This is a genomic window from Paenibacillus sp. NPDC058898 (assembly GCF_049316025.1).
Lineage (GTDB): Bacteria > Bacillota > Bacilli > Paenibacillales > Paenibacillaceae > Paenibacillus_AQ.
Genome location: NZ_JBMOSM010000002.1, coordinates 749,728 through 865,070, shown reverse-complemented (window position 1 = coordinate 865,070; position 115,343 = coordinate 749,728). Strand labels below are relative to the sequence as shown.

The window sequence follows — 115,343 nt, the reverse complement described above, 5'->3', positions numbered from 1 at the left end:
CGGCGGCCCCCGCCTTGATTAAACCAGCGTCCGATAATGGTTTCAGTCAGCCCGGAGTTCTCGCCCCAGCCGTAGACATTTGCCGTATCGAAGAAGTTGACGCCGGCGTCAAGCGCTGCATCCATGATGCGGAAGGCTTCCTTTTCATCCGTGGCAGGACCGAAATTCATCGTCCCCAGACATAAACGACTTACTTTCATACCGGATTTACCTAGAGCAGTGTACTGCATAATCAATGATCACTCCTTGGTCGTTTAGGGTATAAGACAAATTCACCACTATTGTAGCGTATTGGCAGAAAAATGTAACTAATGACGTGGGGGAACTTAATTTTAAAGAAGCAAGAAGCAGAAACAAGCAGCAAATCAAGCAGCAGGAGCATGGAACAGGACCAAGTAGCGGGAGCAAGCCACAAGTAGCAGACAAGCAGAAAAAAGAAAGTCTAGGAGTAAAAGAGCTCCCAACAAGATGTTACCTTGAAGAGCCGCCCCATGCTTTATGCATAGGGCGGCTCTTCAAATTCCCACCACCCTTGTGGTCAGGGAGATGCGCTCTTCTCCGGAGGCACGCCAATCCATTAACTTCAAAGCAGCGGAGAGGACGAATCGATTCCGGAAAAGCGAAGCGGTCGCCTTTGGAGCCGAATTTCAACCCCTAAAATATAATCCAGAAATTCGGGGACAACAGCTGGAGGAACGATACGTACTCGGAGCCCCCCAGATTAAGTCTTCTAAGTCTCGCAAAAACCGCTCTCGCATAAAGCCCTAATGGCGTGGGGGAACGTGAATTTTAAAGAAGCAAGAAGCATGAGTAAAGGCAAGTGGTAGGAACAAGAAACACGCAGCAAAAGGAAAGCCTAGGAGTAACCAAGTCCCTCCAAGATGTTACGCCGCCCCATGCTTTATGGATAGGGCGGCTCTTACGACCTCCCACCACCCTTGTGGTCAGGGAGATGTGCTCATCTCCAGTGGCCTGCCAATCCATTAGCTTCGAAGCAGCGGAGAGGACGAATCGATTCCGGAAAAGCGAAGCGGTCGCCTTTGGAGCCGGATTTCAACCCCTAAAATACACTCCAGAAATTCGGCGACAACAGCGATTGGAGGAACGATACGTACTCGGAGCCCCCACACCAGGCCTGACCTCGAAGCAACGGCCATCAGAAACCTCTCCTCATGACTTTCGCTCACGACTTTCGCTCATGACCTTCTCTCATAGCCTTCTCTCAGGACTTCCCCCGAGGAACTCCCCGAAAGCAGCTCTAGCTCAAAAGCGCTCCACCACCAAAGCGCATCTCTCTGATCACATTCCCCCTACTTATAGGCAAAACGAATTAAGTTCATAGTTTCTATATCTTGGTCAATCGAGGGGGAAGTATGTTACAACAGTAACTAGATGATTAAATACGACCAGTGTATATATAAATAAGGAGTGACGAAGAATGGCAGAAACGAAAAAAATCGCGGTAATTGCCGGAGACGGCATCGGCCCTGAAGTAGTGGCGGAAGCGGAGAAGATCATTAAACGTACCGAAGAGGTGTTCGGATATTCATTTACGACGGAACACGCGCTGTTTGGCGGCATTGCCATTGATGAGAAAGGGACGCCGCTGCCAGAAGAAACGCTGAATGTATGTAAAAGTGCTGATGCTGTATTGCTGGGTGCGGTGGGCGGACCGAAATGGGACAACAATTCGAAGGAGCTTCGTCCGGAAACCGGATTGCTTGGCATCCGTAAAGAGCTTGGCTTGTTCTCCAACCTGCGTCCGGCTGTCATTTTCGACTGCTTGAAAGATGCGTCCACATTGAAGCCTGAAGTTCTCGAAGGTACCGACTTGATGGTCGTTCGTGAGCTGACAGGAGGCATATACTTCGGCGAGAAGTTCAGACGCGAAGGTGCTGGTGGGGAAGAAGCGGTAGATACCTGTGTATACAACACGGCGGAGGTAGAGCGCATCGTTCATCAAGCCTTCGAGATTGCACAGAAGCGCCGGAAGAAGCTGGCTTCTGTCGATAAAGCGAACGTGCTGGAAACGTCCCGCTTGTGGCGCGAAACCGTAAACCGCATCGCTCCTGAATATCCGGATGTGGAGCTGGAGCATGTGCTGGTAGACAATTGCGCGATGCAGCTGCTGCGTCGTCCGTCCAGCTTTGACGTGATCGTAACCGAGAACATGTTCGGCGATATTCTAAGCGATGAAGCAGCGATGCTGACAGGTTCCATCGGTATGCTGGCATCCGCATCCATGGGTGAAGGAGCTTTCGGTCTGTACGAGCCGGTACACGGTTCGGCACCGGACATTGCCGGTCAAGGCTTGGCAAACCCAATTGCAACGATTCTTTCCGTCGCGCTGATGTACCGCCTCACGTTCGGCTACGAGGATGCGGCAGACGCAATTGAACGTGCTGTTGCCGAGGTGCTTGATGCCGGACATCGGACAGCTGACATTGCCGTGGATAAGAGCAAGGCGCTCAGCACGACAGAAATGGGCGATTTGATCGCCGCGGCTATCCGTTAATAGAAGAAGCATTCGTTCAAAGAAACTCCTTATTTATAATAATTATAATAAAGTAACCTTTACAATCTTGACTTTGATTAGCCTCAATGATAACATTTCTATTAAATGTTCATAGGAACATAGCATGTAGAAAATACTCGTATTTTCTTACATATGTTAAGGAGGAATTCAATCATGGCAGAACGTTTGGTTGGTAAAGCGGCTCCTGATTTTACAATGGAAACTGTATCAGGAGACGGTAAAGATTTTGGTAAAGTAAGCCTGTCCGACTACCGCGGCAAATGGCTCGTATTCTTCTTCTATCCGCTTGATTTCACTTTTGTATGTCCAACTGAAATCACGGCTCTCAGCGATGCTTACGATCAATTCAAAGCATTGGATACTGAAATTCTGGGTGTAAGTGTTGACTCTATCCACAGCCACAAAGCTTGGATCAACACAGCTAAAGAAGCTAATGGTCTGGGAGCATTGAACTTCCCACTGGCTTCCGACATCACCAAAAATGTAGCAAGAGACTACGGTGTTCTGATCGAAGAAGAAGGCGTTGCTCTGCGCGGCTTGTACATCATCGATCCAGAAGGCGAATTGAAATATCAAGTTGTTAACCATAACGACGTAGGCCGCAGTGTAGAAGAAACGCTTCGCGTTCTTCAAGCACTTCAATCCGGCGGATTGTGCGCGATGAACTGGAAACCAGGCGACAGCAACCTGTAATTCCATTTCCTTAAAGTTAAGGCAACCCTCATTATCTGACATTATGTGCAGGTAATGGGGGTTTTTTCACCTCTGTTTTTATTGGATGAAATCGGGGAAGACTCTTGTTTAGAGAACCGCTCTTGCGTTGATATATAATAAATATATAGGCTTACAGACTTAAGCATAGGGAATCGTGCCTAAATTTTTAATCGAGGTTTTTTTCATGAAGGAATTAGCGGGAGTGAAAGCGAATACAATATTTTGAAACGGTTGAGAATCCACAAAAGGAGGGTGAACGATATGAGTTTTTGCTGTGGGGCTAGTATGATGGGTACAAAGGGTACACTGAAGCATTATCGCACTCAAGTACATAATGTTCCCCTGCTGTCTTGTCCGGTCTGCCATCGCGTCGAAGTACACCATCGGGTTGAGAATGAGTATGAAATATTAGCCGAATATGCCCATGGTGACGGAGCATCCCAGGTGGATTTTCAGGATTATGTGATGGAAGATGAGGACGCGATTTTTGAGAATGTTGTCAACCGGGAGTCGGAGGATCCGCTAACGGTGGTTCAGAGTCAGATTGATATGTCGTTAGATCTCCTGGTGGTTGCCAAATGGATGGAGGATGAGAAGTGGCAGGGCGAACTGAAAAGACGACTTGCCGTGATGAGTCAGCGCAGGCTCCGGCTCCAGAAGCAACCTTAACAGGAATTAATAAAGCCTCGTGAATTTTCGGGGCTTTTTTAATGTTTCAAATGGAATCAAAGGGGGTAATATTTATTTTAGTTGTTTGGGAATAGGGGTTAGATACAATACATAAACAGAAATACATAAGAACTAAGGATGGTATTTTTATGCAATTTCCCATTTTTCGACAGGATTTCTGATTGACGTTTCTTTGTCTCGATGACTATCATGGAAGGAAGCAGATTCGGGCTGCTTCTGATTCAAAGGCGGACAAGCTGATTATTGCAAGGTTTTTTGTCGGTTTGGTGAGTTCAACTTTTCAAGAAAAGGGGGAGCCATCTTGTTGAGTCAAATCCGTGAATCTGAGCTGCAGGCTATTCGTTCTTTTCATTCCAGCCAGCTTATTAGGAACAAGTATGAGAACATACTGGAGAATCTCGACAGCGGGATCATCCTCTTTGATAGTGACGGTGTGTTGGCATTTGTTAATGTACAGATGGCAAAATTATTAGGTGTATCCCGTAAATCGCTGACTGGCTGTACGCTGACCCAACTATTGCGTCATCCCCAGCTCTCCAGATTCAAGAAGAGAAAAATACTTCGCATTTTCCGGGAAACGGTATTCCATCGCAAGAGATTTCATGAACTGGTTGATGAATATGGCAGATCGTGGTTGATCACCATGACTTATGGGGACCAGATGGAAGGCGATTTTCTGATCAGCGTGAAGGATGTATCTGACTTCAAACGAATTGAGCAAACCGCTTATCAGAACGATAAGCTGGCCATGCTGGGAAAGATCTCGGCATCCATTGCCCATGAGATACGGAACCCGCTGACCTCCATCCGTGGCTTCATCCAACTGCTTCGTCCACATCTCGTAAGCTTAGGTAAGGACGAATATGCCAGAATTATCCTTACGGAGATCGATCGTGCGAATGATATTATATATGAGTTTCTAAATTCCTCCAAACCCTCTGCTCCAGAAACCAAGATTGTGTCCGTATCCTCTTTATTGAAGGAAGTCGTTCTACTAACTGAAAGTGAAGCCTTAATGAAGGGATGCCAGATTATTCTGCACACTGATAAGACCCCACCTGCGTTTATTTCCGTGGATGTGAAGCAGATCAAACAGGTGATTCTGAATATTATTAAAAATGCCCTGGATGCGATTAATGAGCATCATGATGAGAATATCACCGGAGTGATTGATATTTCCGCCCGCGATACGGGGAAACATATCAACATCTGCATTTCGGATAACGGTGGCGGCATGGATCAGAATACATTGAACCATCTGTTCAATCCATTTTTCACAACGAAAGAGAGCGGAACGGGGCTGGGATTATCCGTGAGTTACAGTATTATTAGAAATCATGGTGGCTCGATTGCCGTGGATAGTCAGGTTGGTAGCGGGACGGAGTTTGTGATTACATTTCCTAAATTGGACGTTTCGGAAGTATAAGAATGTACGATTCATGCCTGAAATAAATACGAGAGCAGCTGTTCCGATGGAATGGCTTTTTCTTTTTTTAGGAGGAGAAGATCGCATGAAGTGGACATTACAAGGCAGCTTATCATCCGGGCAGGTGCATACCGATGCTATCATCATTCCCGTAACGAAAAAACAAACGGCGGAAGGCGGTGTTTCCGAGGCCTGGGATCCACTGCTCAAACCGTTGGCCGAGAGTCGGTTATTTGACGGAACTCCCAATCGGTCATTCGTATGGCCGGAGAGCATCGATGGTGAATCACGCCTGTTAATATGGCTGGGCCGTCCCGAAGGAATCTTGACATCCGAGCAGCTGCGGCTGCTTGCAGCACAGGCGGGGAAAGCCGCCGTGAAATCAGGTGTACGCAGTGCTGCCATTCAAATTCCGAATACGATGGTCAACTTCACTGCCGAACAGACTCCCCAAGATGCTGCTCAGGCTTTAACTGAAGGTTTTATCCTCGGAAGCTATTGGAAACCTCATTATAAACGTGATGCTGCCGAACAAACGAATTTAGAAGAAATCCTCTATTATATAGAAGAAGTTATGGATGCGGAATTTGAAGCTGGGTGGACGAAGGGGATGTCATTAGGCGCAGCGATTGGAGAAGCGACCTGTCTGGCACGGGATTTAACGAACCTGCCCGGCAATATGCTGTTGCCGGAAGACTTGGCCCAGAAGGCACTTCAGGTTGCAAAACGGAACGGTTTTGAAGCACAGGTACTGGACGAGGAAGGACTTGTCGAGAAGGGCATGGGCGGCCTTCTGGCCGTAGGTAAAGGCAGCATACATCCACCGCGCATGATTGCGCTCCGTTATCAGGGACGGGAGACGTGGGAGGATGTGATCGGCCTTGTTGGTAAGGGGGTTACGTTTGATACTGGTGGTGTATCGCTGAAGAGGGCATCCGGGATGGAGGATATGATCAGCGACATGGGCGGGGCGGCTACCGTACTGGGCGTTATGGAAGCGCTCGGACGGATTCGTCCCAGGGTAAATGTAGTGATGGTGATTCCGTCAGCGGAAAATGTAATGAGCGGTAGTGCCTTTAAACCCGGCGATATTGTCACGACGCTGAGCGGTCGCACCATCGAAGTATTGAATACGGATGCTGAGGGACGTATTGTGCTTGCGGACGGAGTAACTTATGCCAAGCAGCTCGGGGCTTCGCGTTTGATTGATGTGGCCACATTGACAGGTGCTGTCGTTTCGGCTCTTGGGGATATAGCCACTGGGGCCGTAACTAATGATGAGACCTTTTTGCAAGAGCTTATTACCTCATCTCGGAGGGCCGGCGAAAAAATATGGCCGCTTCCATCCTATCCGGAGTTCTGGGATAAATTGAAGAGTGAGGTGGCGGATTTACGAAATCAGACGGGCCGAGAAGGCGGGACGATAACGGGTGGTCTTTTTGTGGGGACATTTGCTGATGGGCTGCCCTGGGTGCATTTTGACATAGCAGGTACGGCTTACTTATCCAAGGAGCGGGGCGTGGATCCCAAAGGGGCAACGGGTGTGCTCGTTCGCACCATCACCGACTGGATTCTTAAGCAGGTCCAGGTCGTCATGGATTGAATCGCTTGCTATGAAATGAAGATGTCAGTGGGAGTCCATATCCCTTAGAAAAACGTCCGTCTTTCGGACGTTTTTGCTTTACTTTTCAACCGGCATTCAAGTATGATGAAGAGAAAAATTGCCGAGAGGAGTTTAGCTTAGAATGATTAAGAGTAGTCAGACAAAGATTGTAGACTGTACCATTCGCGATGGCGGACTGGTCAATAATTGGGATTTTAGTGTGGAATTCGTACAAAATTTATATGCGGGCCTGAATGAGGCTGGCGTGGACTATATGGAAATCGGTTATAAAAATTCGCCTAAACTGCTGAAAGGCGCTGATCAGGCGGGCCCTTGGCGTTTTCTGGATGATGACTTCCTCAGAGAAGTGATTCCTCATAAAGGCAAGACCAAACTGTCCGCCCTTGTAGATATCGGCCGTGTGGATGAAGACGATATTTTACCACGCGAGGAAAGCTTGTTGGATCTCATCCGTGTCGCTTGTTACATCAAAGACGTGGATAAGGCGCTTGCGCTGGTTCAGACCTTCCACGATCGTGGTTACGAGACTACGCTGAACATTATGGCTCTCTCCAACGTGATGGAGAACGAGCTGCTGGAAGCTTTTGAGCTGATCAAGGAGAGCGTCGTGGATGTGGTCTACATCGTCGATTCTTACGGAAGCCTTGATCATAAAGATATGGAATACCTTGTAAATAAGTTCAAGACCCATCTGCCGAACAAACGTCTGGGCGTTCATACCCATAACAACATGCAGCTGGCGTTCTCCAACACGCTGGTTGCTGCAGATCTTGGCGTTGAGCTTCTGGATGCATCCGTGTACGGGATGGGACGTGCGGCTGGCAACTGCCCGACCGAGCTTCTGGTTACCCATCTGAAAGGCACGAAGTATGAGCTGCGTCCGGTACTGGATATTATCGAGCGCTACATGATCCCTCTTCGCGAAAAAGAAGAGTGGGGTTATATCATGCCTTACATGATTACAGGCACCTTGGACGAACATCCGCGCTCCGCCATGGCACTCCGTGCTTCGGAGGATAAAGACAAAATTGTGGATTTTTATGATAAATTAACGACACCAGAAGTGACCTTCGACAAAAAATAGGCAAGGTGCTTTCACAGCCCTCATATCAGGTCAAGGTAAAGCAGCATCCTTCCCTCCCGGGAAGGATGCTGTTTGCTTTAATATACGGGCGATCCATTTTCCATAAAATACATGTTGAAATTATATGTTCGACATGGTATATTTATTTTTGTCTTCAAAAGACGCCATCTTCATTATCGGGACGTAGCTCAGCTTGGTAGAGCACCTGGTTTGGGACCAGGGGGTCGCATGTTCAAATCGTGTCGTCCCGATTCGCTTATGAATTAGGGCCTCGCAAAAGTAATCAAAATATGCTCCGAAGCATAGCGTCACTTTTGTAGGTATATGTGCGGGTGTAGTTCAATGGTAGAACTCCAGCCTTCCAAGCTGGTAGCGTGGGTTCGATTCCCATCACCCGCTTATAGTTAGAACGAAAACCCTTGGTGACAAGGGTTTTTTGTTTGTTTTTTTTGCGAAATGCGAATGGGACCGGAATAAACATGGGGCAGCATAGGGGGCAATTTGTATATTAGATGTGTCAATCATAGGAATCCAAATATTCCTCTAATCCCCCCTTTTACAAGCGCAGAATATCTGTTATAATGACCATAATTTCATTCCAAGAATGCGAGGTAACCTAGTCCAATGAAGTAAGACACCCTTTTCTCTAAACAACTGCATGTGGTTTGCAGGCGTTTCTCTACGGCGGTAGAGGAGAGATTTGGTGTGTCTGAACAATGTGACTGGGGTGCCTCTTTTTGTTATGTTGAAATGGTACTCTAATGAAATACAATCACATCCATGGAACGGATTTGCAGCTTCCGCTAACGGCGAGGTTATTGAGCTTCATTTCAATAGCAGTCAAGGCTGGACTGGAATGAACAGCCGAAGTTAGTGTCGGTCATGCAAATTCGTCCCGTTCATTCAGACCAGACCCATATCTCTCTTTATAACATCCGCCGCAGGCCATCGCTTGCGGTTTTTTAGTTTTTTCAAAGAGAGAGGATGAGACGATATGACTATGATTCTAAAAGCGAAAGATATAAGTATGGAGCTCCAAGGAAGGCCGCTGTTTAAAGGCATTCAGCTGGAGGTGGCGGAAGGAGAACGGATTGCGCTGTACGGGCGCAACGGTACCGGTAAAACCACGCTTCTCTCGATTCTGGCCGGCGAGCTCGAATCGACCTCGGGCGTTGTGGAGACGATTCTCCCGCGAGAGCGCTGGGGCTGGCTCAGGCAGCAGGATGAGCCGGACGAAATCGATAGGAGTGCTATCGATACGGTGCGCAGCCGCAGTCATCCTTCATTATGGCAGCTGAAGCTTCAGCTTGCCGGCGTCGAGCAGCGGATGAATGGCGGCAGCCCTGCAGAAATGGAACCATTGCTTGAGCAATATGGCAATCTGCTGGAGCGTTATGAGTCCCAGAACGGTTTCCAGTGGGAGACCGAGGTGGAGAAAGCGATGACGATGCTGGGCATCGGGCCGGAGGTGTGGCCTGTATCCTACCGCGAGCTGAGCGGAGGCCAGAAGACGAAGGTGATGCTGTCGGCGCTCCTGGTGTCGGCCCCGAAATTTCTGCTGCTTGACGAGCCGACGAACCATCTGGACAGTGAAAGCCTGGTCTGGCTGGAGCAGTGGCTGGTGTCGACTTATAAAGGAACGGTGCTGTTTGTATCCCATGACAGGGAATTCATTGACCGGGTGGCGACCGCCGTCTGTGAGCTGACCTCGGAGGAACTCCGGCGTTACCGGGGAGGATACACGGATTACCGGCGCGAAAAAGAACGCGAGCTGCGCGAGCAGGAGACGCTTTATCGCAAGCAGGAGCTGGCCCGCAAAGCGCTGGAGGAATCGATCCGAAGATATGAGGAGTGGTTCCATAAAGCGCATAACGCGGCCGGGGACGTAAATGACGTCAAAATCACCGCCAGCTTTTACAAGGCCAAGGCCAAGAAGAACATCTCAAGATATCATGCCAAGGAAAAAGCGCTGGAACGGCTGGAAGCAGAGCGGGTGGATAAACCGCGAAGCGGTCCTAAGCTGAACATGGAGCTGGAAGGGGAAGCTTTCGGCGGCCGTACCCTTGTCCAAGTGAAGGACATCTGTTTTGGTTACGAAGATCAACCGCTTTTTAATAAGCTCACCTTCTATCTGAACCGCGGCGACAGGTTGGCCGTAAGAGGCCCTAACGGGAGCGGGAAAACGACACTGCTCAAGCTGCTGCTGGGCGAAATCGAACCGCAGGAGGGCCGAATTACCCGAAATCCTTCCGTTAAGATCGGTTATTTCTCACAGGAACTTGAGGGGCTGGAACCCGAAACCACGCTTCTGGACAGTCTGCTCGTCATTCCGGGAATGACGGAGAGCCGTGCGCGTACCTTGCTGGGCTCGTTCCTCTTCAGGCGGGACGATGTGTTTAAGAAGATGGGGCAGCTGAGCATGGGGGAGAAGTGCAGAACGGCTTTTCTCAAGCTGTATTTCAGCGGGGCGCATCTGCTCGTGTTGGATGAACCCTCGAATTACCTGGATGTGGATACCCGCGAGGTGATTGAACAAGTGCTTGTGAGCTTTCCGGGTGCGATTGCGCTCGTATCCCATGACCGGTATCTGGTGCGCAAAATCGCGAACCGGCTGCTCACGCTGAAGCCTGGGGGAGCTCCGGTTTGGTTTGAGGGAAGTGTGGATGAGGAGGAGGAACAGGCCTCGAGAACCGGTGTGATCAGGGGGAATACGGAGAAGGACAATCGGCGAATGGAGCTCGAATATCGGATTCAGGAATTACTGGGCTTATCAGCCGAAGATTTTGAAGCCGGGGACGAGGCGAGCTGGCTTGCCGAGATCAGGGAGCTCCGGGCAGAGCTCACCAGGCTTCAGTCGGAATAAGATCAGGGATCACGATTAAAATCAGTCAGATGGGGTTAAAATGGGGAAATGAAACTTGCCATATCCCGAAAGGTTGCATATAATAAACCCTATATATTTGCATATGTAATAAATGCGTGGATGGAGAAAAGTAGCTAGTGCCTCTTTACAGGGAAGGGATGCCGTGGATTGAGAGTGTCCCTATAGAAACAGGCTAGTGAAGTTCGCTCCGGAGCAGTTCCTTGAACACGGCATGGTGCCGGTCAGTAGGGGATAACGGGTCCGATTCGTTACGTCGGTCAAGTGAGCATGATGAGGCATACTCAGGCCTAAGGTTTTTACCGCCTTGGTTAGGGTATGATGCATGTTAACAAGGGTGGTACCACGGTCTCTTCGTCCCTTTTCGGGAGGAGAGGCCTTTTTTGTTTTCAGTCTTTTTTTTCAGAACAAAGATGGAGTTTACAAAGGGGTGTGCGAATAGCTATGAAGGAAAAATTAGAAGCATTAAAGCAGGAAGCATTGGCGCAATTGCAGGATGTTACCGATCCGCAGCAGCTGAATGATTTGCGGGTGAAATACCTTGGCAAAAAAGGTGCCTTGACGGAAATCCTGCGCGGAATGGGAGCGCTGAGTGCAGAAGAGCGTCCCGTTATCGGCCAGGTGGCCAATGACGTTCGGGGCGCGATCGAGGAAGTCATCTCCGGCAAGCAGGAAGCGTTCTTGCAGCAGGAAACCGAAGAGCGCCTGCGTGCAGAGAAGGTGGACGTAACTCTTCCGGGCCGCAAGCTCAGCCAAGGCGCGGTCCATCCTTTGAGCAAGGTGATCCAGGATATCGAGGATATTTTCATCGGGATGGGTTATCAGGTAGCGGAAGGCCCTGAGGTGGAAACGGACTACTTCAACTTTGAAGCGCTGAATCTGCCGAAGAATCACCCGGCACGCGACATGCAGGATTCCTTCTATTTGACGGAAGATCTGCTAATGCGTACTCAGACATCCCCGGTGCAAGCCCGGACGATGCTGTCGATGAATGGGAAAGCGCCTGTCAAAATCATCTGCCCGGGCCGTGTATTCCGCCGGGACGACGATGATGCGACGCATTCGTTCCAGTTCCATCAAATCGAGGGCTTGGTCATCGGCGAGAACATTCGCATGAGTGATCTGAAAGGGACGCTGCTGCAATTCGTGCAGGAGATGTTCGGCGATGACACGCAGATCCGTCTGCGTCCAAGTTTCTTCCCGTTCACGGAGCCGAGCGCGGAAGTGGACGTATCCTGTGTAAGATGCGGCGGCAGTGGCTGCCGCGTATGCAAGCAAACAGGCTGGCTTGAGATTTTAGGCTGCGGCATGGTTCATCCGAAGGTGCTTGAAATGGGCGGTTATGACCCTGAGAAGTACAGCGGTTTTGCTTTCGGTATGGGGGTTGAGCGGATTGCGATGCTGAAATACGGCGTGGATGACATCCGTCACTTCTTCAACAACGATACAGCATTCTTGAATCAATTCACGCGGATCTAATTTTAACGATAAAGGGAAGTGAATAGACAATGAGAGTTTCAACCGATTGGTTGTCCGATTATATTTCGCTCGAAGGCGTAACCTCAGAGGATTTGGCAAGCCGTATTACTTCGGCTGGTATTGAAATCGATGTGATCGAGAAACGGAATCAAGGCATTAACAAAGTGGTCGTAGGCTACGTCAAGAGTAAGGAGAAGCATCCTGACGCAGACAAGCTGAATGTATGTATCGTGGATGCGGGTCAGGAGGAAGATCTCCAGATCGTGTGTGGAGCCAAAAATGTGGATGCTGGCCAGAAGGTGCCGGTGGCGCTTGTTGGCGCGAAGCTGCCTGGCGGTATGGATATCAAGAAGGCCAAGCTGCGCGGCGTGCTCTCCCAAGGCATGATCTGCTCGGCGAAGGAACTTGGCATGAATGACAAACTGCTGCCTAAAGAGCTGCAGGAAGGGATTCTGGTACTTCCGGCTGAGACGGAGATCGGCAAACCAATTGAATATGTGCTGGGTCTGAACGATGAAATTTTGGAGCTGGATCTGACGCCGAACCGCTCTGACTGTCTCAGCATGCTGGGAGCAGCTTACGAAGTGAGCGCCATTCTGGGGCGCGAGCTGAGTCTTCCGAACCCGGAGAAGGAAATTCTGGAGGTTCAAGATGCAGCAGCCGATCATATCTCGGTTACGATCGGGGCTAACGAGCAGTGCAGCCATTACGCGGCACGTTATATTACCGGAGTTAAGATCGGTCCTTCTCCGCTGTGGATGCAGAACCGGTTGATGGCAGCGGGCGTGCGCCCGATCAGTAATATCGTGGATATTACGAACTATGTGATGCTGGAATATGGCCAGCCGCTGCATGCTTTTGATGCAGATCAGCTGAAGGATGGCGCGGTCCATGTGCGTATGGCTGAAGCTGGAGAAACGATGGTAACGCTGGACGGCGCGGAGCGTCGCCTGGAGCCGCATATGCTGGTGATTACAGCAGGGGGCAAGCCGGTAGCCTTAGCTGGCGTTATGGGCGGGCTGGACTCCGAAGTAACGGACAGCACGGTCAATATTTTCCTGGAGTCGGCTAAGTTCGATGGCGGTACCGTCCGCAAAACATCTCGTCAGCTCGGACTGCGTTCGGAGGCAAGCTCCCGCTTCGAGAAGGAAGTGGATCCTGCTGCAGTTATCCCTGCACTGAACCGTGCAGCGGCATTGATGGCGAAATATGCCGGAGGCGCTGTCCATCAGGGAATCGTCGATGCAGGCAGTGCGGACACCGAGCCTACCGTGATTACGTTGTCGCTGGAGAAGCTCAATCGTTATCTAGGAACGGAGCTGTCCCTGCTTGAGGTGAAAACGATCTTCGCCCGATTGCATTTCCCTTGCGGAGATTCGGGCCAAGGAATGGTGGATGTTCAAGTGCCTTCCCGACGCGGCGATATCGTGCTTGACGTAGACCTCATTGAAGAGGTGGCCCGTCTGTATGGATACGACAATATCCCGACAACGGCGATTGAAGGTCCGACGACACCGGGTTCATTGACCATCGCTCAGGCCATCCGCCGCTCGCTTCGCCGTTTGCTGACGCATAGCGGATTCCAGGAGGTTCTGGGTTATTCCTTCATCCATCCGCAGCAAGCGGAAATGTTCACCTCCCTGTCGTCAGATGGCACGGCGGTTAAGCTGGCCATGCCAATGAGCGAGGACCGCAGCGTCCTTCGCACCAGCCTGCTTCCGCAGCTGCTGGATATCGCGGTGTACAACCATAACCGCAAGCAGCCGGACTTGGCCCTGTTTGAAATAGGGAACCTGTTTCATACGCATGAGAAGACATTGACGAAGCAGCCGCTGGAGCGCCCGGTTCTCGGGTTGCTGCTGACGGGACGCAAAGGCAGCAAGCAATGGAATGTTCAGCCGGCCAAGGTCGATTTCTTCGATTTGAAGGGGGCGCTCGAAACGGTGCTCGACTACCTTGGAATTGGCTCAGAAGAGATCACTTACGAGGCCAACGGACCGGAGGGCTTCCACCCGGGACGTTCCGCTTCCGTATATGCGGGTCAAGGCGAGAACAAGCGGCTGTTAGGTGTACTGGGACAAATTCATCCGAAGACGCAGCAGGAGCTGGATTTGGAAGATACCTATGCCGCCGAGATTCTCCTTAAGCCGCTGTATGATCTGACTAACGCCCGCGTCGTTTACCGCGATTTGCCTAGATTCCCGGGTATGGAACGCGATCTTGCCATCGTGGTGAATGAGGAGGTTGAAGCCGGCTCCCTGATTCAAGTGATCAAGGAGAATGCTGGTGAGCTTCTGCAGCAGATTCAGGTATTTGACGTCTTCACAGGCAGCAAGCTTGGAGAGGGTAAGAAGAGTGTTGCCATCTCCATGACGTACCGTCATCAGGAACGGACGCTGACCGATGAGGAGGTTGCCGGCGTCACGGAAAAAGCGGTTGCTGCCCTTCAGCAAACTTTTGGCGCAGAATTAAGAAAATAGCAGGAATTGTGAACGCCTGCATCGAATCCATTACATCAAGGATTCGATGCGGGCTTTTTTGCTCTAAATTGAACTGGGATTTGCATCAGGACGCCCGTAGGGTACATAATTATAAGCACAAAACTGTGTTATCATATACCAAACTTCGGTCTGTTTTCTTGAGGTTCGTCTACAGATGTTATCTCATATATAATGAATGTAGAGAATAGACCATTTCAGACATCATAGAATCTACACATAATAGAAGGAGGGCACAATTTTGACTACATCGGACCGTAAAAGCGTTACCGTAGATATCTACGGAACTTCCTATAAACTCGTTGGCAGTAGCAGTGATTATACCAGACAGGTAGCGAATTATGTAGATGATCGCATGCGTACCATATCCAAGGCGCACTCTCGATTGGATACCCCGCGCATTGCCGTCCTAGCTGCAGTACATATGGCTGAAGAAGCTTTGCAGAAGCTGGAGTTTCAGAATGAGGCCAAGCAGATGACGGCCGAGCGAAATGAACTGCGTACGGAGCTTGCCAAGGTGCAGGGACTTCAAATCGAGCAGCAGGAGAGACATCGTCAGCAGCAGGAGCAGTTGGAGCACAAGCTGGCGGAGCAGACTACACTGGCTGAGGAATACAGGAAGTCCAAGGAGAATCTAACCGCGGAGTCAGAGCGTACGAAGGAATTGCTTCAGAAGGAATCGGACCGCGTGGCGGAACTGCTGAAGGAGAAGCAGCAACTTGAGGCCCGTCTTAAGGAGCAGCGCGAGAAGCTGGAGAGCGGCCATAAGCAGTCTATTGAAGATATGAAGCGCCGCTATGAAGGGCAGATTTCGCAGTTGACGCTCACTCATAAACAGGCCATCGAGAAGCTGGAACAGAGTCAACGGACCTCTGCGAAGCAGGCCGAGGAGAAGCTGGCTGAGCAATTGAAGAAACAGGAGAGCACCTATAAACAAGAGGCGCTCCTGAAGGAGCAGCAGCACTCGAAGATCGTGCACGATATGGAGCAGAAGTATACGAAGACGGTGCAGGATCTGGAACAGAAGAATACGAAGACGGTACAGGATATGGAGCAAAAGCATACAAGTACCGTCCAAGAGCTGGAGAAGCAGCTTGCCGAGCAGCGAACGCGGGGCGGGCAGCTCCAATCACGTTTGTCGTCTGCCGAGAAGGAACTGGGTGCTGTAAAAGCAGAATCGGACAAGCTGAAGGAAGCGCTCCAGTCGTCCAGACAGCAAGCCGAGGCCTCTTCGCAGGAACTGCGTTCCTTCCGAACGAAGGTCGAAGGGCTGACGAAGGAGCTCGAGGGCCTGAAGCAGGAATCCGCCAAGTCGGAGGAAGAGCGCCGTCGTCTGCAGAAACTTGTGGTGGATGCAAATCAGACCTCCCGCAAACAGCAAGAAGAGCTGCAGCGTCTAAGCAGCGAGCTTCAATCCTGGCGCACGCTGGCTGATCAGCGCAAAGAGGAAACCGCTGAGCTCGAGATGAGAATTGTCGAGCTTATGGAAGCGAACGAGAGCCTGGAAGAAGGAATGAAGGGACTTCAGGATGAGATCCAGGTCATGAAGGACGAAGCTGACCGGACTATGTCAGAGCGTAGAAGTGCCCAAGAGGAATTGAATGAACTGCAGCTTCGCCATGAAGAGCTGGAGAAACTCGCGAAGGAAGCGGGAGTCCGAGAGGAAGAGACCAGCAAACTGTACACTATGCTGGAGGAAGAATACGATACGGTGTCGAATCAGCTGGATGAGCTTCGCAAGAAGGCGGCTGCCAGTGAAGAGCGCGCACGTGAACTCGTCGAGCAGCTGAGAGATTCAAAGGAACGCGCCGTTCAGTGGCAGGAGCAATACCAGCAAGGGATGGCGGAACGGGAACAGCTTGCCGAGGACAGCGAGAAGCTGGCCGCAGAGCGCGATGAGTGGAAACGAACCAAGCTTGCTCTCGAAGAAGAGCTCCAGTCATGGCAGCAGGAAATTGCATCCGCACGCCAAGCCTATGAACGTCTGGAAGACGAGAAGAGTGAAGCGGCACAACAGTATTCCGATTTAGGTGAACAGTATGAGCTGGTCATGCACCAATATCGTCTGCTTCAGGCAGAACAGGAATTGAAGGCGGAGCAATCTGCGCAGCTTGAAGAAGAACACCGTAAGTTGAAGGAAGAGTATGCGAAGCTCCAAGTTGAATATAATGAGTGGATCGAGTTGATTGAGCAGGATCAGCGTTAGGCCATGGCGAAGATGTGAACCTGAAAAAACCTCCGGATTAGACAGAGGATACTCTGGCGATCCGGAGGTTTATTTTCGTGAGGAAGATCTACTATTCTTCGACGATAAGTTTGGACATCATTTTGCTGTGACCCGCTCCGCACATAATGGAACACGAAACTTCGAATTCTCCCGTCTCATCAGGCGTAACGACAGTTGAGTTGTTTTTACGGTCGAGCTGCAGTCCGAGCGCAGGAATCATAACGCCGTGGTTGCCGTCTTCATTCTCGTAAGTAATCTTGACAGGCACACCTTTCTTGAGACGATATTCCTCTTGGTCGAATTGGAAATTGGTGCCCTTAATCACGAGTTCAGCTTCCGGTGCTACACCAGTATCCGAGATCGCTGAATCTCCCTGGGACTCTTTCTGGTCTCCACCGCAGGCAGCTAATACAAATAGGAGCATACATGAAACAAGTAAAGCAATGCCTTTTTTCACTGAAATCTCTCCTGACTATGAAATAATTGTGAAATATAATTTCCAATCTTTATGATAGCGCAGAAAAAGAGTGGGTGCACATACGTGTTATGAAAAATTGGTGAACGTGAACGGTTTCAAACGATGATATAGATTTACTTTATAATATAGGGGAAGATGGAAAACCCCCTGTTTAGATTAACAGGGGGTTAGTGTGGGGATACTGCTGCCGTTCGGTTCGTTCAGAAAGAGGGCTTCAGAGGAATCCTCTAACAGAAGCGGGCGTTCTTCTATCTTATTCTTTGCGGGATTTGCCTGCTTCAAAAGGGGTGGAAACCGGAATGAACAGATCGATGATCCCGATGACCAGTGCAGCAAGCAAGGCGCCCAGTACGGAGACGCTAACGCCCCCAACGATGAATTGGGCAAGGTAAATCACGAGTGCGCTCACCAGGAAGCCCACGATGCCACGTCCAAACGGTGTGACTTTTTTGCCGAAGATGCCCTCGATAGCCCAACCAATCAGGGCGATAACGAGTGCAAGCAACAGGGCGCTTCCGAATCCGCCGACGGTGAATTGGGGGACAATCCATCCGACAACCATAAGAACGAGCGCGGCAACGATAAATCGAACAACATGCCCGAGAAATTGCATGGTACCTGCCTCCTTAGAATAAGACTGGAATGTTACGCAGAATTTATTTTGTTCAATAGGGCCGTCGGTTATGTGTGGAAGGTTTTTGGATTCCTTGGCGAATTCGTATTAGTTTCGATATAATATATGCATCGATTGAGAGGAGTTGTGAACTTCTTGAATGACAAGATTTTGCAAACTTTAGAATACCGAAAAATTTTAAATACATTAACACAATACACTCAAACTTCCATGGGAAGTGCGAGAGCTGAAACGTTAATGCCTGAAACCGACCTGGAGGCGGTAAAGGATTTGCTTGCGGCTACTGACCAGGCTTACACCGTAGACAGGCTCAAGGGCAATCCGTCTTTTCGCGGGATTACCGATATTAACGACGCATTGAAGCGAGCCAGAATTGGGGGGACGCTTAATCCCCATGAATTGCTGGCTGCGTCGAATACGATTCATGGATCACGCCGAATCAAGCGGTTTATTGCAGCGATCCACGAGGACGAGAAGATTGAGATCCTCTATAATTTGAGTGATCTTATTTCGGAGCAGAAGCCTCTGGAAGATGCCATTCGGCTCTGTATTGACGATGCTGCTGAGGTGCTGGATTCCGCAAGCGCGGAGCTTTCTCAGATCCGGCGGGAATTGCGAGGCGGAGAAGTTCGCATTCGCGAGAAACTGGAGTCCATGATTCGATCGCAATCCGTGGCGAAGATGCTGCAGGACCAGTTAATTACGATTCGCGGCGACCGTTTTGTCATTCCCGTAAAAGCGGAATATCGCTCGCATTTTGGCGGTATCGTGCACGATCAGTCCGGGTCAGGCGCGACGTTGTTTATTGAGCCGGAATCCATCGTAGCCATGAACAACAAGCTGCGCGAGACGCGAATGCGGGAAGAGCGGGAGATCGAAGTGATTCTGCAGAAGCTGACCGCCCAGGTCGGCGAACAGGCTGAGCTGCTATCCATTGACTTGGATCTGATCGGCCAGCTCGACTTTATTTTTGCCAAGGCTCGTTTAGCCCATGTAATGAAGGCTTCACTACCAAGAATGAATGACAGAGGTTATATTAAGCTGCGCAAAGGCCGACATCCACTGATTCCGGCGGATCAGGTTGTGCCGCTTGATGTGGAATTAGGCAATTCCTATACATCCATCATTGTCACAGGGCCGAATACCGGCGGTAAGACGGTTACGCTCAAAACGATCGGATTATTAAATCTGATGGCGATGTCCGGACTCTTTATTCCTGCCGAAGAAGGCAGCCAGATGTGCGTGTTTGATGCGATCTACGCGGATATTGGCGATGAGCAAAGCATTGAGCAGAGCCTCAGTACCTTCTCCAGCCATATGACGAACATCATCCGCATATTAAGCCAGATGACGCCGAAGAGCCTAGTGCTGCTTGATGAGGTGGGAGCAGGGACGGACCCTGCGGAGGGTTCCGCTCTGGCGATTTCCATCCTGGAGCATATCCACCGCATGGGCTGCCGCATGATCGCGACAACGCACTATTCTGAATTGAAGGCTTATGCATACGAACGCAAAGGTGTCATCAACGCCAGCATGGAGTTCGATATCAATACCCTAAGCCCGACCTATCGCCTGTTGGTAGGCGTGCCTGGGCGCAGTAATGCGTTTGCCATTGCAGAACGTCTGGGATTGCCGGGATCTATTCTGGAATTTGCCCGTGGCGAAGTGAAGGAAGAAGATCAACGAGTGGAGCATATGATTGCATCGCTCGAAGAGAACCGGCACACCGCGGAAGTAGAGCGTGAGAAAGCGGAGCAGGTTCGGAAGGAAATGGAGGAGCTGCGTCTTCGTCACCAGCACGAGCTTCAGAAGCTGGAAGAGCAGAAGGACAAGCTTGTTGATAAAGCTCGTACGGAAGCAAGGCAGATCGTGGACAAGGCCCGGAGTGAGGCGGAGGAAATCATCGCGGATCTACGCAAGATTGCCCAAGAGGAAGGGGCTTCCGTTAAGGAGCACAAACTGATTGCTGCCAGAAAGCGTCTGGATGACGCCGAACCGCAGCAGGGTAAGAAGACGGCTGGCCAACGTTCAGCGAAGCAGCAGCGCAGCATTGAGCCAGGAGATGAGGTTCGGGTATCCAGCCTGAATCAGAAAGGGCATGTTGTAGAAATGGCCGGGTCCAAGGAAGCTGTTGTTCAGCTTGGCATTATGAAGATGAAGGTGGCGCTGGATGATTTGGAGCTTTTGTCGAATCCGGCAGCAAGCGCCAAACAAGCGCCGAAACAGCATGCTACCGTCTTGAAGCGGACTCGCGATACCAACATCCGGAATGAGCTGGATTTAAGAGGAGCGAATCTGGAAGAAGCGCTGATCGAGGTGGATCGGTTCATTGATGAGGCTTTTCTGGGGAACCTGGGGCAGATCTACATCATACATGGTAAGGGAACCGGAATACTGCGAACCGGGATTCAGGATTATTTGCGCAAACATAAACATGTTAAGAGTCATCGTTTAGGCAATTACGGCGAAGGCGGCAATGGCGTTACGATTGCCGAGTTGAAATAAGAAAAGTAAGAAATCAGGAACCGTTTTCTCCTTCAATCGTATAACATATCATCATAAGGTTCAGAACGGCGGGATGCGAAAGGTGCCGCATCCCGTTTATATCAGGGAGGAAAAAAGGGAATGACGGAAGCGATTGATCATTTGCTGACCCATCCACTTGGGGTGCTCGTCGGCTATTTCTCGGTTGCGATACTTGCACTTATTGTTTACTTGTATTGCTTTGAATTGGTTACCAAGTACAACTGCTGGGATGAAATACGCAAAGGAAATGTTGCCGCAGCTATGGCGACCGGCGGCAAGGTTTTTGGCATCTGTAACGTGATGCGGTATAGCATAACAGCCAATACGTCCATTTATGGCATGATTAAATGGTCATTCTTCGGGTTTATACTGCTTTTATTGGCTTATTGGTTGCTCGAGTTCTTGACTCCCGTATTTTCGGTCGATGAAGAGATTGGCAAGGATAACCGCGCAGTTGGCTTGATCGTACTAATTATCACCGTATCTTTATCTTACATTATTGGAGCGAGCATCATTTAAGGGCTTCGGGAGGAAAAGGACGATGAAATATTTACCGCGGATATTGTTTGCGGCTGCCTTGATTTTTTTTGTGGCGGGTATTGTATACTTGATGTCTCAATAAAAATAAAGTTAATAGGGCCATTCATGGCCGTTTGAATAAAGAAAGGGATGAATGATCGATGGAACCGACGGTTTGCCCATGGTGCCAAAGTGAAATTGTATGGGATGAAGAGATAGGTCCCGAAGATACTTGTCCTCACTGTGCGAACGAGCTTAAAGGCTATCGCACATTGAATATCGCATTGGAAGACGAGGATGTACAGGACGATCCGGAGGAATATGAAGAGGCTTATGAGGCTTCCGATGAGGAAGCGGGTGATCTTCATCGTATATGGGGATCCGACCATGAAACACTGTCCTCGCTTCGAACCGTGGATAAGTATGGGGAGGATCATGACCTCTTTGCATTTGAGGAGACGGTAGAGGGGATTCTGGACCAGCAAGAGGAAGTTCCCGAGTGCTTGCATTGCAGAGAGTATATGCTTCATGCTGGAACGCAGCATGTGAGTGGGGAAGGCTTCCAGCCGGTTAACGCAGCCCTGATTCAAGGCCCTATCCTTCAGCCCCCTTATGATCTAAATGTATATGTGTGCCCTGGATGCTTCCATGTACAGCACAATCTGGCAGAGAATGACCGGCTTCGGATGATCAAAAGCTTTATCCATAAAAAGGAATAGAGTTTGCGGAAATGCGCTGTATGCCGATCCACGGCTAGTTTAAGGAAACTGCATGCGGCGGTTTCCTTTTTTTTGTTCATGAAGTGGGGATTAGAGGGGTAAAATACCTTGGACTTCAAGTGTGAAGGCAAGGGAGGAACTGTATATGAAGTTGACAAAGGACCCCCAGGCTATGCTTCTGTTATCCGTTCATGGGTTGTTTATACTATCGAGTGCATTGTCGGGTACATTCCTCAACGTATACTTATGGAAAAGCCGCCAGGACTATACGATGCTCGGTTGGTTCACGATTGCTCAGCAGGTTGCATTGGGTTTGACGTTCTGGGCCGCTGGCAAATGGGTGAAGGAGCATAACAAAATGAATGCGCTTCGCCTGGGTATTGCAGTGTCCGCCCTGTTTTATCTATGCGTTCTGTGGGCAGGGAGGGATGCCGTCCATTATATTTGGCCTCTCGGCTTGCTGTTCGGCGTCTCATTGGGATTATTCTGGTTAGCCTTTAATGTGGTTTACTTCGAGATTTCAAGTGCAGAGAATCGGGACTGGTTTAATGGCTGGATCGGACTCCTGGGCTCCATAACGGGGATTATCGGTCCGTGGATGGCGGGTTGGATCATCACGATGATGCATGGGGATCAGGGCTACCGGTTTATTTTTACCGTATCGATGGTCATCTTCGCGGCGACGGTGGTGCTCAGCTTTTTTCTGCGAAAACGACCGGTCCAGAGCGACTATCATTGGCTGGAGGGGGTTAGCCGACTCAAGGTGGGCGGAGTCTGGAAATACGCGGTATTCGGCTTGGCCGTTCAGGGAATCAGGGAAGGTGTGTTTTCCTTTCTTATTACACTCCTTGTTTTTGTGGCGACGGACCAGGAATCGAAGCTGGGGCAATTCGCATTGATTACTTCGGCGGTTTCGCTGGTCAGCTACTGGGCCTGCGGGAAGTGGTTCAAGCCCAAATTCCGTAAAACCGGCATGCTGGTAGGTTCGATATTGATGCTGCTCGTAATTATGCCGCTGCTATTTGCTGTCAACTATACTACGCTGTTGGTGCTGGGAATCGGGACGGCGCTGTTTATTCCGCTGTACATGATGCCGGCTATATCGGCCAGTTTTGATCTTATGGGAGTGAATCAGGAAAACGTGGAGAAGCGGGTGGAACTGGTCGTGCTGCGGGAACTCAGTCTAACCATAGGCCGAATTACGGGTCTCCTTGTGTTTATTCTTGTTCTGTCATTTAGACAGGACACGTTAACGGTAACCCTGCTGATGCTGTTTCTGGGGGCTTCCCCTATCGGATCGTGGATGTTTATACGAAAGCTGTTTCCTTCCAAAGGACAAGTTACCTGAACACCTGAAGCCTAATCGCATCCGCTCGCGTCAAAAGCGTTGTGCCAGTTAACGAACGGTGAGTTGATAAACAAGAGACAGCGTTACGGCGCAACCCTACAACTTAAGAAGGTATCTCCAAGGCCCCATGGGCAATAAGGAGATACCTTCAATTATTTTATGTGATTTTCAGGTCGATTGGCCGTATCAAGGAGAACCATTTCAGCTCTTCGGGTTCACGTCCTGCAATCGTCTCGGCCAGCAGATCCGCAGCGATCATGCTGTAAACGGTCCCGTTTCCGCCATACACCTCGATAAAGTAGCTGTGCGGATACTGCGGGTGTCTGCCGATCAACGGGATGCCGTCTTGGGTTGTGGCAAACACGCCGGCCCAACTGCAAGCGATTTTCAAATCCGTCATATGGGGAAACAGTTTCTGGATTTCATTTAGCAATCTCCGGCCTCTCGGTTCAGCGTATTCCTCTGGTTTGCCTGAAGGAGGAAGCGGTTCATCCAGCCCTCCGGCTATGATTCGCTGATCCGGCGTTGTCCGGAAATAGAGATAAGGGCGATTTGTTTCCCATATGAATGCTCGCTCGTACCATGAAGACAGATCGGATACAGGCTCCGTCAGGATGGCATAGGTGTTGAGCAGCTCCGCTTGATAATCAGGCTTCCATTCTTGGGTGCTATACCCGGTGGCCCAGATCACGTTCCTGGCGAGGACGCTTCCTTGATCGGTTAAGACGGTGACATCGCTGTCGCTATACCGAGTTTCCTTCACTTCGCTATTTTCGTAAATTCGCAGCCCATGCTCCCAGGCATCTTGAAGAAGATTAAGCCCAAAACGGTAGGGATCGACTTCGGCATCGCCGCGAGTGTAGATGGCAGCTTCTTTTGAGAACGGAAAGTTAGCCTTCACATGCTCGCGGCTCCAGTACTCCACATCGAAGCCCTTTCGTTTGAGCAGGTCATACTCATGGCGAAGCATGCCGACATCTTGGGGGTTACTGGCATAGTAGAGGCTGCTTCGCGGGGTCAAGCCGGAATCCCTGGACAGATGATTTGCAATTTCGGTGAGCCGACGTACGGCGTTTCTGCACATCATGTAGAAGGAGGAGCCCTGTTGTTCGTTAAATTGTTGGATCAGATCAGATAGGGGGCAGTCGTTGGAGAATTGCAACAGCCCCGAATTGGCGGATGTGCTGCCATCGCATACGCGTTTTTTCTCCAGCAGGACGGTGCCCACGCCTTGCTTGGTCAGCACATAGGCCATCAGCGCACCGCTAATACCGCCGCCGACAATTAGCACATCACAGCTGAGCTGTTCTGATAGACCAGGGTATCTTTTTACAGGTTCGGTGTTTAAAAATTTCCAGGGCGTTGTTCCGCCGGTCAGTAACATGGTCCCTCACCCCCTCATCGTCACATTGTTATTAGTTTGGACGTTCCTTTCGTATTTAATGACATCTCACGACATAGATTTTTATATAGGTGGCATACTAGCCCTGTGCAACCTAATTGGAAAGGGGAACAAACACAAAGATGATACCTAATCAGCAATTACAGCCTCTAACTTCAAAAGAACTGGACTATATTGCGGATTGCATTTCCAACGAGAGCATGCTGGCCAAGCATTGTGCCGCGACAGCCGCAGCCAGTCAAAATCCTGCAATCCAGCAGGCGCTGCTGGGATTCGTAGGACGCCATGAGCAGCATCTCGATACATTGGTTAACTCACTGCAGATCCACAGCAATATCGCGCCGACGCAGCCTCAATAAGAGGAGATATAGACCAGGATGCATAATTGTTAAGGAGGAACGACTTATGATAACGCCTAATGGATCTTCATACCTGCCCGAAGAGGATATGCTTAGCCCTATTCTGGGAGAACTGAAACGGGTCGTGCGAGAGTATACGACAGCTACAACGGAAGCTTCTTGTCCTGATGTCCGTCAAATGTTTACGGATCTGACTGCGGATACACTGAAGCTGCAAGGTGAATTTTTTAATATGATGAAGCAGCAGAACATGTATACCGCGCCTCGGCATGCATTGAAATACGATGTGGACAAGCAGTATAAGCAGGCGCAGCAGTCCCAGCAAAAAACACGGGAAACCATTAATCAAAAAACTTCCGGTATGGGCGCGTACGCGCATCATCCGAATGTAGCGCCACATACCACTAATGTAGCCCCTACATCTAATAATGTAACCCAATAATCCCATGGTTAACTCAAACAATAAGCCGATGACACCTGCAGCCCGTTGCTGCAGTGATGCATCGGTATTTTTTTTTGCACATCCCGTGTAAGTTATTGTAATATAAGTATTAATCTCTGTTCCGAAATATCATGCATGTAGAATGGTTATTCGGAATAAGTGCTGGAGGATACGTATATGGAAGAGCTTAGCGAATTGAAACTGAAGGTGCTTGACCTGCTGAAAGAAGACGCGAGAAGATCGCCGGCTCTACTCTCTACTCTACTCGGTGTAGATGAGGAAGAAATAAAGACCTCCATTGCGGAGCTTGAACGAGATCACGTTATTGTTAAGTATGCGACCGTTGTCAACTGGGGCAAGATGGAAGACGAGAAGGTTACGGCGCTGATCGAGGTTCAAATTACACCTGAGCGCGGAAGAGGCTTTGAAGGAATTGCCGAGCGGATTTATTTATTCCCGCAGGTGAAGTCGGTCTATCTTATGTCTGGCGCCTACGACTTGCTGGTTGAAGTGGAAGGCAGAAACTTGCGTGAGGTGGCCAACTTTGTTTCGGAGAAACTGTCACCTATCGATTCTGTATTATCGACCAAAACCAATTTTATTTTAAAAAAATATAAACAAGACGGGATTATTTTTGAAGAACGTCAAGAAGACAATCGTCTCCTGATCTCGCCGTAAAGGAAGCGTGTGCTATGATTGTGAACGAACAGCAGCTTGCAGAAAATAACAGGAAATCGATGAGCTCCTATTTGGCGCCTAGGGTCAGGGACATTCAACCCTCCGGAATCCGGAAATTTTTTGATCTCGTCAGTGGAAATAAGGATATTATCACACTTGGTGTCGGTGAGCCTGATTTCGTAACGCCGTGGCATGTACGAGAAGCCTGCGTGTATTCATTGGAGCGCGGGTTTACAGGATATACGTCCAATGCCGGTATGCCGGAACTGCGGGAGGCGATCGCGGAATATTTGAACGACAGTTTCCACGTGACCTATAATCCTGCCAATGAAATGATTGTAACCGTAGGCGGCAGTGAAGCGATTGATCTGGCGCTGCGTGCCTTGATTGTACCCGGTGATGAAATTCTGATTCCCGAGCCGTGTTACATTTCTTACTCGCCGATTGCTTCAATCGGTGGCGGGGTACCCGTTGGTATTGAAACGACGGCAGAGCATCATTTCAAACTGACAGCCGAGGCGCTTGAAGCGCAAATCACGCCCAAATCGAAGATTCTAATCCTGTGCTACCCAAGCAATCCGACGGGAGCCATCATGACTTATGAGGATTGGCTGCCCATTGCAGAAGTGGTGGAAAAACACGATTTGATTGTGATCTCCGATGAAATCTATGCGGAGCTCACATATGAAGGCAAACATGTCAGCTTCGCCTCGATGCCAGGCATGATGGACCGCACCATACTGGTGAGCGGCTTCTCAAAGGCGTTTGCTATGACCGGTTGGCGTATGGGGTATGTGTGTGCTCATGCCGATCTGATCGGCGCCATGCTGAAAATACACCAATATACGGTTATGTGTGCACCCGCAATGGGGCAAGTCGCCGCGCTCGAAGCATTGCGCAACGGTATGGGGGAGAAGGATCGAATGGTTGAATCCTATAACCAGCGGCGCAGACTGGTGGTTCAAGGGCTGCGCGAGATCGGTTTGGATTGCCACGAACCACAGGGAGCGTTTTACGCATTTCCAAGTATCAAGCGAACGGGGCTCGGCTCAGAAGAATTTGCCCAGCGCTTGCTGACTGAGGCCAAGGTGGCTGCCGTGCCAGGCACCGCATTCGGTCTAGGCGGGGAAGGATTCATCCGCTGCTCTTATGCTACATCCATTGCCCAACTGAATGAGGCCTTGGAGAGAATGGGCAATTTTGTGGAAAAAATAAAGTAGACAAGGAATTCGTTGAACTTTTTCCTTGAATTAACAAAAAATCACTTTCCATTGGGAGAATATATGTTATAATTTTATTTTGGGGGCAGAATTTTACTTTCCAAGGAGGGATCACCAGTGTTTTGTGATTATGAATTGTCAAACTACCGTGGTGACTATACGGCTGAAGGCGATAATCACGGTAAATGGTCAATTAAATCAGCCAAATCCACTCCTCAGGAAATTACCTTGGAAGACGAAATTCACATGCTTCGCCGGAAGATGGAACAGATTTTTTTGGAAGAGCAGTCCTTTACGTCCGAAATTGTCATCGAGATCAGCAGTTTGCTGGATTTGAAGATTAACGAATATATGAAGGCTCATCCAAAAAAGAAACTATAAAATACGATTTGATTGAATAATACAAGGCTGCTCCTGAGTACAATGACTCAAGGATCAGCCTTGTTTGCGTTTAATTGATTTCCCATGGATGATAGAACCTCGCTCCGGAATCATGATCCGCTTGGGACTTATTCCGCCATAGAGGGACCGTTATCCGAAATTATGCTATAGTTGAGCATAATAAAATAAGAAATATGATGTTCGTTCAATAAGGACCGGACTTTGAAATGGAGGAAGATGGGATGAAGGTATATACGAGAACGGGAGATGCGGGGGAAACTTCAATTATTGGCGGTCGTGTGCCCAAGGATGATCCGCACATCGAAGCGTATGGCACGATCGATGAACTGAACAGCTTTGTCGGCCAAGCCGTATGTTTGGCCAAGGAAGCCGACTTTGAGGAGCTGCATCTTCAGCTCGTTCGAATCCAGCATGAACTGTTCGATTGCGGTTCGGATCTGGCCTATGCGAGACCTCGCGAGGATAAACTCAAGGTAAGCGCGGAGCTAGTGGATAATCTGGAGGTATGGCTGGATGCATTCGAGGAGAAGAATCCTCCGCTTGAACGTTTTATCTTGCCAGGCGGAAGCGCGTTGTCTTCGTTGCTTCATGTATGTCGGACCGTATGCCGCCGCGCTGAGCGGTTGACCGTTTCGCTGCAGCGAACCACGGAAATCAATCCGGAGGTCCGCCGGTATTTGAACCGATTGTCCGACTATTTCTTTGTGACTGCTCGGGCAGCCAATGTGCACGCCGGGATTCTGGATGTCGAATATGAGCGAAGTGGAAAGGTGTTTCGGTAATTCATGAGTTTGTACTATCCGCCAATCAGCTATGTCGTGTCCCCCCACGAAGACGGCATGCTGCTTAAGACTATATTGCAAAAACGAATGGGGGTATCCCGCAAGCTGCTCTCGCGCCTCAAGTTGACCGAGCAGGGCATTATGCTGAACGGGACCCGTGTATACATTAGCGTGAAAGTGCATGCGGGAGATCTGGTTGAAATTCGGATGGAGCAGGAGCGTTCAGACGATATGCTGCCCCAGCCGATGGACCTTCATATTCTATACGAGGATGAGCATCTGCTTGTTCTGAACAAGCCGGCAGGGATCATTGTGCATCCGACGCATGGTCATTATACGGACACATTGGCGAACGGCGTTGTCCACTACTGGCAGGAGAAGGGCTGGAATTACCGGTTCCGAGCGGTTCACAGGCTGGATCAGGAAACTTCCGGCGTGTTGGTGGTGGCCAAGAATCCGTATATCCACCAGCATGTTTCAGAACAAATGATAGCCGGCACGGTCGACAAGAGGTATGTTGCATTTGTTCATGGCAAGCCTGCTTTGCCGTCAGGCGATATTGACGGTCCGATTGATCGGGATCCTTTAAAGCCCCACCGCCGCATCGTAACCCCGGACGGATATCCTTCATTGACACGGTATCAGGTATGCGAAACCTATCATTCCGCATCCTTGGTTGAATTGAAGCTGGAAACGGGCCGGACCCATCAAATTCGGGTGCATATGCTTAGCATCGGTTGTCCATTGATTGGAGATCAGATGTATAGGCATCCGGTATACAGTGAGCGGGAGTTACGATCAGATGGGACGGAAACTGCGTCCTATGGGAACGAGGGGTCGGCAGAGCCGGAAGTCGGATCATCCATCATGAGGGTGGACCGCTATATGGGCAGGCAGGCACTGCATGCAGCAAGCCTGACACTGATTCACCCGATTGAGGGGAACACGATGGTATTCACAGCTCCGCTTCCTGAGGATATGAACTCTCTGAGAAATATGCTTGCGCAAGAGGCAACTTAAATATTTTCAAAACAACAAGAGAAGGAGAACGTATCGAATGAGCAAACTGAAAGTATATCAATATCCGAAATGCGGGACATGCCGTAACGCGGTCAAATGGCTGCAGAACGAAGGACATGAGCTGGAACTTCAAAATATTTTTGAACAACCGCCAGAGCAGGAAGAATTAGCCGCTCTTATCGATAAGAGCGGCCTGGAGCTTAAGAAATTTTTCAATACGAGTGGCGAGGTCTACAAGGAAATGAACCTGAAAGACAAACTGCCTGGACTTTCCGATGAGGAGAAAATCGAACTGTTGTCGTCCAACGGAAGATTGATCAAGCGTCCAATCGTGACGGACGGAAGTAAAGTGACCGTCGGCTTCAAAGCAGAACAATATCAGGAGTCATGGCAGAAGTAGAATGGCTATTTTGGTCGGAGGCAATGACGGCCCAATTGAGACCGGTTGAAAGAACTGAGTGGCCCCATTGTTGAAGGTCAACGATCCGGAATAGACACATTTTCTTGCTGATGAAGGTAGAGCATCCCAAGGTCTTTTGGCCGCCGGGATGCTCTTTCGTTTTAAGAGGCTTAGCATCCTTATCTCGCAAGAAAAATATGAACAGGAAATGATAGGAAATTCAAAGAAATACCTTGTGACAAGCCCAAGTCTATATAGGGATATGGTATAATGACAAGGTATGTTTAAGGTTATACCAGAGAAGTTAAAGTTAGGAGCGATCATGACTGTGATACCCAATCAACAACCATCCTTAATGCTTGTAGACGGGATGGCTTTATTATTTCGTGCTTACTATGCAACCGCGTCAAGCGGCTATATCCGTCGAACCAAAGCGGGGGTGCCGACCAACGCGATTTATGGCTTCCTGCGGTATATGTGGGATGCTATCGATAAATTTCAGCCTACCCATGTAGCTTGCTGCTGGGATATGGGTTCGAAAACATTTCGTACAGAGCAATTCGCCTCGTATAAAGGCAATCGTCCGGAAGCGCCGGATGATCTGGTTCCGCAGTTTTCGTTGGTTCGTGATGTGACGGAATGTCTGGGAATTCCGAACCTGGGCGTCGTAGGCTATGAGGCTGATGATTGCATCGGTACATTAGCCAGACGGTACGGAGATAGCATGAATGTCATGATCCTGTCGGGGGACCACGATCTGCTTCAGCTCGTGAACGATTCCACTTCCGTCATTATCATGAAAAAGGGACACGGCAATTATATGCACTATACCCCAGAAACGCTGTATGCCGAAAAAGGACTTTCCCCGAGACAGGTTATCGATGTGAAAGGCCTGATGGGAGATACCAGTGATAATTATCCTGGTGTACGTGGGATTGGCGAGAAAACGGCGGTCAAGCTGATTCAGGAGTATGAAACCGTGGAAGGAATTCTTGCGAATCTTGAGTCACTGACCAAAGGGGTCCGCACCAAGATCGAGGCAGATCTGGAAATGCTGCATCTGTCCAGGTCTTTGGCGGAAATCCATTGTGAGGTTCCAATGGAGTGCGAACTGGAACTATGCCGCTTGAGCGTGGATCACGAACGTGCATTAACCAAACTGGAGGAGCTTGAGATGAAGAGCTTGGGCCATCTTTTTGGGGTGGCGGTGGTTTCCTAGTTATGTGGAGACAGTTTAATTTCGGTAGAAAATCAATCTTGACCGGATTACTGCTTGGGGCCATGCTGCTTCTTATATCCGCATGTGCCTCCAATCAGACTCCTTTAACCGATACCTCTAAGCCGCCCTCAGGGGCTGAGAAGAAGGTTGAAGTTATGGTTTCGGCAGCAGCAAGCCTCAAATCCAGCCTGGAAGAGACCGGACGACGATTTGAAGCAGAGTTTCCGAATGTTACGCTGCGTTATAATTTTGGCGGTTCGGGCTCTCTAGGACAACAGCTTGAGCAAGGGGCGCCTGTAGATTTGTTTGTATCCGCGGCAACGGAGCCGATGGATCGACTGGTCGAGAAGGGGATCGTACAATCCGATGCGGTTCAGTTAATGTTTCGAAATGCGTTGGTGCTGATTGAGCCTGTTGGCAAACAGAACGTGAAGCAGTTATCCGATCTGCTCAAACCTGAAGTACGAGTTCTGGCTATCGGGCAGCCGGATACTGTACCGGCCGGGGAGTACGCGAAGGAGACTCTTCAGAATGAAGGCCTTTGGGAAGATGTCGAATCCAAGGCGGTGTATGCCAAGGACGTGACGCAAGTTCTCGCTTATGTGGAGTCGGGGAATGCGGATGCCGGTTTTGTGTACAAAACCGATCTGAAGAGTTCCGCCAAGGCAACACTTGCGTTTGAGGTTGACCCGGACAAGCACCAGCCGATCGAATATCCTGCAGCGGTTCCGGGCAATGCCAAGCATCCGCAGGAGGCTGAGGCGTTCCTCAAATTTATGCGGAAGCCCGAGATCAGGGATATCTTCACGGAAGCTGGATTTGAGGTAGCGGAGGCGTCGCCGTGACTGCGACCGAAATGTTCTGGATGCCGGTATGGCTGTCGATAAAAACATCACTGCTGTCCAGCATCATTGCATTTATACTAGGATTAGCGGCAGCGCGCTGGATGTCCAGGCGCTCGTTTGTCGGCAAGACGGCGGTTGAAACGCTACTGATGCTTCCGCTTGTGCTTCCACCTACGGTGGTTGGCTTTCTTCTGCTTGTCATGCTGGGCAGAAACAGCTGGATTGGCGCAGCTGCGCAATGGCTGTTTGCCAGGCCCATCATATTCAGTTGGGGGGCCGCGGTTATAGCGGCTATTGTGGTCTCGTTTCCGCTTGTGTATCAGAGCATGCGGGTAGGCTTTGAGTCCGTGGAACCGGAGCTTGAGGATTCGGCGCGATCGGCAGGGGCCGGCGAATGGCAGGTGCTTCGCTGGATTACGCTGCCGCTTGTCCGCAGAGCGGGGATTTCGGCGTTCATTCTGGCTTTTGCCAGAGGTTTAGGTGAATTTGGGGCAACCTGGATGGTTGCAGGCAATATACCGGGTGTTACGCAAACGCTGCCCACGGCCATTTACGTTGCGGTAAGCAATGGCGAGAGCGGGCTGGCGTGGGCGTGGACGGCTGTCATTATTTTGTTCTCTTGGCTGTTGCTGGCCGCGTCAGGAACCGGCAGAAACAGAGAAAGAGGCGGGCGGACTTGACGGGAGCACAATGTTTACATATGCTTCGAATAGAGCTTGTTAGCAACTATATAGAGAACAAGGCATAGCACATCGTGGAGAGGATGGAAGAAGCATGAGTTTACTTGGAGCAATTGAAGCAGGAGGAACCAAGTTCGTTTGCGGCGTGGGTATGGAGGATGGAACGGTTGTGGAGCGAGTGAGCTTCCCGACAACAACCCCTGAAGAAACCATGGCAAACGTCTTTAACTTTTTTGCTGATAAGGATATAGAGGCGATCGGAGTCGGTTCTTTCGGACCGATTGATCCGGTGAAGGGCAGCCCGACTTATGGCTGCATTACTACGACACCGAAGCCTCATTGGAGCAATTACAATATTGTCAAAGCATTGGAAGAGCGTTTTAATGTTCCGATTGGATTTGATACCGATGTAAACGGAGCCGCTCTTGGAGAATATACATGGGGCGCTGCCCAGGGACTGGATAGCTGTCTTTATATCACCATCGGAACGGGAGTAGGAGCAGGCGCCGTGGTAGCTGGTGAATTGATTCACGGTTTGTCTCATCCGGAGATGGGACATATTTATGTGCGCCGCCATCCGGAAGACCGGTATGAAGGGACATGCCCTTATCATGCAGACTGTCTGGAGGGACTTGCTGCCGGACCATCTCTTGGCAAACGTTGGGGAGTTCCCGGTGTGGAATTGACGCCGGATCATCCGGCTTGGGAGATGGAAGCTTATTATCTGGCTCAAGCGCTGATGAATTATGTCCTCATTCTGTCCCCACAGCGTATCGTGATGGGTGGAGGCGTTATGAAGCAGGAGCAGCTGTTCCCGCTGATCCGCACGAAGCTTCAGGAGCTGCTGGCCGGATATGTTCAGCATCCAAGCCTTCATGATGGGATTGATCAATTTATCGTTCCGCCGATGCTCGGCGATAATGCGGGTCTCTGCGGCGCATTGGCGTTGGCCAAGCTGGCAGTAGATGAGGCCAAGAGCGTTCAAGCTTAACCCTATTTCTTATATAGAGTGAATCAAAATTAGGTTGATTTTATTACAGATTATGGTATTATGATGTCAACAGTATAACGTATGGAACGGGAAGCACCTTTCTTTGTCGCTGCGGCGGAGGAGAGGTGCTTTTTTGCGTTGTTCCATCGCTGTGCTGAATGCGTAAGCGGGAGGTATTTGAGGGATGCAAATTGTGTTCATGAATCAGATGAGCGGAGCGGATGAGTCAGGTCACATCCGTTCTGCTCAAGTATGGATCGGTGAGGAAGAGGGGGGATGGCGGCTTGGCTGGCGGAACATGGAACCGGACGGTGATGTATCCGATGATGAGTGGTATGAGGGAAATTCATGGAATGAGTTATTATGCGTGTACCGACATCAATTAGCGAAGAAGCTTGGAGAGGGCTTCCGGCCGCTAGTTGAGGGGGTATTCCATGAACCGGGAGAGACTGGAGGCAAGAATCTCGGCGCTCAGAAGCTGCAGTGCTACAGTGAGCTGTATGGCTCGGAGGAGTTGTACACGGAGCTGTGTGCTTGGCGCAGAAGAAAGGCGGCCTCCGGAAGAAAAGCACCTTATTTCATTGCCAGCAATCGAGTGCTGCGTATGATTAGCGCCTTCATCCCCCAGAATGAGGAAGAGCTGCTGCAGCTTCCGGGAATCGGGGTCAGCAAGGCTTCGGAGCATGGGGCGGAGTGGCTGGAGATCACGACGAAAATCGAACGAACCACAACCTTTCCACTGGATTGGGTTTACGAGCAGCTGCAGGAAGAGGTGTTCTTGTCCTGGCTGTATAAACAGAAGGAGCAGCGATACAAGCAAGAGCTCGACCGCTTCCGATTCCGCCGTACGATGCTGATTGGGATAGCTGAGGGAGCTTCACTGGCCCAGCTGGAAGAACGCACCTCGTTATCTCGTCGGGATTTGGTTGAGGAATTGGAGGGGCTCGAGAAGGAAGGTTATGATACGGAGCAACTGCTTGAGGTTGAATTGAATACGATGACGGCTTCAGAGCAGGCAACGGTATGGAAGGCGTTTGAAGAGCTGGGCGATACGTTTCTTAAACCCGTATTACAACGGGTATATGGAGAAGGACAAGCCCGGAATGGAGAGGCAGAAGAGATTGGCGGAACGGAGAAGCTGTATGAGCGGCTGCGCCTGATACGGATTCGCTTCCGGCGGGAGGAGTCTGGCAAAGCGAACGCAGGTTAAATCCGCACAAACGAAATCAGGACGGATTCCCTTGTGGCAAGGAGATCCGTCCTGATTCTGTCTGTGGTTCTGTGGTGTTTCATATCCAGTCTTTTTTACGGAACAGGTAAAACATAAGAGCACCGGCAAAAACCATGATGCCGAGAACCACATAGTAGGAATATTTCCAGTCGAGTTCAGGCATATTTGTAAAGTTCATGCCGTAGATGCCGGTAATGAGCGTTAGCGGAATGAAGATGGTTGTAATAGCTGTAAACACACGCATAATTTCATTGGCCCGATTGGCGATACTGGATTGGTAAGCCTCTCGAAGGTTCCCCATGAGATCTCGATAAGTCTCGAATGTTTCGGAAATTTTCACGGCATTTTCATAGATGTCGCTGAAATATTTTTGCAGCTGGTCATCGATCAGCCGTAGGTCTTTTTTGTTCAGCGTATTGATAACTTCCTTCTGCGGTCCAAGTACCTTCTTAAGCCATAGGATTTCACTGCGCAGACCAATAATTTCGCTTAAGTGTGATTTTTTGGTATGCATGAGGATGTCTTCCTCCAGCTTTTCAATCCGCGCTTCAATTCGGTCCCCAACGGAGAAATAGTTGTCCGTGACGAGGTCGATCAAGAGATAGAGGAAGCGGTCAGGCGTGCTCACTTCATCCTCCCAGAGAAGCGGTTTAACGCTGCGAAGCTCGTGGATTTTTTGCTTGGTCATCGTAATAATAAAATGCCTGCCCAAGAAAACGTTCAATGCCCGAAGGAAAATTTCTTCGTCGTCAAACCGGATGCTGTTAACAACGATAAAATAGTGGTTCTCATATATTTCAATTTTTGGACGCTGCTCTTCTTCGCTGAGGCAATCCTCAACCGCAAGATCATGCAGGGAGAAGAGAGGTTGCAGTTCGGCTAAATCATCCTCGTCCGCATCCAGCCAGTAGAAGCCGCTGGCCGGAGGTGTCAGCGTCATTTCGATGTCATCAACAGGGGTAAATACGCCCGAATCGACCAACCGGATTTTCATCTGATATCACTCCTTTGTCAAATACAAGCTGCTTGGTTAAGCAGTAAAGGCACAGGATATCAGCCCACCGGTGTAGGGGCATGTCAAGGAAGGTTAGAATACGATAAAAGCGCATGAAAAATAACGCCGCCCTCTGCCGGTAGACTGATCTTAATCCTATGCGGTTGTGCGTCTTGATCTAGTTTCTGGCTCGGGTCACCGTCCATCTTCCATGTCACCTCTTTCATACTCGGTTTTCAACAGCACTTGTCTAGTATAACGCCGGGTGTAGGACCTTTCAAGTTGAAATCCGGCGCAGCCAAGGACCATGGTACAGGGTATGGAAACCTTCGGTGAAGTGTGACAAACGTTATGAAAAGGTTCTTGACGAAAAATTGGGAATGATTTAAAGTAAGTATCAATTACGAACAATTTAAGACAACTGAATAAAGCGAAATCTTATCAAGAGCAGGTGGAGGGACTAGCCCTATGAAACCCGGCAACCGGCGACAACATCGCACGGTGCTAATTCTTGCAGGAGATACGACGCTTCTTAGAAGCCGTTGTATAGTCTGACAGATGAGAGAGGCGCATTGTGATACGTATATGATGACCTTTCTCTACTTTGAGAAAGGTTTTCTTGCGTTTATACAGTCTAACGCTCTTTCTCACAGCTTTTTATGGATGTATCATTTCATATTTCGAAGGAGTGAGCCACGATGCCGATTAAAATTCCGGATGCCTTGCCGGCAAAGGAAGTTCTGGCTGGAGAAAACATTTTTGTCATGGATGAGAGTCACGCATTTCATCAGGATATCCGTCCATTGCGGATTGCTATTCTGAACTTGATGCCAACCAAGGAAACGACGGAGACCCAATTATTGCGATTGATCGGTAACTCCCCGCTCCAGGTGGATGTTGTCCTTCTTCATCCGAGTTCCCACGTTTCGAAGAATACGTCGGCTGAGCATCTGAAATCATTTTACAAAACCTTTGAAGAAGTGAAGAACCGTCGTTTTGACGGCATGATCATTACAGGAGCTCCAGTCGAGCAGTTGGAATTTGAAGAAGTGAATTACTGGAATGAGCTTACTGAAATTTTTGAATGGACCAAGACGCATGTGACCTCCACGCTCCATATTTGCTGGGCCTCGCAAGCCGGGCTTTATTATCATTACGGCGTGCCGAAATACAGCCTCGAAGAAAAATGCTTTGGCGTATTTCCACATACGATCAATGAAGCGTGTACCAAGCTGCTCCGCGGCTTTGACGAAATGTTCTTTGTTCCGCACTCCCGTCATACGGAGGTTCGGCGCGAAGACATTACAGGCATCGACGATCTGGTCATCCTGTCCGAGTCCGAGGAAGCAGGAATTTATTTAGTTTCAAGCCGGGATGGCAAGCAGATATTTGCTACAGGACATTCCGAGTATGATGCGGACTCTCTGAAATGGGAGTATGACCGGGACGCTGCCAAAGGAATGGATATCGCGCTGCCGCGCAACTATTACCCGAATGATGATCCAACAAGGACGCCTCCGTCCATATGGCGAGCGCATGCAAACTTATTATTTACTAATTGGCTCAATTACTATGTATATCAGGAAACGCCATACGATATTGGTCCGCAAATATAGAAGTATACGGGAGGAGAGTTTGTGATGGAGAAGAAACCTTTGAATATAGAGAGCCGGCTGGCACAGATCGGGTCGGTGCAAGAACCGGTAACCGGAGCCGTGAATTTTCCGATTTATCAGGCTACGGCATACCGCCATCCCAAATTAGGCCAGAGCACAGGGTTTGATTACACCCGTACGAAAAATCCCACCCGTTCGGTACTGGAGGACGCCTGCGCCGAGCTGGAATCCGGTGATGCCGGCTTTGCCTGCAGCTCGGGCATGGCTGCCCTTCAGACGATTTTTGCTTTGTTCGGTCAAGGGGATCATCTGATTGTATCGCTGGATCTGTATGGAGGGACGTACAGGCTGCTGGAGCGGATTATGTCTAAGTTCGGCGTAACGGCTACGTACGTGGATACGAATGACCTGGATGCGCTGGAAGGGGCAAGAAGGCCCAACACGAAGGCTGTATTTATCGAAACGCCGACCAATCCGCTTATGATGATTACGGATATCGAAGCCGTCTGTACGTGGGCAAGGCGCCATCAACTGATCAGCATCGTGGATAATACGCTTTTGACTCCGTATTTCCAAAGACCTATCGAGCTTGGGGCGGATATTGTCATACATAGCGCCACCAAGTATTTGGGAGGACATAACGATGTGCTGGCGGGTATCATCGTAACGAAGGGCAAGGAACTATCGGAAGAGATGGCTTTCCTTCATAATTCCATCGGCGCGGTGTTAAGCCCGACCGATTCCTATCAGCTGATGAGAGGAATGAAGACGCTTGCCCTGCGCATGGATCGGCACGAAGCGAATGCAACCGCAGTGGCAACATTTTTGACAACTCACCCAGCGATTGGCGAGGTGTATTATCCTGCCCTGCCGGATCATCCGGGACATGACATCCAGAATCGCCAATCCAGCGGCAACACCGGCATCTTCTCCTTCAAGGTGAAAGACGCCCGCTATGTGGAGCCCGTGCTGCGGCACATTAAACTGATTGCGTTCGCAGAAAGCCTGGGGGGCGTCGAATCTCTGATGACCTACCCTGCCGTACAGACCCATGCGGACATCCCGCTTGAGATTCGGGAAGCGATCGGTGTGGATGACCGCTTGCTCCGGTTCTCGGTCGGCATCGAGCATGCGGATGATCTGATCGCGGATTTGGATGCTGCACTGAGCGCAGCCATAGCCGAAGTGGAAGGGAGCACGGGAGAATGAGCATCGATAAAGGTCCATCAGGCTTGGAAACGCAAACCAAGCAGTTATCAGCAAAACGGGGACATGAAGAAGATGAACTCCGTTTCGAGACGAAACTATTGCATTTCGGCGGGGAAATCGACCGGGCAACCGGCGCTTCCAGCGTTCCGATCTATCAAGCCTCGACATTTCATCATGAGGACATCTTTAACCCGCCGCTGCACGATTACAGTCGTTCCGGCAATCCGACGAGGCAGGCGCTGGAAGAATATATCGCCCTCTTGGAGGGAGGCGTACGCGGTTTCGCTTATGCTTCCGGTATGGCGGCGATCTCCAGCTCGTTCATGCTGCTCTCCGCGGGCGATCATATGATCGTGACGGAGGATGTGTACGGCGGAACCTACCGCCTGCTAACCAGCATTTTAAGTCGTATGGGCATCGAGAGCACCTTCGTAGATATGACCGATCTGGATCAGGTGAAGGCTGCCCTCAAACCGAATACGAAAGCTGTCTATATGGAGACCCCTTCGAACCCGACTCTGAAAATTACCGACATTGGTGCCGTGACGGATTGGGCGAAGGAGCATGGACTGCTTACCCTGCTGGATAATACGTTCATGACGCCGTTTTACCAGCGCCCGATTGAATTCGGCGTGGATATCGTTATTCACAGCGCGACCAAATTCCTTGGCGGACACAGCGATGTGCTGGCAGGTCTCGCGGTAGCCAGAACCCAGGAGCTTGGAGACCAATTGAAACAGCTGCAAAATGGTTTGGGCACGGTGCTTGGGGTCCAGGATTCCTGGCTCCTTATGCGCGGCATGAAGACGCTCAGCACACGTATGGCCCACTCCGAGCAAAGTGCAGCCAAGCTGGCAGCCTGGCTGCAAGGAAGAAGCGATATTGAGCAAGTGTACTACCCTGGTCTCTTGAATCATCCGGGACGTGAGGTCCATGAGAAGCAATCAAGCGGTTATGGCGCGGTCATCTCCTTTGACGTCGGCTCAGGCGAGCGTGCCAAGCAGGTGCTGAACCATGTGAAGCTGCCGCTGGTAGCGGTCAGCCTGGGAGCTGTGGAGAGCATCTTGTCTTACCCGACGATGATGTCCCATGCAGCTATGGGCGAGAAGGTTCGGCATGAACGCGGAATTACGGATGGTTTGCTCCGTTTCTCGGTCGGACTCGAGGATGTGGACGATCTGATTGCTGATCTGGATCGGGCTTTTGCTGCAGGTTACTAAAGATTAACATGAAGTTAGGGACGTCATTTGAAGATTTGCTAAATCATAGAATTCGGCATCCTGTCACGGACGGGATGTCGTTTTTAATGCCGGATTGTGGTAGGATGAGATAGAAAAAGTTTTACTGGTGTTTGTTATTTTGCTCTAAGTAGGGAGGCTGCAAGAATGAGTGCGGTAAACCGTATATTGGATAAAGCTTTACGCGGTGAGCGTTTAAACCTCGAAGATACCGTGACGCTTTTTGAAAGTGATGAGATTGAGAAAATTGGTCATGCGGCGGATGTGATGACAAAGCGTCTGCATCCGGATCCTATCACGACATTTGTTATCGGCCGGAATATCAATTACACGAACATATGTGATGTATTCTGCCGTTTCTGTGCTTTTTATCGCCGACCGGGCTCTTCTGAGGGCTACGTTCTGCCCGATGAGACGATCTTCCAGAAGATTCAGGAAACCGAGGATGTGAACGGTACTGAAATTCTGATGCAGGGCGGAGTCAATCCGGATTTGCCTTTCAATTATTATACGGATCTGCTTCGCAATATTAAGAAGCGGTTTCCTAACATTACGATGCATTCCTTCTCCCCGGCGGAAATTATGAAGATGGTGGAGATCTCCGGGCTTACGCTCGAAGAGGTGATGCGCGAGCTTCACAGCGCGGGTCTGGACTCATTGCCTGGTGGCGGTGCAGAGATTTTGGATGATCGGATCCGCAAAAAAGTCAGCCGTCTGAAAGGCACATGGCGCCAGTGGATGGATGTCATGCAAACGGCCCATAAAGTCGGCATGAACACGACGGCTACCATGGTGATCGGCCTGGGCGAAACGATGGAAGAGCGTGCGCTACATATGCTTCGCGTGCGTGATGCGCAGGATGAATGCATTCAGAACGGTTATGATTCCAAAGGCTTCCTGGCCTTCATTCCATTTACGTTCCAGCCGGACAACACGAACCTTAAGCGTGAGCGTGAAACGCCGGAGGCGTACTTGAAGACGGTAGCCATCGGTCGCTTGGCAATCGATAACGTTCCAAATTTGCAGTCGTCCTGGGTAACGATGGGACCTGAGATCGGCAAGCTGTCACTCAGCTACGGCTGTAATGACTTTGGCAGCACGATGATGGAGGAGAACGTGGTTTCTTCCGCAGGAGCCGTGTATAAGGTCAATATTGAATCGATTATTCAATTGATCCGCGAGACCGGCAACATTCCGGCTCAACGCAACACACGGTATGATATTCTGCGCGTGTTCGAAGATAACAGCACCGTTGAGCGTGACTTCGTCATGCAGAACTAATCCTATACTTCATGAAGATCCGCAAGGCGGGCCGAGCAACTCGGTCCGCTTTTTTTATTATCTGAAAGTATAACCTTCCGAGCAGCGCGCCATTTATTAAATATTCTTTCGGACTTGCTTGTTTTTCCAAGCAGGAGTTCCGTATATCCCCGAGCGGGTCCCCATATACTGAAAAGGGAACTCGAAAGGAGTGATTCCATGGAACTGTTCAGCATTTCTGTCGGTACACGGACGGAAGACGAGAAAAAGGCGTTTCACCGTATATTGTCACACAAGCAGAAAGAGCTACATAAACAATGCAAGCAGCTGAAATTCACGTTCAGCGCTTCGGATGACCGCGTGATTTGGACGTGCTCCGGCAAGCTTCCGCTGTCCTCATGGACCGCATCGGCCGACACGCTGCGCCGGCTCACTGCCGAAGCAGTCACTGCTTATATTTTGGAAGCGAAGGAGCAGGAGATTGCTGCACGGTTAATGTTCTCGGAATTCGAGTTTGATGATGAGGAAGAAGCAGGGCGGATTCTGCAGTGGTTTTTGATGCTCCTGCAAAAAGAGGAAGGCCCGTCCGGGGACTTCTGGCAGAGCCGCAGACGCAAGCTGTCTGAAGGCATATATCAGTGCCTGAACGAGGCACCTGAGCTTAACCTGGATGGATTTATGACCTTCCGGCTTCAGTCCTACGAACAGGAGCTCCGCGAGATGGCGGAGTATGCAGTGGATGAATTTATGCTTGATCAGCAGTACGAGGAGTTCGTCAGCCTGCTGAAATATTTTGTTTATTTTCAGGAGCCCAAAATGCCGCTGGTACACGTCATTCATAAGGGGGAGGAAGATTTTCTGCTGCTGGATGGCAATCTTCGCCCGATTGAACGTCCTCGAGATGAAGGACTCGTTATGGAAAGGCTGGACCAGGATATGGAGATTGAAGATATGGTGGTCAGTACGCTGATTTCGGTATCTCCGGCCCGCATGATTATCCACACGAGACAGCCTGAGCTTCCCGTCATTGTGACATTGGCCCACATCTTTGATAACCGCGCCGAAGTATGTTGCAGTTGTCCGGAATGCAGTGCGCTTCTCGGAAGCGGACGAATGATGACTTGACGCACCGAAGCGGTGAGGATTATAATTACTGATAAATTCACGTAAAAGCTCTGACAAAGACATGAATCAATCCGGATTTGACCGCTCAGAGAGAGGAACCTCGGCTGCAATTTCCTCCGGTTCGCCATTGATTTACCCCTTTGTAGCTGTGTCGTCGAACCCGCACATCATGATGAATGCGGATGAGTAGGCTTCACCGGTTCATGACCGTTACTCAATGCTGATGAAGGATCTTAATCAATTATGTACCCGGTACATAAGCTGAGGGAGAGATCGAATTAGGGTGGAACCACGGGTATAACACTCGTCCCTTCGCGGGACGGGTGTTTTTTGCATGTTCCGGTATCTTTCGTTGAAGTCCAGGCGGTACCGAGCGGTCCATGCCTGGAGTTCGCGGGGAGACTAACGCGTCCTTCATATATGGAAGAAACGTGAAATTCTTTTTTCTTGGGAGGAATACAAGGTGGCTATTAGCATTAAATTGCCTGACGGCTCCGTACGGGAGTATGAGGCGGGCAGCAGTATTGAGGATGTGGCTGCGTCGATCAGCAGCGGACTTAGAAAGAATGCGGTCGCGGGAAAAATGGACGGGATTGTTGTGGATCTCTCGACACCGCTTCAGGACGGAGCTTTGATCGAGATCGTAACCCAGGATACGCCTGAAGGGCTTGAAGTGATGCGCCACAGTACAGCGCATTTGCTGGCTCAGGCAACCAAACGTTTGTATGGAGCGAAAGAAGTAAAGCTGGGCGTGGGTCCGGTCATTGAGGACGGCTTCTACTATGATATGGATCTGGAAGAGCCTTTGAATCCGGAGGACCTGCAGAAGATCGAGAAGGAAATGGAACGCATTATCGGCGAGAATCTTCCGATTGTCCGCAAGGAAGTGAGCCGTGCGGAAGCACTGCGCATCTTTGGCGAGCTTGGGGATCCGTACAAGCTGGAACTAATCAATGCCCTGCCTGAGGATAGCGTTATCACGATCTATGAGCAAGGCGAATTCTTTGATCTCTGTCGTGGACCGCACGTCCCTTCAACCGGCAAGATCAAAGTGTTCAAACTTATGAATGTGGCAGGCGCATACTGGCGCGGCGACAGCAAGAACAAAATGCTTCAGCGCGTTTACGGTACGGCGTTCGTGAAAAAAGCGCAGCTCGATGAGCATCTTCACCTGCTTGAGGAAGCCAAGAAGCGCGATCATCGTAAGCTGGGCAAGGAATTGCAAATGTTTACGTTCTCGCAGCTCGTTGGACAAGGCCTGCCGATCTGGCTGCCAAACGGCGCGAAATTGCGCCGTACCCTAGAGCGTTATATCGTGGACATGGAGGAGCGCCTTGGTTACCAGCACGTGTACACGCCTGTCCTCGGAAACGTGGAGCTGTACAAAACGTCCGGTCACTGGGAGCACTATCAGGAAGATATGTTTCCGAAAATGGAGATGGACAACGAGGAGCTTGTCCTTCGTCCGATGAACTGTCCTCACCATATGATGGTATATAAGAGCGATATGCACAGCTACCGGGATCTGCCGATCCGTATTGCTGAGCTTGGCATGCAGCACCGTTATGAAATGTCCGGTGCACTGACTGGCTTGCATCGCGTGCGCGCAATGACGTTGAACGACTCGCATATTTTCTGCCGTCCGGATCAGATTAAGGAAGAGTTTGCACGAGTTATTCAGCTAATCATGACCGTCTACAAGGACTTTGGCATCCATGACTATCGCTTCCGCCTTTCTTACCGGGGTCCGCAGGATACCGAGAAGTACTTCCAGAACGATGAAATGTGGGAAATGTCCCAGCGTATGCTGCGCGAAGTCGTCGAGAGCCTGGACATGCCGTTCTATGAGGCCGAAGGCGAAGCTGCCTTCTACGGTCCGAAGCTCGACGTTCAGATTCGTACGGCTCTAGGCAAGGAAGAGACGCTGTCAACCGTTCAGCTCGACTTCCTGCTGCCTGAGCGCTTTGAGCTGGAATACGTCGGCGACGATGGCCAGAAGCATCGTCCGGTCGTTATCCACCGCGGTATTCTGGGCACGATGGAGCGCTTTACTGCTTTCTTGCTTGAGAATTTTGCAGGTGCGCTGCCGCTGTGGCTGTCACCGGTACAGGTTAAAGTCATTCCGGTTTCCAATGCCTTTGAAGACTATGCCAAGGAAGTGGCCGAGAAGCTTCAATTCGCCGGTATCTCTGTCGAGTCGGATCTTCGCAACGAGAAGATGGGCTACAAGATTCGGGAAGCCCAGCTCGAGAAGATTCCTTACATGTTCATCGTTGGCGAGAACGAGAAAAACGCGGGTGCGGTTTCCGTTCGCAAACGCGGCGAAGGGGACATCGGTGCCCAGCCGCTGGACGAGATCATCCTCAAGCTTCGTGAAGAAATTAACACCCACGTCGTTTAAGTTTAGCTATAAAGCTTAAGTAACGAAGGGACATGCAAACCTCTGCCATCACGTATATTCTATTCGGGAAGTGGGAACCCTCGCTAGTAAGGGGGAGGTATTCACATGATCCAATGGAAAAAGTGGCAGAGGTTTTTTGCTGGTTTTATTTTATCAGCCGTCTTGTTTAGTGCAGGTTCTTCAATGGTAGAAGCATACAATCTGATTCTAAGCGAATCCTATGATTCAACAGACTTCAGAAATGTGTATGATCCGGCCGGGGAAATTCAAGGCTCCGATTACGTGGAAATGTCTCGCTTCTATGCGCTTCGTGTAGCAGGTTTTAGCGATATGAATAGATACTTGGAAGTTCCGAATACGGGGCCTAAGGCCAGAAAGCCTGGGAAGAAACGCGAATCCATGCCTGTGCTTGCGCCGAGGGAGGACCAGGTGCTGCATACGGTGAAGGTAACCGCTACAGGGTATACGGCAGGTTATGAATCGACCGGAAAGAAGCCGGGACATCCTCAATATGGAATCACCTACTCCGGGGTGAAGGTTAAGCGGGACCGAAATATGGTATCTACGATTGCCGCGGATCCGAATGTATTCCCGCTTGGCAGTATTCTCTATATACCGGGCTATGGTTATGGAATCGTAGCGGATATCGGTTCTGCGATCAAAGGGCAAAAAATCGATCTTTACTTCTCCACAACCAAACAAGTGTTTAAGGAGTGGGGGAAGAAGGACGTCGAGGTACAGGTTATTAAAACCGGAAGCGGCAAATGCACGGAAGAAATGCTGAGAACCCTGGATAACGCGATTGAAACCTATCGTTTCCTGCCTTCATCTGTTTTGGAGGAAGCCATTTAGGATGATTTTGGCGTGTAGATTGGCAGTAAACATTTAAGAATAATGCCAACCTGTTCATCACATACTACTTTTCGGGGGCTAAACCCCTGAAGAGGATGATGGTATTGCATATGAACAGGGAGGTGAATACTGTGGCTAAAAAGAACAAGGTACAAGAAAACTTTAAAACACCGAATGAAAAGTTTAACGCTGAGTTTGCTGAAGATACCAGCATAGCCAGCAATCCAAAAGGGAATTCCAAGGTTCAGGAGAACTACAAAAAACCGAACGAGAAGTTTGACGCTGAGTTTGGCGAACTGAACACACCAGGGGACCATTCTGCAAACCGTTAAGGCGTAGATGTCAGCGCCCGTTCGTGCCAAATAAGACCTCCGCTTTAGCGGGGGTCTTTTATTATGGTTTAATTTCCATTTTTATCCATGGACTCAGTCCCAAGACTGAGATCAACTTCATTCCACCGCCGCTAACCTGTTCAATGCAATATGTTGTACACTATAGTTAAGAAAAAAATAGAACTGGAAGGCAAGGGGATGACCATGAGTAGAAAAGGATGGAGCCAGCTTAGCAACGGTTTGCTGCTCATCGGTATTGGTGTGGTGTTTCTTCTAAATCAGCTCGATATGATACATGCGGATCTTGGTTATATATTCTCGACCTTTTGGCCGGTGTTCATCATCTGGTTCGGCCTGCAAAGCTTAATTTATGCACGTGGAGGAGCACTATGGGGCTCCGTTGTGCCAATCATAATCGGATCGTACTTTCTTGGAAGAAACCTGGATTTGATTGACTTCTCATTCGGCGATCTGATCAAGTATGCGATTCCGATTATCCTGATTGGGTTTGGATTGCAGGTTATTTTTAAACCGAAACCTCATACGCCGCCGCCATCACCGCCAAGTCCGGATGACTTCAGCTCGCATCAGCGCGACGATTACAACATTCCCGATCCGCCTGAAGCGCGTCCGCTTGATTCTTCCCTGGATGAAGAATTCGAACGGAGATTTGGCAAGCCAGACAAGGCTGACAAGACTGGAAATATCCTGCCCGATCCTGAACTAGAATCACCGGATTTTCATGAGCCGGGCAAGGGGTACCGCTGGCAGGGACAGCATCATGAACGCCAGCGCCAGGACCGTCAAGATCGCAGCCGGTTCAGAGTTCATGTTGATTTTGACGATAACGGCAAAAGCTACAGCGACGGATCGGATTATAAGGATGAACAGCACCACCACCACCATCATCAATCTTGGCACAGCCATGATGCGGTGAACAAGTCCTCTTTTATCGGGGACGTGCATATGGGGAAAGATTATTTTCAGCTGAAGCCGACAAATATCTCGCAGTTCATCGGTGATACGGTGCTGGATCTGACTAAAGCCCAAATCCCTTACGGTGAAACGAAAATCAACATCTCGGCGTTTATCGGGGATGTCAAAGTATTCGTTCCAAATGATTCGGATGTCGGCATTCATGTCACGACCAACTCCTTCATCGGCGATATGAAGGTGCTGGAGGAAAGCCGCAGCGGCTTTATGAGCAATGCCGGTCTGGAAAGCCCGCATTATAGGGAAGCAGGTAAGAAAATTCGAATCACCGTTAGCGTATTTATCGGTGATGTCAAAGTGAATAGGGTAGGATAACCGTTATGATGGGAATATTGAAAAATACCAAATGGGTGATACTGTTTTACTTTCTGTTGATTGGAGCCGGGGTTGCTGTTTTCCTGTATACAGCAAATCAATCCGGCTACATACATATTGAAGATAACCGGCTGTGGGTGTATTACACAGTCGGTGTACTTCTGTTTACGGGGATTGCGGGATACATTGCGGGACAGCGCATCCAGCGACCGCTGGACCTGCTTCATCTGAACATGCTGCAGGTTGCCAAAGGAAATCTGAACGTGCGACTGCCAGCCATGGAAGACGGTTCTTTTGCCAGAGTTTACGATGAGTTTAACGGAATGACAGAAGCGCTGGAGAAGAAGATGAAGCTGCTGCAGCGCCTGGGTGAGCAGGATGTCATTGAGAAAGAGATTGCTGCGGAAGCCGCGGTGCTGGAGGAACGACGCCGGATGGCAAGGGACCTGCATGATACGGTCAGTCAGCAGCTGTTCGCGATCCATATGTCGGCTTCATCGCTCCCGGCGGTTTTGAAGAGAAACCCGGAGCAGGGCGATAAAGTGCTTGGCCAGTTGATTGAGATGTCTCACGTGGCGCAGAAGCAGATGCGTGCGCTAATTGCACAGCTTCGGCCTGTTGAACTGGAAGGAAGAACCCTAGAGGAGGCACTCGAACGGTGGTTCCCGGATTACTGTCGCCAAAATGGCCTAAAGGGCATGAAGGATGTGGAACTTTACGGCGGAGTGTCGGATGCAATTGAGCATCAGCTGTTCCTGATTATACAGGAAGCAGTAGCTAATATTGTAAAACATGCCGGTGCAAGCCTCGTCAGCATGTCGCTTCGTGAGGATCAGAAACGCGTTATTTTAAGCATTAGCGACGATGGGATTGGGTTTGACGAGGTGGCAGGCAAGCAGGGTTCATACGGGCTGTCCACGATGCGTGAGCGAGCCGAAAAGCTTGGTGGGCAGGTCGATATTATAAGTAAAAAGGGTGCAGGGACAACAGTTCGCGTGAATATTCCGCTGTTTGAGGCCGAGGGTAATCAGGGACCGACTACGGAAAAGAGCAAGGATCAGGAAGTACTGGCTGAGCCAGTGGAATAGAGAGGGGACAACATCATTATGGGAACGATTCGGATATTGCTGGCGGATGATCATGATATGGTTCGGATGGGATTAAAAACGTATTTGTCACTGGACCCGGGATTTGAAGTGATCGGAGAGGCCGCAAACGGCCAAGAGGTCGTTGATATGTTAAGAAATGGGGATGAGGCAGACCGGCCTGATCTCATTCTTATGGATCTGATGATGCCGGTGATGAACGGGGCAGAGACCACACGTGCGGTCATGTCCGAGTTTCCGGACCAGAAGATCGTGATTCTGACCAGCTTTCTCGAAGACGAGCTTGTGGTTGAGTGCATTGAAGCGGGGGCTGTTAGTTATGTACTGAAGACTGTTTCGGCCGACGAGCTCATTTACGCTCTTCAGGGAGCGTTCAGGGGTATGCCGGTCATGACCAAAGACGTGTCGGAAGCACTCACCCGCGGGATCCGCCGACATATGGTGAACGGCGATGATTCCGGGCTTACCGAGCGCGAGAAGGAAGTTTTGCTGCTCATTGCCGAAGGCAAGAGCAACAAAGATATCGGCGAAGAGCTGCATATCAGCATTAAAACGGTCAAAACCCATGTCAGCAATCTGCTGATGAAGTGTGAGCTGGAAGACCGCACGCAATTGGCGATTTATGCCCACCGTAAGGGATGGGTCAAAATGTAGCGACTTCACTCGGATTAGATTCCTTTGACGCGGCCTTAGCTTTCTTTTTATCTGCCTTTTAATTGTTTTTAAGGTACTATTAAGGTTTATAGTACACAATAAGAACAGTTAATCAATTAAACCACTTGGAAGCAAGTGATTTTAAATAGGAGGTAGACCTATGGACGACCAAAGAAAGCGCTACGGGTATCCGGATGATGAGGGAATGAACAACGAGTCGAATAACAATGAAGCACCGAGACGTGAGGAAGCATCCACGAAGAATTCGTCTTATTATTATTCTTACGGACCGTTTCAGTCCATACCCAGCGAACGTGATGATCAGCAGCCAGAGCGGCCATACCAGAGCCGGGAATCGAAGGAAGTAGAAGTTACCGCTCCGCAGCCTGTCAAACCGATTCCATCCTCTGGTTTCTCGCAGTCACATTCCTCCGGAAGCCAGGGGGGCGGCGGGTCTATGGATTCGATGCAAAGAAATAAAGAATGGAACTACAGCCAGAAGCCTAAAAATTCCGTGAAGACGGTGCTGTTGTCCTTCATGGCAGGTGTCCTTGTCATTTCGAGCCTGATGTTTGCCGCTGACCGCACGAATCTGTTTACACCTGATGCGGCGTACTCATCAGAGCCAGCTCAAGAAACTTCAGCCAAAGTCGATGATAACGGCGGAGCTACTACGGCATCGAGCATTATTCCTTCGGGCCAAGGAGATGTATCGGCAGTCGTAGATCAGGCGAGTCCTGCCGTTGTACTGATCGAGACGCTTGTAAACAGCAGCAATCGCCAGAGCACGAATCCGAATATGAATGATCCGTTCTGGTACTTCTTCGGCGGCGGCCAATCGAGCCAGGAAGGAAATGGCGGAAACAGTGGAAACGGTGGAAGCAGCAACAACGGAGGTCAGGAATCCCAGCTTCAGCCTTCCGGCATCGGCTCGGGTTTCATTTTTGAGAAGTCCGGATACATTTTGACGAATGAGCATGTGATCCATGGCTCAGATGTGATCCAAGTAACGGTACAGGGTACCAAAAAGCCTTATGAAGCGAAGCTGCTCGGTTCCAGCTATGAGCTCGACTTGGCCGTGCTAAAAATCGAAGGGGCCGATTTCCCGACGGTGCAGCTGGGTGACTCCAATTCGCTGAAGGTCGGTGAATGGCTTGTTGCCATCGGTAACCCGCATGGTTTTGAGCATACGGTAACCGCAGGCGTACTTAGCTCGAAGGAACGCGAGATTGATATTCAAGGCACTAATGGTGAGGATGATCGTAATTACGAGCATCTTCTGCAAACCGATGCCTCGATTAATCCGGGTAACTCCGGGGGACCGCTTCTCAATCTGAAGGGTGAGGTTATCGGGATGAACGTAGCCGTCAGCGCGGAAGCGCAAGGGATCGGATTTGCAATTCCGTCCAGCACGATCAAGGAAGTTGTGGAATACCTGAAGAATAATGAGGAAGTTCCGAAAGAGCCGGTTCCGTTTATCGGGGCAAGCCTGGGAACGGTCACTCCGCAAATTGCCCAGTCCTTGGGTACCGACGTGAAGGAAGGTTCTTATGTTGACAGCGTTGTATTCCGTTCGCCGGCTTATGAAGCGGACCTGCGTCAATATGACATCATTGTGGGCGTGGACGGAACAAAATATCCGACCTCGAAGGATCTGACTGAGTTCATACAATCGAAGAAGGTTGGAGACAAAATCACACTGAATGTGGTTCGTAACGGTAAGAATATTGATTTGCCGCTGACGATTGGGGACCGTAATAAGTTTGATCTATCCCAACAGCAGCAACAACAGCAACCGTAACCCTGGATAGGTGTGACAACAAGCGGAAGGGACCGTTCCCTTCCGCTTGTCTTGTCCTTGAGGCGACCGATATAATGGGATTGTAACGTCGAACTAAATTAAACGCTAGAAGATAGAGGAGATGCCGCTATGCGATCCCGGATATTAATTGTAGATGATGATGAGAAGATTATTTCCATGCTGCGCAGGGGACTTGCGTTTGAGGGCTATGACGTCCTAACCGCATCCAACGGAGCGGAAGGTTTGAAGGTGATATTGAGTGAGGACCCGGACGTTGTCGTTCTGGATGTGATGATGCCTCAAGTCGATGGATTTGAAGCGTTGCGCAGACTCCGGGAAGGCGGAAGCACGACACCGGTGCTGATGCTGACCGCGAAGGATGAAGTGGAGAATCGGGTGAAGGGACTGGATACCGGAGCAGATGATTATCTGGTCAAACCTTTCGCGCTGGAGGAGCTGCTTGCCCGCGTACGGGCTTTGCTGCGCCGTAAAACCGGGGACGATAGCTCTAACCACCGACTGACCTACGAGGATCTTGTGATGGATACCGATGCAAGGGAAGTTATTCGCAGCGGGCAGCGACTGGAGCTAACCGCCAAGGAATTTGAGCTCCTGCACCTGTTTATGCAAAATCCGAAGCGGGTGCTGTCCCGCGATTTAATAATGGATAAAATATGGGGCTATGATTACAGCGGGGAGTCCAACGTGCTGGAGGTTTATATCGCCATGCTCCGGCAGAAGACCGAGGAACATGGAGGTAAACGGCTGATCCAGACGATCCGCGGAGCCGGCTATATTTTAAGAGGAGATAACTAGCATGTCCATTCGGTTAAGACTGACAGCATGGTATACCGGCATTTTGTTTGTGACACTGCTGATTTTCAGCTCGGCAGTGTATGGCTTTGTCCATTTGTATACGTATGAGGAGTTAAAACAGCGGATTGTGCAGGAAGTCAATAAAATTGGTGTGACGTCTGGTGCAGTATCGTTACTGCCTGACCGTTCTTCCGCTATAAATATGGAAGCAGCTGATTTATACGTACAGCTGTATACGTTTTATAATGGAGCTGTTTGGAGATCAGGAAATATGGAGTTTAGCGGCTTGAGATTTGAGAATCCAACCGTTGAAAGAGCCTTAAATACTACGAAAAACGAATTTAAGCGGTTTACGGTAAAGGGTAATTCATTCCTGATATTTGAGGCACCCGTGTTTGAAGAAAGGACGAATAAACTTTACGGATGGCTACAAGTCGGGGCGAACACACGCACAATTGAGGAAACCTTAGATCGACTCCAATCCATCCTCATCATGGGATCCGCAGCAACACTTGTCATTGCTTCCACGCTGGGCTTGTTCCTCGCCCGCAAATCCATGAAACCAATCGGCAAGGTAACGGAGGCAGCGGAGCAAATCCAGAAGGGGACCGACCTCAGCGTACGTATCGAATACGATGGTCCGGAGGATGAGATTGGTCAGTTGATCGGCACGTTTAACGGAATGCTTGAGAGGACGGAGGGCTTTTACAAAGAGCTTGAAGATGCCTATGCGGCGCAGCGCCGATTTGTATCGGATGCTTCCCATGAACTCCGAACGCCGCTGACCACCATCCGGGGGAATGTGGATCTTCTCCAGAAGATGTGGACGGAAGCCCCTGGCGAGAGAGCGAATATGGACGAAGAAACGATTAAGCAAATCTCGGTCGAAGCGGTGGGAGATATATCTGATGAAGCGAAACGGATGAGCAGACTGGTGAACGATATGCTGTCTCTGGCACGGGCCGATACTGGCCAGACCTTTGAACTGGATCCGGTCCCTCTGCAGCCTTTGGTTGAAGAGGTCGCACGACGCGCTCATTTCCTGGAGAAAACCGCTGAGTGGCATGTCGGAGAGCTGTCTGTCCTGAACGGTGTTTATGTAGAAGGTAATAAGGACTACTTACAGCAGATGCTGTTCATCTTTATCGAGAATGCGTTCAAGTATACGCCGGAGGGTGAAGTTAGCCTGGATGTCGTCCTGTACAAGGGCCAGGTCGGTTTGCGAATTTCGGATACGGGGATCGGTATGGATAAGGATGAGGTTCCGTTTATATTCGAGCGTTTCTATCGAGCGGACCAGTCCAGAGGCGTGACGAGCGGGACCGGCCTTGGCTTATCCATAGCCAAATGGATTATTGATGAGCACAAGGGCTCTGTCGAGGTTGTAACCCGAAGAGGGGAAGGCAGCACCTTTATCGTCTGGCTGCCCGTCGTCTTTGCTCCTCCTCTGGAATAGGTTATAATAGACTAGATACTTTACGTATTACAACGGAAAGCAGGTGAGGATCATCGAAGTCTTGAAAATATCACCGAGAGGTTACTGTTACGGTGTCGTGGACGCTATGGTCTTGGCACGTCAGGCGGCCCAGAATCTGGATCTTCCTCGGCCTATTTATATATTGGGCATGATCGTGCATAACAGTCATGTCACGCAATCCTTTGAGGATGAAGGCATCATTACGCTGGACGGTCCGAATCGGATGGAAATCCTGAGTCAGGTGGAGAGCGGCACCGTTATTTTTACCGCACATGGGGTCTCTCCCGAAGTACGCAAGCTTGCGAGAGATAAAGGGTTAACCACGCTCGACGCCACTTGTCCTGATGTTACGAAAACCCATGATTTGATCCGGGAAAAGGTAGCGGACGGGTATGAGATCATTTATATCGGGAAGAAGGGGCATCCCGAGCCGGAAGGCGCGATTGGGATCGCACCGGATCACGTGCATCTGATCGAGAAGGAAGAAGAAATTGAACAGCTTCAGGTAAATTCATCACGAATCATCATTACGAACCAGACAACGATGAGTCAATGGGACATCAAGCATATCATGAAGAGCCTGCTTGATAAATTCCCTGGAGCGGAGATTCATAATGAAATTTGCCTTGCAACGCAAGTGCGGCAGGAAGCGGTAGCCGAGCAAGCGGGCCAGGCAGATTTGGTCATCGTGGTCGGGGATCCGCGCAGTAATAACTCGAACCGTCTTGCACAGGTATCCGAAGAGATAGCTGGCGTTCCGGCTCACCGCATTGGCGATGTGACAGAGCTTAAACGCGAATGGCTTGAAGGCGTAGGCAAAGTGGCTGTTACATCAGGGGCATCAACACCGACTCCAATTACCAAGGAAGTCATCGCCTATTTGGAACAGTATGAACATGATCAGCCGGAAACTTGGGAGATCAAACGTACGGTGAATATGAATAAACTGCTTCCGCCGGTTCGGGTGAAGAGTAAATCATAAGAATGGAAGCTTTTTCTTAATACAAGGGTTGCGATTTAATCGCGACCCTTGTATTTTTTTGTTGATATCGGTACGTCCTTAATATTATCTTGTCATCGTCCTATTTGGCTCCTTTTCTCGAACAGGGGGATAAGCGTTTATTTTCATGATCACCTATGATATATTAGGAGTTCGAGTCCATTGACATTACAGAAAATGGTTTATAGCATACCAGCAGAGGACAGCGTTCAGCTAAACATTGATGGTGTTACCGGAAATTATATCAGTTCACTGCCTAAACATAACAAGAGATCCATTTTTAATAGTTCAAATTAAGGCTGTTTTAGCATTTATCAATGATGCAATATCAGGTAATAGTGATCCTTATGGATTGTAGCTTAGTTTTTAAAAACTATGAATGGTTTAGCCAAATCGTGCTAATTGATAAACTCTCCCCTTGTGGTGAATGGTGGAACAACAGTTCATTTGAAATGAACTGAACACTGTAGACCTAAGGGGATTTTCTATGTCCCGTATTAAGAACGGACGATGAATTTTGGACAACCTCGCCGGATACAGGATCATTTTTTTGGACTAGCAGTAACCCCGTAAATATCCCAAATCTGTAAGCGTTTTAATTTTCGATTGAATAATATCATTTTTCGTTGAATAGGCAAATGTTTATATTGGATAGTTTATTCTACAATGTTAGACATTAGGTAAACTTCATGGCATAGAACACACGGGGGGTTGGACATGGCGCAAATATCCGTAGAACAGGAACCTGTTCCAAAACGGAAAAAGGACAGCTTATTGATTCGCTTTGCTAAACAATGGGATATTCAGTTAATGGTGCTTCCTGCACTCGCACTCATTTTTGTGTTTAGCTATATACCGATGTACGGCATTCTAATGGCTTTCCAGGACTATAACATTTTCAAAGGGATGGGCGAGAGCCCATGGGCTGGATTCAAGCATTTCGAAATGTTTTTTGAATCACCTGAATTTATGACGGTTATGCGAAACACGATCGTCATCAGTTTACTTAAATTTATCATTGGTTTCCCTGCACCGATTATGCTGGCGCTGATGCTGAACGAGGTTCGGCATATGTTCTTCAAGAGATTGGTGCAAACCGTCAGTTATCTACCGCACTTCCTGTCTTGGGTTATCGTTTCAGGATTTGCGATTTCTCTCTTGTCAACGGATAACGGCAGTGTGAACATTCTGCTACAGAAGCTGAATTTGATCGAAGAACCGCTCAACTTCCTGTCCATTCCTGAGTATTTCTGGACGATACTCGTAACGACAGGGGTTTGGAAAGAGATTGGGTTCTCCTCGATTGTTTACTTGGCAGCTGTTGCCGGGGTTGACCCGCACATGTACGAAGCAGCGGACATGGATGGCGCAAGCAAATTCAGGCAGATCTTTACGATTACGCTTCCATCGATTATGCCAGTCGTTGTTATCTTTATGATTCTTGCCATTGGTAACTTGCTAACTGCGGGCTTCGAAGACATCTTGCTCTTGGCTAAGAATCCGGTATTGCGAGAGGTATCCGACGTTATCGACACGTATGTCTATCGAATAGGTATTGAAAATTCCCGATTCTCATATGCAACGGCTGTAGGCTTGTTTAAAGCGGTAATCAGCGTCATGCTTCTGACGATTGCCAACTTGATTGCACGTAAATCAGGGAACAGCTTATGGTAAAAGACCACTATGATGAAGGGAGCGTGTAATTGTGGTACGTCTAGCATTTGGTGACAAAGTGATGATGGTCATCATTTATATCTTCTTGGCATTACTGGCCTTTGTAACTTTTTATCCGTTTTGGAACGGACTTGTCATTTCATTTAACTCAGGTTCAGATACAGCAATGGGGGGCGTTACCTTCTGGCCCCGGGACTTTACATTAGAGAATTATGGGATCGTCTTTCAGGATAACAGGCTGCTGAATGGTTTCAAGATTTCGGTGCTTCGTACCGTGATCGGAACCATCTCCTCCATACTTGTAACCTCTATCTTCGCTTATGGGATGACGAAGAGCGAACTGATCGGCCGTAAGTACTACATGGTTATGTGTATTATTACGATGTATTTTGGCGGTGGCTTGATCCCATCTTTTATGCTCGTTCGTGGTTTGGGTCTGATGGATTCTTTCTGGGTGTTCATTATTCCGGGCTTGGTAAGTGTGTGGAACATGATCATCTTCCGGACGTTCTTTAACGGCCTCCCGAATGGTCTTGAAGAGTCCGCCAAAATTGACGGCTGTGGCAACTGGGGTATTTTCTTTAAGATCATTCTCCCACTGTCCGGTCCGGTAATCGCAACATTGTCATTGTTCACCGCGGTTTCGCATTGGAATGAATGGTTCTTGCCGAGTATCTACATCAATAACGAGAACTTGCTGCCAATTCAGACCATGCTTCGCCAAATATTGAACTCTAATATTATGTCTGAACAGATGAGCAATCTAGATTCGGCTTCTCAGGCCGTTCTCTCCAGGATGCAGAGTGTGACCTCCAAGTCGTTGTCCATGGCAACCATGATGGTGGCAACACTTCCGATTATTATGGTGTATCCATTCGTACAGAAGCACTTCGTTAAAGGTGTTCTGGTAGGCTCCCTGAAAGAGTAAGGGCAACAATATGTGTTGTTTGAAGCATTATGCTTTAGACATAAATATCAAGTGTAAAGACGAAAGGGGAAATTAGAGAATGAGGTTGAGAAAGAAATCGCTGACCACATCGATGACGGCTTTGCTTGCGGCAGCGCTAATGCTTTCTGCATGCGGCGGCGGCGGTGGAACCAAGACTGCTAACCCTGAGCCAGCAGGCGAAAGCGGAACTAGCACGCCTCCAACGGAGGCATCCGACAAGTTTGTGCTTGGCGAAACTCCGCTTGAGTTCAGCTTCTATGGTCATTATAACGAGTACACCATGCCTCCATGGGGGCAAGACGAATCCTCGAAATGGATTCAAGAGAATAAGAAAGTAACCGTAAATGCCATTCATTCGCAAGGTAACGCACAACAAAAATTCAATACCATGATTGCTTCCACGGAGCTTCCAGATGTTATGTGGATGGATCGCGGACCGGATGTAGAGAAGCTGCGTCAAGCAGACATGCTTGTGCCTTATGACGAATATCTCGATAAATACCCTAACTTGAAGGAATGGATGGGTGAGGAAGGCCTGAACATGCTTCGTTCCCCTGACGGTAAACTGTATCAGTTCCCGAACTGGTATACGAACCAACCGAACGGTAACGCAGGGTATGTTGTTAATAAACAAATCTACCATGAGTTAGGTTCACCTAAACTGGAAACAACAGATGATTTGTACGAATATCTGAAAGCAGTTAAAGCCAAATATGGCGATAAGGTTGTTCCATTTGAACCACACGTTCAAGGTCAAGGTATTGAAGTACTGTATTCCGCTTTTGCTGAAAATGCTCTAACGCGCTGGATCAGCATCCGCGGCGTGCCTAACGGCGACAAGTTGTCTTCCATCTTTACTGATCCTATCTTCCGTGAGTCGATGCAGTATTCCGCGAAGCTGTTCCGTGAGAAGTTGATTTCTCAGGATGCTATGACTCAAACTGTAGATCAGGTTAAAGAGAAAGTGAACACGGGACGAGTTGCAGTATATGCTGCTTCAAGCCCGACTGAAAATGCAATGAACGCACATGCCGATTTGGCAGCAAAAGATCCAAACGGAGGATATTTCATGATCTGGCCGATTCACAAAGAAGGCCTGGACAAGAACAAAATCTTCCCGGGTACTTACACGCAATTGGGTTGGAACGTAAGTGTAATTACGAAGTCTGCTAAAAATCCAGAAGCGATCTTCGCATTCCTGGATTGGTACACAGGTCCTGAAGGACAAAGTGTTCTGATGTGGGGTCCTCCAGGAGGATATTGGGATGGATTTGAAGACGACGGTGTGACACCTAAATTTACTGAGAAGTATGTATCTGATGCAGCCGGTCTTAACAAGCTGCAAGCGATAACAACGAACTTGCATTGGAACGGTAACACGGTATTTATTGATACAGCAAAAGCAAAATATGAAAGCACATTGCCAGAGGAGCAGCGTAACTGGTCCACTCGTTGGCAGTATGAAGTCACTTGGAAGACTCAAGCAAATGCTACGGAATACATCAACCTCGATCCGGCCCCGGACAGCGAGGAAGGAATTATCCGTCAGCGTGTAGAGGATATCTTTACAGAATCCAGAGCGAAAGCCCTGTATGCTAAGGATGATGCCGAAGTATTGGCAATCCTCGACAAGGCGGAAGCCGATGCGCAATCTGCCGGATATGATAAACTTCTTGCATTCAAAACAACGAAATGGCAAGAAAACGTTGCAAAAATGAAAGGCCAATAATAATCTTTACTTAAAACCAAGAAGGGTATGCTGCTTATGCAGTATACCCTTATCGGAATTTATGGGGGAGATGATACCCGTGTATAAAGTGCTGCTGGCAGACGATGAAATACTGGATCTAGAGGGCATGAAGAGCTTTATTCCATGGGAAAATCTCGGAATGAAAGTGATAGACTCGGTCAATAATGGCTTCGCTGCCTGTGAGGTTCTCGAAAAGGAGAAGATCGACATCCTTGTTACCGATGTACGCATGCCGAATATGACCGGGCTTGAGCTTGCTCAGCGGGCACTGAAATTGCAGGAGGAACTCCGGATTATCTTCGTAAGTGGTTACCAGGACTTTGGTTATGTGAAGCAGGCGATTGCCTTGAATGCATGCAGTTATGTGCTAAAGCCGATGGAGGACCAAGAGCTGATTGATGCGTTAACGAAGGTGAGGCTGGAGTTGGATCGTCTCCATGAACGCAAAGAGACGGAAGAGGCTTACCAGCAGATGATCCCCATCCTCAAAAATCAGTACCTCCTGCAAATTCTCCAGAGGCCCTACGATGGAGCCATACTGGATATTATCAAGCGGGAGTACCGATTGACGGAGCTTCACTGGCCGGTTTGTGTCATTTTGCTAGAGCTTGATAATGTGAGCACTTGGCGAAGCAGCTTGCTCGATTCCGAGGAAAAGCTTAGTGTCATAGAGGAGTATTTCTCGAGACTGCATAAACTGCTCGAACAGAACGGCTTCGAATACATATGCAAGGTAACAGATCAGCGGACGGCCGTAATGCTTAACGGGGGCAGGGGCAAAGAAGAGATTCAATCCCTGCTTGAGGAATTGAAGCAGGAATATAACTATACAATGACGGTAGGTGAAGGAAGAGCTGCCTACCAACTGGAGCAGCTTCACACGTCGTATCAGGAGGCATTGGCCGCGCTGGACTACAAAATGTTCCGGGGCAAAGGTAAATGGATTCTGTACAGCGAGGTGCCTACCGAGGACCGTGAGGATGTAAAAAGTCTCGATATCCGTCTGGATGCCTTATTTACAGCCATGACAGAGTATGATATTGTTCGTATTTATGATGAACTGGAAGCGATTCAATTGCTTGCCTCTAATATCAGATCCAAGTTCACCATACGTAATTTAGCCGTGTATATTATGGTGAAGCTCGAAGGTCATCTGCAGACGATTAATGAAGAGTTATACCGTATGGCAGGATTGGATCTCAAAAATCTTGATATTCTACTTCATTTTGAAACGATGGATGATATCTTCTCATGGCTTCGCATGAAGGCAATGGAAATTTCGGAAATGCTCAAGAACCGAAAATCAACAAAGAATGGCAGGCTGGTCGAAGAGATCATAGAAAATATCCAAGCGCGTATGCATGAGAATATCACGCTGCGAGATATGGCAAACCGGTTTTCTTTTTCACCGAATTATCTTGGGGTGCTCTTCAAGGAAGAAACCGGACATAACTTCAGCGATTATGTAATCAAGCTCCGCATGGAGCGCGCTAGAGATCTGCTCAAGACGACCAAGCTCAAAATATACGAAATTGCATCGCAAACAGGGTATCAGTATCTGCCTTATTTCAGTAGACAGTTTAAGGAAATGTATGGAATGACACCTCTGGAATACCGGCGCAAGCACTCGTAATTGGCAAAATTCAGATTAGATGTGGGGTCAAACAGGTGATGGCAGGGAAATTCGAACGAATACGGGTCAAGATACCTTTCGGGTACAAGTTAATGATTTCGTACTGCGTGTTCATCATTATACCGGTGCTGCTTGTCGGTCAGATTGCGAATCAGGTCTTCGTAAAGTCCACTCGCGAGCAGACGTATAACAATATTCAGGGTACGCTGCATCAGATGAGCGAGAATATATCGTATAAGATGGAGGACATGATTCGGATCTCGGACATGCTTTATTTTGATACGACCTTTAACAGCCGCCTGCGGTTTACTGAAAGCGCTTGGATTAGCTACGACACAACGATTAATGTGCTGATTCCCAAGTTGGAGACCGCGGTGAGTACGGCTAACCGAAGGATCTGGTTATCGATCTACCTGCGTAATGACGACCTTAGGGAGATCTATGACAATTATACGTATTCAGACCCGCTGGATTCCAACAAACGTCTATTTGATATTTATCAATATGACAGGCTAGAGGACCGGTCATGGTATAAATTGTATCCCAAGGATGAGAATTATGGTGTAACCTTGCAATGGAAACAGATTGAAGACGATGTGAGGAACGGACGCATTTCCTTGCTGCGGCGGTTGGTGGATATCAGTTCGACCATTAAACCGCAGGAGATCGGATTCATGCGGATCAACGTCAGTATGACCGACCTCTTCGAAAGCATGGATTACAACAAGATCGGTGACGGAACGGCTTTATATTTATCGGATTCCCAAGGGCGGGTGGTTCTATCATCGGGTGGCATACAGACAACCGTCTTCAAGGAAAAAGAACTTCGCAAGAACGGTGACCTCCTCATTCGGAAGCCCATTCCCCAGCTCGGATGGGATTTGATTGCCGTTGTCCCTGCGCAAATCGTGGAGAAAGATACGGTCAAGATTCGTAATTTAACTTATCTGATCTGTCTGATTTGTATCGCTATCTTTTTTGTGGTCAGCATTTTGGTCTCCAGATACTTCAGCCGCCGGGTTTCCAAAATCGTATCGGTGCTGGACTCGTTCCAGGAAGGGGAATTCCACAAGCGGGTATCCTTTAAGGGCAATGATGAATTTACGCATATTTCCTCTGCTCTGAATGATATGGGCAGCAATATCGGCAAGCTGATCAATGAGGTGTATCTGGCCGACCTTCAGAAAAAAGAAGCGGAACTGGAATCGCTGCATGCGCAGATTAATCCGCATTTTCTATACAATACCCTATCCTCCATCAGCCGCTTGGCGCGGTTTGGGATGCTGGATAAACTGCAGCGTATGGTGATGGACCTAGCGAAGTTTTATCGCCTGTCGCTTAACGATGGCCGGAATATCATCTCCGTGAAGAATGAACTGGAACAGGCTCAGGCGTATGTAGATATTCAAAAGATTAAATACGACGAACGGATGCAGGTTACTTATGATTTCGAGCCGGAAGTGGTCCGGTATGAAACCGTGAAATTGATTTTGCAGCCGTTTATCGAGAATGTGCTGGAGCATGCCTGGACCGGGGATTATATTCATGTTCGAATTACCGCCAGAGTGCTGGAAGATGTCCTGGAATTTAAGATTATCGATAATGGAGTCGGGTTCCCGCCCGGCAGAGTTTTGGACAATACAGGCGGACAGGATCTAACCAATGCCGGATACGGTATTCGGAATGTGGATCAACGAATCAAACTTCACTATGGCAGCGAATATGGGGTCACGTTATTCAGCCGAGCCGGAATTGGGACAACGGCAAGAATTGCGATACCACTCGTGAAGCGAACCGTAGCGGAAGGACGCAGCAAAACATTGATGTAACAGGTAATCGACATCTCCCGATCGTGCAGGCTTGAAGAATGGGCTTGACGAGGGGAGATTTTTTCTGTATATTTACTTTATCGGATAAAAGCATAAAAGCTTAAAAGCTTAAAAGCGAACAAGCGCGAAAGCAATTATCCATCGATTGAAATTGAAAATGGAATAAATTCAGAAAGAAGGTTTTATTATGATCGTTATTACATCCAATCAAACATCAGAGGAACAAGTTCAGCATATCGTAAGCGAGATTGAGAAGGAAGGACTGCAGGCTCACGTATCGAAAGGGGCGGACCGTACCGTAATCGGGCTGATCGGCAGCGTGAACCCGAAGCTTGCGGAGCACCTTCGCCAAATGAAGGGCGTAGAGAATGTGGTTAAAATCTCCAAGTCCTACAAGCTTGCCAGTCGTGATTTTCATCCGGATGATACCGTTATTGATATTAAAGGCACCAAGATTGGCGGAGGCAATCTGGTCGTCATGGGTGGTCCATGCGCCGTGGAATCGCCGCAGCAGATTGACGAGATCGCGCAGCTGGTTAAGGCAGCAGGCGGACAGGTGCTTAGAGGTGGCGCTTTTAAGCCACGTACGGGCCCATACAGCTTCCAGGGCGTTGGCGTTGAAGGTTTGATTATGATGGCGGAAGCCGGGCAAAAACATGGCCTGTTGACGATTACGGAGGTTATGACGCCCGAATACGTGGATATTTGCGCGGAATACGCCGATATTCTGCAAGTGGGAACCCGTAATATGCAAAATTTCGATTTGCTTCGGAAACTGGGTACCTGCGGTAAGCCGGTTTTGTTGAAAAGAGGTTTCAGTTCAACCTATGATGAATTCCTGAATGCAGCGGAGTACATTCTTGCCGGCGGTAATCCGAATGTCATGCTCTGTGAACGTGGAATCCGAACATTCGAAACGTACACCCGGAACACGCTGGATTTATCTGCCATTCCTGTTTTACAAGGGCTGAGCCACCTTCCGGTCATTTCTGATCCGAGCCATGGAACAGGACGACGCGAGCTTGTTGAACCGATGTCCAAGGCATCCGTGGCGGCTGGGGCAGACGGCCTTATTATTGAAATGCATACAGATCCAGATAATTCCATGACAGGCGACGGGGTTCAATCCCTGTTCCCGGATCAATTTGCCACATTGCTTAAAGACTTGGAGCAGCTGGCCCCACTAGTAGGCAAAAGCTTTGCGACTTCCAAAGCACCTGCTTCTGAATTTGCGCGCGTATAGTAATTGATAAGCGACATTGTACACTCGGGATTAGCGTTAAGAACATAGTTAAGGTTCGCCAGTTCCTTAAATCTAATATAAAAGACATCTGCAAAAAGATTGCAGGTGTCTTTTTTCTGAGTTTACATTAACTGGTTTATCATGTTATGTAACCTGACATCTCTTTCAAAAATACCTTACATAGGTATTGACGTCAGGTTATCTCCCGGCATATAATGACGAAAAGAAATCGAAAGATTATGAACATTGTTAAGCTGTTTAAGTCTTAATGTTCGGAAATTGGGAGGAAGAGACATGTCGGTAGAGAAAGTATTGCAAACCATTAAAGAGAACAATATTGAGTGGGTTGATTTTCGTTTTGTAGACTTGTCGGGACGGGTTCATCATATTAGCTTGCCGGCTTCAGAAGTAGATGAAGAAACATTCGTGAATGGGGTAGCGTTCGATGGATCTTCTATTCCAGGATTCCGCGGCATTGAAGAGTCGGATATGGTTATGATGCCTGATCCGGATTCTTGCTATATCGATCCGTTTACAGCACATTCTACGCTTAACATTATGAGCAACATCTATACACCGGAAGGTGATTCATATGAGCGTGACCCGCGCGGTATCGCAGCTCGTGCCGAGCAATACCTTCAAGAGGCCGGTATCGGAACAGCAGCATTCTTCGCACCGGAATCCGAGTTCTTCCTGTTTGATGAAGTTCGCTATGAAAGCTCCATGAACAGCTCCAGCTATTTCGTAGACTCCGAGGAAGCGCATTGGAATACGAACCGCAAGGAAGAAGGCGGCAACCTTGGTTTCAAAGTTGGCGTTAAGGGCGGATATGTTCCAGTAGCACCTGTGGATACTCAGCAAGATATCCGTAGTGAAATGTGCCGATTGCTTGATGAAGCAGGACTTCGCGTTGAGCGTCACCACCATGAAGTAGCAACTGCCGGCCAAGCGGAAATCAACTTCCGTTTCGATACATTGAAAAAAACAGCTGACAATTTGTTGATCTATAAATATATCGTGCATAACACAGCACGCCAATATGGCAAAACGGCTACGTTCATGCCGAAGCCATTGTTCGGGGATAACGGAAGCGGCATGCACGTTCACCAGTCCATTTTCGATGGTGACACCCCATTGTTCTATGAAAAAGGCGCTTATGCTAACCTGAGCCAAACAGCGATCCACTACATCGGCGGTATTCTGTACCATGCGCCTGCATTGATCGCTTTGACAAATCCGAGCACCAACTCCTTCAAACGTCTGGTACCAGGCTATGAAGCACCGGTTAACCTCGTATTCTCCAAGGGCAATCGTTCTGCCGCCGTGCGGATTCCGGTTGCAGCCGTAACGCCGAAGGGCTGCCGCATCGAGTTCCGTACACCGGATTCCACGGCGAACCCTTACCTTGCATTCTCCGCCATGTTGATGGCTGGCTTGGACGGTATCAAGCGTAAAATCGATCCTACCGCACTCGGTTATGGACCATTCGATAAAAACATCTATGAATTGTCTGATGCCGAGAAGAAAGAAATCCGCAGCGTACCGGGTTCCCTGGATGAGGCTTTGGATGCACTTCAAGCAGACTATGAGTTCTTGACAGAAGGCGGCGTATTTACGCAAGAATTCCTCGAGAACTTCATCGAGTTCAAGCGTGCCGAAGCCAAAGCGGTTAACATCCGTGTTCATCCGCACGAGTACTCCCTGTACTACGACCTATAATAAACAACGTCAAAAAGCCTAGGGCGGCATCATGCCCTGGGCTTTTTTTGCACATATATAAAGCCTAGCTAGGTTTAGCGAGGATTATCATACCAAGGGAGAACAAAGGCTATTTTCAAAGGCAGGCATGAATAGCCTTGCTCTTGGCTTAAGCAGCCCCGCACTCCCTTACCCCAGCTTTACTCTTTAAAGTATCCGTAGTGATGCGTATTGCTTCCGCAAGATTCCCGAACGATGAGCTCAGGCTCTACGACAAAGGAGCTGATGGGCGATTGCTTATGGATAAGGTCGTAGAGCATGAGCGCTGCCAGGCGACCGATTTTTTCTTTGTTTTGCCGAATCGTCGTTAGTTTGGGTGTTGTATATTTGCACGCCTCAATATCGTCACAACCGATGATCGATACATCGTCAGGGACCTTCAGGCTATGTTCCTGAAGCGCTTGGATGGCTCCAATCGCAATCTGATCGGAGGCTGCAAAGATCCCGCGGGGGAGAGAACCTGCTTGGATCAGCCGTGTCATGGCTTTGTATCCGCTTGCCTCATGAAAATCTTCACCGCTTTGGAACCATTCCGCCCGGGCCGGAAGTCCGAAGCTATCCATGGCGTTACGATAACCGGCCTCACGCTTGTTTGAGATTTCAGACTCCTTGCTGCCTCCGATGAACCCCAAGTCTCTGAAACCTTGAAGATAGAAATGCTCCACGACCTTCGAGGACATTTTATAATTATCGGACATGATATGCCCCGACATTTCGCCGAATAGTTCAATATCGACCCCGATACACGGAATATCGCTCTCATCCAGCTCTTTAATCGAGGGCTCGATTTCCTCGCCGGATATAATGACACAGCCATCCACCTGATAATGACGACATCGGCCGAGGTAGTCGGCGTCATCCCCTTGGAATTTCTCATTCGAAAAAAACAGTAGATCGTAACCGAGAACCCCCATTTGCTTCTTAAAGGAATTGAGAACTTCAACAAAAAAAGGATGGGTAAAATCGACATTCAGCTTTCCCGCAAATATGATGCCGATTAAATTCGATTTCTTGGTTGCTAATGTTTTTGCAGAATTGGAAGGGGTGTATCCCGTCTCTTTCATAATTTCCAACACGCGTGCTTTGGTCTCTTCGGATACATCACTGTAGTTGTTGATAATCTTGGAGACGGTGGATACGGATACCCCGGCCATTTTAGCGATTGTTTTGATGTTTAAAGCCATGCGAAACGCCCCTTATTCTGTTTATATTATCATTTCATAATTTTCGTGAGTTTTCGTTAAGTATGACTGCTACTTGTCGTTATTCAGTACAGAAGCGAAACTGTTTCGTAAATTAGTGTATCTGCTTTAACTAGGTAAGTCAATGAAGAGAGTAGTCATGATGCTTGTAATAGAAAGGAATAAAGCTGTATCGCGTTTAATTAACAAAATATTTTGGGAAAGAAAAAAAAGCTTTGACAAACAAAATATTATGAGTAATAATAGGCCTTGCGAAACCGCTTTCGGTATATTTCGCTGAATTGCGAAAATTGATAATTATTGTTTCGTAACATCAAGATTGTACTGAGCGAGAAAAAGCGGAATGATGAATCCGGTTTCATAATGAATTGCACTTTAATTTCAGGGGGTAAGGAAATGATTAAGAAATTATCAGCAATACTTTTGGCGGGTGCTCTGACTTTCTCGCTAGCGGCTTGCGGAAGCAGTGATTCAGCCGATAAAGGTACACCTTCGAAAGGTGATAAAAAGGTCATCAAAATTTTACACTGGAAACAAGATAACATCAATAAAGCGGTTGAAGAGATCAACAAGAAATTTGAAGAGAAGTATCCTGAGTATACGATAGAGTATACCACTACGGGTCCGGATGACGAATACAAGCAGGCGCAGAGAGCAAGAATCACTGCTAATGACGTCGACGTTTTGGCTGATTTATCGGGAATGAGACTTTCCCCGCAGGAATGGACACCGGGTGCGAAAGTACCTGATTGGCAGCAGTGGATTGATACGGGATTGATCGCGGATTTATCCGACCAAGCCTTCATTAAGAATTATAATGCTAACGATATTGAAAAAGCCGGAACTTATAACGATAAAGTGTATGCGATTCCAACGGGCAAGGTTGCGATGTCCGGTCTGTTCTACAATAAGGAAATCTTTGAACAGAATGGATTGAGTGTTCCGAAAACGTGGTCGGAGTTCATCAAGCTGAATGATGATCTGAAAGCCAAGGGCATTACCCCGATTGTAGTTGCAGGTAAAGACGTATGGCCTTTGAAACTCCCTGTATTCGCCCTGCAAGCCAAAATTCTTGGCGGCGGAGACCAGCAGAAATGGATTGAAGGCGTTTGGAAAGGCGAAACGGCTTATAACGATGAAGAAGCAATCGAAGTATTGGAAAAAATGAAGACGCTTCAAGACAATTACATGATTGACGGATTCATGGGGATTGATTATGCAACAGCGCCTTCCTATTTTGCAACAGGAAAAGCAGCCATGCTGGCTGATGGCTCTTGGGATGCTCCAACCGTCGCAGCAGCAAATCCGGAGCTGAAATTCGGTTACTTCCCGCTTCCGGCTACGGAGGATGCAGCCAAGAATGCCTCTTTTGTCGGCAAGTATGACGTAACCTGGTATGCAACCGAGAAGGGACCGAACAAAGAAGGAGCCCTAAAATGGCTTGAATTCTTCTCCGAGCCGGAAAATTACACGACTTTCGTGAAAGCTGCCGGTTTCATTCCGACACAGGATAACATTCAGACGGAAAGCGACTTTATTGACAATGAACTGACCCCATATCTCGGAGAGTTCGAATTGGCGTACGAAATCATGATGATTAACCGTCAAAATATTGGCGAGCATTTGGCTGCAGAAGGCGTTCATACGGAATTCCTGGCACCGGGCGGTCCATACAAAACAGCAAAAGAGCTGGCTGATATTCAACAAAAAGAATGGGAAGCTGCTGCTCCGAAATAAGATTCTTCTATTATAAAGAGACCTATATAGAATGAACCATACTGTAGTCGGGGTCTGTGCAGCAGGCCCCGACATTTATTGAAATGGGATTTTGCGAGGTGAGAGAGATGTATCCATTTGGAAAAGGATTTAACCGATTCATACCCTTATTGCTGCTGCTGATACCGATGGCGCTTTACATCGTGTTTTATTTTGGACCATCGATCCTGACAGTCATCTATTCCTTTACCGATGTCAAGAACCTCCCGGGCAGCACGTACCAATTTGTCGGGCTTGATAATTATAAGGAATTATTCTTCTCGGGGAACTCAGGGGAGCGGTGGCGTTCCATCATAAACACCCTGATCTTTATGTTCGTTGTTACGATCGTGCAGAACGGGGTCGCTCTGTTTATCGCCGTCATCATTAACCAGCGCCTAAAAGGCGATTATTTCTATCGCGCGGTATTCTTCTTGCCGGTTGTACTGGGCGTAGCTGTCGTTGCTCTGATCTGGGGGATGATGTTCGATCCGTTAAACGGACCTGTCAATCGCCTTTACGACGCTCTCTTCGGCTATCAGGACATGTTCTTTGGGAGTTTCACTCACGCGTTTGGCTATATTATTTTCGTCCAGATTTGGATGTACATGGGCTATTCCATGCTGATCTTTCTGGCTGGACTCCAATCAGTCCCTAAAGATTTATACGAGGCGGGTCATATTGACGGCACCAGCAAGTGGCAATCTTTCCGTCATATTACCTTCCCCCTGATCGCACCATCCTTCACGGTGAATATGCTGTTATCCATCATTGGCGCAATGTCTACCTTTGATATCATTTTGGCGACAACAGACGGTCGCTTCAATACAAGGACGATGGCTTACGACGTGTACAAAGAGACGTTCCGGGGAAGTTTGGAAATGGGCCTTCCTTCGGCGCTGTCTGTTGTGCAGTTCCTGATTATTCTCCTCTTTGTTGTGGTGGCTGTCAGACAGACGCGTAAGAGAGAGGTGGAGTATTGATGCGAAATTCCAAAACCACGCAAATTCTTTCTTACGCCGTCATAGGTATGCTGCTGATTCTGTATGTCGTTCCGCTTCTGCTCGTATTCAACGTATCACTCAAATCCTTCAATGAGTATCTGCTCAATCCGATCGGGATCGTCCAGAACATGGAATGGGGCAATTATACACAGGCATGGTCTGAGGGTAATTTCGCCGGTTATTTCGCGAACAGCTTAATTTATACGGTATCTGCGACGGTACTGACCATCATCGTGTCGTTGTTTGCGGCCTTTCCGGTCGCGCGCGGATATGTGATGTGGAGCGGCTTCATTTATATGTTCTTTTTGTTGTCCCAGTTTCTTCCGAATCCGATGGTTGCCCAGTATAAACTCATGCTGTCCTTCAAGGAGAGTGTTTCGTTCTTCGGGTATGATACCAAGCTTGGTTATATCTTGCTGAAAACGACGGGAACGGGCGTTGTGTTCATGATGTTTGTCGGCTACATCAAGTCGATTAGCCGCGATCTGGATGAGGCCGCGGGGATGGATGGTTCCGGTTATATCCGTTACCTGTTCCAGATCATTCTGCCACTGATGAAGCCGGTTATCGCAACTGGCGTCATTCTGACTGCGATTGGAATCTGGAATGATTTTGTCGGTCCGATCATGTATCTCCCGAGTCCGTCCAACTATCCTATTACGTTTGGCCTAAAGGAATTCAGGGGGCAATACGGGAATAACTGGCCGCTGCTTGCATGCGGAATTACGATCGTAGCGGCGCCATTGATCATTCTGTACACGTTCATACAGAAATATCTGGTGGACGGGGCGCTGGCCGGAGCCGTCAAATCCTAAGGCATAGAAGGGAAGAGATCGCGATATGAAATCAACAGGATGGAAGTTTGAGGGAAACCATGGGGTCTTTACGTTGCGTAATCCCGAATATCATAACTATTTATATTTCCCTTTAGTGAATGAGGCTGGCATGATGTCGGCCGTCACGCCGAATCTTCACGGTGAAATGACAAGCAGTCATAATACGTTTTTCATGTCGCCCGTATCGGTGGAGGATCTACATAATTCCAAGTCCGCACGTAACTTTTGGGTGCATATTGACGGGCATGGTGCATGGTCCGTAACCGGCAATTCAGCCAAGCAGAATGCAAACCGGTTCATGAACGAGGAAGAAGAAAGCCAATTGGCAGCCGGGTTTTTATGGCATAAGCTGACACGGATGAACGGGGAAGCCGGACTGCAAGCGGAAGTAACCAGCTTCGTTCCGGTAACGGATGACAAAATCGAGTTAATGAAAGTAACACTGACCAACGTAGGAGAGCAGACGCTAAAACTGACCCCTACCGCGGCAATCCCGCTGTATGGCCGTTCGGCAGACGATCTGCGGGACCACCGTCACGTGACATCCCTGCTTCACCGGATCTTTGTCCATCGCAAAGGAATCGAAGTCCAGCCTGCTCTCTCATTTGATGAGCGGGGTCACCGTATTAATCACGTATCCTACAGCGTCCTAGGCGCGGAAGCGGACGGTGCGGAACCGATCGGTTATTTTCCGGTGCTTGAAGAGTATATTGGGGAAGGCGGCGCGCTCGATTGGCCTGAGGCTATCATTGCCAATAAGCAAGCGGGCGCGCAGGCAGGTGACTCCTTGGAGGGATATGAGGCCATTGGAGGTCTACGGTTTGCGGGGGTTCAACTGCAGCCTGGCGAATCCAGGGCTTATGTTATGGCGATGGTCATTTCGGAAGATTGCGCCGAGACCGGAAGACTTGCCGAAACGTATTTATCGGAGAAGCGCTTTGATGAGCTGCTTGCTCAGAATGAAGCCTATTGGAATGACAAGCTGAATACCGTATCCTTCCATACCGGCGATCAGCAGCAGGACTTGTGGATGAAATGGGTAACCTTGCAGCCGATATTGAGGCGTCTCTATGGCAACTCATTTCTTCCTTATCATGACTATGGCCGTGGAGGACGTGGATGGCGTGACCTCTGGCAGGACTGTCTGGCATTGATGATCATGGAACCATCCGAGGTCCGGTATCTGCTGCTTAATAATTATGCAGGTGTACGGATTGATGGAAGCAATGCTACAATTATTGGAACGAAGCCCGGTGAGTTTATCGCTGACCGGAACAACATACCGCGCGTATGGATGGATCACGGTGCATGGCCATTCATGACGACGCTGCTTTATTTGGACCAGAGCGGGGATTTGGATTTCCTGAAGCAGCCGCAGACCTATTTCCGCGACGTATTTGTAAGTCGGTGCAAGGAGAAGGACAGCGGATGGCTGCCTGAGCATGGGAATCTACTCTTAACCGTGAACGGTGAGGTATACGAAGGTACGATACTGGAGCACATGCTGCTGCAGAATCTGGTTCCGTTCTTTAATGTAGGTGAGCACAATAACATCAAGCTTGAGGGAGCGGACTGGAATGATGGTCTCGATCTTGCTCCGGACAGAGGCGAGAGCGTGGCCTTTACTGCGTTCTATGCAAGCAATTTGATGCAGCTTGGCAATCTGCTGCTGGCATGGCAGGACAGAGAAGGCGTTGAGTTTCTTGAAATCGCGGAGGAAATGGCTGTGCTGCTCGATTCGGTAACGGCTCCCGTCTCCTATGATGATGTGCAGGGGAAGCTGGAGCTGCTTGATCAGTATTATGAGGCTGTTAAAGTCTCCGTGACCGGAAACAAACGAAAGTTTAGCGTTGCGGAAGTTGTGAAGGATTTGAGACTGAAAGCGGACTGGATCATCCGGCATTTGCGCAGCAAAGAATGGATTACAAGCCAAGAAGGATACTCGTGGTTTAACGGTTACTACAATAATGACGGAGCGCGCGTGGAAGGCGATCGTCCCCTTGGCGTGCGCATGACGCTTACAGGCCAGGTGTTTGCCGTTATGGGCGGAATTGCGGACGATGAACAGGTAGGACAAATTACGAAATCGGTTGATCGGTATTTAAAAGATCCGAGCATTGGCTATCGTCTGAATTCGAACTTTGGCGAGATTCAGCAAAATCTCGGGCGGGCATTCGGTTTCGCGTTCGGACATAAAGAGAATGGAGCCATGTTCAGCCATATGAGCGTCATGTACGCTAACGCTCTCTATAAGAGAGGTTTTGTCCAAGAGGGATACGAGGTATTACAATCGATTTACGATTTAAGCAATGACTTTGAACGGAGCCGCATGTATCCGGGTATTCCCGAGTACATCAACGAGAAGGGAAGAGGGATGTATCCCTATCTTACCGGGTCGGCAAGCTGGCTTTTGCTTACCATGCTGACCGAGGTTTTTGGAGTGAAAGGAAATCTGGGACATCTGCTCTTGGAGCCGAAGCTCAGTCCTTCGCAATTTGGAGCCGACGGTACTGCTGCTGTGCATACGCGGTTTGCGGGTAAACCGCTTCAGATTGTATACAGCAATCCGAAGCGATTGGATTACGGAAGTTATACGATTCAATCGGTAACGCTGAACGGCGAGAAGATTCAGCTGCGCAGTCAGAAACCGGGGGCTGCCGAATTGGATCGCAGCTTGCTGTACGCGTTATCCGAAGATGAGTGTCAACTAATTCGTGTCGAGCTTGCCTGACACACGAGCATACAACATTTCAGAAGCCCCGGCAGGCAAGTTGGCCGGGGTTTCTTCATCATGAATGGAGCGATTGTTATGGGACATCAATTAGCAAACGGACAATTGGAAGTCGATATAGCGGAAGTCGGTCGTTATCAAGGCACGCGTTTTGACCGGACCGGTTTCATTACCCAGGTCAAATTGACCGAAAGTGGTCACACATTCTGTGTTCATGAGTTTGCGGATGGGTTTAACCCTCAGGCCGGGTCCGGATTGTGCAACGAGTTTGGACTGCATGAGGGGATGGGTTATGCAGAGGCCGAAGTAGGTGGGTGGTTTCCCAAATTAGGAGTGGGCCTTCTCAAACGGGTCAGCGAGGACCCGTATCACTTTCAGTATACGTATCCGGTGGAACCTTTCGATGTCGATATCACTTCGGATGACGTTAGCATTTCATATACGATGCATCCTAGGAACGTCAAAGGGTATGCGGCAAAACTCGTTAAGAAAATTTCGATTCAAGACACGACATTGACGATAGGTTATGAGCTCTTCAATGAAGGGAGCCAAAGGATGGATACGGAGGAGTACATTCATAATTTCATAGGGATTAACGAAGAGCTGGTAGGACCAGAGTATAAACTTAAGTTACCGGTCCCTGTCCGCTTTACGGAGGTCGAATCGGATTATACCTCGGGTCTGCTATCTGTTCAGGATAACGAAGTGGGCTGGAATGCCAGACCGGATAAGCCCTTTTATGGGAGAATGCAAGGCATTAACGGCAGCGATTATCCTTATTCCTGGGAGCTAACGCACAGCGCCAGCAGGGCGGGAGTCAGGGAGATCAGCGATTTTCCGGTTGCGCATATGGCGCTGTGGGGGACCGATCACGTTATATCGCCAGAAGTGTTTATTCGATTAAGCCTGGCACCCGGAGAAAAGAGATCCTGGAGTAGAAAGTACCAATTCTTCTGTTGGTAGCGAGAATTCAATGTGAATAATTACACTTGAAGGTCTATGGGATTGTTGCTATGATTAGCGTTAATTAGCATTCATAGTAGAGAAAGGGTGGAGTCTTTTGAGCAAGAGAGCATACAATTTTAACGCAGGACCTGCTGCATTGCCGCTTGAAGTGTTGGAGCGCGCCCAGGCCGAATTCGTCAATTATGGGGATACCGGCATGTCGATTATGGAAATGTCTCATCGCGGTGCTGTATATGAAGCCGTTCATAACGAAGCGCAGGAGCGCTTGCTGTCCCTGCTGGGGAATCCATCCGGCTACAAGGTGTTGTTTATCCAAGGCGGTGCAAGCACGCAATTTGCCATGATTCCGATGAACTTCTTGGGACAAGGCCAGGTTGCGAACTATGTAATGACGGGAAGCTGGTCTGACAAGGCGATTAAAGAAGCCAAGCTGATTGGCGAAACTCATGTGGCAGCCTCTTCTGAGGAGAGCAAGTACATGGCTCTGCCTAGCCTTAAGGACATTAAGCTGTCGGATCATGCAGCCTATCTCCATCTGACTTCCAATGAAACGATTGAAGGCACACAGTTTAAGGAATTCCCGGATACCGGTTCAGTGCCGCTTATCTGTGATATGTCGAGCGATATCCTCAGCCGTCCGTTCGATTTGAACCAATTCGCGATGGTTTATGCGGGCGCTCAGAAGAACTTGGGGCCGTCCGGCGTTGCGGTTGTGATCGTCAGAGAGGATATGATTACAGATTCTCCTAAACATCTGCCGACTATGCTCCGTTACAATACGTATTTGAAAAATAACTCGCTGTACAACACGCCGCCGTCTTTCGGCATCTATATGATCAACGAAGTGTTGAAGTGGATTGAAGAGAAGGGCGGCCTGCAAGGCGTTCAAGAGATGAACCGCAAGAAAGCCGCACTCATCTATGATGCCATTGATCACAGCGAAGGCTTCTACCGCGGCTGCGTGAATGCAGAGGTACGTTCCGATATGAACATTACGTTCCGTCTTGCCTCTGAGGAGCTGGAGAAGGAATTCGTGAAGGCTTCGGAGCAAGCAGGCTTTGTCGGCCTGAAGGGTCATCGCAGCGTCGGCGGTTTGCGGGCTTCGGTATATAACGCCGTTCCGTATGAGAGCGCTCAGGCGCTGGTGGAATTTATGCAGCAGTTTAAGAAGAGCCACAGCTAAAATCATACAAGATTACACAATGATAACCTTCCGCCGGTTCGGCGGAAGGTTATTTCTGGATATCCCGGGAAATCGGGAAGGAATCGGTTATAATAAAAATAAAACAGAAGAAAAGGTGGACTTATCAACATGGCATTACACATCGTACTAGTCGAACCGGAAATTCCAGCCAATACGGGCAATATCGCCAGAACTTGCGCCGCAACGGGCACACATCTGCACCTGGTCCGTCCGCTCGGTTTTAATACAGACGACAAGACATTAAAGCGGGCCGGGCTGGATTACTGGTATGCCGTACATATTGAATATCATGATTCCTTTGAGGAGTTGCAGGCGCTCTATCCGGAAGGACGTTATTACTACGCCACGACGAAGGCTACCAAGCGTTACATGGACATTGAATATCAAGACGGGGATTTTTTGGTGTTTGGCAAAGAAACCAAGGGATTGCCGCCGGAGCTGCTAGCCGCGAATAGCGAGCATTGCATCCGCATGCCGATGACCGATAAGGTGCGTTCTTTGAATTTATCCAACTCTGCAGCGATTATGGTATATGAAGCACTGCGTCAATTGGATTTCCCGGGTATGGAATAAGTTTTTGCAAAACTTTGAGTTTTTTGGGGAATATCATCCAGTATACCTAGTTGATATTGAAAAAAACTAAGAAATTCTTAATTTCCAGCAGGATTCGACAACTTTTTATCGAACTATTATACTAGGCCCTTGTTATCAGTTCTGAACTGTGGTGTCAGAAATCACTTGTTGAAAATGAAAGAGGTGTACAATCGTTATGAAACCTGCTGGTGTTGTTCGTAAAGTTGATCAGCTGGGAAGAATCGTTCTGCCTAAGTCTCTACGCAAGAGATATCAAATGAACGAGGGGGATCCCGTAGAAATTCTTGTACAGGGGGACCATATTATATTGGAGCGCTATCGTCCGAAATGCGTCTTCTGTGGTTCTATGGACGGAGTTAGCGAGTTTAAAGAGCGCTATATCTGTTCACAATGCATGTCCGAAATGCAGCAGCTTCCGAAACATGCCTAGTACCTCAAATGAATTACCTTTTGCGCATCGCTAATGAGCGGTGCCTTTTTTGTTCCTCAAAAAAATAAAACTCCCCCGATATACGAGGGAGACGCCTTACAGGCCTTTGGTTTTATCATCATTGTATGCCGCGGTCCAAATGCCAACCATGTAAAGGGCGAATACGAGCATGACGATCCAAAATGTTAATGAGAACGACATTCTTGCCACCTCCTGCTAAGCTAACCTTATTATAACCACCTTGAGCCAAAAAATAAACGAGAATATGAGTGCCGATTCTATCATTTGAAAAATAAGAAGTGCGTGGGTACCGGGCGCAGATTTCCGTCCGACGGTTTGTTCACGACCCGGCCGTTTAGGATTAGGGATGCGGACCCGCCGCCATCGAGATTATAAGCGTCAATCACGCCCAAATTTTTAAGCTTGTTCTGCAGCTCTTGCAGCGTGGCTCCCGATTTGCCCTTCTCGTCATATCCTTCGGTAACCAGGATGAGCAGCTGATCGTCCTTGTAATTGCCGATGACGGTACGCGGTGCCCGGCCGGGGGTCGTTCTCCATTTCTCGGGAATTGTTGTTTTACTGCCGTTTTGGAGCAGCACGGGTACAAAGGTAGCACCGAACATGGGATCGAGCCGGTCAAGCTCGCTTTGGCTGTAGAACTTGCCACCGATCAGCTTGCCGGATTTGCTCATGCCGACAAAGGCAAGATCCTTAAAGCTCGGTTGAAACCCCGAGACGTATTTGCCATCATAATAGGTCGTGCTCAGCGGATGTCTGCCCCCGTTCCCGTCAGCGTATCCACCGGCATTAATCCCTGCAACCGCACCATGCCGGCTTACGGCACGCATGGTCGTTTCTACGGACCCGGGCCTGCCGCTTTCGCTCCCTAGCGACATCTTCATCGCAGAAGGATCCTTCAATTTGACCTTCATCGCATATCCGTGATACGTACCCGGGTTGATCTTGTATAACTCAATTCGAATGCGGTCACTGTTGACCGTTTCAATAGGGACACCCAGTTTGGTTGTGATCCGGCGATTATAGATTTGCTCCGGGCGTGAAGCTTGTGCTTCCGCTGATTGCAGAATGGTTCCTACCGTGGCGGTCGTTTGCCGATAGAGCTTGGCCGTTTTTTCAATGGAGGATATCGTCTGTTCCGCATAGACAGCGGCTTGATCCAAATCCTGTTTGATCACGGCGGACTGTTCCGATATGCTGCCGGATGGTATGTACTCCGCGATTTCGTGCGACAGGTGCGGCGGTTCCGTAATTAACCACATACATAGCAGCATTCCGATAAAAGGTGCAATGGCCAGCATAAATGTACGGTTTAACTGCTTGGGACGGATATACTTCAGTGTTCTCACTTCAGCAGCTCCATCTTGCGTTCCAGCTCTTTCAGCTGTTTCTCAACTTGGCTTAGCTGACTGTACAGCTTGTTGCTGTTGTCCGTTTTGCCGCTAGCCTGATCCTTGGTAAAGGTCAGCAGCTCATTAAACGACTGAACCTTGCTCTGCATCTCGTCCATTTCCTGAACCAGCTCGTTAAACCTTTGGTCGTACTCCGCTTTGAATGCCGCCATCTCCTGGCGCGTATCCTGCTGCAGCTGCACCACGACTTGCTCTTTCAAGTGATTACTATATAGGTAGGCTGCGGTGGTACCCAGCCCGATGAGAACAATCCAAAATACCCAGAACCATTTGGTGGATGGCCCCTTTTGCTGCGTTTCCTCACGGGATTTATAGGGGGTATTGTGTTCCTGCTCCAACAATGGCATTTCATCACCCCTCAAAAACTATCATTTTTTCCAAATTTCATTCTAACATGTCAGGATTACTTTCGCAAAGACGAACTAATAGCACTTGTTTTTATGAAAAATAGATTGCCTAGAAAGATAGAGTGGGATACAATCTGTATAGATTTGATTATCAAACAGGATACATATAAGACATTCGCCATGCATACCGTCAAAGGCCCTGCGCCTATAGGATTAATTAACCTTATTTCTACATGAATGACAGCTCCGAATTGCACTTATCCATCTGCAAACAACGGAGATTCGCAATACCGGATATGTAAGAAATTGACGGCGCTTACTTAATAGAGATACTAGAGATTCAAGTTTGCTGATACAGGAGGTCTATTAGAAAATGAATCAGGTTTGGCGGGTAGTTATCGTTGGCAGTCAACCTACAAGCATGCTGGGAACAAAATTGATTTTGGAAGAGCAGCAGGATCTGCTCGTTGAGGGAATGACATCCTCGGATTCAGAAGGGCTTCGAATGGTCGGGGATTTGCTTCCTGACTTGGTACTATTGGATTATCATTTGTCGGAACATACCTCGGAAGCCGTATTGGAGCAGATGAAGCAGCTGTCCCCTAAGACCCATGTCGTCATTATGACCGACAATGATGGCCTTCCGTTGCTGCAATCCTTGATCAGCCGCGGTGCAAGCGGCCTATTGTCCAAACAGGCATCCACCTTTCAGCTCATACATATGATTAGAGGACTCCGGGAAGGCGTTGCCTCGTTGCCGCTCGACTGGGTAAGGCAAGGCATCTGGCCGTTAACGGCCTCTGCAATGAATGAAGGCGGACTCCAGCTCTCCGAGACGGAGGCTTTTATAATGGAACGGATCGTCCAGGGCATTACATACGACAAAATCGCCATGGAAATTCAGGTAAGCCGCCGCTCAATTGACAATTACCTCCGCAAAATCTATGTGAAGCTGGGGGTATCCACTCGTGCGCAGGCGATCGAGAAATATGCCCTCTACACCCGCCAAGGCCGGCAAATTTATGCCTAATGCAGGATTAAGGTTATAATATATAAATATCAGGAATACCTTTTAGAGGTTGTAAAGAGGCTCCTGAATACAAAACCGAGGTTTTGATAACGGTTAGAGGAGGGACTTCCATGCAGTTTTCCTTTGCTTCCCGTGCACAGACCCTTTTGTCATCCCCGCTGCGCGATATCAGGGAACTTGCGAAGCGGGATTCTTTTATTTCCTTGGCAGAAGAGCTGCCGGCTGAAGAATTGTTTCCTTTGCATTCACTGGCAGAAGCGGCGACATCGGTGCTCTCCGAGGACCCACTCGCCTTGCAGTACGGTGAGGCAGAAGGGTATGGGCCGCTGCGCGAGTGGCTGAGCGAGGACTTTTCCCGGCGTAAAGGCCTGAGTGTCCTGCCTCAGCATATTTTGCTGACAACGGGCACCCAGCAGGCCATCGATTTGCTGGTCAGGGTGTATGTGGACCCGGGCGACCCGGTACTGGTGGAGAATCCAACCTCACCAGGACTGCTTCAGGTGCTGCGCCTCCAAGGTGCCGTCATCGTGCCTGTGGAGGGAGATCAAGACGGGATGCTGCCGGAGCACCTGGAGACCATGATTCGGCAGCACAAGCCGAAGCTGCTTATGGCTGCGCCCAATTTTACTAATCCAACAGGCGTGATGTGGAGTTTGGAACGGCGTAAGCAGGTGCTGGAGCTGTGTATCTCGCACGGACTTCTTATTGTGGAGGATGATTCTTACGGTGATCTTTATTTTGCGGATCCCAAGAATCCGAAGCCCCGAATTCCTTCCATCTTCTCACTTGAGGAGCCGCAGGGAGGACATGTTCTGTATGTGGGCTCGTTCAGTAAAACCGTTGCGCCAGCGCTGCGTACGGGATGGGCTGCCGGGAACCGGCGCTTGATTGAGATGATGACGGCCGTGAAGCAGATGGCCGACTGGCAATCCAGCATGCTGAACCAGCGGATGCTGCACCATCTGCTGGAATCGAAGCATTTTAAGCTGGAAGATCATATCGGCATGCTTAATCGGGAATACGCAACGAGGCTCAAGCTGATGGTGGAACTGCTGAAACGCAGCGCGTGGAAGGATTCGAAGTATGCAGTGCCTCCCGGGGGGATGTTTCTCTGGGTACGGCTACCTCCGGGATTGAATGGGGATGCGCTCCTAAGAGCTACTCTATTAAAAGGAGCCGCTTTCCTGCCAGGCTCGATGTGCTCGGCAGCTGATCATACCCGTGAGTGTATCCGGCTGAATTTTACGCATCCGGGGCGGGATGAGCTGCTGCTCGGCATGAATCTCATCAGCGAGGCCGTAATGGAATTTACAGCCCGGAATTAGACATGGAAGGTTTCTTTTTACGAATCGTGTATAACATAACAAAGCTGCTGATGGAGCCTGATTTCAGGTTCGGAAGAGAATCAGCGGCTTTTTTTCATGGGCGAATATTTACTTGTTCGAAGGTCTGCATCCAGAATTTATGATTTCAATACGGTAGCATAGTCTGCCAGGGCCTGTACGCCTGCTGGTGTGAGCACGTAGCGTCCGCGGCTCACCCGACGGAACCAGCCGTAGTAATTGCGCTGCAGAATGTCAGCCGCTGATCCAACGCCGCTTCGATCCCGCACAGCTGCGGGAGAAATACCAGGCAGTATCGCAGGGGCAGTTCCTTCTTGAAGCTCATGCCCCTCCTGAGATTCACGCGAGCTCTGCTGCTCCACTTCCGCCGCATTCATGGCAGCAGCCACGCGCAGCGTCTTCTCGCGATAAGCGGTAACCAGCTTGGCTCTCGTTACCCCACCTGTATTGTAATCACCGCTGCGCTCACGGAATTCATACAACAGGCGTTCCTTGCGCCTGATGGCTGTCCTTCCCTTCTGTACCGCCATTTCCGGCTCACAGAGCACCTCGATGAAGGGCGCTTTGGTTTTGTAGAAGGTGACCGTAATGAATCCCAATCCCAATCGTCCGCAAAGCCCCGTCAGATCCGCCCAGCGCTGATTGACCGCTCCTTTCTTCGCCCGGCTCTTCTCGACGGCCAGGTAAACGTAAGGAGTCAGCTTCAACCGCTCGATGCCTTGGAGCAGAAGGGCCAGATTGAATGTTTTTTTCAGCTCCACGATCAGCGGTTCATCGGCGCCCTCTTTCATACCGACCAGATCGCAATTTCGTACCTCGCCTTTCACTTCATATCCGTTCAATTCAAAAAAGGCCTTCAGGGGAGCGTACAGCTCGGCTTCATGCTTTATCGCCATGATGACTCTCCTTTTATTCGAAAGATGCTTTAATGTCAAGTTAATGTAATTTCAGTATAGCATGGGGACGGCTCGCGTGGCGTACCCGAGTGTAGAATGGACCGGTGGTTAGATAAATTGCATGCGCATGACTTCGAAAATAAGGTCAACTATTCCAAGCAAGTCGCATAGGTATGTAATACACTTTTTCGAAAATGGAATGTTTTCTAATGACGCTGTGGAATGGAAGCCAATCCCCATAAACAGACTCATAGGAGGTAGCGAAATGGATATTTTCGAACGCATAGCATCATATCGGGCAGAAGGCGACCGTTTGGCGTGGAGCGGCACATTCAGGGAATACATTGAAATACTTAAGAAGGATCCCTCTCCAGCCATGACGGCACATGCCCGTGTATATGACATGATCGAATCCTACGGTTTCGAAGAGAGCGGGGGTCAGAAAAAATATAAGTTTTTTGAACAGGAAATCTTCGGTCTCGACCGAGCTGTTGAGAAACTCGTTGAGGAATATTTCCATTCCGCGGCCCGCAGACTGGATGTACGCAAACGCATACTGCTGCTTATGGGGCCCGTCAGCGGCGGGAAATCCACGCTGGTCACGCTGCTGAAGCGCGGCCTGGAGAAGCATTCCCGTACCGATCGGGGGGCTATATATGCGATATCCGGCTGCCCGATGCAGGAGGAGCCGCTGCATCTGATTCCACTGGAGCTAAGATCCGAAATCGAGAAGGAGCTTGGCGTCCGGATCGAGGGCAATTTGTGCCCGGCCTGCCAACTTCGCCTCAAGACCGAATACGGCGGAGATATCGAACAGGTTGAAGTCGAGCGGGTGTTAATCTCCGAGGAGAACCGCGTCGGCATCGGCACATTCAGCCCGTCCGATCCCAAGTCGCAGGATATTGCCGATTTAACCGGCAGCATCGATTTCTCCACCATCACGGAATACGGCTCGGAATCGGATCCGCGGGCCTATCGCTTTGACGGCGAGTTAAACAAAGCGAACCGCGGTTTGATGGAATTCCAGGAGATGCTGAAGTGCGACGAGAAATTTCTGTGGAATTTGCTCTCCCTGACCCAGGAAGGGAACTTTAAAGCGGGCCGGTTTGCGCTAATTAGCGCCGATGAGCTGATTGTGGCCCACACCAACGAATCCGAGTATAAAGCATTTATCGCGAATAAGAAAAATGAGGCGCTGCAATCGCGGATGATTGTCATGCCGATTCCGTATAACCTGAGAGTTAGCGACGAGGAGAAGATCTACTCGAAGCTGATCGGCCAAAGCGATATGAAGCATATTCACATCGCGCCGCACGCGCTTCGTTCTGCCGCGATATTCTCCGTTTTGACGCGTCTGAAGGAAACGAAGAAGCAAGGGATGGATCTGATCAAGAAGATGCGGATGTACGATGGGGTGGAAGTCGAAGGGTATAAAGAAGCGGACCTGAAAGAGATGCAGAATGAATATTTGGAAGAAGGCATGTCCGGGATTGATCCGCGATATGTCATTAACCGGATATCCAGTGCTTTGATTAAGCAGGATCTTCAGTGCATTAACGCGCTGGATATGCTGCGGGCGATCAAGGATGGGCTGGATCAGCATGCTTCGATTGCCAAGGAGGAGCGGGAGCGCTATCTGAATTTTATTGCCGCCGCACGCAAGGAGTATGATGATCTGGCGAAGAAGGAAGTCCAGAAGGCCTTTGTGTATTCCTTCGAGGAGTCTGCCAAGACGCTGTTCGAGAATTATTTGGATAATATCGAAGCATTCTGCAACTGGACGAAAATTCGCGATCCGTTAACGGATGAAGAGATGGATCCGGACGAAAGATTGATGCGTTCGATCGAGGAGCAGATCGGCGTCTCGGAAAACGCGAAGAAGGCTTTTCGGGAAGAGATCATGATTCGCATCTCGGCTTATTCCCGGAAGGGTAAAAAGTTCGAGTATCACAATCATGAGCGCCTGCGCGAGGCGATTGAGAAGAAGCTGTTCACTGACCTGAAGGATATCGTCAAGATTACAACCTCGACCAAAACGCCGGATGCCGTGCAGTTGAAACGGATCAACGAGGTTAGCTCCAGACTGATCGAGGAGCATGGATATTGCCCGGTATGCGCGAACGAGCTGCTGCGTTATGTGGGCAGTCTATTGAATCGGTAATACCGGATAGAATAATGGAATGCTATGAGAAGCCACCCAAGAAGTTAGGGTGGTTTCTCATGCTTCGGGATGAAATAGCCCGGTTAGGAGGTGCAAATATACACATAATTAGGACTTTAGCATTATGTCTAGGTGGTAAATATAGTCTATAATGGACCCTAAGTACTTGAACCTGTGAGATGGATCACGTTATTTAGGAGTGGATTTTTCGAAATGATTGATGTTTCCCCGAAAAGACGCCAACAGTTGGAGTATATCGGATTGGATGAACAAGGGTTGGAACTGCTGGCTAAACATCGTGATGTGTTTGCGAAGGTGGTTGAAGAGGTCGTTAACCGGTTTTACGCGCAGATCGGGACGCAGCCGCAGCTGATGCAGATTATCGAGCGTACCTCGACCGTGGAACGGCTTAAGGAGACTCAGCGGGTATATTGGATGTCACTTGCGGCAGGGAGAGTGGATGATGCTTATATTGCCGAACGGATTAAGATCGGACAAGTTCACTCCAGAATCGGCCTGAAAACAGACTATTACCTTGGAAGTTACATGGTTTATCTGGACATCGCCACCGATTTACTGAAGCAAATCGTACCGGATCAGTGGATCCAAGTGGTGCATGCGCTGAGCAAGATGTTTAATTTAGACTCCCAGCTCGTCCTGGAAGCTTACGAAATGAAAGAGAAAGAGAAGATCAGCAATTTGGTATCGGATCAACAAAGAATGTTGGAAGCGATTACAAATGCAGTTCAAGAATTGACTGCCATGATCGTGGAGCTGGATCAAAGCGCGGCGTTAATGGCTGACAATGCAATCAAAACAGCAGAGGCACAGGATAAAGCGCATACTCTGACTTCCGAGCTGGGCGAGGAAATTCTGCATATTGAGCAGATGGGCAGCTTGATCAGGGAAATCTCGGATCAGAGCCACTTGCTCGGTCTGAATGCGGCAATTGAGGCTGCTCATGCCGGGGAATTAGGCAGAGGTTTCGAGGTGGTTGCCGGGGAAGTCCGAAAGCTGGCCACCAACTCCAAGAAGGCGATGGATGAGATTCAGGACAAGGTTAGCGGCATTATTCGCAAGCTGGGTCTTGTGGAGCAGGAATCGGAAAAAACGTCCATGAACGCACGTAATCAGGCGGCAAGCTCGCAGGAATTGGCTGCTTTTGTGAAAATGATGGAAAAGCTGGCCGATGATTTGGAATCGCTTCAACATGAATATGATGTTCAGAAGCACGATGTCCAAGAGGGAACCGTATCCGAGAAGGTAAGCGTATAACAGGGACCTAAGAAGCGAATAGATTAAGGATATCTGTAAACAACAGCAGCACCCGCGTTGAGGAGAATTCCCTCATGTGCGGGTGCTGTTTGTTATATGGCTCCATATTGTCCTTCAAGCATTGCGTTGTTAAATAAAGCGCCGATGGAGCTTCTTGCCGTCATAGGAGAACAGGATCGGTTTGCCCTCGATCATGCTGTGCAGATGCACGGGTTTGCCCCAGAGCCGGTAGACATAAGGGATGGTGCGCTCCATATACTTCAGGTCGAGCTCAATGCCTTCGTACAGATGCTTGATCATCAGCTCGCCGGAACGGAGATGATCGCCATCGGTCACGACGAGAAACGGCGAGCCGCCGTTTACGCGGGAGACGACCAGCTGATCGCGGATGTTCTCCCATGCCTTGTCGGTGATTTTCCACTCCGGGCCTTTTTTCTCAAAGACATACAGGTCCAGATCCTCCACCAATTCCTTTGTCAAATAATTGCGCAGGAAAGAGATATCGGAGTCGTATTCGCGGACATCAAACATCTTCTCCCGATCCCAGCGGCGTTCGATATCCTCGAAGATCTTCAGTCCAAGGTAGTAGGGGTTCAGGCTGTGGCGCGACGGCTGTACCACCGAGGCGTTAAGCTTGGCGAATTCCACCGTTTCCTCGCTGGTTAGGTCCATCTCCCGCAGAATGCGCTGGTGCCAGTACGAAGCCCAGCCCTCGTTCATGATTTTGGTTTCCATTTGCGGCCAGAAGTACAGCATCTCCTCCCGCAGCATGCTCATAATGTCTCGCTGCCAATCCTCCAGAATGTCGGAGTGCTCCTGAATGAACCACATGATGTCTTTCTCCGGCTCGGGCGGGAAGCGTTTGGGTGACGCCGGCAATTTGTCGGCTTTGTCTTCACCGTCTTCGTCCATATCCCATAAATCGTCGTACCGGCCGGGAGGCTTCTGCCGCTTGGATTCCTCCTTCTGCGCCTGCATCCGCCGTGCGGTGTACCGCTGCTTATCAAGTTTATCCGGTCTTATGATATGGGGATCCACATGCTCTTGAATCGCTAGCACGGCGTCAATAAACTGCTCAACCGCCTCCGTGCCATGTTCGATCTCATAGCGGGAGATGCGCTCGGCTGTAGCCGACATGCTCTCGACCATATTACGGTTGGAGACGGAGAAGCGGGCGTTGTTTTTAAAGAAATCGCAGTGTGCAAGGACATGGGCGACTATGAGTTTATTCTGAATCAGGGAGTTGCCGTCCAGGAGAAACGCATAACACGGATTGGAGTTGATCACGAGCTCGTAGATTTTGCTAAGGCCGAAGTCGTACTGCATCTTCATTTTATTAAAGGTTTTTCCGAAGCTCCAGTGGCTGAACCGGGTTGGCATGCCGTAGGCACCGAAGGTGTATATGATGTCTGCCGGGCAGATCTCATATCGCATAGGGTAAAAATCAAGGCCAAAGCCTGTAGCGATCTCGGTAATCTCCGCAATGGAACGTTCCAGTTCCGCGATCTCGTCTTGGTGCACGAGAATCCCCCCTTCGTTATTAAAAACATGGTTCTTATCATTTATATGGAATCTTGGTGCAGATATGCGGGCTGAAGAGGGAATCCGTGAACGGATGATGGCAAACGCACAGGCTAGCCTTAGGTCAAAAAGTGCCTCATCTCGGTCCACAGTCGTAGCAATCTGCCAGGCTATGTAATGATGCCCCTTAGAAAGCTTTGCGTTATAATGGGATTAATCCAGTGGTTGGCAAACTTCTCCATTTATTAACCGATGGATAATAAAATGAGGTCAGGGAGGCAAATGAATGATCGAATTTCCTAAACCCGATGTGGAGCAATTTTTTCAAACGTATGGCATTCGTACCTTCGGAATCAGCGCAGACGAGTCACGGCTCGTGTTCAGCAGCAGCCTGAACGGAAAGTTTAATTTATGGGCCATAGAGTTAGAAGGAGAGACGTCCTACCCTTATCCGCTTACATACAATGATCAGATCGCAAGCTTTATCAAGCTGGACCCGGAAGGGCGACATATCTTAACGGCGTTTGACCGTGACGGGAATGAGAATTATCAGTTTCATGCGCTGCCTTGGAATGGTGGCGAACCGATGCCTTTGTTCGAAGGGGCTGATGCGGATGACAAACATTATTTCGTTCATCTGTCAGAGGACGGCAAGCGCTTATATTACGTTACGTCGAAAGACAATCCATCCTTTCTGAACTCGCGCGTATACCATCTGGATACCAAAGAGGATCAGCTGCTGCTTGAAGGCCAGGTTACGTCAACCGAAATGTGTGCTGTCAGTCCTGACGAGAAAACCATCGCGTATACCCAAATGTATGCCAACACCTACTATGTCAGTTACGTGAAGCGTGAAGGCCAAGAGCCGTTGTGCTTGACGCCTTCCCCTGACCAGGTGCATATTTCAGGCGATGTGCTGTTCGCCAGCAATGACCAGATCATATTTGCAACGGATTACGAATCGGAATTTTCATATGTAGCCACTTACGACATTGCTCAGCAGAAGTTTGAACCGCTGTGCCGCATTGACCGGGAGAGCATCCAGCTCTTGCGCTATCATAAGGATTCACGGACGCTTTACATCGTCACGGAAAAAGGGGTGGAGGATCGACTGTATGCCTATTCGCTAGACAGTGGTGAGCTAACCGCCATTCCTCTTCCATCGGACATCGTGGAGCAGCTGAACGTGACGAAATCCGGCAATCTGTACCTGCTGGCCCGCGGAGCCGTGAAGCCGCTTAACATTTACCGGTATGTGAATGGCGCATGGAGCATGATCACGAAGAATGTCCTGACCGGATTAACCGACGAGGACATGGTGACGCCTGAGGTCGTAACGTATCCCTCTTTTGACGGCATGGAGATCGAAGCCCTCCTGTTCCGTGCCAAAGACCACGTGGCGAACGGTTATACGGTATTTTGGCCGCATGGCGGCCCGCAAGCCTCGGAACGCAAGCAGTTCCGTTCGATGTTCCAGTATATCCTGGCCAAAGGGTATCACATCTTCTGCCCGAACTTCCGGGGAAGCACGGGTTACGGCAGCTCCTTCGTGAAATTGGTGGAGCAGGATTGGGGCGAGGGACCGCGTAAGGACTGCTTGGCAGGCATGGATTGGCTGTTCGAGCAAGGCATATCGAGCCGTGAGAAACTCTTCGTGATGGGCGGAAGCTACGGCGGTTATATGACTCTGCTGCTGGCAGGGCGTAATCCGGAGTATTTCAAAGCGGCCATTGATATTGTCGGGGTCAGCAACCTGTTTACTTTCTACAACTCGGTACCTGAGCACTGGAAGCCGATTATGGAGCGCTGGATAGGCGATCCGGAACGGGATAAAGAACGCTTTATCAAGGATTCGCCGATTACGTACCTGGATGATATGGTGAACCCGATGCTGATCATCCAAGGGGCTAACGATCCGCGTGTCGTCAAAGAGGAATCTGACCAAATCGTCGAAGCCTTGAGAGCGAAGGGCCGTGACGTGGAATATCTTGTTTTCGAAGACGAGGGGCATGGCATTACGAAGAAGGCCAACGAAAAAATCGCTTATGCCCGGATGGTCGAATTCCTGAAGCGCAATCAGTAAGAGTCGTATGAAAAAAGAGGCGTACCCAAGGTCCATTCGGACTCTGAGGTACGCCTCTTTCTCTTTTAGTTATCTATAGGATCGCTCGGATTCCAGAGCTTGATGCCATCGTCCTCCAGGATGCCCAAGGTCACATCCGAGATGTTCGGATCCTGGGTCAGCAGGGCGTTGATTCTCATTTTGGAATGGCCTGCTTCGGCCAGGGTCATCCCTTTCTTCAGTTCAATGTAGGCCTCCACATGATAGTTGCGCCCTTCCTGCAGGATGCGAAGACGATTGATGTCGCGGACATCCGGATCGCCGAGAATGATCTGGGAGATCTTCTCTTCCACTTCATTCGGAGCGGCGACTCCGATTAGGCCGACCATATTGTCATATCCGACCTTAAAGGCAACGCCTACCATCAGACAGCCGATCAGGATTGTGGCGATTCCATCCAGGATGAGGAAGTTAAAGAAATATGCGAATATAATGGCAACCAGAGCAAAGAGGGCGCCGAGTGTAGCCACGATGTCTTCATAGAACACAAGCCGTGTAGGCGGGGCAGCACGGCCGGCATTTTTGAAAGCGGCGGGCAGCAGGGCAAGGCCGGATGCTTGAACACGGGTTTCCTTCATAATCTCTTTCATGGCTTTAACCAGTATGGAACCGTCAATGATAACGGCAATGGCCAGCACAATAAAATTAAGCCAGAAATTTGTGGCTTCTTCCGGATGGTTTAACAGCTTGAAACCTTTCAGTATCGTTTCGTAGGCCATGATGGTAACCACGATCACCGCGACCATGCAAACCAGATTTATGACCCTGCCGAATCCGGTAGGGAACTTCTTGGTCGGCTTCCGCTCGGCGAGCACGCTGCCTACGAATACAAACCCCTGGTTTACGGCATCGGCCACGGAATGCATAGCGGAGGCAAACATCGTGCCGCTGCCGCTAACAGACGCTGCAATTCCCTTGATTATGGCCAGTCCCGTGTTGCCCAGTGCCGCTATCGCGGATGAGGTGTTTCCTTTCTTAATGAGCTGCCATGTCTTCTTCAATCCAAACCCTCCGTCTATAATGTCAATTTCCATTAAATCTGAAGTATATATTATCATATCATGCCAAATTAAGGGTATCCCCTATCCTCCACACATGAATCATGATGACATAAATATTACTTAACGTTTTTTTGTTTCATAATCATAATTTACTCATATCTTCATTTCTTACCCAATACATTAAGAATATAGTGGAAAATAAAGGGATGTATGTTAGCGAAACGGTTGGTCTGGTCTTCAGTAAGATGTGGCGAATCGAGTTACCCCTTGATAACAAAGCGTAAACAGCCTTGCAGCAAAGTGAAAAAACATAAGGAGGAAATGTTATGAAAGCGTTAACAAGTCCAGAGGCAGCGAAAGGCAAGGCAAACGAGGAATGGGGCCTGATTATATGCTCCAGATGTGATGAAATGGTGGACACGATTCCAACCGACGGAGTGAAGATCATTTATGGATTTTGCGGTAAAGGAGAATGCAAAGGTACAGACCCTCAAGATTAAACAATTGATAATGGTTAGATGAAAAGTAAATACAAACACAAAGCATGCTTATGGGGGAGGAAACTTTCCTGAAGCATGCTTTTTTAGTGGATTTATAACTTATTTTGATGGGCATCAAAAAAATGATTAATACCTAATTATGTATTTTTGGACGAAAATATGTTGCATATATATTATATATGACGTATTATATCGGCAAGTAGAGGAAATGCACGCAGGAGGGATCACTATCGAACTGACGACAAGGCAGCAGGATATCGTCGATATCGTAAAAAAACATGCACCGATTACAGGAGATCAGATTGCGGAGATGCTGAATGTCAGCCGAGCCACCCTTCGTACCGATTTATCCAAACTGGTGGTTCTGGATTATATTGATGCCAAGCCAAAGGTAGGGTACTTTCTGGGAAAGCGGGGTACGCGCGACCGGGAGGAGAAGTTTCGCCTGCTCAAAATGAAGGTTGGCGATCTGCACGGTGTTCCGGTTATTGTGCGTGAGACCACGACGATTCATGAAGCCGTTGTATCCTTGTTTCTGGAGAACGTGGGGAATCTGATCGTTACCGATGCCGACGGCCATCTGGCCGGGATTGTGTCCCGCAAGGATTTGCTTAAGGTAACGCTTGGCAACCCAACGGCATCCTCCATGCCGGTAAGCCTGATCATGACCCGCCGGGCTAACGTGACAACCGTGCAGCCGGAAGATACGGTGCTGGATGCCGCACGAAAAATCATCAATCATCAAATCGATAGCCTGCCAGTTGTTGTACCATCCACCACGGGGAATCCGGGGGAACACTGGAAGGTTGTGGGTCGGATTACAAAAACGAATATTATCAAAATGCTGCTCGATATGGTAGCCGAGGAATAATGGGAGGAATCGGATGAATCAGGCATTAACACATTTCATAGCAATCTGTTCGGACTCCATTGGGGAGACGGCTGAAGCGGTTGTGCAAGCTACGTTACGCCAGTTCGAGCTTCCGAATACAGAGATTAAACGTTATATGAACGTTCGCGACGAGGATGAATTGACCGAATTGATGGAGGAGGTGGCGCGGCGCGGAGGCTTTGTGGCTTACACGCTCGTGCAGCCGGAGCTTCGCGAGGTAATGCGGGAGGAAGCCGTGCGACTCAACATTCGTACGGTGGATATTATGGGGCCGATGATGCAGGCATTTGCCGATACGTTCAACGACTATCCCAAACGGCTGCCGGGGCTGCTGCATCGCTTGGACGACAGCTATTTCCGGAGGGTCGACGCGATGGAATTCGCTGTCCAATATGACGATGGCAAGGACGTTAGCGCCATTTTGAAGGCGGACATCATATTGCTGGGCGTATCCCGAATATCCAAGACGCCGCTATCGATGTTTCTCGCTCATAAAGGCTACAAAACGGTCAATTTTCCGATCGTACCGGAGATGTCGCCCCCTTCACAGCTTAGAGAAGTAACGGACGGCACGATTATCGGGCTTACGATCGAACCGAAGCATCTGCTTAAAATCCGCAGCGAGCGCTTAAAGGTCATGGGATTGCCGCACCAGGTGCAATATGCATCCCTTGAGCGGATACAAGAAGAACTGGATTATGCGTTGTCGCTGTATGCGGAGCTCGGATGTCCCGTCATCGATGTTACTGACAAGGCGATTGAGGAAACCGCAGGACTGATTACGAATTATTTGAAATAAGCTGCATCGGTAATGAAAAAAGCTAAAAGGAGGGATTCATTCATGGAGAGTTCATTAGCATTGGAGCTTGTAAGAGTGACGGAGGAAGCGGCGCTGCAATCCGCCCGGTGGACAGGAAGAGGTGACAAGAACAGTGCTGATGAAGCCGCGACGGTTGCCATGCGCAAGCATTTTGATTCCGCAGCGATGGATGGGGTCGTTGTCATAGGAGAAGGTGAGATGGATGAAGCGCCCATGCTGTATATTGGAGAGCGCGTAGGGAACCGCAAAGGTCCGAAGATGGACGTAGCAGTGGATCCACTCGAAGGAACGGAAACGGTGGCCAGCGGGCTGAACAACGCGTTGTCCGTGATTGCCGCAGCTCCCCGCGGAACCCTTCTGCATGCACCCGATATTTACATGCATAAGCTCGCGGTTGGACCCGAGCTTGCGGGCAAGCTGAGTTTGAATGATCCGATTGAGGTAACCCTTCGAAAAGCATCGGAGATCTTATCAAAGCCACTGTCGGAGATGACGGTATCCATTCTCGATCGTGAGCGACACAGCGCGATGATCAAGGCTTTGCGAGAGTCCGGGGTAAGGATTAAACTGTTGAGTCACGGAGATGTCATGGGAGCGATCGAGACCTGCACCGACAGTGAAGTCGATCTCTATGTGGGCTCCGGAGGGGCTCCGGAAGGCGTTCTCGCTGCCGCCGCTTTGAGATGCCTGGGCGGAGAAATTCAGGGACGGCTTATACCGGAGACACCGGAGGATTTTATTAGATGCCAGGACATGGGGCTGAAACATCCGGAGCAGCTGCTGACGATGGAGGATATGGTAGGGCGCGAAGGCGTATTATTCGTGGCAACCGGCGTGACAGCTGGCGATTTCCTGCGCGGCGTGAAGTATATGCCAGGTCAGCGGGCCGAGACGCATTCCGTCATGATGTACTCCGGCACGAGAACCGTCCGTTATATCCGCAGCGTTCATCATCTGTTTCACAGCAGTGAAACCTTAGCTGCTGCTGCCTCTTCTTGATGCATACGCAGGGCATCCATAACATAAAGGCACTCCAAAGGTTAACCAACCTTCGGAGTGCCTTTATGCGTTGTTAACGGTTTGGCGCAGCGGATGCTTAACCGTGTCTCTTCCGTCCGAGCATCAGCCAAGCTCCGCCAAGCACAAGCAGCACGGCGATGACAGGCTGTACAACGGACAGATAATTCAGCACAGGTCCGATTGAGAATACCACGAAGAACAGCAGCGACAATACGGTCAGAATGTTAATCGGGATGAGCAGCCACTTGTTACGCGATCCGAACCAGTAGAACTCGAACAGCCCTGCCGCAACGGCCAGGATAAAGCCGGGCCACATGGAACCCCACGAGTCAAACAAGGAAGCGATTTGGCTGACAATACCAGCTGTGAGCAGAATGCCGCCCGGTATCAACAGTCCGATACCCTGTCGTCCAACCAGCGAGAAGTACATCCAGTGAAAAAACAGGCCTAACGGGATCACGAACAAGGTAGGCCAGAATGTGGCGAAGATGGAACCGGCGCCTACCGATCCGCCTTGGTTTAAGAGCAAGTATGCGCCGAGCAGGATGAGCAGCGGTGCCAAGATTGTACGTTTCGTCATACAAACTTCGTTCCTTTCCTTTTGTAGATTGATTAATCCAAGAATACCATGTTATGGATGGGGATGTCCTCGGTCCTTCGGGGAATGTTTCACCTAGACTTTAGTCTAGGATGACATGTTTAGCCAATAGGCAGCCCGTTTAATAAGGGACTAAGTGCCCGATAGGAGGACTGACTACAGAAAAAACAGTCCTGCAGCAGAGCGTTATAAAGCAGGACTGTCTTTTTCGGATGATAAATATTATGAAGGCCTCTTGGTATACATGAGACCGACGGTTTGAGGACCGCAGTGGCTGCAAATGACGCAACCCGCCGTAGAAATGCTAACCTGCCGTGCGCCTGTTTTCTCCTGCAGCTGCTTCTGCAGGAAGCGGGCTTCCTCTTCGGCCATGGTATGTACAACAACAATCAGATCATTGTCCATTTTGTCCACTTGAGCCAGCGCATTTTGGATCATCTGCTCCAGTGCCTTCTCTTTTTTGCCGCGTACCTTGTAAGCGGGGATCATGCCGCCGTCCACGACTTTGATAACGGGGCGGATTTTCAGCAGGCTGCCGATGATGTTTTGCATGCCGGAACAGCGTCCGCCTTTATACAAGTAATCCAGCGTATCGACAACGAATTCGCACTCCACTTCATTTACCGTACGGCTTAATAGCTCCACAATTTGCGGTATGGATAAACCTTCATTGGCCGCGTGAACAGCCTTCATGACAAGCAGTCCGATGCCGGAGGAAAGATTGCGTGAATCAAACACGGCAACCCGGCCCTCGGGCAGCTCACCTGCGGCGATCAACGCATTTTGGTAGGTGGAAGAAAGCTCTGAAGAAATGCTGAGGAACAGGATATCCTCGCCTTGTTCAATGGAAGGCGTGAAGGCCGCAATGAAGTCAGACGGAGAAGGTGCCGCTGTTTTGGGCAGGCTGCCGATCTGGTCGACTTTGGCGTATAGCTGTTCCGGCGTAATGTCGACTCCGTCGCGCAAGGATTGTTCTCCGAATACGACGTAAAGCGGAACGATGCCGATATTATATTCTTCTATCCATGAAGGTGGTAAGTCGCAAGTACTGTCAGCAAAAATTCTAATTTTACCAGACATGAACATCTCCCTTTATCAACTAATTGAATCTTGTATTACTAGAATACCTTGTTTGATGGGAAAAGGGAATGCTCTTGTCGTTTTGGGGCGGGTACTGTGAGCATACGCCAAAAAGGCGATGATTGTGCAACATATTCCATAAGTTTCCCGTTAATCATGATGGAGGTGGTTTTATGGCTAAGCGAAGGCATTTGAGCAAAATGATCGCATTAACGACCGCTGCAATGCTGCTGATGGCGATAACGGCATGCGGAGGTGAAGACCCAACTTCTCAGCCGCCGGCTAATCCGAATCCAATAGAGGATAATGTCAAGGAACCGGTTGAACCCGTCGAAGAGCCGAAGTACGAGATTAAGCAGGGAATTGGTACCTATGTAGGTCAAATTGATAACAATTCCGTTGAAATTGAAACAGCAGATGGCCCTTCCGCGTTCCGTCTGGGCGTTGGTATGGACCAAGTGATATCCAAGCTTCAGGGAGATGAGTCCGTCTCGTATGAGTATTGGGAGCAGCCCATTGAGGGCGAAGAGGAATTGAAACAACTGATCCTCACCAAGCTGACGGTGGTAGAGGGAGGCGGGGGCACGGGTTCAGAGAACGCGCAGCTGCCAGCAACCCAGGATTTTGAACTTGAGCTGGAGGGCATGAAAGAGACCAAAACAGCTAAACTGGTCAAGGGTGATGGCTACGCGCTGTATATATTTGATATCTTTTCCTTTGATGCAAAGACGAACAAACTGACCATGAATGTGGATCCAGATTATTATGTCGAGATAACGAAGCTGCCTTCGGATTATAACGAGGATGAACTCAAGCGGGAAGCGGAGAAAGAGCTTGCCGAGGCAGGTAAAGTTCGTGAGGCTGGCAACAATGAGAAGCATAAGGGCATGGAGGATGCGTCCGTGTATATGATAGGCGAAGGTGAGAGCCTAACCCAGATGTACATTGTGGATGAGATTGACGGACGGGGCTATATTTTCCGCGTCAATAACCCTCACCGTGAACCTTCCGAAGGATTTGCCACGCATGCCTTTACATCCTTGAGCTCGATCGTTAATCAATAATACGCATAAAAACAGCCTCGGTTGTTTGGCCATAAGGCTAAGCAGCGAGGCTGTTTTTGTTGTTTATATCGGATGGGAGCATCTATTGTTGCTTGGACGTCTCCAAATATTGCTTAATGAAGCGCAATGCATTTGCGTCACGTTCCGTGCCTTCACGAATGCCCGCAAACATTTCTTTCTTAAGGACAGGCAGTTCTTCGCCAAGCGGGCTGCCCATAATATCAACGGCATACACATGCTCCGAACCGTCTTCCTCATTTTTCCCCTTTATCAGCATCTCCGGCGTGAGCAGTTCCTTTAGCTCGCCTTCAACCTCTGCTTCGAGCGGACGTACCATCCCTTGATTGCCCACCCAATCAAAGGCAGTCTGATCCATAATGTACAAGTCCGGGCGCTCGGTGGACAGTACAAGCAGTGCCTTTTGCAGCATGGCTGCATCCTGCGGATTGTTGGAATCCAGAGGCGGTACATAGTTAATGTTAACGGTTACGCGTTTCCAATCGGGGAATTGCGCCAGAATCGCGTCTTCGATCGGTTTGAGGTCTTGTCCTCCATCCTGATTCATATAAGATCCGAGGAACATGACTTCCAGATCAACCGGGGGCAGATTGGCTAACCGTTCTTTCTCGGCCTGATGGTTGAACATGCTGATCACGATATAAATGAGTACGCCGACTAGAGCAATACCGCCGAGCACATGAAATTTATAATAACGGAAGAAATGATCGGTTTTCTCCGCTGTCCCGGCAAACCTTTTATATTTACCGTACCGTTTCTGATTCATCTCTTCCAAAGCTTTACGGTTTTCTTCTTCAAGGATGAATTTATAGGCTTTGGTGATTTCGGCAAACTCGGCTTCGAACTCCTCCGCCCGGTCCGGCTCCCGCCTTTGATGTGAGCGGGTTTGGCGCATGAGCAGCGTATACCGGTCGTCGAGTTGTTCCTTGGTTGCATCCTCCGGTAGACCCATTCGCTCATAGGCTTCTTTCAATTGGTCCATTCATGTCACCTCTTCTATACTGTGAGAGTTTCCTATTTACCAGTATATAGTGTAGAGGCTGCAGGTTACAAACGTTTATGTGATGTTTCGACACTTGCCGGCTTGATAATGGGTAAACTATCATGAACAAGAAAAAAATGGCGAATGGAAATGATCCGATATGGTAAATGATTCTCGGATTCCCTGAATGATTGTGAATGTTTTTGAAAGTTTTAGATTGTTTTTCGAGATAGTTATGGTACTATATGCAATGAGGAGGGGATTCATTATGCTGACGGAAGAAAGATACCGAATCATTCTAGAGCGCTTGCAAGAACGCGGCGTCGTGAAGTTGCAGGAATTGGTTGATCTCCTTGAAGCTTCGGAATCAACAGTAAGGCGTGACTTGATCGACCTTGAAGAACGTCAATTATTAAAGCGCATTCATGGCGGAGCGGCTCTGCCGAGTCCTAAGATACAGGAACCTGGAATTGAGGAAAAAACGTTCAAAAACATTCAACAAAAAAATGTCGTTGCTCGTTTAGCGGCCGCACAGGTGGAGGATGGAGAAAGCATTTACCTCGATGCGGGAACGACCACGCTGGCGATGATACCGTTCATCGACGCGAAGGACGTCACGGTTGTTACAAACGGTTTATCCCACATTGAAGCGCTGGTAAGCAAGCGAATCAAAAGCTATCTACTGGGCGGCATGATGAAAATTCATACCAAAGCCGTCATCGGAAGCATTGCGCTGCAAAATATGGACAACTTCCGTTTTGACCGTTGCTTTTTGGGCACGAACGGTGTGGATGTAGAGATGGGCTACACCACGCCGGATCCGGAAGAAGCCTTGATTAAGCGGCGAGCCCACCAGCTGTCCGCCTCCAGTTATGTCCTTGCGGATTCCAGCAAAATAGGTGAGGTTTCCTTCGCTAAATTGCTGGATCTGAACGAAGCGACGCTAATTACAGAGCCCTTGCCGGAATCATGGAAGAAGGCCATCTCACAGAAAACCAAAATAATTGAGGGATCATGATGATATATACGGTAACACTGAATCCTTCCATTGATTACATCGTGGAAGTTGAGCATATGGAGCTTGGCGGATTGAACAGAATGAGCCGGGACATGAAGTTTCCGGGGGGGAAAGGAATTAATGTATCGCGGGTGCTGAACCAGCTTGGAGCTGATAATACGGCCATCGGTTTCCTGGGCGGATTCACCGGCTGTTATATAGACGAGATGCTGGGCAAGGAAGGAATTCGGACTGATTTCGTAAATATCGCGGACGATACTCGCATCAACGTCAAACTTAAGCATGGCGACGAGACCGAGATCAACGGCCTGGGTCCTATCATCCATGAGGAAGAGACGAAAGAGCTGCTTCATAAGCTGTCACAGCTTCAAGCAGGGGATATCGTTGTGTTGTCCGGCAGCGTTCCGCCTTCGCTGGGTCCTGACTTCTATGGCCGTCTTATCGAAGCGTGCCGGAAGAGCGGCGCCGAATTCGTGATGGACACCACCGGCGAGGCGCTGATGAAGGCTTTGGCTTGGAAGCCGCTCCTCGTGAAGCCGAATCATCACGAACTGGCCGAGTTATTCGGCGTTGTTATCGACTCAAGCGAGAAGCTTGTGGAGTATGGCCGAAAGCTGCTTGAGGAAGGAGCGCAGCATGTCCTTATCTCCATGGCAGGCGAAGGGGCGCTGTTTATCACGACTGATCGGGTATATCATGCCAACGTACCGTCAGGTACAGTCCGTAATTCTGTTGGGGCCGGCGATTCGATGATTGCCGGATTCGTCGGTACGCTTGCGATGGGCAAGGATCCGATCGAGGCATTCCGGACAGGGGTCGCCTCGGGAAGCGCGACGGCGTTCTCGGACGATTTGGCTGTGCGGGAAACGATTGATCGACTTCTTCCGCAGGTTAGGATCACGGAATGGTAAGCTGCTTTACTACGAATCCGGCGGTTATGACGCGGTTATGGCGTGGTAGTCATCACGATGATTTCAAGGGAGTGTGAACCAGCATGAAAATTACGGATTTAATGATACAAGAAACGATGATCATGGACCTGAAGGCGGTCACGAAGGAGGCAGCCATTGATGAATTGATCGCAAGCCTGGCAGCAAGCGGACGGATCAACGATCCGGTCTTGTTCAAAGAGATGGTTCTGAAGCGTGAAGCCGAATCCAGTACGGGGATCGGGGGCGGCATCGCGATGCCGCACGCAAAGACGAAAGCGGTTAATGAACCAACCGTTGTGTTTGCCAAGAGCAGACAGGGCGTGGATTTCGAAGCGCTGGACGGAGAGGCGGCGTATGTGTTTTTTATGATCGCTGCTCCGGAAGGAGCCGGGAATACCCATCTCCGCACACTTGCAGCGCTATCACGGCTGCTGATCGATGCGGAATTCATCGGTCAATTGATGAATACGAACACGCCCGGGGAAGTGACGGCTTTATTCGATTCGAAACAGGAGATCGAAGAAGCTGCCAAAGCGGAGAAGGAAGCGGCCAAGAGAAGGGAGGCGGCAAAAAAGGAAGCCGAGAACAACCGTCAGGAGTCCGGCGGCGCTCCCGAATCTGACCAACGGAATGCTCCTGCCGGAACCTCGGAAGCTTTTGTTGTTGCCGTAACGGCGTGCCCAACCGGTATTGCCCATACATTTATGGCTGAAGATGCCCTGAAGAAGAAAGCCCAGGAAATGGGCGTCGAAATTCGGGTGGAGACCAATGGCTCGGAAGGTGCGCAAAACGTGTTGACGGAAGAGGAAATCCGCAGGGCTGCAGGCGTCATCATTGCGGCCGACAAAAACGTGGAAATGGCCCGCTTTAACGGAAAGCCCGTGCTCCAGCGACCTGTCAGCGACGGTATCCGCAAATCGGAGGAGCTGATTCGCAAGGCGATGAGCGGCGATGCGCCGATCTACCGGAGCGAAGGCGGCGGTGAGTCGCAGGCGAAAGAGAAGGGCAGTATTGGCACTAAAGTGTATAAGGACCTGATGAATGGTATTTCGCATATGCTGCCATTCGTCGTGGGAGGCGGCATTCTTCTTGCTATCTCCTTCCTGATCGAGCAGCTTGCAGGTGAACATCATCCCCTCTTTCAACTGCTGCAGACGATTGGCGGGGGAGACGGCGCCTTCCACTTCCTAATTCCGGTTCTGGCGGGATTCATTGCACTGAGTATAGGTGATCGTCCGGCATTGATGCCCGGCATGGTCGGAGGCCTGATGGCCCTCAATTCCAATTCGGGATTCCTAGGCGGACTTGCGGCAGGTTTCCTGGCGGGTTATGTGGTGATCCTGCTGCGCAAAGCATTTGCCGGACTGCCAAAAGCGCTTGACGGCTTAAAGCCGATTCTGCTGTACCCGGTTGTCGGCCTCCTTGTCACCGGAACAATCATGTTCTACCTGTTTGATCCGTTCTTCAGCTGGATCAATCTCGGTCTGATTGATATTCTGAACAATCTGGGTACCGGCAACGCGGTGATTCTCGGTCTTATTCTGGGTGGAATGATGTCGATTGATATGGGTGGTCCCTTTAATAAAGCGGCTTATGCATTTGCGATCGGCGTATTTACATCCAGCGGCAACACGAACGGTGCCATGATGGCTGCGGTTATGGCTGGCGGGATGGTTCCTCCGCTCGCCATTGCGCTGGCAACGACGTTCTTCAAGCATAAGTTTACGGAGCAGGAACGAAAGTCCGGCGTGACCAACTACGTGATGGGCCTTTCCTTCATAACGGAGGGCGCGATCCCGTTTGCCGCAGCCGATCCGCTGCGTGTGCTGACATCCTGTATCCTAGGCTCGGCGGTTGCCGGTGGGTTGACGCAGCTGTGGAGCATTAACGTCCCTGCTCCTCATGGGGGGATTTTTGTTGCCGCACTGGCGAATCATGCGCTTCTGTTCTTGCTGGCCGTCCTCATTGGCGCGGTAATATCAGGCATGCTGCTTGGTCTATGGAAGAAGTCGCTTGAACGTAATTAGGATTCATATAGATGAGACAAAACGAGTTTGGAATGGGCATTTTTGCTTACTCTGGACTCGTTTTTTTCTTTGTGGGTTGGGCCATTTCTACAAATGACTGCATGTTATAATCTAGTCGTGATAGAAAATGAAAGGAGAGATAATAGAGATGATGATGGAACAGAACAGTAAGGGTCGAGGTCCCGAGTTGCTTATCGAAGAAATCAACCGGACGTCCACAGCCGAAGGGATGGCAGCGGTATGGTTTCTGGGGCAGGAGAGCGTTGTCCTTAAAGGCGGGGAGGTTGTCATTTACATCGACCCTTATATGTCAGAGGATCTGGAACGCAAGGCGGGATTTAAGCGTGCATTCCCTGCACCGCTGAAGCCGGAGCATATCACGAATGCGAACATGGTACTAATCACCCATGAGCATGACGATCATATGGATCTGGGAACGATTGCGGTCATAGCCAAACAGAATCCGGAGACAGCCTTTGTTGCACCAGCTTGCTGTCATGAAGCGATGAGAGAGGCTGGCGTCGCACCGGCGCGCTTGTTCGCGGCGGTGTGCGATCAATGGCAGCAGTTTGAGGGCTTCCGTCTGATGGCGATTCCGGCTGCCCATGAAACCTTGGATGAGCATGAACAGTTTGGACACCGATATGTCGGATATCTGGTGGATATCCAGGGCGTGTTGATTTACCATGCAGGAGATACCGTCGTTTATCCTGGTCTGGTTGAAAGATTACAGGCATATTCGATTGATATCGGGATGGTGCCGATCAACGGGGGAGATGCCTTCCGCCGGAATGATGGGATCGTTGGAAATATGGGCTTCCGGGAGGCCGCAGAGCTTGCCGCAGTATCGAGATTCGATCTGACCATTCCGATGCACTACGATACTTTCCCTTGGAATGGAGAGAAGCCAGGGTATTTTGTGGATTATTGTTATGAGAATTATCCATATATGAAGACCAAGGTGATGGCACGGACCGAGCGTTTAATTTATGTAAAAGATTAAAAGCGAAAAGCATCCGAATTGAACACGGTGGAATTTTTTTTAAATGCGGGACAGCAAGTTCGCAATTTTTCGAAATGACAAGCATATAAATAAGACATGCCCTTATAAATGGAGATGGGGAAATGGTGTCATTTCGAAAACATGTCATTATCGTGATCGGCAGTTTTCTGATCGCGATGGGGACCAATTTTTTTCTTGTCCCGCATAAAGTTTTGGATGGTGGAGTTATCGGCATTGCTCTGATTGCTAACTATGTGTTTGATCTACATATCGGATTCGTCATCATTTTGTGCAGCATTCCCATGTTTATCGCAGCCTGGATATTAAATCGCGAAATCTTTTACAATAGTCTGTCAGGCATGCTGATATCTTCATTTATCATCGATTTGCTTTCACCGCTGCAACCGGGTTTTTTGCGATTTTTTGCCCCGAATGTCATCCTAAGCGCGCCTCTGGGCGGGGCTTTGATCGGAGCCGGCCTTGGATTTATGCTTAGAAACAATGCAAGCACGGGCGGAACGGACCTGTTGGCGCATTTCCTGGCAAAATATTTGCCGTTAAATGTAGGCGTCATTATTTTGCTGATGGATGTCGTTATCATCGGTTTCGGAGGCATCCTGCTGTCGGGAAGCACCTTCATGTATTCCGTTTTGACAATAGTAGCAGGCGGGTTTACGACGGGAATGCTTACGCAGAAGCGTTGGTTCAAAAAGAGACGGATTAAATAAACAGACAAGCCTATCAAGTCGACTCTTGATAGGCTTGTCTGTTTATGAATAACAATATTTAGCAAAAAATGTATTGCAAAATCAGTACATCATTTTTTATCTTTGGGCATGAGCTTCTTTAAATGCGTTGATATAAGCTCGTGCCTTTTCTGTAATCAGATTGAAGTCTCCATTCTTCAGCGCGTCCTTGGTTAGATCCGATCCAATCCCGACCGCAAACGCGCCGGCCTTGATCCATTCATGCAGATTGTCCAAATTTACGCCCCCGGTTGGCATGATGTTGGCTTGCGGGAGCGGGCCCTTCAGGGATGGAATGACGGATGGGGAGTACAAATTCCCCGGGAAGAGTTTAACGACATCGACGCCAAGCTCAAGAGCGGCGACAATATCATGAACAGTTACGGCACCCGGCATCACCGGGATGCGGTAACGATTGCTGAGCAGAATGGTATCGCGGTCAAAGCCGGGCGAGACCACAAACTCGGCGCCGGCAAGTATGGTGATTCTGGCTGTTTCAGCATCCAAAACCGTGCCTGCGCCGATAATGGCATAATTATCCGCTTGCGGATCTTTGGAGGAGTACATCTTGGCCAGCGTTGTAATGGCTTCGGTAGCAAACGGTACAGTCATGGTTACTTCGATTACCTTGATACCGCCTTCAATCGCACGTTTGGCAATCTCGACAACCTCTTCGGGGGAATCCCCGCGAAGGACAGCGACGACACCTGTATGATGAATTTGTTCGATTAGTCTTAGTTTTTTCATGTTAACACACTCCTTCTCGTCTATGAATGGATGTTAGAAAGATGGCTCGTTGAAAGAACAGGAGTTAACGTTCGATATGAGCAGCATTCCCGCGCCGCTGCTCTACTTCTTCCCATGTCGGAAGTGCTTCCCAATCACCGAGCGCTTGGATCACCAGGGAGCCGGTTAAGCCGCCCAGCGAAAGAGCTTCTTCGGGTGTCCAGCCTTTGGCAATACCAGCAAGGAAACCGGCACAGAAGCCGTCGCCTGCTCCCACGGTATCCACCACTTGATCCACCTGCTCAAAGGGAAGGGAATAGGTGTGGTTCTTGTGGACAATAACATTGCTCCCATTGAAACTTTTGATAACGGACATGGCGGGGAGCTGTCGCAGACGATCCAGGATCACCTGCTCGTCCTCTGTTTCGAACAGCAGCTTGCATTCATCATAGCCTGGAAGAAAATAATCACAGACTTCCGCAAGCTCCAGCAGTACAGGACGTGCTTCCTCGATATTCCATAACTTGAGCCTGAGGTTAGGGTCAAAGCTGATCAGGACGTCATGCGCTTTGCATACGGAAATGATATGACGTATCGTGTCCAGGCAGCTGCTGCTTAAAGCTGCGGTGATGCCTGTAAAATGAAGGATGCGAGCATTGGCTATGTATTCGGAGTCTACATGGTCCGGTGTCATTTGGCTGGCGGCAGAGCCTTTGCGGTAGTAATAGACGGAGGATTGACCGCGAACGTTCTGCCGCAGCATAAGACCGGTTGGTGCAACATCCGTTTGTCTGGCGGCGGAAATGTCGACCCCTTCGCCTCGAAGCGTTTTCAAAATACCGGTTCCGATCGGATCGTTGCCGAGTTGACCGAACCATCCGCTGCTGCAGCCAAGCCTGGCTAATCCGATAGCGAGATTGCTTTCGGCACCACCGAAGGATTGTGCCATGCTTCCTCCTTGGCCTATGCCCCGTGTACCTTCCGGATATAATAATCCCATCGATTCACCGAACGTGATGACATCGATAGAACGCGTACCATTCTTCATAGAATCTACCCCTTTGTATTCAGTCTCCGTTATTAACACTTTACCCTGATGGGGAGGATAACTCAATAATAAATAACACAATATAAAGTACCTCCTATCAGGGGAAGATAGGAGGTATGCATAGGCTTACACGCGATGGAACTAGCAGAAAAACAAATGTTAGAAACCTTTGTACTGAGGCTCTTCCTGCTCAAGCTGTTGAACCCGTTGGTTCACTTGGTCTACGACTTGCTGTGTTTGTTGTGCTGCAGCCGTGAACAAATTCTTGGCATTTTGATCCTGCGTGGACAGTGCAAATTGCTCGAGGCTGGCCTGAGCGCTTTTTAAGGATGAGAGACATGTTTTGACATCGGATGCTACGGTCATTGGTTTTTATCACTCCTTTCATGCTTAATAATGTACGCATTTTGCGGAAGAACATGCATGGAGCATAGACTGGGAAATAATGGTGTAATTTCTAAGAGGATATTTGACAATAATCTATAGAGTGATTATGAAGTCAAGACATCGAATGAGGAGGATTTATTGTGCCCCAGTGGTTGGAAGTTGTACTTAGAACCTTATGTGCTGTAGTCGTGTTGTTTCTGATGACAAAAGTGTTGGGAAAGCGGCAGGTTTCGCAGCTTTCTTTTTTTGAATATTTAACGGGGATTACGATCGGCAGCATAGCCGCCTATATCTCCTTGGATCTTGAGGCGAACTGGTATTTGGGATTAATTGGGCTAGGCGTATGGGTAGGCTGTTCATTACTTATTGAATTTCTGCAAATGAAGAGCAAGAAGGCCAGGGACTTTATCGATTTTAAGGCGACCGTGCTCATTAAAGACGGCAAGATATTAGAAGATAATTTAAAGAAAGAAAGGCTGACTACCGATGAGTTAATGGAGCAGTTGCGGAAAAAAGACGTGTTTCAGGTCGCTAACGTGGAATTTGCTATCATGGAGTCAAGCGGGGAGATTAATATTTTGCAGACACGTGAGAATCTGCCTTTAACCCCTAAAGATCTTGGTATCCAGGTAGCGCCGGAAAAAGTCGCACAGGTTGTGGTCATGGATGGTAAAGTCATGGACGAACCGCTGCGCGTCGCAGGTTTCAATCAGGGATGGCTGGTGGAAGAACTGGACAAGCAGGGCGCCAAGATCAAGGACGTATTTCTTGCCCAGGTAGATGCTTATGGACAACTAACTGTCGATTTGTATGATGATCAGATTCAGGTTCCCCAAAATGAGGAGCGGAAACTGCTCTATGCAAATTTAAAGAAATGTCAGGCGGACTTGGAGTTGTTCAGCCTCAGTACAAAGAGTAAGAAGGCAAAGAAAATGTATGAGGACTGCTCTAAAGAGATCGAGCAAATTATGGCCAAGGTAAAGCCAATCCTAAATACGTAATTCGCCACCGCCGAGTCATAATTCCGTAAAAATCAGAATAGGATACTTTTGTGTATTATAAAAGGAGCCGGTTGCCGCCGACTCCTCACACAGCAGATCATCACCTGCAAGGTGGATATTTGCTTGCAACCAGACGTAAGAAATAGATTCATCTGTACAAGGGACGGGTCTATTTCTTATTATGGAAGGCAAGGATCGAGACGACCAGAGTGGCGAACGATATCATTAAAGCCAACGCTTCATTAACGCCCATGCCTATCACCTCCTGCTGCCACTCTTGCCAGCTGGTCTACTGTACTATATAATATGCCAATTGCTTACAATAAAAGAACCTTTTTGTAGGAAGCGCTTACATAAAATGTTGATTTTTTGACGAGATAAAAAAGTATAAACTCCAGAGGCTTATCATACTTATCTCGGTACTAAAGGTGACATATAATCCGGAAAACTGGGGGAGCAGCAAATGCCGCTCTCCCCGTTTCTGTTTTTCAATAGGATATCGATACAGTTTCAAGTTTCAAGCGGGTTTATGATTAGCTTTAGGTTTGTGTTTGTGTTTGCGTTTGCGGAACAGGGAGGCAATCCAATAGAAAACAGGGATTAACTCTATAAGAATAAAGAACATCACCATCTCGAATGAATTGAAGTCCTGGAGAAAGCGGATTGGATTTTGCGAATATTGGTATGCAATCACGATAGCGGTTCCCCCAACGATGGCGATTAGTGGCCCATCCATTTGCTTCAGGTTAAACAATTTGGCAAGGCAACTTACACTTACGTGGATGAGAAAGGCGCTATGGAAAAACATCGAACTGCTCCATAATCCAATGATAAGTGGATCGGCATTAGCGAGGAACCCACTAGCTGCGCGCATTAATTCAACAAGTGGATATTGCATTTCCCGCCCTAAATAAGGGCCGAAATTCAGTAAAGCAGAAGCCCATTGGAGCAATATACCAATAGTCACCAATATCCCTGCGGCAGCGAGGTTTCGAAACGATTTCCGATTAAACTGGATATAGGGAGCGAGAAAGAGGAAGATGATCCATTCGGCGAAGAAAGATAGACAGAACAGGGCGTCCTTAACTGCAGACTCATAATTATGATGCCTGACCATCGCAATCATCATATCAAAATGGGCTTCCTTGAAGAAAAACATGTTCATGGACACGATCGCAATGACAATGACGAGAAAAAGCCCATCTGAAATGTAAATCATCGTCTCCATGCCCCATCTGGTGGTAATCATAACGACCAAACCCACGATCAGGAGCACGAACCATTGAGGAGTTTCACGCATGTAATTGGTGTCGAAGAATAAAGTGAAGCTTTCGATATCCATCCCTATGTAATTGATCGACCAGAAAAAAACCAAAGCGACGATCGGGATGTGAATCCAGTTGCTGACTAGCTTACTGCCGAAATCGATCCAGGGTTTCTGAGGATCCCACAGCGCGAGCTTTACGGTGAACCACAGGAAGATTAAACTCATCACATAGCCGCCGAGAATCGCTGCCCATCCTAAATAAGCGGAGTTCCACAATAGGGGACTGATTAGAAATCCAGTAGGTATGGCGTTAAGATAGACAAATCCGAAACGGAACAGCTGCCAGGGAGTATTGCGCATGTCGGGTTCGTACATCCTTTCCGTTATAGATTATAGTCCTCTGTGAAGGTACAACGATAAATGTTTTGTTATATGTTGTTAAGCCAACCGAACAGCAGCATAATCAGTTGGTTGGGGGTCAGCCACTCGTGATAAAACAAGGCGAATAAATTCCAGACGGTAAACGCAAGGATCAGAAGGAGAACCGTCCATTTTTCACGAGGTGCTTTTGCCTTTTTCTTCGCGATATACCATTCCACCAAGGAATACACGAGGAACAGAAGAGCGAGCATGGGCAAACCTCCTTATTTCGGATTCATTTTGAGTATGGATCCGAAGTTTCGAATCTTGATGTCGGTAACAACCTGGATCTCAACTTCGTTTTTGTAATAATCGGGCCAGTTGGCATGAACTCTTTTCCAATGATCCGGATAGTTCCAATCCAACAGCATGCCAAGCTGCAGGATGTCTGCTCCTACTCGTTGCGAGGTATGAAGAGCCTTTGTTAAATGACCGGTGATTTGCTCATTGAGCTCACGCTCGATGAGCTCTTTCACCTGAAGGGTATCAAACTGCTTCTGCTTTTGTTTGTATACGATATCGCCTGTTCCGTTTAGCTTTACCGTGAACACTGGATGACCCGAAACCATGCGAACAGACTTCTTAGAGCTTGATGTGATGAGAAACACGCTTGCCTTCTTACCTTCATCCCATGAAACGGTATACATAGGACCTTTTACCTCGTTTACTGCCCAACTGACAGCAAGTGACTCCTTCATCGGGAGTGTGGCAACCAGTTTATGATGATGGAAAAGCGCCGTGCCTTGAATCCCTGTCCAAGGCTTCAGTTTCTCCTGATCGGCGACCATAGGCTTCATGCCTGTTGCCAAATAGGTCAAGGCATAGCCTTGGTTGGCCGATTCGGCATAGAGGTAATCCTTTAAGTTCGTCGTGATCATGTTGTGTTGGTCCGCAAAACGGGTGAGCACCTCCGAGGGCATCTGCTCAAAGACCGGCGTCAGCTCCGCGACTTTTTTTGCATCTCCGGACGCAACCATTATATAAGTACTGAGGATGGTTGTCGGTTCTCGCTGTAACCAGTCCGTAAGCTCCTCTAATCCCGCCTCCGCGTAGCTTTTGCCAACGACAACGACCTTGGCGTGACTGAAGTCCAAACGCCTGGAAAGATCCCGTTGAATCAGGTGCAAGGCATCCTGCACAGTGCTGGAGGACTTGGTTACCATGGCATATGGTTCACCACCACCTTGCTTGCCTGCATGGCTTCCAGATGTAAGCCGATTTGGAAGGGGGGCACTAATCGTAACTTCTACGGTGCCGTCTTGCTGACCTTTATCCACATACATGGCAAATACAAAGGTTTGCTGATTGATCTCAACTTTGGTCATCGTGAAACCGCAACCCGTCAACAGCGTTAGGGGAAGCACTATTTTGAACATGTTAAACAATTTGAGTAGAGGCATTATGGCTTTCTTCTCCTTAAATTGTTGGATGACGCATAGGTCTTAGGCCGCTTCTTCATCAGCATGGATGGCGCCCTCAGGAAGGTATCCTTCCATTCAGATATCACAAGCGGCGCAACGGGCTGTAGATAAGGTGTATTAAAAGACTTCAGGGAAGCCATGTGACCATACACAAGGAAGGCAGCAGCAAATACGCCGATAAGACCGAGTGTCCCTCCCAGAATGAGTATGGGGAAGCGCAGCAAGCGGAACGCAAGCCCGAGCTCGAAGTGCGGAATGATATAAGAAGCGATGCCGGTTATGGACACTACGATGACCATCGGATTGGATACAACACCGGCTGCTACTGCTGCTTGCCCAATGACGATAGCGCCGATGATGGATATGGTCTGCCCGACGGGCTTGGGGATCCGGGTTCCGGCTTCCCGCAAGGCTTCGAAGGTAAGCTCCATGATCAGCGCTTCGGTTAAGGCGGTGAATGGGATGTTCTCACGTGATGCCGCAAGGGTGATCAGCAGATCCGTGGGTATGATGGATGGCTGAAATGTGGTGATCGCTACATATAGAGAAGGCATCAGCAATGAAATGACGGCGAACACGAATCGGATAATCCGGATCCAGCTGGAAGAGAAGAAACTGTGATAATAATCCTCGGACGACTGCAGCAGGGAAAATAGAGTGACAGGCACAATAAGAGCCGACGGTGTTCCATCCTGCATGATGCCGACTCTGCCTTCAAGCAGAGAAGCGGCTACGGAATCCGGTCGCTCGGTATATTGGAACTGTGGAAACGGGGATTTCACGCCTTCCTTCATTTGCTCGGACAAGGTGCTGATGCCGAAGATGCCGTCAATGGCTATGTTATTCAGCTTCCGGTCCACTTGGGCGACAACTTCAGGTTTGCATAAGCCGTCGACATACACCATATATACGGCAGTTTTGGAATAGTCACCGATCTGATAACGTACGGTTTTGAGATCCGTATGCTTGATTTTGTGCCGGAGCAGCGATAAATTCGTACCAATGTCTTCGATAAAAGCTTCTTGCGGCCCGTTCACCACCAGCTCATTCTGAGATTCCGAAACCGCCCGTTTCTGATACAAGGCGATGTCGAATAAATAAGCCTCTGCCAACTGCTCCACAACCACTACCGCTGTGCCTTCGACAATCATATTGGCAATATACTCCGCCGAGGAAGAACGATGAAAAGGAACCGATAGGATATCTCCACGATCCATACGGTCAATGAAGTCGTTAAAATTATGCTGAATCAACGCGGCTTCCTTAATCAGCGGTTTAACGATATGCTCGTGCAGGGTGCTGATATCCACAATGGATTCAATATAGATAACGGTACACGTCGATCCATGGATACGTAAGGATTGATAGATGACATCCTCGCAATTCGCAAGCCGCTCTTTTACAGGGGCAAGCAGTACGTGCTGCGCCTTCGATTTCATTTTTGTTCTTCCCTCCTTTGCCGGTTCGTAGTAAAGGCTCATCCTCTTTAGAATGCCGTACTTTTAGCAACTTATACCGAATTTTCCAAAAGAAGCTGGCTTAGGGATTGAAGAGGAGTTGGGGTGCGGCAGGGACAATGCAAACTTGATCTGAATTAAAAAAAGCGTCTGGAAGGAGGTTCCAGGCGCTTTTTAATGTGAGTTTTCATTTAGACTTCGATTTTCTTCTTCGGATGGATTCTTTGATTTTGTGAAGCATAGGTCTGCGGTAAACGTAGAGTAAGATGCGCAGCAAAATATAGAGTATCAATGTAGACAGGATGCTGTTGATGAGAGCGCCGACAAAAAAGTTGACGCCCATATCGCCTAATCTGCCAAAATGATTTGTCTCAATTCGATAATCCGTCTCTGGGACAGGTGCCGAGAGGGCATCTTCGATTTCAAAGGTTTTGGGAAATGTGGTGAACAAATGCACAAACACCCCGATTCTATAGTTTGTATAGAACAGGATCGGCCATAAGACGGTCCCTGCCGAAGCTGCAAGGAAGGCGGAGGGAATGCTCGCCCGAACCATGCGAGCGAGCAGCGGAGCCAGCAGCAGATCAATGCCAAAGGTTGGATACCAGCAAGGAAAGAAACCTACGGCAAAACCGAGCGCAATTCGATGATCACTATTTTGCATGCGGAGAGTCCGGATAATATAGTATTTCAGTCGTCGAATGTATTTATGAAGCAAAACCGTCTCCTCCTGCACGTACTAAATACAATAATGAAGCGATTCTAATTATTAAATAGGAAGAACTTTCAAAAATTATATAGTAGTGCTTGTAAACCGTCAATCGACGAAGAGAGAAATATATGTGTGAGGTATTACTTTGACACGCATAGTAATATGCGTTATATTATACCCATTCCATTCCGTTAAGGAGGTCCGGGTATTTGATTGAATCCTTACATAACAGTGATTTGATACGTGGAAATATTGATACCTTTATTCTGCGCGTGTTATCGGACGGAGATAATTACGGCTATCAGATCATTAAAGAAATCTCGCTACGAAGCGGGAATCGATTTGAGCTGAAGGAGCCTACATTGTATTCCAGTCTGAGAAGGTTGGAGAAACAGGGATTAATCCGTTCCTATTGGGGAGAAGAAACCCAGGGCGGAAGGCGCAAATATTACAACCTCAGCCAGGAGGGACAGGGGCGCTTACTGCAAAATCAGGAGGAATGGAAGGCTGCGCGCGAGATTATCGATGTTCTGATCGGGAACGGAAAGGAGCTGACAGAGAAGTGACCAACAGGCATGACTTAGAGATCTTTGTGGACCGTCTATTTGCGAATCAACGCAAAACCAAGGAAGTGGTAGAGCTGAAGAATGAGGTTCTCAGCAATTTGGAGGCGCGGGTTACGGATTATATGGAGAACGGCATGGAATATCAATCGGCCATCAGTCTGGCTATCGATAACATCGAAGATATCGAGGCCCTCATTGACGATAATCAAAAAGTTTACAGCTACCGTTTCCGTTATAACCTTGTTCAGAGCGCACTTATTTATTCCTTGCTGGCCTGGATCGTCACCATCCCGGCCCGATTTTTGCCAAGCGGTATAGGGGTGAACACCCTCCTGCTGTGCGTTGTTGTTTTCACCGGAGCGGCATATCTTTCCATGTCACGGAATCTGAAACGGTATGAGAAGCAGACAGCTATTATCAATGCAGGCAAATTGGCCAAATGGAGTAAAGGGGCATGGTGGCTGTGGTCGATATTTATCGTAGTCGTATCCTTGTACACTTTCGTGATTCAGTACGGCAGTGATCTATGGTTTGGGCGAGCATTGCGAATCGATGGACCTTATTCGTTCTATGAGACCGTCATGCGATATGCCATCCCGATGACGTCGGTCATCATTCCGCTGCTTGTCCAAAAAGCTTGTAAATTAACCCTTCAACTTGAGGTGAATGAACCATGAGCAGAAAAAATTGGCTGATTGTTGCACTGCTGCTTATCGGCGTAGTGGGTATGGCTGCACTGGAGGGATTCATTAAGCCCAGGGCAAATGAACAGGCCATTCAATATGAAGCGGAGCAGAATGATCCGTTGACGCATGATATCCGGAATTCGTTAAGCTTCGCCAGCCCGTATATGGGGAATGCCGCGAACCTGATTAATTTGAATGCTTCGCTTCCCATGCGTGACATCGAACGCACATTTCAGTTATACCCGGAGGAATTGACGGCCGAGCTCCGATTTCAGGCTAAGGCAGGCGATCTGCAAGAGGAGAAGCTGAAGCAGCTGCTGGTTTATAATTCCACTGCAAATTTTGCCATGATTGATAATTTGGAGAAACTGATCTTCGCCTTTGAAGACGAAGCTTTCACCATACGACGGGACGAGGTGCAGTCGTGGTATGGCAACCAGGTTACTCTTGCATCATTGCGGAATGCCGGTAAATGGGAGAAGGAGGTTCAATCCCGTCTTGATGATATGAAGTATGTCGGTGATTACGTAGAGAAACTGGTTGAGCGTAAGTTTCTGTAGAGATAAACAGCTTCAGTAGAGATAAAGGGAAGGGGAGTATAGAGATGGGTGCGGAGCGACGCCAATTAAGTCTGGGCGCTTTTCTAATGAATTACGGCCATCATATTGCCGCTTGGCGGCATCCCGGTTCGGCGGGGGTCGGAGCTGTGGATTACGATTTCTATAAGCGCTGCGCTCAAGCAGCCGAACGCGGGAAATTCGATATGGTGTTCCTTGCAGACAACAACTCGATACCGCTGATTGAGGATTTGCGGACGAATGTCAGCTTTCTTCAACCTGAAGCGTTGACCATGCTCAGCAGTCTGGCCGGTGTCACGGAGTATGTTGGATTAGCTGGCACGGCATCTACTACATTCAACGCGCCCTACGCATTGGCAAGGCGCCTGTCCACGCTGGATCATATCAGCGGCGGCAGAGCCGCATGGAATGTGGTGACCTCCACGAAGGATGCGGAGGCACGCAATTTCGGATCGGCGGAATTAATGGAGCATGGGAAGCGGTATAAACGGGCGGAGGAGTTTCTACAGGTTGTGAAGGAATGTTGGGACAGCTGGGAGGACGATGCCCTTGTGTTGGACCGGCAGAGAGCTGTCTTTGCGGATACGACCCAGATTCATCGGGTTCATCATGAAGGAGAGTTTTTTAAGGTAGAGGGCCCGTTGAACATGCCTAGATCTCCACAAGGCAGGCCCGTTATCATTGAAGCGGGAACCTCGGAAGCGGGAAGAAGGCTGGCGGCCCAAACGGCCGATGTTGTGTTTACGGCCTGCGAGAGTAAAGAAGATGCGATAAGGTATTACCGCGAGTTTAAGGAGTTGCTCAAGGAGTATGGACGGGAAGGGGAAGAGGTGAAGGTTCTGCCGGGCCTGCTGATCTTCCTTGGAGAGACCGAAGCCGAAGCTTTGGCGTATTATCGGACATTCAGCGAGCTCATCTTGCCGGAAGCGGGGGTGAAATACGTATCGCAATTGCTGAATGCTGATTTGACAGGATATCCGGTAGACGGTCCGCTGCCTGATCTTCCGAGGGAAGGGAACAGCAGCCGAGCGATCATGATTATGGATATGGCTGCAAAATCGGGCAAAAGCATTCTGGAGCTCGGCCGGCATTACGCGGTATCTAGAGGTCATATGACGATGATCGGAACCCCGCAGCAGATTGCCGATCGGATCGAGGATTGGTTTCGAAGCGGGGCTTGCGACGGATTCAACATTATGGCCCCTTTGCTTCCGGGTGATCTCGAGCAGTTTGTGGAGCGTGTAGTGCCGCTGCTTCAGCAGCGCGGCGTGTTTCGCGAGGACTATACAGGCAGAACGTTACGGGACCATCTCGGTCTCACCCGGCCGGAAATCCAACATTAAAAATAATTGACGACAAAATTAGACGATGCTATAATCCTACTTAACATATCGGAAATAATAGAATTGATGCACATTCTACCGGACAGCCGGAGATGCATCCTTGGATCAGTTTATGATCCGAGGTGTGTCTTCGGCTGTTTTTTTGTATGAATCTTACGAGGAGGCAGCAATCATGAAGTATAGAGCACTGGGTAGAACCGGAGTGCAAGTGTCGGAGGTGAGTCTGGGGACGATGGCTTTCGGGCGCTGGATTGATGAGAGGGCTTCGGCCGCCGTATTGGATCAGGCACTTGGGTCTGGCATCAATCTCATCGATACGGCTGACGTGTACGGTACCGGTATGGATAGCGGGAATGTAAACCAGCTTGGGGAATCGGAAGAAATTCTAGGCAGGCTGCTGAAGGAGCGAAGACAAGATATTCTCCTAGCTACCAAGCTGCATAACCGGATCGGTCCCGGCATTAATGACCAAGGCCAAAGCCGCTATCATATTTATCGTGCGCTGGAGAATAGCCTTGCCCGGCTCCAGACGGATTATATCGATCTTTATCAAGTGCACCGGTTTGATGAGTTGACCCCGCTGGAAGAGACGCTTGAGGCGCTTACGGATCTTGTGCGTCAGGGCAAAATCCGCTATATCGGCTGCTCGAACTACGCGGCTTGGCAGTTGGCCAAAGCTCATGGCATCAGTGCACTCCATGGTTTACGCAGGTTCGAGAGCGTACAACCGGAATACAGTCTCATTACGAGAGATATTGAACGCGAATTAATTCCCTTTGCCCAGTCCGAGCAGGTTGGGGTCATCGTGTACAGCCCGCTCGGCCGGGGCATATTGTCCGGGAAGTACCGGGCGGGCGAAGCTCCTCCATCGGACTCGCGCCTGGCTGCAGGCGAACAGAGATTGCAATTGCTGCTGAACCAGCGGCATGCGCTCTCCATTGTGGAAGCGATCCGGCCGCTGGCCGAGCACCGGGGATGGACGCTTCCGCAGTTCGCCCTGAACTGGGTGCTTAGTCGCGAAGGCATCACGTCAGCCATTGTCGGGGCATCCAGGCCGGAGCACATTGCAGATACATTGAAGTATTCGGATGAGCGGCTGACAGAGGAAGAACTGAAGGAAATCGACCGCTTATCGGAGGAAATCCACGGATAAAGCAGATCTATATCGACCAAGCCCATAGGCAGTATAACGATCAACCACTACCAATAAGATCAGGAAGGTGACACAACTATGAGTTCAAAACGTCGTCAATTGCATCTTGGATTGTTTTTATTCGGGACAGGCTATCATCCAGCAGGCTGGAGGCTGCCCGAAGGCAAAACAGATGGTGCCTATGACCCCCAGTTTCTGAAGGAGGTTGCCCAGAAGCTCGAGAAGGCCAAGTTCGATTTCTTCTTTCTGGGGGACCGATTGGCCACGAGCGCGGATATGCAGCATTTATTCCCCTCCCAAATGACGCGTCTGGAGCCGTTTACGATGCTGTCCTATCTGGCGGCGGCAACGGATAAAATCGGTTTGATCGGCACGGTAAACACCACCTATGCCGAGCCTTACAACATCGCACGTTTTACGGCATCGCTGGATCATCTTAGCCAGGGCAGGGCCTCATGGAATGTCGTGACGGGCTCCGATCCGCGGGCTGCGCTGAATTTCAGCCGTGAGAAGCATTGGGATAATGCCAAGCGGTACGACTACGCTGAGGAATTCATCGAAATCGTCAGCGGGCTGTGGGACACCTGGGAGGACGACTCCCTTCCACGGGACAAAGCAAGCGGCGTGTTCGCCGACGGAAGCAAGGTGCACACCCTGGACCATGTCGGAGAGCACTTCTCCGTCGCCGGGCCGCTGAATATTCTGCGCCCGATACAGGGGCAGCTTCCGCTCATCACAGCTGGAACCTCCCTGCGCAGCCAAATGCTGGCGGCTAAATATTCCGACATGGTCTTCACGGGAACGAATGTGAAGGAAGTTGCCGTCAAATTCTTTAAGGAAGTGAAAGGCCGGCTGCCGGAGTATGGACGGGAAGCTTCGGATTTGAAGGTTCTGCCTGGACTGGTTCCGATCGTGGGCCGGACGGAGGAAGAGGCGCATGCCAAATATGCG

At 49.2% G+C, this 115,343-nt stretch carries 103 protein-coding genes, 2 tRNA genes and 1 riboswitch (2 of these 106 only partly in view); of the genes, 81 read left to right on the top strand and 24 right to left on the bottom strand.

What is annotated here, in order from left to right; all coding sequences use genetic code 11:
- Together ACOZB4_RS08220 and ACOZB4_RS08215 are read right to left on the bottom strand one after the other, a co-directional pair.
- Positions 1 to 230 carry the start of an aldo/keto reductase gene (locus ACOZB4_RS08220; protein WP_379407435.1) on the bottom strand. The gene continues 751 nt to the left of window position 1, outside the view, so 230 of the gene's 981 nt are visible here — the first part of the coding sequence; it begins with the start codon at positions 228 to 230; its stop codon lies beyond the left edge, outside the window.
- Between the two features lie 753 nt (positions 231 to 983).
- The gene (locus tag ACOZB4_RS08215; RefSeq protein WP_379407437.1) at positions 984 to 1,187 is read right to left on the bottom strand and encodes a hypothetical protein; all 204 of its coding nucleotides are present in this window, start codon (positions 1,185 to 1,187) and stop codon (positions 984 to 986) included.
- Positions 1,188 to 1,438: 251 nt separating this feature from the next.
- On the opposite strand from ACOZB4_RS08215, the gene leuB reads away from it, so the two are divergent.
- From leuB to ACOZB4_RS08155, 12 genes are all read left to right on the top strand, one after another.
- Complete coding sequence (gene leuB, locus ACOZB4_RS08210; protein WP_076324535.1) at positions 1,439 to 2,515, top strand: 3-isopropylmalate dehydrogenase; 1,077 nt, start codon at positions 1,439 to 1,441, stop codon at positions 2,513 to 2,515.
- 174 nt (positions 2,516 to 2,689) lie between these two features.
- Positions 2,690 to 3,229: a peroxiredoxin gene (locus ACOZB4_RS08205; RefSeq protein ID WP_009593058.1), complete on the top strand. Its 540-nt coding sequence runs from the start codon at positions 2,690 to 2,692 to the stop codon at positions 3,227 to 3,229.
- A 282-nt stretch (positions 3,230 to 3,511) separates the two neighbouring features.
- On the top strand, positions 3,512 to 3,919 hold the full coding sequence (locus ACOZB4_RS08200) for a hypothetical protein (protein WP_015737147.1): 408 nt from the start codon (positions 3,512 to 3,514) through the stop codon (positions 3,917 to 3,919).
- Positions 3,920 to 4,241: 322 nt separating this feature from the next.
- Positions 4,242 to 5,366, top strand: a complete 1,125-nt coding sequence (locus ACOZB4_RS08195; RefSeq protein ID WP_076324534.1) for an ATP-binding protein — start codon at positions 4,242 to 4,244, stop codon at positions 5,364 to 5,366.
- Between the two features lie 85 nt (positions 5,367 to 5,451).
- Entirely contained in the window at positions 5,452 to 6,969 is a 1,518-nt protein-coding gene (locus ACOZB4_RS08190; protein ID WP_379407445.1) for a leucyl aminopeptidase, read from the top strand.
- A 142-nt stretch (positions 6,970 to 7,111) separates the two neighbouring features.
- Positions 7,112 to 8,074 carry an aldolase catalytic domain-containing protein gene (locus tag ACOZB4_RS08185; protein WP_098748573.1) on the top strand — a complete coding sequence of 321 codons (963 nt, stop codon included), beginning with the start codon at positions 7,112 to 7,114 and terminating at the stop codon, positions 8,072 to 8,074.
- A 177-nt stretch (positions 8,075 to 8,251) separates the two neighbouring features.
- Positions 8,252 to 8,325: transfer RNA gene (locus ACOZB4_RS08180), tRNA-Pro, on the top strand.
- 77 nt (positions 8,326 to 8,402) lie between these two features.
- A tRNA-Gly gene (locus ACOZB4_RS08175) sits at positions 8,403 to 8,473 on the top strand.
- A gap of 595 nt (positions 8,474 to 9,068) precedes the next feature.
- Entirely contained in the window at positions 9,069 to 10,937 is a 1,869-nt protein-coding gene (gene abc-f / locus ACOZB4_RS08170) for a ribosomal protection-like ABC-F family protein (RefSeq protein WP_379407450.1), read from the top strand.
- 462 nt (positions 10,938 to 11,399) lie between these two features.
- The gene (pheS, locus tag ACOZB4_RS08165; protein ID WP_076324529.1) at positions 11,400 to 12,434 is read left to right on the top strand and encodes a phenylalanine--tRNA ligase subunit alpha; all 1,035 of its coding nucleotides are present in this window, start codon (positions 11,400 to 11,402) and stop codon (positions 12,432 to 12,434) included.
- 29 nt (positions 12,435 to 12,463) lie between these two features.
- Complete coding sequence (gene pheT, locus ACOZB4_RS08160) at positions 12,464 to 14,914, top strand: phenylalanine--tRNA ligase subunit beta (protein ID WP_379407460.1); 2,451 nt, start codon at positions 12,464 to 12,466, stop codon at positions 14,912 to 14,914.
- Between the two features lie 259 nt (positions 14,915 to 15,173).
- A complete protein-coding gene (locus ACOZB4_RS08155; protein WP_379407462.1) occupies positions 15,174 to 17,138 on the top strand; it encodes a hypothetical protein in 1,965 nt (654 codons plus the stop codon).
- A 91-nt stretch (positions 17,139 to 17,229) separates the two neighbouring features.
- On the opposite strand, the gene ACOZB4_RS08150 is transcribed toward ACOZB4_RS08155, so the two are convergent.
- Positions 17,230 to 17,616, bottom strand: a complete 387-nt coding sequence (locus ACOZB4_RS08150) for a cytochrome C oxidase subunit II (RefSeq protein ID WP_076324526.1) — start codon at positions 17,614 to 17,616, stop codon at positions 17,230 to 17,232.
- Positions 17,617 to 17,890: 274 nt separating this feature from the next.
- Positions 17,891 to 18,250 carry a phage holin family protein gene (locus tag ACOZB4_RS08145; RefSeq protein ID WP_076324525.1) on the bottom strand — a complete coding sequence of 120 codons (360 nt, stop codon included), beginning with the start codon at positions 18,248 to 18,250 and terminating at the stop codon, positions 17,891 to 17,893.
- Between the two features lie 156 nt (positions 18,251 to 18,406).
- Here ACOZB4_RS08145 and ACOZB4_RS08140 point away from each other — a divergent pair, with 156 nt between their 5' ends.
- The 4 genes from ACOZB4_RS08140 to ACOZB4_RS08125 all read left to right on the top strand — a co-directional run bounded on the left by ACOZB4_RS08140 (position 18,407) and on the right by ACOZB4_RS08125 (position 23,383).
- Positions 18,407 to 20,776: an endonuclease MutS2 gene (locus tag ACOZB4_RS08140; RefSeq protein WP_339267503.1), complete on the top strand. Its 2,370-nt coding sequence runs from the start codon at positions 18,407 to 18,409 to the stop codon at positions 20,774 to 20,776.
- A 120-nt stretch (positions 20,777 to 20,896) separates the two neighbouring features.
- Positions 20,897 to 21,316, top strand: a complete 420-nt coding sequence (locus tag ACOZB4_RS08135) for a DUF350 domain-containing protein (RefSeq protein WP_076324523.1) — start codon at positions 20,897 to 20,899, stop codon at positions 21,314 to 21,316.
- Between the two features lie 161 nt (positions 21,317 to 21,477).
- Positions 21,478 to 22,035 carry a hypothetical protein gene (locus ACOZB4_RS08130; protein ID WP_076324522.1) on the top strand — a complete coding sequence of 186 codons (558 nt, stop codon included), beginning with the start codon at positions 21,478 to 21,480 and terminating at the stop codon, positions 22,033 to 22,035.
- Between the two features lie 121 nt (positions 22,036 to 22,156).
- Positions 22,157 to 23,383 carry an MFS transporter gene (locus tag ACOZB4_RS08125; RefSeq protein WP_379407482.1) on the top strand — a complete coding sequence of 409 codons (1,227 nt, stop codon included), beginning with the start codon at positions 22,157 to 22,159 and terminating at the stop codon, positions 23,381 to 23,383.
- A gap of 157 nt (positions 23,384 to 23,540) precedes the next feature.
- Here the strand turns inward: ACOZB4_RS08125 and ACOZB4_RS08120 are convergent, their stop codons facing one another.
- The gene (locus tag ACOZB4_RS08120) at positions 23,541 to 24,767 is read right to left on the bottom strand and encodes an NAD(P)/FAD-dependent oxidoreductase (RefSeq protein ID WP_379407485.1); all 1,227 of its coding nucleotides are present in this window, start codon (positions 24,765 to 24,767) and stop codon (positions 23,541 to 23,543) included.
- Between the two features lie 140 nt (positions 24,768 to 24,907).
- On the opposite strand from ACOZB4_RS08120, the gene ACOZB4_RS08115 reads away from it, so the two are divergent.
- The 13 genes from ACOZB4_RS08115 to ACOZB4_RS08055 all read left to right on the top strand — a co-directional run bounded on the left by ACOZB4_RS08115 (position 24,908) and on the right by ACOZB4_RS08055 (position 35,033).
- The gene (locus ACOZB4_RS08115) at positions 24,908 to 25,144 is read left to right on the top strand and encodes a hypothetical protein (protein WP_379407488.1); all 237 of its coding nucleotides are present in this window, start codon (positions 24,908 to 24,910) and stop codon (positions 25,142 to 25,144) included.
- A 46-nt stretch (positions 25,145 to 25,190) separates the two neighbouring features.
- Positions 25,191 to 25,586 carry a spore coat protein gene (locus ACOZB4_RS08110; protein ID WP_076324519.1) on the top strand — a complete coding sequence of 132 codons (396 nt, stop codon included), beginning with the start codon at positions 25,191 to 25,193 and terminating at the stop codon, positions 25,584 to 25,586.
- Between the two features lie 177 nt (positions 25,587 to 25,763).
- Positions 25,764 to 26,264, top strand: coding sequence for an Lrp/AsnC family transcriptional regulator (locus ACOZB4_RS08105; protein WP_076324518.1), 501 nt, complete (start codon positions 25,764 to 25,766; stop codon positions 26,262 to 26,264).
- 14 nt (positions 26,265 to 26,278) lie between these two features.
- Positions 26,279 to 27,484 carry an aminotransferase class I/II-fold pyridoxal phosphate-dependent enzyme gene (locus ACOZB4_RS08100; protein ID WP_076324517.1) on the top strand — a complete coding sequence of 402 codons (1,206 nt, stop codon included), beginning with the start codon at positions 26,279 to 26,281 and terminating at the stop codon, positions 27,482 to 27,484.
- A 117-nt stretch (positions 27,485 to 27,601) separates the two neighbouring features.
- On the top strand, positions 27,602 to 27,865 hold the full coding sequence (locus ACOZB4_RS08095) for an aspartyl-phosphate phosphatase Spo0E family protein (RefSeq protein WP_076324516.1): 264 nt from the start codon (positions 27,602 to 27,604) through the stop codon (positions 27,863 to 27,865).
- A 242-nt stretch (positions 27,866 to 28,107) separates the two neighbouring features.
- A complete protein-coding gene (locus ACOZB4_RS08090) occupies positions 28,108 to 28,668 on the top strand; it encodes a cob(I)yrinic acid a,c-diamide adenosyltransferase (RefSeq protein ID WP_379407509.1) in 561 nt (186 codons plus the stop codon).
- A gap of 3 nt (positions 28,669 to 28,671) precedes the next feature.
- A complete protein-coding gene (locus ACOZB4_RS08085) occupies positions 28,672 to 29,688 on the top strand; it encodes an RluA family pseudouridine synthase (protein WP_379407512.1) in 1,017 nt (338 codons plus the stop codon).
- A gap of 37 nt (positions 29,689 to 29,725) precedes the next feature.
- Positions 29,726 to 30,088: an arsenate reductase family protein gene (locus ACOZB4_RS08080; RefSeq protein WP_379407514.1), complete on the top strand. Its 363-nt coding sequence runs from the start codon at positions 29,726 to 29,728 to the stop codon at positions 30,086 to 30,088.
- Between the two features lie 328 nt (positions 30,089 to 30,416).
- Positions 30,417 to 31,307 carry a 5'-3' exonuclease gene (locus ACOZB4_RS08075; protein WP_098748557.1) on the top strand — a complete coding sequence of 297 codons (891 nt, stop codon included), beginning with the start codon at positions 30,417 to 30,419 and terminating at the stop codon, positions 31,305 to 31,307.
- Positions 31,308 to 31,309: 2 nt separating this feature from the next.
- On the top strand, positions 31,310 to 32,152 hold the full coding sequence (gene modA, locus ACOZB4_RS08070; protein ID WP_379407518.1) for a molybdate ABC transporter substrate-binding protein: 843 nt from the start codon (positions 31,310 to 31,312) through the stop codon (positions 32,150 to 32,152).
- Positions 32,149 to 32,832, top strand: coding sequence for a molybdate ABC transporter permease subunit (gene modB / locus ACOZB4_RS08065; RefSeq protein ID WP_339267484.1), 684 nt, complete (start codon positions 32,149 to 32,151; stop codon positions 32,830 to 32,832). Before modA ends, modB begins: the two co-directional genes overlap by 4 nt.
- Positions 32,833 to 32,926: 94 nt before the next feature.
- Positions 32,927 to 33,823: an ROK family protein gene (locus tag ACOZB4_RS08060; RefSeq protein WP_215159249.1), complete on the top strand. Its 897-nt coding sequence runs from the start codon at positions 32,927 to 32,929 to the stop codon at positions 33,821 to 33,823.
- 184 nt (positions 33,824 to 34,007) lie between these two features.
- Positions 34,008 to 35,033, top strand: a complete 1,026-nt coding sequence (locus ACOZB4_RS08055) for an HRDC domain-containing protein (protein WP_379407524.1) — start codon at positions 34,008 to 34,010, stop codon at positions 35,031 to 35,033.
- A 79-nt stretch (positions 35,034 to 35,112) separates the two neighbouring features.
- Here the strand turns inward: ACOZB4_RS08055 and corA are convergent, their stop codons facing one another.
- Positions 35,113 to 36,048: a magnesium/cobalt transporter CorA gene (gene corA / locus ACOZB4_RS08050; RefSeq protein WP_379407526.1), complete on the bottom strand. Its 936-nt coding sequence runs from the start codon at positions 36,046 to 36,048 to the stop codon at positions 35,113 to 35,115.
- A 435-nt stretch (positions 36,049 to 36,483) separates the two neighbouring features.
- Positions 36,484 to 36,613: riboswitch (SAM riboswitch) on the top strand.
- Positions 36,614 to 36,746: 133 nt separating this feature from the next.
- Between corA and metA the strand changes: the two genes are divergently transcribed.
- From metA to glnA, 22 genes are all read left to right on the top strand, one after another.
- The gene (metA, locus tag ACOZB4_RS08045; RefSeq protein ID WP_098748553.1) at positions 36,747 to 37,664 is read left to right on the top strand and encodes a homoserine O-acetyltransferase MetA; all 918 of its coding nucleotides are present in this window, start codon (positions 36,747 to 36,749) and stop codon (positions 37,662 to 37,664) included.
- 24 nt (positions 37,665 to 37,688) lie between these two features.
- Positions 37,689 to 38,873 (top strand): PLP-dependent transferase, encoded by a 1,185-nt coding sequence (locus tag ACOZB4_RS08040; RefSeq protein ID WP_379407532.1) that lies wholly within the window; start codon positions 37,689 to 37,691, stop codon positions 38,871 to 38,873.
- Positions 38,870 to 40,093 (top strand): aminotransferase class I/II-fold pyridoxal phosphate-dependent enzyme, encoded by a 1,224-nt coding sequence (locus ACOZB4_RS08035; protein WP_379407536.1) that lies wholly within the window; start codon positions 38,870 to 38,872, stop codon positions 40,091 to 40,093. Before ACOZB4_RS08040 ends, ACOZB4_RS08035 begins: the two co-directional genes overlap by 4 nt.
- A 165-nt stretch (positions 40,094 to 40,258) precedes the next feature.
- Positions 40,259 to 41,392: a cyclic dehypoxanthinyl futalosine synthase gene (mqnC, locus tag ACOZB4_RS08030; RefSeq protein ID WP_015737124.1), complete on the top strand. Its 1,134-nt coding sequence runs from the start codon at positions 40,259 to 40,261 to the stop codon at positions 41,390 to 41,392.
- Positions 41,393 to 41,590: 198 nt separating this feature from the next.
- Positions 41,591 to 42,496, top strand: coding sequence for a putative sporulation protein YtxC (locus tag ACOZB4_RS08025; RefSeq protein WP_339267475.1), 906 nt, complete (start codon positions 41,591 to 41,593; stop codon positions 42,494 to 42,496).
- A gap of 463 nt (positions 42,497 to 42,959) precedes the next feature.
- The gene (thrS, locus tag ACOZB4_RS08020; RefSeq protein WP_379407543.1) at positions 42,960 to 44,897 is read left to right on the top strand and encodes a threonine--tRNA ligase; all 1,938 of its coding nucleotides are present in this window, start codon (positions 42,960 to 42,962) and stop codon (positions 44,895 to 44,897) included.
- Positions 44,898 to 45,002: 105 nt separating this feature from the next.
- The gene (locus tag ACOZB4_RS08015; RefSeq protein WP_379407545.1) at positions 45,003 to 45,749 is read left to right on the top strand and encodes a 3D domain-containing protein; all 747 of its coding nucleotides are present in this window, start codon (positions 45,003 to 45,005) and stop codon (positions 45,747 to 45,749) included.
- 131 nt (positions 45,750 to 45,880) lie between these two features.
- The gene (locus ACOZB4_RS08010; RefSeq protein WP_071222739.1) at positions 45,881 to 46,081 is read left to right on the top strand and encodes a hypothetical protein; all 201 of its coding nucleotides are present in this window, start codon (positions 45,881 to 45,883) and stop codon (positions 46,079 to 46,081) included.
- Between the two features lie 198 nt (positions 46,082 to 46,279).
- The gene (gene liaF / locus ACOZB4_RS08005; RefSeq protein ID WP_379407551.1) at positions 46,280 to 47,389 is read left to right on the top strand and encodes a cell wall-active antibiotics response protein LiaF; all 1,110 of its coding nucleotides are present in this window, start codon (positions 46,280 to 46,282) and stop codon (positions 47,387 to 47,389) included.
- Positions 47,390 to 47,394: 5 nt separating this feature from the next.
- On the top strand, positions 47,395 to 48,477 hold the full coding sequence (locus tag ACOZB4_RS08000; protein WP_379407553.1) for a sensor histidine kinase: 1,083 nt from the start codon (positions 47,395 to 47,397) through the stop codon (positions 48,475 to 48,477).
- 18 nt (positions 48,478 to 48,495) lie between these two features.
- The gene (locus ACOZB4_RS07995; RefSeq protein ID WP_076324472.1) at positions 48,496 to 49,149 is read left to right on the top strand and encodes a response regulator; all 654 of its coding nucleotides are present in this window, start codon (positions 48,496 to 48,498) and stop codon (positions 49,147 to 49,149) included.
- A 160-nt stretch (positions 49,150 to 49,309) separates the two neighbouring features.
- Positions 49,310 to 50,950, top strand: a complete 1,641-nt coding sequence (locus ACOZB4_RS07990) for a S1C family serine protease (RefSeq protein ID WP_379407557.1) — start codon at positions 49,310 to 49,312, stop codon at positions 50,948 to 50,950.
- Positions 50,951 to 51,079: 129 nt separating this feature from the next.
- Positions 51,080 to 51,766 carry a response regulator transcription factor gene (locus ACOZB4_RS07985; protein WP_213643504.1) on the top strand — a complete coding sequence of 229 codons (687 nt, stop codon included), beginning with the start codon at positions 51,080 to 51,082 and terminating at the stop codon, positions 51,764 to 51,766.
- Position 51,767: 1 nt separating this feature from the next.
- A complete protein-coding gene (locus tag ACOZB4_RS07980) occupies positions 51,768 to 53,222 on the top strand; it encodes a sensor histidine kinase (RefSeq protein WP_379407562.1) in 1,455 nt (484 codons plus the stop codon).
- 52 nt (positions 53,223 to 53,274) lie between these two features.
- Positions 53,275 to 54,225 carry a 4-hydroxy-3-methylbut-2-enyl diphosphate reductase gene (locus tag ACOZB4_RS07975; RefSeq protein WP_339293559.1) on the top strand — a complete coding sequence of 317 codons (951 nt, stop codon included), beginning with the start codon at positions 53,275 to 53,277 and terminating at the stop codon, positions 54,223 to 54,225.
- A 735-nt stretch (positions 54,226 to 54,960) separates the two neighbouring features.
- Positions 54,961 to 55,917 carry an ABC transporter permease gene (locus tag ACOZB4_RS07970; protein ID WP_076324468.1) on the top strand — a complete coding sequence of 319 codons (957 nt, stop codon included), beginning with the start codon at positions 54,961 to 54,963 and terminating at the stop codon, positions 55,915 to 55,917.
- Between the two features lie 31 nt (positions 55,918 to 55,948).
- On the top strand, positions 55,949 to 56,845 hold the full coding sequence (locus ACOZB4_RS07965; protein ID WP_076324467.1) for a carbohydrate ABC transporter permease: 897 nt from the start codon (positions 55,949 to 55,951) through the stop codon (positions 56,843 to 56,845).
- Positions 56,846 to 56,924: 79 nt separating this feature from the next.
- Positions 56,925 to 58,595 (top strand): extracellular solute-binding protein, encoded by a 1,671-nt coding sequence (locus ACOZB4_RS07960; protein ID WP_379407631.1) that lies wholly within the window; start codon positions 56,925 to 56,927, stop codon positions 58,593 to 58,595.
- A gap of 79 nt (positions 58,596 to 58,674) precedes the next feature.
- A complete protein-coding gene (locus tag ACOZB4_RS07955; RefSeq protein WP_215159222.1) occupies positions 58,675 to 60,249 on the top strand; it encodes a response regulator in 1,575 nt (524 codons plus the stop codon).
- Positions 60,250 to 60,287: 38 nt separating this feature from the next.
- Positions 60,288 to 62,078, top strand: a complete 1,791-nt coding sequence (locus ACOZB4_RS07950; protein ID WP_379407648.1) for a sensor histidine kinase — start codon at positions 60,288 to 60,290, stop codon at positions 62,076 to 62,078.
- A 187-nt stretch (positions 62,079 to 62,265) separates the two neighbouring features.
- Positions 62,266 to 63,321, top strand: a complete 1,056-nt coding sequence (aroF, locus tag ACOZB4_RS07945) for a 3-deoxy-7-phosphoheptulonate synthase (protein ID WP_379407652.1) — start codon at positions 62,266 to 62,268, stop codon at positions 63,319 to 63,321.
- Between the two features lie 294 nt (positions 63,322 to 63,615).
- The gene (gene glnA, locus ACOZB4_RS07940; protein WP_076324463.1) at positions 63,616 to 65,040 is read left to right on the top strand and encodes a type I glutamate--ammonia ligase; all 1,425 of its coding nucleotides are present in this window, start codon (positions 63,616 to 63,618) and stop codon (positions 65,038 to 65,040) included.
- 179 nt (positions 65,041 to 65,219) lie between these two features.
- On the opposite strand, the gene ACOZB4_RS07935 is transcribed toward glnA, so the two are convergent.
- Positions 65,220 to 66,263, bottom strand: a complete 1,044-nt coding sequence (locus ACOZB4_RS07935; RefSeq protein ID WP_379407662.1) for a LacI family DNA-binding transcriptional regulator — start codon at positions 66,261 to 66,263, stop codon at positions 65,220 to 65,222.
- Positions 66,264 to 66,677: 414 nt separating this feature from the next.
- On the opposite strand from ACOZB4_RS07935, the gene ACOZB4_RS07930 reads away from it, so the two are divergent.
- From ACOZB4_RS07930 to ACOZB4_RS07895, 8 genes are all read left to right on the top strand, one after another.
- On the top strand, positions 66,678 to 68,018 hold the full coding sequence (locus tag ACOZB4_RS07930; protein ID WP_339267456.1) for an ABC transporter substrate-binding protein: 1,341 nt from the start codon (positions 66,678 to 66,680) through the stop codon (positions 68,016 to 68,018).
- Between the two features lie 107 nt (positions 68,019 to 68,125).
- Complete coding sequence (locus ACOZB4_RS07925; RefSeq protein ID WP_339267455.1) at positions 68,126 to 69,019, top strand: carbohydrate ABC transporter permease; 894 nt, start codon at positions 68,126 to 68,128, stop codon at positions 69,017 to 69,019.
- Positions 69,019 to 69,855 (top strand): carbohydrate ABC transporter permease, encoded by an 837-nt coding sequence (locus ACOZB4_RS07920; RefSeq protein ID WP_339267453.1) that lies wholly within the window; start codon positions 69,019 to 69,021, stop codon positions 69,853 to 69,855. Before ACOZB4_RS07925 ends, ACOZB4_RS07920 begins: the two co-directional genes overlap by 1 nt.
- 25 nt (positions 69,856 to 69,880) lie before the next feature.
- Positions 69,881 to 72,607: a GH36-type glycosyl hydrolase domain-containing protein gene (locus tag ACOZB4_RS07915; RefSeq protein ID WP_379407674.1), complete on the top strand. Its 2,727-nt coding sequence runs from the start codon at positions 69,881 to 69,883 to the stop codon at positions 72,605 to 72,607.
- Between the two features lie 78 nt (positions 72,608 to 72,685).
- A complete protein-coding gene (locus ACOZB4_RS07910; RefSeq protein ID WP_379407678.1) occupies positions 72,686 to 73,570 on the top strand; it encodes a hypothetical protein in 885 nt (294 codons plus the stop codon).
- 97 nt (positions 73,571 to 73,667) lie between these two features.
- Positions 73,668 to 74,756 (top strand): 3-phosphoserine/phosphohydroxythreonine transaminase, encoded by a 1,089-nt coding sequence (gene serC / locus ACOZB4_RS07905; protein ID WP_379407681.1) that lies wholly within the window; start codon positions 73,668 to 73,670, stop codon positions 74,754 to 74,756.
- Positions 74,757 to 74,885: 129 nt separating this feature from the next.
- Positions 74,886 to 75,350 carry a tRNA (uridine(34)/cytosine(34)/5-carboxymethylaminomethyluridine(34)-2'-O)-methyltransferase TrmL gene (gene trmL / locus ACOZB4_RS07900; RefSeq protein ID WP_076324455.1) on the top strand — a complete coding sequence of 155 codons (465 nt, stop codon included), beginning with the start codon at positions 74,886 to 74,888 and terminating at the stop codon, positions 75,348 to 75,350.
- A 196-nt stretch (positions 75,351 to 75,546) separates the two neighbouring features.
- Entirely contained in the window at positions 75,547 to 75,801 is a 255-nt protein-coding gene (locus tag ACOZB4_RS07895; protein ID WP_009595823.1) for an AbrB/MazE/SpoVT family DNA-binding domain-containing protein, read from the top strand.
- A gap of 281 nt (positions 75,802 to 76,082) precedes the next feature.
- Here ACOZB4_RS07895 and ACOZB4_RS07890 read toward each other — a convergent pair whose 3' ends face one another.
- Both ACOZB4_RS07890 and ACOZB4_RS07885 read right to left on the bottom strand, forming a co-directional pair.
- Positions 76,083 to 77,168, bottom strand: coding sequence for a phosphodiester glycosidase family protein (locus ACOZB4_RS07890; RefSeq protein WP_379407690.1), 1,086 nt, complete (start codon positions 77,166 to 77,168; stop codon positions 76,083 to 76,085).
- A complete protein-coding gene (locus tag ACOZB4_RS07885) occupies positions 77,165 to 77,578 on the bottom strand; it encodes a hypothetical protein (protein ID WP_339291655.1) in 414 nt (137 codons plus the stop codon). Before ACOZB4_RS07885 ends, ACOZB4_RS07890 begins: the two co-directional genes overlap by 4 nt.
- 373 nt (positions 77,579 to 77,951) lie before the next feature.
- Here ACOZB4_RS07885 and ACOZB4_RS07880 point away from each other — a divergent pair, with 373 nt between their 5' ends.
- Positions 77,952 to 78,608 (top strand): DNA-binding response regulator, encoded by a 657-nt coding sequence (locus ACOZB4_RS07880; protein WP_379407697.1) that lies wholly within the window; start codon positions 77,952 to 77,954, stop codon positions 78,606 to 78,608.
- 110 nt (positions 78,609 to 78,718) lie between these two features.
- Positions 78,719 to 79,933, top strand: a complete 1,215-nt coding sequence (locus ACOZB4_RS07875; RefSeq protein WP_076324450.1) for a PLP-dependent aminotransferase family protein — start codon at positions 78,719 to 78,721, stop codon at positions 79,931 to 79,933.
- Positions 79,934 to 80,070: 137 nt separating this feature from the next.
- On the opposite strand, the gene ACOZB4_RS07870 is transcribed toward ACOZB4_RS07875, so the two are convergent.
- Positions 80,071 to 80,847 (bottom strand): DUF2161 family putative PD-(D/E)XK-type phosphodiesterase, encoded by a 777-nt coding sequence (locus tag ACOZB4_RS07870; protein ID WP_379407706.1) that lies wholly within the window; start codon positions 80,845 to 80,847, stop codon positions 80,071 to 80,073.
- A 265-nt stretch (positions 80,848 to 81,112) separates the two neighbouring features.
- Between ACOZB4_RS07870 and ACOZB4_RS07865 the strand changes: the two genes are divergently transcribed.
- On the top strand, positions 81,113 to 83,008 hold the full coding sequence (locus ACOZB4_RS07865) for a PrkA family serine protein kinase (protein ID WP_379407711.1): 1,896 nt from the start codon (positions 81,113 to 81,115) through the stop codon (positions 83,006 to 83,008).
- Positions 83,009 to 83,221: 213 nt separating this feature from the next.
- Positions 83,222 to 84,283: a globin-coupled sensor protein gene (locus ACOZB4_RS07860; protein ID WP_076324447.1), complete on the top strand. Its 1,062-nt coding sequence runs from the start codon at positions 83,222 to 83,224 to the stop codon at positions 84,281 to 84,283.
- 129 nt (positions 84,284 to 84,412) lie between these two features.
- Here the strand turns inward: ACOZB4_RS07860 and ACOZB4_RS07855 are convergent, their stop codons facing one another.
- Positions 84,413 to 85,804: a SpoVR family protein gene (locus tag ACOZB4_RS07855; protein WP_379407720.1), complete on the bottom strand. Its 1,392-nt coding sequence runs from the start codon at positions 85,802 to 85,804 to the stop codon at positions 84,413 to 84,415.
- Positions 85,805 to 86,090: 286 nt separating this feature from the next.
- Between ACOZB4_RS07855 and ACOZB4_RS07850 the strand changes: the two genes are divergently transcribed.
- A complete protein-coding gene (locus tag ACOZB4_RS07850; protein ID WP_379407724.1) occupies positions 86,091 to 87,887 on the top strand; it encodes a S9 family peptidase in 1,797 nt (598 codons plus the stop codon).
- A 65-nt stretch (positions 87,888 to 87,952) separates the two neighbouring features.
- On the opposite strand, the gene ACOZB4_RS07845 is transcribed toward ACOZB4_RS07850, so the two are convergent.
- Entirely contained in the window at positions 87,953 to 88,927 is a 975-nt protein-coding gene (locus ACOZB4_RS07845) for a cation diffusion facilitator family transporter (RefSeq protein ID WP_379407732.1), read from the bottom strand.
- Between the two features lie 326 nt (positions 88,928 to 89,253).
- On the opposite strand from ACOZB4_RS07845, the gene ACOZB4_RS07840 reads away from it, so the two are divergent.
- The 4 genes from ACOZB4_RS07840 to glpX all read left to right on the top strand — a co-directional run bounded on the left by ACOZB4_RS07840 (position 89,254) and on the right by glpX (position 92,138).
- Complete coding sequence (locus ACOZB4_RS07840; protein WP_076324443.1) at positions 89,254 to 89,427, top strand: GapA-binding peptide SR1P; 174 nt, start codon at positions 89,254 to 89,256, stop codon at positions 89,425 to 89,427.
- A 208-nt stretch (positions 89,428 to 89,635) separates the two neighbouring features.
- Positions 89,636 to 90,298 (top strand): helix-turn-helix transcriptional regulator, encoded by a 663-nt coding sequence (locus tag ACOZB4_RS07835; protein ID WP_009595798.1) that lies wholly within the window; start codon positions 89,636 to 89,638, stop codon positions 90,296 to 90,298.
- 13 nt (positions 90,299 to 90,311) lie between these two features.
- Entirely contained in the window at positions 90,312 to 91,118 is an 807-nt protein-coding gene (locus ACOZB4_RS07830) for a pyruvate, water dikinase regulatory protein (protein WP_076324442.1), read from the top strand.
- A gap of 42 nt (positions 91,119 to 91,160) precedes the next feature.
- The gene (gene glpX / locus ACOZB4_RS07825) at positions 91,161 to 92,138 is read left to right on the top strand and encodes a class II fructose-bisphosphatase (RefSeq protein ID WP_379407749.1); all 978 of its coding nucleotides are present in this window, start codon (positions 91,161 to 91,163) and stop codon (positions 92,136 to 92,138) included.
- Positions 92,139 to 92,235: 97 nt separating this feature from the next.
- On the opposite strand, the gene ACOZB4_RS07820 is transcribed toward glpX, so the two are convergent.
- Entirely contained in the window at positions 92,236 to 92,739 is a 504-nt protein-coding gene (locus ACOZB4_RS07820) for a hypothetical protein (RefSeq protein WP_076324440.1), read from the bottom strand.
- Positions 92,740 to 92,979: 240 nt separating this feature from the next.
- Complete coding sequence (locus ACOZB4_RS07815) at positions 92,980 to 93,837, bottom strand: DegV family protein (RefSeq protein ID WP_339267425.1); 858 nt, start codon at positions 93,835 to 93,837, stop codon at positions 92,980 to 92,982.
- 173 nt (positions 93,838 to 94,010) lie between these two features.
- On the opposite strand from ACOZB4_RS07815, the gene ACOZB4_RS07810 reads away from it, so the two are divergent.
- A complete protein-coding gene (locus tag ACOZB4_RS07810; RefSeq protein WP_379407757.1) occupies positions 94,011 to 94,901 on the top strand; it encodes a hypothetical protein in 891 nt (296 codons plus the stop codon).
- 82 nt (positions 94,902 to 94,983) lie between these two features.
- Here the strand turns inward: ACOZB4_RS07810 and ACOZB4_RS07805 are convergent, their stop codons facing one another.
- The gene (locus ACOZB4_RS07805; RefSeq protein ID WP_379407761.1) at positions 94,984 to 95,901 is read right to left on the bottom strand and encodes a J domain-containing protein; all 918 of its coding nucleotides are present in this window, start codon (positions 95,899 to 95,901) and stop codon (positions 94,984 to 94,986) included.
- 268 nt (positions 95,902 to 96,169) lie between these two features.
- On the opposite strand from ACOZB4_RS07805, the gene ACOZB4_RS07800 reads away from it, so the two are divergent.
- The 5 genes from ACOZB4_RS07800 (at position 96,170) to ACOZB4_RS07780 (ending at position 101,609) form a co-directional block, all read left to right on the top strand.
- A complete protein-coding gene (locus ACOZB4_RS07800) occupies positions 96,170 to 96,919 on the top strand; it encodes a DeoR/GlpR family DNA-binding transcription regulator (RefSeq protein ID WP_379407766.1) in 750 nt (249 codons plus the stop codon).
- The gene (gene pfkB, locus ACOZB4_RS07795) at positions 96,919 to 97,830 is read left to right on the top strand and encodes a 1-phosphofructokinase (RefSeq protein WP_379408027.1); all 912 of its coding nucleotides are present in this window, start codon (positions 96,919 to 96,921) and stop codon (positions 97,828 to 97,830) included. The genes ACOZB4_RS07800 and pfkB overlap by 1 nt, the downstream gene beginning before the upstream one ends.
- Positions 97,831 to 97,913: 83 nt before the next feature.
- Positions 97,914 to 99,878 (top strand): PTS fructose transporter subunit IIABC, encoded by a 1,965-nt coding sequence (locus ACOZB4_RS07790; RefSeq protein ID WP_379407770.1) that lies wholly within the window; start codon positions 97,914 to 97,916, stop codon positions 99,876 to 99,878.
- 148 nt (positions 99,879 to 100,026) lie between these two features.
- Entirely contained in the window at positions 100,027 to 100,881 is an 855-nt protein-coding gene (locus ACOZB4_RS07785) for an MBL fold metallo-hydrolase (RefSeq protein ID WP_379407774.1), read from the top strand.
- Between the two features lie 122 nt (positions 100,882 to 101,003).
- Positions 101,004 to 101,609: a YitT family protein gene (locus ACOZB4_RS07780; protein WP_076324433.1), complete on the top strand. Its 606-nt coding sequence runs from the start codon at positions 101,004 to 101,006 to the stop codon at positions 101,607 to 101,609.
- A 96-nt stretch (positions 101,610 to 101,705) separates the two neighbouring features.
- On the opposite strand, the gene ACOZB4_RS07775 is transcribed toward ACOZB4_RS07780, so the two are convergent.
- From ACOZB4_RS07775 to ACOZB4_RS07765, 3 genes are all read right to left on the bottom strand, one after another.
- A complete protein-coding gene (locus tag ACOZB4_RS07775) occupies positions 101,706 to 102,374 on the bottom strand; it encodes a bifunctional 2-keto-4-hydroxyglutarate aldolase/2-keto-3-deoxy-6-phosphogluconate aldolase (RefSeq protein ID WP_379407781.1) in 669 nt (222 codons plus the stop codon).
- Positions 102,375 to 102,438: 64 nt separating this feature from the next.
- Positions 102,439 to 103,401, bottom strand: a complete 963-nt coding sequence (locus tag ACOZB4_RS07770) for a sugar kinase (protein WP_379407785.1) — start codon at positions 103,399 to 103,401, stop codon at positions 102,439 to 102,441.
- Between the two features lie 159 nt (positions 103,402 to 103,560).
- On the bottom strand, positions 103,561 to 103,767 hold the full coding sequence (locus ACOZB4_RS07765; RefSeq protein WP_379407789.1) for a DUF1657 domain-containing protein: 207 nt from the start codon (positions 103,765 to 103,767) through the stop codon (positions 103,561 to 103,563).
- 161 nt (positions 103,768 to 103,928) lie between these two features.
- Between ACOZB4_RS07765 and ACOZB4_RS07760 the strand changes: the two genes are divergently transcribed.
- Complete coding sequence (locus tag ACOZB4_RS07760) at positions 103,929 to 104,789, top strand: DUF421 domain-containing protein (RefSeq protein WP_379407793.1); 861 nt, start codon at positions 103,929 to 103,931, stop codon at positions 104,787 to 104,789.
- A gap of 169 nt (positions 104,790 to 104,958) precedes the next feature.
- On the opposite strand, the gene ACOZB4_RS07755 is transcribed toward ACOZB4_RS07760, so the two are convergent.
- The 6 genes from ACOZB4_RS07755 to ACOZB4_RS07730 form a co-directional block, all read right to left on the bottom strand.
- A complete protein-coding gene (locus tag ACOZB4_RS07755; RefSeq protein ID WP_223260591.1) occupies positions 104,959 to 105,042 on the bottom strand; it encodes a putative holin-like toxin in 84 nt (27 codons plus the stop codon).
- 264 nt (positions 105,043 to 105,306) lie between these two features.
- Positions 105,307 to 106,416 carry a GerAB/ArcD/ProY family transporter gene (locus tag ACOZB4_RS07750; RefSeq protein ID WP_379407796.1) on the bottom strand — a complete coding sequence of 370 codons (1,110 nt, stop codon included), beginning with the start codon at positions 106,414 to 106,416 and terminating at the stop codon, positions 105,307 to 105,309.
- Between the two features lie 68 nt (positions 106,417 to 106,484).
- Positions 106,485 to 106,688, bottom strand: a complete 204-nt coding sequence (locus ACOZB4_RS07745) for a hypothetical protein (RefSeq protein ID WP_339267408.1) — start codon at positions 106,686 to 106,688, stop codon at positions 106,485 to 106,487.
- Between the two features lie 12 nt (positions 106,689 to 106,700).
- A complete protein-coding gene (locus ACOZB4_RS07740) occupies positions 106,701 to 107,852 on the bottom strand; it encodes a Ger(x)C family spore germination protein (protein ID WP_379407800.1) in 1,152 nt (383 codons plus the stop codon).
- A gap of 23 nt (positions 107,853 to 107,875) precedes the next feature.
- A complete protein-coding gene (locus ACOZB4_RS07735; RefSeq protein ID WP_379407809.1) occupies positions 107,876 to 109,336 on the bottom strand; it encodes a spore germination protein in 1,461 nt (486 codons plus the stop codon).
- Positions 109,337 to 109,541: 205 nt separating this feature from the next.
- The gene (locus ACOZB4_RS07730; protein WP_339267402.1) at positions 109,542 to 110,072 is read right to left on the bottom strand and encodes a DUF2062 domain-containing protein; all 531 of its coding nucleotides are present in this window, start codon (positions 110,070 to 110,072) and stop codon (positions 109,542 to 109,544) included.
- 203 nt (positions 110,073 to 110,275) lie between these two features.
- On the opposite strand from ACOZB4_RS07730, the gene ACOZB4_RS07725 reads away from it, so the two are divergent.
- From ACOZB4_RS07725 to ACOZB4_RS07700, 6 genes are all read left to right on the top strand, one after another.
- Positions 110,276 to 110,632, top strand: coding sequence for a PadR family transcriptional regulator (locus ACOZB4_RS07725; protein ID WP_379407814.1), 357 nt, complete (start codon positions 110,276 to 110,278; stop codon positions 110,630 to 110,632).
- Entirely contained in the window at positions 110,629 to 111,309 is a 681-nt protein-coding gene (locus ACOZB4_RS07720; RefSeq protein ID WP_379407818.1) for a permease prefix domain 1-containing protein, read from the top strand. The genes ACOZB4_RS07725 and ACOZB4_RS07720 overlap by 4 nt, the downstream gene beginning before the upstream one ends.
- Positions 111,306 to 111,878: a DUF4825 domain-containing protein gene (locus ACOZB4_RS07715; RefSeq protein WP_379407821.1), complete on the top strand. Its 573-nt coding sequence runs from the start codon at positions 111,306 to 111,308 to the stop codon at positions 111,876 to 111,878. The genes ACOZB4_RS07720 and ACOZB4_RS07715 overlap by 4 nt, the downstream gene beginning before the upstream one ends.
- A gap of 44 nt (positions 111,879 to 111,922) precedes the next feature.
- Positions 111,923 to 113,239 (top strand): LLM class flavin-dependent oxidoreductase, encoded by a 1,317-nt coding sequence (locus tag ACOZB4_RS07710; RefSeq protein WP_379407827.1) that lies wholly within the window; start codon positions 111,923 to 111,925, stop codon positions 113,237 to 113,239.
- Positions 113,240 to 113,411: 172 nt separating this feature from the next.
- Positions 113,412 to 114,392 carry an aldo/keto reductase gene (locus tag ACOZB4_RS07705; RefSeq protein WP_379407831.1) on the top strand — a complete coding sequence of 327 codons (981 nt, stop codon included), beginning with the start codon at positions 113,412 to 113,414 and terminating at the stop codon, positions 114,390 to 114,392.
- A gap of 78 nt (positions 114,393 to 114,470) precedes the next feature.
- Positions 114,471 to 115,343: the 5' portion of an LLM class flavin-dependent oxidoreductase gene (locus ACOZB4_RS07700; RefSeq protein WP_379407836.1), read on the top strand. It continues 468 nt past the right edge of the window; the window shows 873 of its 1,341 coding nt (coding positions 1-873); it begins with the start codon at positions 114,471 to 114,473; its stop codon lies beyond the right edge, outside the window.

Bases quoted from the DNA above. Each gene is read 5' to 3' on its own strand.
- leuB (WP_076324535.1), top strand. From the start codon at position 1,439: ATGGCAGAAACGAAAAAAATCGCGGTAATTGCCGGAGACGGCATCGGC.
- ACOZB4_RS08205 (WP_009593058.1), top strand. From the start codon at position 2,690: ATGGCAGAACGTTTGGTTGGTAAAGCGGCTCCTGATTTTACAATGGAA.
- ACOZB4_RS08200 (WP_015737147.1), top strand. From the start codon at position 3,512: ATGAGTTTTTGCTGTGGGGCTAGTATGATGGGTACAAAGGGTACACTG.
- ACOZB4_RS08190 (WP_379407445.1), top strand. From the start codon at position 5,452: ATGAAGTGGACATTACAAGGCAGCTTATCATCCGGGCAGGTGCATACC.
- ACOZB4_RS08185 (WP_098748573.1), top strand. From the start codon at position 7,112: ATGATTAAGAGTAGTCAGACAAAGATTGTAGACTGTACCATTCGCGAT.
- abc-f (WP_379407450.1), top strand. From the start codon at position 9,069: ATGACTATGATTCTAAAAGCGAAAGATATAAGTATGGAGCTCCAAGGA.
- pheS (WP_076324529.1), top strand. From the start codon at position 11,400: ATGAAGGAAAAATTAGAAGCATTAAAGCAGGAAGCATTGGCGCAATTG.
- pheT (WP_379407460.1), top strand. From the start codon at position 12,464: ATGAGAGTTTCAACCGATTGGTTGTCCGATTATATTTCGCTCGAAGGC.
- ACOZB4_RS08145 (WP_076324525.1), bottom strand. From the start codon at position 18,250: ATGCAATTTCTCGGGCATGTTGTTCGATTTATCGTTGCCGCGCTCGTT.
- ACOZB4_RS08135 (WP_076324523.1), top strand. From the start codon at position 20,897: ATGACGGAAGCGATTGATCATTTGCTGACCCATCCACTTGGGGTGCTC.
- ACOZB4_RS08130 (WP_076324522.1), top strand. From the start codon at position 21,478: ATGGAACCGACGGTTTGCCCATGGTGCCAAAGTGAAATTGTATGGGAT.
- ACOZB4_RS08120 (WP_379407485.1), bottom strand. From the start codon at position 24,767: ATGTTACTGACCGGCGGAACAACGCCCTGGAAATTTTTAAACACCGAA.
- ACOZB4_RS08115 (WP_379407488.1), top strand. From the start codon at position 24,908: ATGATACCTAATCAGCAATTACAGCCTCTAACTTCAAAAGAACTGGAC.
- ACOZB4_RS08110 (WP_076324519.1), top strand. From the start codon at position 25,191: ATGATAACGCCTAATGGATCTTCATACCTGCCCGAAGAGGATATGCTT.
- ACOZB4_RS08105 (WP_076324518.1), top strand. From the start codon at position 25,764: ATGGAAGAGCTTAGCGAATTGAAACTGAAGGTGCTTGACCTGCTGAAA.
- ACOZB4_RS08100 (WP_076324517.1), top strand. From the start codon at position 26,279: ATGATTGTGAACGAACAGCAGCTTGCAGAAAATAACAGGAAATCGATG.
- ACOZB4_RS08090 (WP_379407509.1), top strand. From the start codon at position 28,108: ATGAAGGTATATACGAGAACGGGAGATGCGGGGGAAACTTCAATTATT.
- ACOZB4_RS08085 (WP_379407512.1), top strand. From the start codon at position 28,672: ATGAGTTTGTACTATCCGCCAATCAGCTATGTCGTGTCCCCCCACGAA.
- ACOZB4_RS08080 (WP_379407514.1), top strand. From the start codon at position 29,726: ATGAGCAAACTGAAAGTATATCAATATCCGAAATGCGGGACATGCCGT.
- modA (WP_379407518.1), top strand. From the start codon at position 31,310: ATGTGGAGACAGTTTAATTTCGGTAGAAAATCAATCTTGACCGGATTA.
- ACOZB4_RS08060 (WP_215159249.1), top strand. From the start codon at position 32,927: ATGAGTTTACTTGGAGCAATTGAAGCAGGAGGAACCAAGTTCGTTTGC.
- ACOZB4_RS08055 (WP_379407524.1), top strand. From the start codon at position 34,008: ATGCAAATTGTGTTCATGAATCAGATGAGCGGAGCGGATGAGTCAGGT.
- corA (WP_379407526.1), bottom strand. From the start codon at position 36,048: ATGAAAATCCGGTTGGTCGATTCGGGCGTATTTACCCCTGTTGATGAC.
- metA (WP_098748553.1), top strand. From the start codon at position 36,747: ATGCCGATTAAAATTCCGGATGCCTTGCCGGCAAAGGAAGTTCTGGCT.
- ACOZB4_RS08040 (WP_379407532.1), top strand. From the start codon at position 37,689: ATGGAGAAGAAACCTTTGAATATAGAGAGCCGGCTGGCACAGATCGGG.
- ACOZB4_RS08035 (WP_379407536.1), top strand. From the start codon at position 38,870: ATGAGCATCGATAAAGGTCCATCAGGCTTGGAAACGCAAACCAAGCAG.
- mqnC (WP_015737124.1), top strand. From the start codon at position 40,259: ATGAGTGCGGTAAACCGTATATTGGATAAAGCTTTACGCGGTGAGCGT.
- ACOZB4_RS08025 (WP_339267475.1), top strand. From the start codon at position 41,591: ATGGAACTGTTCAGCATTTCTGTCGGTACACGGACGGAAGACGAGAAA.
- ACOZB4_RS08015 (WP_379407545.1), top strand. From the start codon at position 45,003: ATGATCCAATGGAAAAAGTGGCAGAGGTTTTTTGCTGGTTTTATTTTA.
- liaF (WP_379407551.1), top strand. From the start codon at position 46,280: ATGACCATGAGTAGAAAAGGATGGAGCCAGCTTAGCAACGGTTTGCTG.
- ACOZB4_RS08000 (WP_379407553.1), top strand. From the start codon at position 47,395: ATGATGGGAATATTGAAAAATACCAAATGGGTGATACTGTTTTACTTT.
- ACOZB4_RS07995 (WP_076324472.1), top strand. From the start codon at position 48,496: ATGGGAACGATTCGGATATTGCTGGCGGATGATCATGATATGGTTCGG.
- ACOZB4_RS07990 (WP_379407557.1), top strand. From the start codon at position 49,310: ATGGACGACCAAAGAAAGCGCTACGGGTATCCGGATGATGAGGGAATG.
- ACOZB4_RS07985 (WP_213643504.1), top strand. From the start codon at position 51,080: ATGCGATCCCGGATATTAATTGTAGATGATGATGAGAAGATTATTTCC.
- ACOZB4_RS07980 (WP_379407562.1), top strand. From the start codon at position 51,768: ATGTCCATTCGGTTAAGACTGACAGCATGGTATACCGGCATTTTGTTT.
- ACOZB4_RS07970 (WP_076324468.1), top strand. From the start codon at position 54,961: ATGGCGCAAATATCCGTAGAACAGGAACCTGTTCCAAAACGGAAAAAG.
- ACOZB4_RS07960 (WP_379407631.1), top strand. From the start codon at position 56,925: ATGAGGTTGAGAAAGAAATCGCTGACCACATCGATGACGGCTTTGCTT.
- ACOZB4_RS07950 (WP_379407648.1), top strand. From the start codon at position 60,288: ATGGCAGGGAAATTCGAACGAATACGGGTCAAGATACCTTTCGGGTAC.
- aroF (WP_379407652.1), top strand. From the start codon at position 62,266: ATGATCGTTATTACATCCAATCAAACATCAGAGGAACAAGTTCAGCAT.
- glnA (WP_076324463.1), top strand. From the start codon at position 63,616: ATGTCGGTAGAGAAAGTATTGCAAACCATTAAAGAGAACAATATTGAG.
- ACOZB4_RS07935 (WP_379407662.1), bottom strand. From the start codon at position 66,263: ATGGCTTTAAACATCAAAACAATCGCTAAAATGGCCGGGGTATCCGTA.
- ACOZB4_RS07930 (WP_339267456.1), top strand. From the start codon at position 66,678: ATGATTAAGAAATTATCAGCAATACTTTTGGCGGGTGCTCTGACTTTC.
- ACOZB4_RS07925 (WP_339267455.1), top strand. From the start codon at position 68,126: ATGTATCCATTTGGAAAAGGATTTAACCGATTCATACCCTTATTGCTG.
- ACOZB4_RS07920 (WP_339267453.1), top strand. From the start codon at position 69,019: ATGCGAAATTCCAAAACCACGCAAATTCTTTCTTACGCCGTCATAGGT.
- ACOZB4_RS07915 (WP_379407674.1), top strand. From the start codon at position 69,881: ATGAAATCAACAGGATGGAAGTTTGAGGGAAACCATGGGGTCTTTACG.
- ACOZB4_RS07910 (WP_379407678.1), top strand. From the start codon at position 72,686: ATGGGACATCAATTAGCAAACGGACAATTGGAAGTCGATATAGCGGAA.
- trmL (WP_076324455.1), top strand. From the start codon at position 74,886: ATGGCATTACACATCGTACTAGTCGAACCGGAAATTCCAGCCAATACG.
- ACOZB4_RS07895 (WP_009595823.1), top strand. From the start codon at position 75,547: ATGAAACCTGCTGGTGTTGTTCGTAAAGTTGATCAGCTGGGAAGAATC.
- ACOZB4_RS07885 (WP_339291655.1), bottom strand. From the start codon at position 77,578: ATGCCATTGTTGGAGCAGGAACACAATACCCCCTATAAATCCCGTGAG.
- ACOZB4_RS07880 (WP_379407697.1), top strand. From the start codon at position 77,952: ATGAATCAGGTTTGGCGGGTAGTTATCGTTGGCAGTCAACCTACAAGC.
- ACOZB4_RS07875 (WP_076324450.1), top strand. From the start codon at position 78,719: ATGCAGTTTTCCTTTGCTTCCCGTGCACAGACCCTTTTGTCATCCCCG.
- ACOZB4_RS07870 (WP_379407706.1), bottom strand. From the start codon at position 80,847: ATGGCGATAAAGCATGAAGCCGAGCTGTACGCTCCCCTGAAGGCCTTT.
- ACOZB4_RS07865 (WP_379407711.1), top strand. From the start codon at position 81,113: ATGGATATTTTCGAACGCATAGCATCATATCGGGCAGAAGGCGACCGT.
- ACOZB4_RS07860 (WP_076324447.1), top strand. From the start codon at position 83,222: ATGATTGATGTTTCCCCGAAAAGACGCCAACAGTTGGAGTATATCGGA.
- ACOZB4_RS07850 (WP_379407724.1), top strand. From the start codon at position 86,091: ATGATCGAATTTCCTAAACCCGATGTGGAGCAATTTTTTCAAACGTAT.
- ACOZB4_RS07840 (WP_076324443.1), top strand. From the start codon at position 89,254: ATGAAAGCGTTAACAAGTCCAGAGGCAGCGAAAGGCAAGGCAAACGAG.
- ACOZB4_RS07835 (WP_009595798.1), top strand. From the start codon at position 89,636: ATGCACGCAGGAGGGATCACTATCGAACTGACGACAAGGCAGCAGGAT.
- ACOZB4_RS07830 (WP_076324442.1), top strand. From the start codon at position 90,312: ATGAATCAGGCATTAACACATTTCATAGCAATCTGTTCGGACTCCATT.
- glpX (WP_379407749.1), top strand. From the start codon at position 91,161: ATGGAGAGTTCATTAGCATTGGAGCTTGTAAGAGTGACGGAGGAAGCG.
- ACOZB4_RS07820 (WP_076324440.1), bottom strand. From the start codon at position 92,739: ATGACGAAACGTACAATCTTGGCACCGCTGCTCATCCTGCTCGGCGCA.
- ACOZB4_RS07815 (WP_339267425.1), bottom strand. From the start codon at position 93,837: ATGTCTGGTAAAATTAGAATTTTTGCTGACAGTACTTGCGACTTACCA.
- ACOZB4_RS07810 (WP_379407757.1), top strand. From the start codon at position 94,011: ATGGCTAAGCGAAGGCATTTGAGCAAAATGATCGCATTAACGACCGCT.
- ACOZB4_RS07805 (WP_379407761.1), bottom strand. From the start codon at position 95,901: ATGGACCAATTGAAAGAAGCCTATGAGCGAATGGGTCTACCGGAGGAT.
- ACOZB4_RS07800 (WP_379407766.1), top strand. From the start codon at position 96,170: ATGCTGACGGAAGAAAGATACCGAATCATTCTAGAGCGCTTGCAAGAA.
- pfkB (WP_379408027.1), top strand. From the start codon at position 96,919: ATGATATATACGGTAACACTGAATCCTTCCATTGATTACATCGTGGAA.
- ACOZB4_RS07790 (WP_379407770.1), top strand. From the start codon at position 97,914: ATGAAAATTACGGATTTAATGATACAAGAAACGATGATCATGGACCTG.
- ACOZB4_RS07785 (WP_379407774.1), top strand. From the start codon at position 100,027: ATGATGATGGAACAGAACAGTAAGGGTCGAGGTCCCGAGTTGCTTATC.
- ACOZB4_RS07780 (WP_076324433.1), top strand. From the start codon at position 101,004: ATGGTGTCATTTCGAAAACATGTCATTATCGTGATCGGCAGTTTTCTG.
- ACOZB4_RS07775 (WP_379407781.1), bottom strand. From the start codon at position 102,374: ATGAAAAAACTAAGACTAATCGAACAAATTCATCATACAGGTGTCGTC.
- ACOZB4_RS07770 (WP_379407785.1), bottom strand. From the start codon at position 103,401: ATGAAGAATGGTACGCGTTCTATCGATGTCATCACGTTCGGTGAATCG.
- ACOZB4_RS07765 (WP_379407789.1), bottom strand. From the start codon at position 103,767: ATGACCGTAGCATCCGATGTCAAAACATGTCTCTCATCCTTAAAAAGC.
- ACOZB4_RS07755 (WP_223260591.1), bottom strand. From the start codon at position 105,042: ATGGGCGTTAATGAAGCGTTGGCTTTAATGATATCGTTCGCCACTCTG.
- ACOZB4_RS07750 (WP_379407796.1), bottom strand. From the start codon at position 106,416: ATGCGCAATACTCCCTGGCAGCTGTTCCGTTTCGGATTTGTCTATCTT.
- ACOZB4_RS07745 (WP_339267408.1), bottom strand. From the start codon at position 106,688: ATGCTCGCTCTTCTGTTCCTCGTGTATTCCTTGGTGGAATGGTATATC.
- ACOZB4_RS07740 (WP_379407800.1), bottom strand. From the start codon at position 107,852: ATGTTCAAAATAGTGCTTCCCCTAACGCTGTTGACGGGTTGCGGTTTC.
- ACOZB4_RS07735 (WP_379407809.1), bottom strand. From the start codon at position 109,336: ATGAAATCGAAGGCGCAGCACGTACTGCTTGCCCCTGTAAAAGAGCGG.
- ACOZB4_RS07715 (WP_379407821.1), top strand. From the start codon at position 111,306: ATGAGCAGAAAAAATTGGCTGATTGTTGCACTGCTGCTTATCGGCGTA.
- ACOZB4_RS07710 (WP_379407827.1), top strand. From the start codon at position 111,923: ATGGGTGCGGAGCGACGCCAATTAAGTCTGGGCGCTTTTCTAATGAAT.
- ACOZB4_RS07705 (WP_379407831.1), top strand. From the start codon at position 113,412: ATGAAGTATAGAGCACTGGGTAGAACCGGAGTGCAAGTGTCGGAGGTG.